Raw genomic sequence first — 115,343 nt, 5'->3', positions numbered from 1 at the left:
TCCATCACCCGGCAGGGCTCGATTGCCTTGGGCCATGTCCCGGTGAAGTATGCGAGGACCGGAACTCCGCTCATCCCGAGGATGAAATTGAACTCCGCGTCCTCACGGGGTCGGTGAACCCGCTTCGCCATGGAAGCTCCTGACCTCATGTCCGTTGTTCCATCCCCCATCATCCCTCGCGCGGTGTGCCAGGGCGGCCCGGTCGGTCGTCCGGCTGACCTGTCGGAAGGGAGGCACGGGGCCGTCGCAGAACGTCCCCGGCGCGAGCGGCCCGGCCCCCCGCTCCTGGTGACCCGGCCTGACCGCCCCGCTGCAGCCCGCCGCGCGCCCGTGGGCCCGCCGACTTCCCTCGTCTCTTGACTACGCCTTCGATCGTTGATCGCTGTGCTGCACCGGGCGCGCCAAGGGTGGCCCAGCCGGCGCATGGGGAACACATCGCCCGTTGACAGTGTCAACGTGAAGGTGTGATGCTTGTCAACAGGTGAAGGTATACGCTCCCTACGGGATGTACCCACCTTGTATACGACGGGTGAGACGGGGGAGGGCCAGTGAGCCTGGGGACGGTCGGCGGACGCTTCCGGATCACGGGGATGCTGGGCCGCGGGAACATGGGCGAGGTGCACCGCGCCGAGGATCTCCAGGCCGCCCCGGACTCCCCGCACCGCGAAGTCGCCGTGAAGACCGTGCTGCGCAGCCGCACCGGAGTCTCCGTCGATGCCTCGGGTTCGGGCAAGGAGACCGACCGCTTCCGCCGCGAAGTGCGGATCATGCGCATGCTCTCCCAGGGTCACCCGAACCTCACCCTGCTCGTCGACGGCGGAGTGGACGGCGGTGCGGACGGCGGTGCGGACGGCGGTGCGGACGGGGCGTCGGGCGGTACCGGCCTGCCCTACCTGGCCATGGAACTGCTCGACGGTCACCCGCTCGCGGACCTCATCGACGAGGAACCCCAGCTCCCGGTCTCCTGGGCCGCCGCCGTCGGAGCGCAGATCGCCTCCGGTCTGACCGCCGCGCACACCGCCGGGGTCGTCCACCGCGATCTGAAGCCGGCCAACGCGATGCTGACCCGCGACGGGACCGTCAAGGTCCTCGACTTCGGCATGGGTTCGGTCGTCGACGATCCCGACCAGACACGCCTGACCAGTACGGGTGTCAGCGTCGGTACCGCTCGCTACATGGCGCCCGAGCAGTTCCGGGCCGAACGGGTCTCCGCGTCCGCCGACCTCTACGCGCTCGGCTGCATCCTGTACGAACTGCTGATAGGTCGGCCGCCGTTCTCCGCCAGAACCCCCTACGAACTCTCCGAACAGCATCAGCACGAGAACCCGCCCCGGCTGACCCTGGTGCGCCCGGACCTGCCCGCCGAACTGGTCCGGCTGGTGGAGCGCCTCCTGGAGAAGGACGCCGAACTGCGGCCTGACAACGCCGCGTTGGTCCGTGAGGCGTTGATCCCGCTCGCGTTCGCGCCGGACGACACGGCGGCCCTGCTCGCTCCGCACTGGCAGGCGATGGACCCGGTGGCGCGGCTGCGCGCCCTGCTCCCCGAGCCCGCCCCGGCCGCGCCGGCACCCGTGCCGCGCAGGGAGCCCCGCCTGCCCGAGGCCATGGACGTCTTCGGTATCCACGCCGACCTGATCGGCGAGTACGAGAGCTTCACCAGGAGCGCGACGGTGATCCGGGACGCCCGGATCGACGGCTTCGTCGCGGACGACCTGGCGGCGAAGTCCCAGTGGCCCGACCCGTGGCTGTCGCTGAATCCGTTCTTCGCCGACGGCGGCCAGGTCACCGACCTCGTCCGGGACGGTGTGCTGCACCCGCGGTGCGCGGAGATCTTCCAGGCCGGCAAGAAGAAGACCTCGCCGCGCCCCGACGGCCGCCCCCTCACCTTCCACCTCCACCAGCGGCAGGCGATCGAGGCCGCGCAGGCGGGTGACTCCTATGTGCTCACGACCGGTACCGGCTCCGGCAAGTCGCTGTCGTACATCGTCCCCATCGTGGACCGGGTGCTGAAGGAACGTCAGGCGGCGGGCCCGGACGCGGGCGGCCGGGTGCGTGCCATCGTCGTCTACCCGATGAACGCGCTGGCCAATTCGCAGCTGGGCGAGTTGGAGAAGTATCTGCAGAACGGTTTCGGGAAGGGCCGTGAGCCGGTCACCTTTGCCCGTTACACCGGCCAGGAGTCCGTCGAGGACCGTCGGAAGCTGCGCAAGGACCCTCCGGACATCCTGCTGACCAACTACGTGATGCTGGAGCTGATGCTGACCCGGCCGGACGACCGGACCAGCCTGATCCGCATGGCCGAGGGGCTGCAGTTCCTCGTCTTCGACGAGCTGCACACCTACCGGGGCCGTCAGGGCGCGGACGTGGCGCTCCTGATCCGCCGTGTGCGTGAGGCCTGCCGCGCCTCGAGGACCCTCCAGTGCATCGGCACCTCGGCGACCATGTCCACCGAGGGCTCCTGGGAGAACCAGCGGCGGGAGGTGGCCAGGGTCGCCGGCCGGTTGTTCGGTACGACGGTGCTGCCGAAGCGGGTCATCGGCGAGACCTTGGTCCGGGCGACCGACGAGGCGCCCGAGACCGTACCCGCCGAGCGGCTGCGGGTGGCGGCGGCGCCCCGCTCGTACGACGCGCTGACGAAGGACCCGCTGGCCCGGTGGGTGGAGTCCCGGTTCGGTCTGGAGACCGAGGAGGGCACGGGGCGGCTGCGCCGCTGCGCCCCGGACACCGTCGAGGCCGCGGCGGCGGAGCTGGCCGCCGTGTCCCAAGTCCCCGAGGAGAGTGTGCGTGAGGCGATCCGTACGACGCTGGAGGCGGGGGCGCAGGCCAAGCACCCGGTGACGGAGCGACCGCTGTTCGCGTTCCGGCTGCACCAGTTCCTGTCCAAGGGCGACACCGTCTACACGACGCTGGAGGATCCGCTCACCAGGCCGCTCACCCGCACCTACCAGCTGGAGCAGCCGGACAGCGACGGCAAGCCGCTGTTCCCGCTGGCGTTCTGCCGTGAGTGCGGTCAGGAGTACCTGACCGTCTGGCGCACCGAGGACGGCGGCGCCTTCCGGTACGAGCCGCGTCGGGACACCTCCGCCTCCGGGGGCCGCCAGGGTGAGGGCTGTCTGTACCTGGGCATGCCCGGGGAGGACTACGAGTGGCCGGCCGATCCGCAGAAGGCCGTGGACGACCGGCGGTTGCCGGAGTCGTGGCTGGAGCAGGACGCGCAGCGGGTGACGGTCGTCAAGAAGTCCTACAAGCCCCGGGTTCCCAGGCGGGTCGTCGTGGACGCCCACGGCAACGAGTCGGGCGAGGGGCTGCTCGCGGCGTTCGTCCCGGCGCCGTTCCTGTTCTGCCTGCACTGCCAGGTCTCCTACGAGCAGACCCGTGGCCGGGACTTCGCCAAGCTGGCCACGCTGGACCAGGAGGGGCGTTCCTCGGCGACCTCGCTGATCTCGGCGTCGATCGTGAAGTCCCTGCGCGCGGTGCCGGAGGAGAGCCTGGGCAGGGAGGCCCGCAAACTGCTCACCTTCGTCGACAACCGGCAGGATGCCTCGCTCCAGGCCGGGCACTTCAACGACTTCGCCCAGGTGACCCAGTTGCGCGGCGCCCTGTACCAGGCCGCGGTGCGGGCGGGTGAGGAGGGGCTGAGCCACGACGACCTCGCCGAGGCCGTCACCGGGGTGATGGGCCTGGCGCCCCGCGAGTACACGACGGGCGCGGACCTGACGCCCGCCATGGAGCGTAGGGCCGTGAAGACCTTCCGGGAGGTCGTGGGATACCGCCTCTACCGCGATCTGGAGCGCGGCTGGCGCATCACGATGCCGAACCTGGAGCAGACGGGACTGCTGCGGATCGACTACGAGGATCTGGGCTGGCTCGCCGCCAACGACGAGCGCTGGCGGTCGGCGCACGCCGTGCTGCGGGGTGCCGACCCGGCCCTGCGTGAGGAGATCACCCGTACGCTGCTCGACTTCATGCGGCGGGCGCTGGCCATCGACGTGCAGTACTTCCGCGAGGACTTCGATGTCCTTCAGCGGGCGAGCGAGGAGCGGCTGGCCGGGGCGTGGGTGCTGAGCGAGAGCGACCGGCCGGCCGTCGGGACCGCCTACCCCTACGGGTCCCGGCCGGGAATGGAACGTTCCGCGCTGTTCCTGTCGGCCCGCGGCAAGTTCGGCAAGTACCTGCAGCGGAACATGCCCGAGCTGCGCGAGAACTCCATGAGCCTGGACGACGTCCAGTCCGTCATCGAGGACCTGCTCAAGGTATTGCGCGACGCCGACCTGGTGCGCGAGGTGGACGCGACTCCCGAGCTCTCCGGCCCGGCCTACCGGCGCCGGGCGGCGCAGAAGCGCACCGGTTACCGGGTGTCGGCCGCCCACCTGATCTGGCGGGCCGGAACCGGTGAGCGCGGCGTGGTCGACCCGCTGGCGCGCACTTACCGAGGCGGCGAGGGCCCGCGCGTCAACCCGTTCTTCCGCGACCTGTACCGCACCGCGGCCGCCGAGCTGGCCGGCCTGTACGCGCGGGAGCACACCGCCCAGGTCCTTCCGGAGGACCGGCTGGAGCGTGAGGAGCTGTTCCGGGAGGCCAAACTGCCTCTGCTGTACTGCTCTCCGACGATGGAGCTGGGCGTGGACATCTCCTCGCTCAACGCCGTGCTGATGCGCAACGTGCCGCCGACCCCGGCGAACTACGCGCAGCGTTCGGGCCGGGCGGGCCGTTCCGGTCAGCCCGCGCTGGTGACCACGTATTGCGCGACGGGCAACAGCCATGACCAGTACTACTTCCGCCGCTCCCAGGACATGGTGTCGGGGCAGGTGGCCCCGCCGCGCCTGGATCTCGCCAACGAGGATCTGGTCCGCTCCCACCTCCAGGGCATCTGGCTCGCGGAGGCCGACATGCGGCTCGGCACCGCGATCCCGGAGGTCGTCGATGTCGCCTACGACCCCGAGGCCGGCGACCGCCCCGATCCGCTGATGCCGCTGCCGCTGCGTTCGGAGTTCCTCGACCGCTCCCTCGACGAGGCCGCCCGCCGACGCGCGGCCGACACCGCGCGTACCGTTCTCGCCCCGCTGATCGCGGACTTCGAGGGGACCACGTGGTGGTACGACGAGTGGATCGAGGACCGGATCGAGCGGGCCCCGGCTGAGTTCGACGCCGCCTTCGACCGGTGGCGCGACCTGTTCCGGGCGGCCGTCATCGACCAGTACGAGCAGAACAAGCGGGTCGTCGACCACACCCTCTCGCAGGGCGAGCAGAGCCGGGCGCGCAGCCGACGCCGGGAGGCCGAGACGCAGACGAACCTGCTGCTGAACCGCTCCACCGACAACAAGTCGGTGATGAGCGACTTCAATCCGTACCGTTATCTGGCGTCCGAGGGGTTCCTGCCCGGCTACAGCTTCCCGCGGCTGCCGCTGGCCGCGTACATCCCGCGGTCCGGCAACCGCCGCAACGCCGACGGGGACTATCTCCAGCGGCCCCGGTTCCTCGCGATCCGTGAGTTCGGTCCGGGTGCGCTCATCTACCACGAGGGCGCCCGCTACCAGGTCACCCGGGTGCAGCTGCCACCGGACGCCTCGGGCGAGCTGGCCACGGCGGAGGCCCGGCGCTGCGACGGCTGCGGCTATCACTTCGTCGTCAGGCCCGGCCTCGACCGGTGCGACATGTGCGGGGAGGAGCTACGCGGCAAGCGCACCGGTCTGCTGCAACTGCACACCGTGTACACGACACCGCGCGAGCGGATCTCCTCCGACGAGGAGGAGCGCCGACGGGCCGGTTTCCGTCTGGAGACCTCGTACGCCTTCCAGGACCACGGCGCCCGCAAGGGCCGTCTGACCTCACATGTCGGCGACGCCGACGGTGTGCCGGTCCTCGACCTGGACTACGGCGACTCGGCGACCGTCCGCATCACCAACCTCGGCCGGGTCCGCGACAAGGAGAACGAGCCGGACGGCTACTGGCTGGACCTGGGCGACGGCCGCTGGCTCAACGACCGGGCCGCCGCCGACGCCATCGAGGGCACCGGCATGCCGGTGGTCGACGATGACGGCAACGAGAAGCGCCGCAAGAAGCGGGTCCTGCCGTTCGTGGAGGACCGCCGGAACATCCTCGTCGTCACCTTGGACGAGCCGCTGCCCGAGCCGGTGGCGCTGTCGTTCCTGTACGCGCTGGAGCGGGGCATCGAGGCGGCGTTCGAGCTGGAGGACTCCGAGCTGACCGCGGAACTGCTGCCGCCGGACGACGGCCCGCGCCGCCGCATGCTGTTCACGGAGGCCGCGGAGGGCGGCGCCGGTGTGCTGCGCCGGATCCAGCACGAGAGGGACGCCCTCGCCGAGGCCGCGAAGACCGCCCTGGAGATCTGCCACTTCGACCGGGACACCGGCGAGGACGAGGGCGGCCCGGCGGACGGCGAGAGGTGCGCCCGCGGCTGCTACGCCTGCCTGCTGACCTACGGCAACCAGACACACCACCGTCAGCTGAGCCGGCACGCGGCCCAGCCGCTGCTGCTGCGGCTGTCCGAGGCCCGCACCGAGCGCGAGGGCCGCGGCGAGTCCCGCAGCGAGCAGTTCCGCAGGCTGGCCCCGGCGCCCTCCGGGCCGCAGACCTCTGCCCCTGTCCCCGCCCCTGCCTCCGCCCCCGCGAGCACGTCACCGACCCCCGTAGAGGCCGATCTCGCGGTGCTCGTCGCGGACGGCGACCTGCTCGGGTGGCTGAGGGCGAAGGGCCACCGACTCCCCGACGCGGTCCGTGTGCCCGTCCCGGAGGCGGACGCCTGCCCCGACCTCGTGTTCCATCTGGACGGCGCCGACCTCGCCGTGTTCGTCGACGTGCCCGGCCACGCGCCCGGTGCCGACCGTGACCTCGAAGCCGGCTACCGCTTGGAGGAGGCCGGCTGGGACGTTCTGCGATTCCCCACGGACGCGGACTGGGACGCCATCGCCGACCACAACGCCACCTATTTCCACCTTCGTTGACCGCTAGGAGCCGAGACATCTCATGAGCCTCACGTACACAGCCGGCTCGCTGGTCGCCGCTCGTGGCCGGGAATGGGTGGTGCTGCCCGAGAGCGCCGCCGACATGCTGGTGCTGCGCCCGCTGGGCGGGAGCGAGGACGACATCGCGGCCGTCTTCCCCGCGTTCGAGGACGTGTGCCACGCGGAGTTCGCAAGGCCGAGCGCCGCCGACCTGGGTGACCAGCGTGCCGCCGGTCTGCTGCGCACGGCACTGCGCGTCGGGTTCCGGTCCGGCGCGGGCCCGTTCCGCTCGCTGGCGTCGATCGCCGTGGAGCCCCGCGCCTACCAACTGGTCCCGCTGCTGATGGCGTTGCGGCAGCGCACCGTACGGCTGCTGATCTCGGACGACGTCGGCATCGGCAAGACGGTCGAGGCGGGCCTCATCGTCAAGGAGCTGCTCGCGCAGGGCGAGGCGACGAGGCTGGCCGTGCTCTGCTCCCCTTCACTCGCTGAGCAGTGGCAGTCGGAGCTGCGGGAGAAGTTCGGGATCGACGCCGAACTGGTCCTGGCCTCCACGGTGTCGCGGTTGGAGCGCGGTCTGGAGCTGGGCCAGTCCCTGTTCGACAGGCACCCGTTCACGATCATCTCGACGGACTTCATCAAGTCGACCCGCCACCGCGAGGACTTCGTACGGCACTGCCCGGACCTGGTGATCGTCGACGAGGCACACTCCTGTGTGGCCGCCGACGACGCCACGCAGGCTGGCGCGTCCTCCACGCACCAGCTCCGCTACGAGCTGCTGCGCAGGATCTCCGCGGACCAGGACCGGCATCTGTTGCTGCTGACCGCGACCCCGCACTCCGGCAAGGAGTCCGCGTTCCGCAACCTGCTCGGTCTGGTCCGGCCCGACCTGGCGACGGTGAACCTGGAGACCCCGGCGGGGCGGGCGAGGCTCGCCGAGTACTTCGTGGCCCGTAAGCGCGCCGACGTCCGCACCTATCTCACCAAGGAGGACGGTCTCGCCGACGACTCCCTGGCCGAGCGGACCGCCTTCCCCTCCGACCGCTGGACGAAGGACGAGCCGTACCGGCTGACCCCCGCCTATCGGGCGCTGCTCGACGACGCCATCGCCTATGCCCGGGACCGTGTCGAGGCGGCCGGGGAGCAGGGCAAGCGGGAGGCCCGTATCGCCTGGTGGTCGGTGATCGCGCTGCTGCGCTCGATGGTGTCCTCGCCGGCGGCCGCGGCGCAGACACTGAAGACCCGCTCCGAGTCCGCCGCGGCCCGCACCGCGCAGGAGGCGGACGCGCTGGGTGCCAAGGTGGCGGCCGACTCCGCCGACAACGACCGGCTGGAGGGCGTGGACGTCGCTCCGGGTGCCGCCGAGTCGGAGGAGGCGGGCGCCCGGCTGCTCGAACTCGCGCAGCGGGCGGCGCGGTTGGTCGGCCCTGCCGAGGACGCGAAGCTGAAGGCGCTCACCGGCCACCTGAAGAAGCTGATCGCCGACGGCTACCACCCGATCGTCTTCTGCCGCTACATCCCCACCGCGGAGTACCTCGCCCAGCAGCTCGACGGCAAGCTCGGCAAGAAGACGAAGATCGCCGCCGTGACCGGCACACTCTCCCCGCAGCAGCGCCTTGAGCGCATCGAGGAGCTCGGCGCCGCCTTGGCCGAGGAGGCGGGCGACCCGGCCGTCCGACGCGTGCTGATCGCCACCGACTGCCTGTCGGAGGGCGTCAACCTCCAGCACCACTTCGACGCCGTCGTCCACTACGACCTGGCCTGGAACCCGACCCGTCACGACCAGCGCGAGGGCCGCGTCGACCGGTACGGCCAGAAGCGCGACGAGGTCCGGGTCATCACCATGTTCGGCGAGGACAACGGTATCGACGGCAAGGTCCTGGAGGTGCTGTTCGCGAAGCACCGGCAGATCAAGAAGGACCTGGGCATCTCCGTCTCCGTACCCGACGAGACCGCCTCCGGTGTCACCGACGCCGTGGTGGAGTGGCTGCTGCTGCACGGACGGCAGGGCAGCCAGGAGAGCCTGTTCGAGCTGGACAGCCACCAGGAGTCCTTCGAGCGTATCGAGCGCGAGTGGACCTCGGCCGCCGAGCGGGAGAAGACCTCCCAGTCCAAGTACGCCCAGCGCACCATCCACCCGGAGGAGGTGGCCCGGGAGGTCGCCGCCGTACGGGCCGCGCTCGGCGGCGCCGACGAGGTCCGCGACTTCGCCCTGGAGGCGCTGCGCGAGCTGGATGCTCTGGTCCGTGAACCACGCGACGGCGGCGGTGACTTCACCGCGCAGGTCGGCGGCACCCCGGCGGGCCTGCGGGACGCGCTCGCCGCCACCCTCGGCGGCCGGCTCGTCGAGGAGGACCGCGAGATCCCGTTCCGTACGACTCCGGCGGTCGCCCGCGGCGAGGCCGCCCTGGTCCGCACGGACCCGGCGATCGGGGCTGTGGCCTCGTACGTCCTGGACTCGGCGCTCGACGCGAACACCCTCGGCCCGCGCCCGGCCCGCCGCTGCGGTGTGGTCACCACGGACGCGGTGACGATCCGCACCACGCTCCTGCTGGTCCGCTACCGCTTCCACCTCACGCTCCCGTCCCGCAGCGGCGACCAGCAACTGGTCGCCGAGGACGCCCGTCTGCTCGCCTACGAGGGCCTGCCCTCCCGCGCCCGCTGGCTGGACGACGACGCGGCCGCCGCGCTCCTCGCGGCCCGCGCCAGCGCCAACACCCACGAGCAGCGGGCCCGCAACCAGATCAGCCGCGATCTGGACGGTCTGCCGGACCTCTCCGGGCACCTCTCCGAGTACGGCACCCGTCTGGCCGCCGAACTCGACGCCTCGCACCGACGGGTGCGCAAGGCGAACGAGGAGATCGTCCGCGGCCTGAAGGTCGTGCCCCAGGAGCCGGCCGACGTCCTCGGCGTGTACGTCTACCTGCCGCAGCCCGCCTCTACCGCGTCCGGAGCCGAAGCCTGATGTCCGCCGCCACCCGCACCGCCCTGGCCTTCACCGCCGTCACCACGGTCGGCGGACTCCTCCCCGCCGACATGCTGCTGCGCATCCCCGAGGGGCGGAACCTGCCGGGCACCAAGCCCGCCGACTACGGCCTGCCCTCCTCGGTACCCGTGCGCGACGAGGCCGAGCGCGCCTGGGAGTACCTCAAGCCGCTCTGGCGAGACCTGCGCGCCGCCCTGCCCGCCGACCCCGAGACCGGCGCCCCCGCCGCCGACCCGACCGGCCGCGCCGGCACCGACTGGCTCGCCCAGCTCTTCCGCAAGCTGGACTTCGGCGCGCTGACGGAGGTGGGACCGCACGGCATCCCGGCCGACACCGACCCCGACAAGCACTTCCCGGTCTCCCACCGCCACGGCCCCGCCCTCGTCCACCTCATCCCCTGGAACCAGGACCTGGACAAGCGCACGGCGGGCCAGGTCCCCCCGCAGTCCATGATCCAGGACTGCCTGAACCGCACCGAGGCCCACCTGTGGGCGGTCCTCACCAATGGCCGGCGCGTACGTCTGCTGCGCGACTCCTCGTCCTTCGCGACGGCCGCCTACGTCGACTTCGACCTGGAAGCCATCTTCGACGGCGAGCTGTTCAGCGAGTTCGTGCTGCTGTACTGCGTGCTGCACGCGTCCCGGTTCACGGTGACGGAGGGGACGCCGGCTTCGGGGTGCTGGCTGGAGAAGTGGCGGACGGTCGCCATAGAGTCCGGCAGCCGTGCCCTCGACCACTTCCGCGACGGCGTCCAGGCCGCCCTCACCGTCCTCGGCACCGGCTTCCTGAGCCACCCGGACAACACCGACCTCCGCGCCAACCTGGACGTCCACGCCTTCCAGACGGCCCTGTTGCGGCTCGTCTACCGCATGATCTTCCTCTTCGTGGCCGAGGACCGGGGCGCCCTGCTGGACCCCGACGCGGACGAACGGACCGTCGACCGCTTCACCCGCTACTTCTCCACGGCCCGCCTCCGCCGTCATGCGCTACGACGCCTCGGCACCGCGCACGACGACCGGTACCGCGCCCTGGAGCTGCTGATCGAGGCGCTGGGCTCCGAGCAGGGCCGCCCCGAGCTGGGTCTGAAGGGACTCGGCGGCCTCTTCAACGACACCCCTGCCGACAAGCCCCTGCGTGGCGTGCGGCTAGCCAACCGCCACCTCTTCGAGGCCGTCAAGCACCTGGCCCGCGTGCGGGACGCCGGTTCGGCGCGCTGGCGTCCGGTGGACTACCTGCGCATGGGCGCCGAGGAACTGGGGTCCGTGTACGAGGCGTTGCTGGAGCTGGTGCCCAAGCACAGCGCCGCCGACCGTACCTTCGAACTGGTCGACCGGATCGGCAACGACCGTAAGAAGACCGGCAGTTACTACACCCCGACCCCGCTCACCGAGACCCTGCTGGACTCCACGCTGAACCCGGTGATCGACGACGCCGTCAAGCGCGGGGAGCAGCGCGCGAGCGCTGAGGGGCGGCCCGACCCCGCCGACACGATCGTCGAGGAGCTCCTGTCCCTCACGGTGTGCGACCCCGCGTGCGGGTCGGGGCACTTCCTGGTGGCGGCGGCCCGGCGTATCGCCAAGCGGGTGGCCGCGGTGCGGGAGCGCAACCCGGAGCCCACGGACGGGGCCGTGCGCCACGCCCTGCACCAGGTCGTCGCGCGCTGTGTGTACGGCGTGGACCTCAACCCCATGGCCGTCGAACTGGCCAAGGTGTCCCTGTGGCTGGAGGCGATGGAGCCCGGCCGCCCGCTCGGCTTCCTGGACGCCCACATCAAGCACGGCAACGGCCTCATCGGGGCGACGCCCGCCCTGATGCGGGACGGGATCCCGGACAAGGCGTTCAAGAAGGCCGAGGGTGACGACGAGGGGTGGGCGCGGCAGCTCCTCTCCCGTAACGCCCTCGAACGCGAGGGCCAGGGCGGCCTGTTCGAGGTCGAGACGGAGACGAAGGTCGCCAACGGTTCCTTCGCGCGCGGGCTGCGCCGGATCACGGCGGCTCCGGCCGGTGACCTCAAGGACATCCGCCGCAAGGAGGCCGACTACCGGGACTGGGCGAATTCGGCCGAGTATCTGCGGGCCCTGCATCTGGCGGACGCGTGGTGTGCGGCGTTCGTGTGGGTGAAGAGCGAGGAGGCGCCGCCGGCCATCACGCACAAGGTGTTCCGGGGGCTGGAGGATCCGGAGGGGGACGCGGCGCCGCAGTCGACGCACGACGAGATCGTGAAGTTGCGGGACCAGTACGCCTTCTTCCACTGGCACTTGGAGTTTCCCGAGGTCTTCGCGGTTCCGGAGGACGGGGACGTGTCGGTGGGGGCGGGGTCCGTTGATTCGGGGACGGGGTGGGCTGGGGGGTTCTCTTGTGTGGTGGGGAATCCGCCGTGGGACAAGGTCGACTTCGAGGACAAGAAGTACTTCAGCGTGGTCGCACCCGAGATCGCGGAGATCTCCGGGACGGCTCGGCGTACGCGGATCGTGGAGTGGGAGGGGGAGAACCCCGAGGCTGGACGGCGGTATCGGGAAGCTCGGCGGGCGGTCAAGGGGACGTTCCATTTCGTGGGGAACTCCGACGTATTCCCGTTGTGCGCCAAGGGGTTGACGGTCAAGGGCGTCAACTCCCTCCAGACGGACACGCTGTTCGCCGAGCGGATGGCGAACGTGGTCGCACCGGAGGGACGGTTCGGTCTGATCCTGCCGACCGCGATCGCTACGGGTGCGGGCTCGCAGTATCTGTTCGCGGACTTCACCCAGCGGGGGGTTCTGGCATCGCTGTACGACTTCGAGAACCGTCGTCCGAAATCGCCTGCGTTGCCGCAGGGTGGTAAGTGGTTCGAGAGCGTGGACTCCCGCTACAAGTTCTGCCTGATCTCCCTCACCGGCCGAGCCACGCGCGCGGACGCCAGTCGCATCGGCTTCTTCCTGTCCGAGATCACGGACCTGGAGGACGCGAACCGGGTGTTCGCCGTGGACCCGGAGGACCTGGCCCGGATCAACCCGAACACGGGCACCCTCCCGGTGTTCCGCACGCAGCGCGACGCGGACATCACGGCTGGCGTGTACCGGCGCATTCCGGTGCTGTGGAACGAAGGACGACGGGACGGTAACCCATGGCGCATGGCCTTCAAGAACCTCTTCAACATGACCGACGACTCCGACCTCTTCCGCAGCCGCGAACGGCTTGAGGCCGAGGGGTGGGAGTTGCGGGGCAACGTCTTCGAGCGGGGTGAGGAGCGGATGCTGCCGCTGTACGAAGCGAAGATGGTGGACTTCTTCAACCACCGTGCTGCCGACGTCGTGAAGAGCTTGACCGCCGTCAACCGCCAGAACCAGCCCAAGTACCTGCCCGCCGAAGAGCTGCAGGATCCGGCACGCCTGGCCCTGCCGCTCAACTGGATCCAGCAGGGTGGGAAGATCGCCACGCGCCGTAACAACAAGGACGTCCAGGCCAAGGGCATCGAGCTGCGCCTCGCCGACGAGCACTGGGACCGCGATTGGCTCTGCGGCTGGTGCGACGTCACCGCCTCGACCAACGAACGCACCGCCATCCCCGCCTTCCTCCCGCGCACAGCCGTCGGGCACAAGTTCCCTCTGATGATGCCCCGCGTGGCACCTTCACTGGTCGCCGCCCTGATTGCCGCTCAGTCTTCCCTGCCCTTCGACTTCATCAGTCGCCAGAAGATCGGCGGCCTGAGCATGGGCCTCTTCGTCTGGAAGCAGCTTCCCGTCCCGACCCCCACCTCCCTCGAACCCCATCTCCCGTTCCTACTCCCCCGCGTCCGGGAACTCGTCTACACCGCCTACGACATGACCCCACTCGCCCGCGACCTGGGCGACGAGGGCAACCCGTTCCAGTGGGACGACGACCGCCGCGCCCAACTGCGCGCCGAGCTGGACGCCTACTTCTTCCACCTCTACGGGATCTCCCGCGAGGACACCGACTACATCCTGGAGTCCTTCCAGACAGCCTCGGGCGGCCTGAAGAACAACGAGATCTCCGCGTTCGGCGAGTACCGGACCAAGCGCCTCGTCCTCACCGAATACGACCGCATGGCCACCGCCGGCCTGACCCTGGAAACCCCGCTCACCGAGGGCGAGTCCGGCACGTACCGCTCCCCCCTCACCCCACCCCCGGGCCACGGCCCCAGGCACCCGGCCTGACAGCCCGGACCCGGCCGCCGTCCGGGCTCGCACTTCAGCAACGGAGTCACACGAACCCGCACCCCACCCAGCCCCGCACCACCCCACCCGGCAACCACCGTCGAAACGGAGAACCTCAGTGAGCACTGACGCCGATCCCCTCCACGACGGTGAACCCGCGTTGAGCGAGTACGACCGGCAGGTATGGGCCATGCTCAACGACCACTGGCAGCGCCGCAACAATCGCCGTGGTCTGCCGAACTGGGCGAGTACTGCGCTCAGTCGCACCGGCGAGGTCACGGGGAAGGCCACGAGACGGGTTGTCGACGCCGTCCCGGACGCGGTCTCGGAACCGATGCGTCGCGCGGGCGGCGCAGTCGCCGACCCGGCCATGCAACTGGCGGCCGGAGCCGCGACAGCGCTGATCGAGCTGGCCAACGACTGGGCGATGAAGCTCAACGACCCGAAGAACGTCGAGAATCTCGCCCGCGAGCAAGGTCTCGAACTCAGCAGTTTCACCGAACTGCGGCAGCAGGACCTTAAAGTCTGCGACCGGCTGCTGACCTACAACACCCTCAAGTGGCGCACCGCCGGCGCGGCCGAGGGTGGCGCCATGGGCCTGCTGGCTACGATCCCCGTCGCCGGGACTCTCGTCGCGATGACAGCAGACGTCCTCGTCGTCCAGGTCATGAGCACCTCGATCGCGGCGCGCATCGCGTATTCCTACGGCTACGACGCCAAAGACCCCCGTGAGCAGATCTTTATTGAGCGCCTGGTTCGCCGGTCCTTCATGGAACAGGCGGCCAAAACCAAGCCGTTGCATGAGACCGCACGGGCGGCATACGCAAGCAAGGGACGCGTGAGGTGGTCGAAGAAGCTCCGCCAGGACCACCGCCTCCTGTCCGGCCTTGAGAAGTTGATGCAGCATCTGGGCCCGGCCGGCTCCAGGGTGCCAGTTCAAAGCGTCGCCAAGGCCGTACCGTTCGTGGGCGCCTTCATCGCTGCCACCACGAATGCCACGATTCTCGGCAGGGTGGCCAAGGACGCCCAGCGGTACTGCCAGACCCGCTTCCTGTGCGAGAAGTACGGACTGCCGCTCCCGACCGCACTGGCGACCGACGACGAGGACGACGACCCCCAGGCCGACGTCACGTGAGTGCTGCGGTGGCGCCCGACCAGAGCGCCACCGTGTCTTCCACCGCCCCGTTCAGGCGTGGTCCACGAACCGCACGAACGACTGCCAGCCCTCACAGCCGATCGCGAAAGCCGGGCGGCTCACATCCTTGGAGTCCCTAACGTGGACGGCCTGTTCGGCGATCGCGATCTCCACGCAGTCGTCGCCCTGGCTGCCGCTGTAGCTGGACTTGAACCAGGCGAGTTCCGTCTCACTGCCGCTCATAGCTCTCCTCGGAGTCTCTCCAGCAGGGCCCGGGATTCGTTGGGGCTCAGGGCCTGCGAGCGCAGTGTTTCATAGCGCTGGCAGAGCAGGCTCACCTCTTTCCGGTCCGCGATCAACCGGCCATTCTCCTGTCCTTCGGAGTAGCCGAGCCGCTGGCCCGCAGGGGTCTCCAAGATCCGCACCGGCCCATCCAGGCACGTATGCAACCCCGCATCCAGCGGAACCACTTGAAGCGTCACGTTGCGCGGAGCGCTCCGCTCCAGCACATGATCGAACAGCTCACGCCTCGCCCCCGCATCCCCGAACCGCCGCCGAAACACATGCTCCTCCACGATGAAGCTGAACGGCACCTTCGGCCGCTCCCGCATCATGCGCTGACGGTCCATCCGCGCGGCGAGCTGCGCCTCCAGATCCTCGTCCGTCCGCAACGGAATCGTGCCCTCGAACACCGCCCGCGCATACGCCTCCGACTGCAACAACCCCGGCACCAGCCGACACTCGTACGTGTTCAGACTCACCGCCTCCCGCTCCAGCCTCGCCCACCGCCGGAACCATGCCGCGAGTCCCGCCTCGCCCCGGGTGAGATGGCGAGCGGCCCTGCGCAGCGCTCCGGTGTTGCCCAGCGCACCCTCCGCACGCTCGACGAACGCCTCGTCCGGCATCCGGCGGCCCAACTCCACGGACGCCACGGTGTGCTTGGAGTAACGGACGATGTCGGCGAACTCGCTCCGACTGAGCCCCGCGTGCTCCCGTAAGGCCTGGACGACCGCACCGAACGTACGCAGACTGTCCGACGGCTGGGGTTCCCGCTCCCACTCCCCCGCCGGAACCGTCCGAGCGCCCACATCCGTGGCCGCCTCCCCTTCGACGATGTCCATTCGTCGCCCCTCTCTCCAGCCGCTCGGGCTCACACGCGTTCGGCACTCAGAGTGACGGCTGAGCATGCGTACTGTCCACTCACTGTGCTCGTACGCTGACTCCGCGTACGCGGTCCGGAGCTCGCAACGGGTCACCGCGGACGCCACGCTGACGCCATGAACCAACCCGCTCCCCAACTCGCCACTTCTACACACACCTTCACGCAGCCGCTCTCCCCCACGCGGCGCCGCGCGCGGCTCGCCCGGCTGCTCACCATGAGCCAACTTCAATCCTGAAACGCCCCCAGGGCTTCACAGAGCGTGCCGCAATCGTCGTCGCGGAGCTCGCGGCGAACGCCGTACTCCACGGCGGCCTGCCCGGTCGTAGCTTTCGGCTGGCCCTTGTCTCCGCCCCGGCGGACGCGGCCTGTCACCCGTCGCCGCCCTCACCGACCACTGCCACCCTCTACCCACCCACCATCAAGGCCGTCCAGGCAGCGCCCTCGACGCAAGGGGAGGCGACTGCCGCCACCCGCGGAGAACGCCGGCGCGTCAGGTCACCACGAACGCCGCAGCCGCCCCTCCGCGACGGAGACTTCGTTTCCCTGTCGGAATCGTCTCCGAAGGGATCGTTCACATGGCCAGAACCGTCATCGACCTCGACGAGGACATGGTCGCCGAGGCCATGCGCATCTTCGGGACCAAAACGAAGGCCAAGGCCGTCCGCCTCGCCATGGAAGACGCCGTCAAGAGGCACCTGCGACAGGAGGGCTTCGACGCCATGGACGCCGGCGAGCTCGACTTCAGCGAGATCGTCGAGAACACCGGCCCCCGCAACGCGGACGGTTCCCACAAACATGGGGGAGACCGAGCCGCCTGATGCAGGACCGATATCTGATCGACAAGTCCGCCCTCGCCCGCTGGACGAAGCCGAGCATCAAGGAGGTACTCAAGCCTCTGCACGAGCGCTGTCTCCTCGCCGTATGCCGCCCCACCGAGTTCGACATGATCCACTCCACACAGGACAGCTCGGAAGGGACACGCATCAGCACCTGGCTCCACGCCTTCGACTACCTCGGAACCGACGACCGTGCCTTCACCCGCGCTCTGGAGATCCAGCGCCATGCCCTCAACGCGGGCTTCCACCGCGCCCGGTCCCTACCCGACCTGCTGATCGCCGCCACAGCGGAACTGAACCAGCGAACGGTCCTCCACTACGACGGGGACTTCGACATGATCGCCTCCCTCACCGGCCAGCCCACCGAATGGGTCGTCCCACCCGGCAGTGCCGACCGGTGAGCGCGTGACCTCAGGTCACCCTGGGGCGCGTCGACGCTACGCGGGCAGCGGGGAACACGACCACCGAGCCGTCCTTGTCGCGGGCCATTGAGGGAGAGGACGGGGCCGTAGGGAGTCTGGGCGGGCGGGGCCCAGAACGCCTCCTTGAGAACGTCGACCTCGCACTCCTCGCCGCTGTCCGGGTCGGTCACAAGGAACCGGCCGCCGAGCGGGTCGGTCCGGACATGCGTGGTCCGCCGGCCGCGCGCGGTGAGGCCTGTGGTGAGGGACGCGACGATCTCAGCCATCGGCGCGGGGTTCTCGGTCGCGACATCGAGGTCGCGGCTGAAGCGTTCGACCAGTCCGTGCGCCTGCACGGCGTACCCGCCGGTGAGGACCAGAGGACAGGGGGAGCCGAGGTCCAGGATGTCGCGAGAAGGCGCTCGTGGAGCGGGGTGAGCTTCACGCGGCGGTCGCGTCGCCCGGAGCGGTGCGGGGCAGCTCCGGGAAGGCGTCCTCCCAGACCTCACGGATGTAGGGGCTGATCAGACGACGCAGAACAGGCCATTGCTCAGCCAGCAGCCGGGGGTGCAGGAAGGCCGCCAGGTCCTCGCGCAGGCCCTCGGCGAGGACAGTCCGGTAGAGCGTCATGCGGGACTTCGGGCGGTCCAGGCTGTAGCCCGTCCGCCCGGACCAGGCGATGTGCAGCGGCAGGTCGATGGTGCCCTCTGTGGGGCCGATCAGCTCCTGCAGGCGCTCGGGTAGCCGACTGCGGTAACGGTCCCGCAGCACTTCGGCGCGGGGAGCGGTGGTCGTCGCGTCCATGCGTCCATGATCGCTGGTGGGAGGTGACCGCATGGCGGATACGGTTGTGACGCCGCCGGTCGGAGCGCGGCGCACACTGCTTCGTCCTCGCCGTCGGTCCAGTGGCCTGCTGACCGCCGGTAACGCCAGATCTGCCGCAACCGCAGGGCCTGCGCTGCGACAGGTGCTGCGCCAAGGGACTCGCCGCGTCGAGCAAGATGCGGCCGCGGTCGATCTTGTCGGGCAGCGGATCACCGCGAGTGTGACGGTCGGCTGCTCAGTTCGTACGGGTGTTTGACAAATGCGGCCCCACGTAGCCGACTATCACCTTGCCCGTGGCGCCCGCTGTGTCGTCGTAGAAGTGGACGCGAGGCGCGATCCTCCCCTTGTTGTCGATCTTTATGTGGGCTTCCATGAACACCTTGCCCGAGGCGTCGACCTCCACCGGCACAGGGAGCATGCGCTGCTGCCGGAACTTCCTGTCGTTGCGCACGGAGTCGGATTCCACCATGGCCACACGCGTCACCGGATAGGTGCGCGTGCCCTGCGGGGAAGCCTCGCAGAAATCCCGGAAGGTTCCGTCGAATTTCTGCTCGCCGGCACCGCTCGCCCCGTACGAATCCAGCGCCAGCAGTGCGTCCCACACCTTCGACGCCCAGGTCGAGCTCTTCATGTCGTCGTCGAGGTCCTCCGCCTTGCTCTTGTCGTAGGTCAGAACAAGGTGCCTCATCCGCTCGTGCACGCGTTCGTTCAGTTCGGCGAAGGACATCGGCACCGGTTCTTCCGCCGGCGGCGTGTAGGCGTCCTCCGCCCGGCCGGCCTCCACCAGCCGCTGCTGTAAAACCGCCACTTGGTGGCGCAGAGCGGACAGCTGTGCCTGGGTGGCGTCGTGGTCGGCGATTTCGTCCTCGAAGCGGTCGGTAGCCTCCCGCAGCTGCTCATCGAGCGCGCGCCTGCCACGCTCCGCCAGGTCCCGGGCACTGGCTGCCTCGCTCAGCTCTTCCAGCGCTTTGTCGATCGTCTCGTTGGCCGTGCTCAGCTGGGCACGCAGGGAGCCGACAGTCTCGTTGCCCAAAGACCCAGCGGTCTGGGACCGTGCCGCGCGCAGATCCTTGAGGACCTCCTCGATGCCTGGAAACGCGGGCTCGGCGAGCAGGGCCGGCTGCGGTGTGGTGACAGCGTGCTGGCGCGGGTACCTGGAGATCCGCATGTCCGCGTTGCGGAACTCCGGATCGCTGAGCCGCCGGTACGTCAGGAGGCGATGGCGCCGACCGTCTTCGGCGGAGCCGAGGGCGACGTCCGGAAGATAAGTGCGTATCTGGCCGGGGTACACGTCGTGCAGGTCTCCGGCCGCCTCCCGGTAGGCGGGGACGGCCTCCCGTCCCAGCCGGAACACCGAGGCGATTCCGACCAGATTCCTGGCGACCCCCGTCAGCAGCTTTTCCCAGGCGGGATCGTCGTTGGACGGCTCCGCCGCGAGGACCAACGGCAGTTCTCGGGTGGGATCGGTGAGAGCGGACGTGAGCAGGCCGACCGAGTCGGGGCCGATCAGGTGAGGTGCCGTGGTGAGCCGAATCGTCCCGTCCGGCACGTTGAAGTGATCGAGAATCTCACGGACGAGCCGAGGAGGGACCGGTGTGGCCTGCCGTCTGCCCGGGCTGGGGTAGTGCTCCAGGTCGACACCGACGTACGCCTCCTTCGACTCACGGTCGACAGCGGACGTGAGCGTCGTCTGCCAGGTCCCCTCCTGCCTGTCCTCCTTGCTCTCCCGTAGACGAAGCCGCAGCGCGGTCTGCTGGCCGTCGGTGTCGTAGGAGTCGGTCACGGTGAGGGTGTAGGTGTCCGTGAGCCGATGGACACCCGAGGAGAGGTGCGTCGCCAGCCCCTTGCTCTCCAGCCAGGAGGTGAAACACGAGCGGGCCCCGGCGAACATCTGCTCCTGCTCGTCGTCCGGGACCGGTAGTACCGCCCGGTAGACCAGCGGGTTCTCAGCACGCGGCTCGTCTCGGACGAACCCGCCCCGGCCCCGTCGCGGAGCCTGCGGCGCGGGCTTACGGCTGGGCATCACCAGTGGAGTGGGTCTCAAGCTGACCTCCTGCTTGATCGAGGAACGGGAGGGACACCCGATGGTGGCGAACAGAACCGATCACCGGGTGAGTGCGAGCGCGTCATCGCCTACGCGGGCAGCGCGGGGAACACGACCACCGAGCCGTCCTTGTCGCGGGCGATCTCGATCGCCACGTCTGTCGTACGACTCTTGGCCGTGACGCCGTCGCCCAGCCGGTGAATCCGGTGGGCCGCGCTCATGAGGCGGTCGACTTCACCGGTCGTGAAGACGGGTCGCAATCCGTTCGGGCGTGCCAGTTCCAGCGCTGACAGGCGTAGCAGGACACCGGCGATGCCCGACTCCAGTTCGTCGAGGCGCTGCTGATCGCGCTTGAGTGCGCGGGTGAAGTTCTCGAACAGGTTGCCGGGGTCGCTCTGGGCGTGCTCGACGGCCTGGAGGATGACGACCCGCCGCTTCAACGCGACGGCCAGGGAAGCGAGTTCGAGGTGGGTGCGGAACATGCCGCCATGGTCGTCGACGCCGGGGAACGACTTGGTCAGCGTGCCGAGTTCGACCGCCTCGCCCTCGGGCAGCTTGTCGAGCGCGCTCTGCCAACGGGCAAGGCGACGGTCGGCTTTGCCCAGCGCCGTGTTGATCGCATGCACCGCCGAGTCGAGTCCCAGCGAGACACCTGGCTTGCCCTGGTCGAGCAGAATGGCCGTGGCTTTGTCGATGGCGTCGCGGCAGCCGTCCAGTTCGCTGTGCTCGTCGTCGAGCTTGTCCTCCTGGAGTTGCTCCAGCAGTTCCGTGATGTGTTCGATGGCCTGCTGGCGTTTGCGGTCCGCGTGTGCGCTCACTCCCACCGCCACGGCCATGAGCACGAGCGGAGCGGCCACGGTGAGCACCGTGCCCCCGGCGGCCGCGGCACCGGCGGTCGCCCCGGCCCCGCCGACCGTGCCCGCCGCTGCCGCTCCTCCGACCGGCACGTATCTCGTACCAGCGACGATCTTGCCTGTCGTGTCCACGAGCGGACCGCGGAAGCCACCGGCCGCGCCCTTCGCCACCATCGGGCGGACGAGGCCCTGCCCGAACTGGGCGGCGACCTTCGCCGGGACCACCATGCGATACAGACACTCGCCGGAAGCGGTCGCCCTGGCCGCCGTGAGGGAACTTCGCGTCGATTGCGTGATGAACTGCGACAGGTGCTGCGCCAGGGGACTCGCGGCGTCGAGCGGGATGCCACGGCCGCGGTCGATCTTGCCGGGCAGCGGATGCGCCTCAAGCGTGACGATCGGCTCGTCGGCCAGGACGGCCAGCACCCCGCGCAGTTCAGCCAGGCGCTCAGCCGTCATCGACTCGCCCGCGGTCAACCCGGGCACCTGGACGTCAGCGGTCGCCAGCGTCCACACGGGCACAGTCGTCTTGCGGTCGTCGGTCATCGTCTCCCCCTTGTTCTCCGACGGCAGCCCACGTCTGACGTCGAACGCGAACGGCTCATGATCGTCCTCCGCGGATCACAGCGCCCTGGCGTCGCCCGCCGCACATCGGGCAGCTCCCGAACCGGGTCGGCACTCTCGCCTGCCCGTGGCCGCAGTGATCCCGTCACCGCGACTCCACCCGCCCGTCCAGCCCCTCCAGATGCCGCGGCGGACGACTCCCCTGCCAGCCCAGCACCAGTCGCTGTCGGGCACGGGTGATCATGACGTAGTACGCCATGCGCAGGGTCGCCGACGTGGGGTCGGTGGCGGAGTCGGACTCCGCGTCGGCGATGACGACGGTGTCGAAGTCAAGGCCCTTGGCGCTGGCCCGGTGGACGAGGACGACGCCGGGACGGGCCAGGTCGAGGTCGCGGTAACGTCCGGAGGGGGCCGCCGAGCTGTAGAGCTGGGGTTCGTGGGCCAGGCCGGCGCGCTCCAGGCGGCGCATCAGGTCGGTGGCCGTGCGCGAGGAGTTGACGATGACGCCGATGCGGTCCCGTGGGTGGCGGGCAGCCAGGCCGGCGATGTCGTCGGTGAGGTCCCTGGTGCCGGAATAGTGGCGCACCACGGGCAGCGTTCCGCTGCGGAAGGGGATGTCGGGGCGGGTGCCGCCCGTGCGGAAGTACTCCGCGAGGGAGGCGATCTCACGGCTGTTGCGGTGGTTACCGGCGATCTCGACTCGTCCCGTGGAGCGGCCGAGGGCGTCGGTGATCTCGGTGAGGGTGGAGTTCGTTTCCGTGAGGCGCTGGCACTCGTCGGCGAAGACCGTCACGGAAGCGGCGGCGAGGCGGGCCATCCGGTAGAAGCCCGGCGACAGGTCCTGGCCCTCGTCGACGACGAGGTGAGGGGTGGCCGCCTCGTTCTCGCCGAGGGCGGCGGCAGCCTGTTGGGTGAGGGTCGCCCAGTCGAACCAGCCGTCCTGGGTGCGCGGTGCGCCGTATCCGAAGTGGCGCAGAACCCAGCTGTGGACGGTGGCGGCCTCGACCGGTGTGCCGGGAACCGTGAGGCCTTGGAGCATGCCGTTCAGGAGCTGGCGCAGCAGGTTGGAGCGGGACAGCAGCAGCGTGGGTCTGCCGGTGAGGGCGAGGTGGACGGCGCGATGTGCGGCGAGCAGGCTCTTGCCGCTGCCGGGCGGGCCGCTGACGACGTGGTTGCCGGTCAGCGGCAGGGCGTCCAGGCAGTCGCGCTGGGCCGGGGTGAGGTCGGGGTGGAGCACGGGGGTGTTCGCGGTGGTCATGGGTGTCATCCCTGGGCGATGGCGGCGGCGTACTCGCGGCTCGCGGTGAGGACGTCGGTGAAGTAGCCGGGGACGCGGGCGGAGCCGACGACCAGGGCGCGGTCGAGGAGGGTGTTGCCGGTCTGGCAGCTGGTCTCGGGCAGCAGGGTGCAGGCGTGGCAGGCGGCCCGGTTGAGGTTGCCGAAACCCTGACCGGTGTGCTCCGCGCAGAGCGGGTCGGCGGAGCACCAGGCGGCCGCCTCCAGCATCCGGACGAGCGTCTCGGCGAAGTGCGGTGCCTCGCCCTGCCGGACCAGGCCGCCAGGGTGCCTTCCGCGTCACCTGCGGCCGTGTAGATCAGCAGTCCGCGCTGGCCGTACTCGGGACGGCCGTACACGCGCTCGCGCAGGCTCGCCGTGGTGTAGCCGGAGTCGAAGGAGAGCTGACGGATGAGGAGGTGGGCGAGGGTGTGCAGGAGAAGGTAGCGGGGCGAGAGGTCGCTGCCGACGGTCTCGGCCAACTGCTCGTCGCGGAATGACGCGTCCAGGTCCGTACGGACGCCGTGGACGTGTGCCTGGACGCGGGGGTCGTTCTCCCAGGCGCTCAGGCGCCGCTCGTCGAGGGTGAGGACGATGCCCTCGCCGTAGACCTCGGTCGCGGGCAGCCAGCGCAGCCGGCCGCTGGTGTCGGCGCGGACGAGGGTGCCGTGCGGGGAGTGGCGGCGGAATCCGGTCAGGGCCCGTACCTCGCGGAGACGGTCGGCGAGGACGACGCCGTCGATGTGCGCGTCGAGGGTGGCCCAGGGTTCCTCGGTCTCGCCGACGAGGCCGAGTCCGCCGCGGCGGATCGAGAACTCCGCGGTGGGTTCCGGGAGTTCGACGGCGTCGAAGGCGTACCACTCGTCGCGGCTGAGGTCGAGTTTCGCCGGCTCCGGCCGGTCGGCGGGCGAGGGCGCGGGTGCGCCCGTGGCCTCTGCGAGGAGCTGGTCGATGAGGCTGTCGGGGGCGTCGGTGTCCTGCTTGATGAAGTCACGGAAGACGGCGGCTCGGTCCGTGCCGAGTGCGTCGAGCAGGTTCGTCCAGTAGCCGTGGCCGCGGACCTGCTCCGCCAGGTCCTGTTCGGCCCGCGGGGGTTCGTCGGTCGGGGGGATGTCGAGGGCCGAGAAGACGACCGGGTAGTACACGTTGCCGGCGGTGCGCTGCACGATGTGGACCTGCTGGCCGCAGGAGGCCTTGCCGTTCGGCCGCTGCCAGGGGTTGCGGCCCGGGCAGTTGCCGCCCTGGGGGCCGAGGATGTCGAGCAGATCCCGCTCGGCCCCGCACCGGGTGCCGCCCTCTCGGGTCGCCCCGCAGCGCACCGAGAGGGCTTCGAGTCCGGAGGCGCGGTCGGCGACCCGGAAACTGAGTCCGCGGGCCTTCCAGGCGTGCTTCGACTCGGCGCAGGCGGCCCGTAGTTCGGGTGCCAGCTTGGAGTGGGCCCAGTACCACCAGTCGACGTCGTCGAGGTGCCCGTCCGCGCAGATGCGGACGAACCGCATGGGGGTGAGGCGGGGTGCGGCGGCGCAGGACGTGCAGACGGGCGGCTCGCCGGGCTTCTCCTGCTCTCGCAGGAAGCGGACCATGGCTCGGCAGGATCCGCAGAACAGCCAGCCGGGGAAGCGCACATAGGGGACGCCGGGCCGGTCGGGACGGTCGTAGCGGTCGTTGAGGGTGTGGGGTGCCGCGTAGAAGCCGATGACACCCAGACGGGCGGCCAGCCGCTCGGACGGAACGGGGGTCTTGAGCTGCGGCCAGGTCTCGATACCGGCCGCGACGAAGGACTCGCCCTGCACGTCGAGGACGGCACCGACGCCGAACGGCAGTACGGTCTGCGCCTGGCGGACCCGGAGTTTGCGCGTCACTTTCCTGCTCCCGTCACGGTGATCTGGCACTCCCGGTCGACGCTGCGCATCGAGTTGAGGGTCTCCCACAGGCCGTAGCGCTGCTCGAAGGACTTGAGCAGGTTGTGCTGCCCCTTGCCCTGGCCGCGGTAGTAGAGGGACTTGCCCTCGTCAGCGGCCGCCTCGGCCTGCCGGTACCAGGCGTCCAGGAGGCCGCCGAGCTCCTGACGGACGTCGGCGCGTACGGCGTCCGCGTCGGCTCCCGTGGCGTCGCGTTCGGCGATCGCGGCGCGCTCGGCGAGGGCGTCGGCGATCCGCGCGGCCTCGTCCCTGTGCCGGGTGAGCAGCCCGGCCTGGTTCTCGGCGGCCAGACCCAGCCGGTGGCGGACCAGGATGACCAGCGCGGCGTGCAGGGCGCGGCGGCGCGCGGGCGAGGACCAGGGGGTGACGCTGGCGGGTTCGACGTACCGGTACAGCGCCCGGTGGTAGTCGATGAAGGTCTCGTAGTGCGAACGGTCGCGTGGGCGGGTGGCGTTGAAGTAGGTGACGACGAGTCCGGGCACCTGGTGACGGCCCACGCGGCTGGTGGCCTGGATGTACTCGGCGGTGGTCTTGGGCTGGCCCTGCATGAGGAGGTAGGCGAGCCGCTTCACGTCGACGCCGACGGAGAGCATGTTGGTGCACGGCAGGAAGGACACCGACCGCGGATCCGTCCACGGCTTCTCCAGGCGGTCGAGGAGGATGGGCTGGTCGGCGCGCGCCACGCTGCTGTCGAGCTGCTGCACCTGCTCGCCGCCCAGGGCGCGCGTGCCGACGCCCTCGTCGAGGGAGCGGAGCTGGGCGGGGATGTCGTCGCCGGCAGCGGTGACGGTGCGGCCGAGTTCGCGCAGGCTGTGGTGGTAGGCGACGAGCGTCCAGTAGTCGTCGCGGTGCTCCTCGGGGAGCTGGTGGACGCCCTGGAGCATGGCCGCCGTGGTGGCGACGGCGCCGCGGCCCGCGGTGTGGCCGAGCGCCATGACGCCCAGGTAGAGGCGGCCGGGGCGGCCGGTGTCGGGGACGGCGAAGAAGCTGTCGCGGGCGTCGAGTCCGGACGGCGGGAAGAGCTGGACGTCCTGGTGGTGCAGAGCGCGGACCTGCTCGGCGGAGCGCCGGATGGTGGCCGTGGCGGCGACGATCTTGGGTGGGCGGCCGTTCCGGTCCGTGCACAGTTCGAGGATGGCCGCCTCGTAGAGACCGACCGTGGTGCCGAGCGGTCCGGTGAGCAGATGCAGCTCGTCCTGGATGATCAGCGACGGGGGCGGGTTGCCGGTGCCGGCGCCGAAGAGGCGGCCGGAGTCGGGCTCCCAGGCCAGCCGGGCGAACTTGTCGACGGTGCCCAGGACGAAGGTGGGCGGGTTCCGGTAGAGGTGCTGGTCGACGACGGCGACCGGCAGGACGTCGTGGAAGGCGCACTCGTCACGGGTGCAGTTGAAGGCGAAGTCGTCCTTCTCCGCGCGGACTCCGTAGTCGGAGCGGACGCTGGACCAGGTCGCCGGCAGGATGCGGGTGCCGCACCACGGGCAGCGGTCGAGGATGAAGACGTCCTCGGGGTGCGAGGCCAGCCGCTGCTCGTCGAAGGTGCGCTCGGCGTTCTCGAAGTCGTTCGGGGTCGTGGTGTCGCCGACCCACAGGCCGATGGTGATCGGCTCGCCGCCCAGACCGAGTGCGGGTTCGGTGCGGCGCAGGTATTCCAGGGCGCAGATCGTGGTGGCGGCGCGCTGGAACTGCTGGGTGGTGAGCAGGCTGAGGGTGTAGCGGCTGAGCACGGCGGTGCCGTCGCCTTCACCGCGGATCCGGCGCAGGGCGATCGTGAAGGCGGCCAGCAGCAGGTAGGCCTCGGTCTTGCCACCGCCGGTGGGGAACCAGATCAGGTCGGTGGTCGCGCGGTCCCGGTGCCCCGGCTCGGCGACGCCGTCGACGGCGAGGAGGAAGAAGGCCAGCTGGAAGGGGCGCCAGGTGGCCTCGGGGTCGACGGGTGGATCGACGGCCACCGGCTCCGAGCGGTGCCGTCTCCGGCCGGCCTGGTCGGACGCGGAGTGCCGCATCTGCAGCAGCATGGCACGCTGGGCGATACGGAAGGCGGCGAGCAGTTCGGGGCGGTCCGGGTCGCACAAGGTGCGTACGCCCGCCTCGATCCGGGTGACCGCCTCGCGGACCCGAGCGAGGATCCGCTCCGCGGCTTCCCGCCCCCACTCCGGCACCTCCACGGACCGCTGACCCACGTACCAGGCGTGATACGAGGCGGCGAACTCGGCGAGTTCCTCACGGAGTTGGTCGAGCCCGACGGCCGGGTCGGCGAGGTGGGAGAGGGTGAGCGCGGGGGCGTCGAGCGGTCCACCGGCCCGGATGGCGGGCACCTCGGCCCGGGGCAGCGCCTCACAGACGAGAAGGGCGACGCCGTCGTCCTCGCCGTACTCCTCGCGGACGGCGCAGCCGTGGCCGACGGCATGGGTGACGACATGCCGGTACTGGAGGCGCAGTTCGCGTTCCTCGGGATCACGGCTGGCGAGCCGGACACTGGGATACGGCAGCACGGTTCCGTCGGCGGGGCGGACGGTGAGGCGGCACTGGAACAGCATGTCGTCCCAGCTCGGCGCCTTGCCGTCGGAGCCGTCGTGCCGGGCCTCGTTGACCAGGGCCACGGTGACGAGGGTGCCCTCGCCGTAGGAGCGGCGGGTCAGCCGGATCGTCGCGCGCCCGTCGAGGACGGGGACCTCCTTGCGGTCCGCACCGACCGTGTGCGTCTCGGGCTTGAGGGGGACGCGCTGCCAGCGCCGCCCCCGGCCCGCCTCGTTGCGTCGCGTCTCGTAGCGGGCGGCGGCGCAGCTCACCTCGACGTCCTCGGCGTCGGTGTAGAAGCTGACGCCAAGGGACGCGGGCAGCCAGCTGTTGGTCTCGGGCACCGGGTCGGGGGCCGGGTCCACGTCGGGGGCGTCCTGCTCGGCGCCGGGAGCCTCGGGGTCGTCGGCGGCGAGGGCGAGCTGCCGCTGGAGGTCCGCCTGTTGGGGATAGAGCGTGCCCATCAGGTACTGCCGGTCGGGCGGCGCGTCGAGCACCTCGTCGACACCGCCGACGGGACCGATGAGCTGGCGGGTGAGGTAGTCGACCAGCTCCTGGCGCGGGTCCATGTGCGGCTTCTTTCGAAAGAGGGTGCGTAGAAAGAGGGTGCGTAGGGAGACGGAACGTGGTGGATCCGGCGAGTTCAGCGGGGTGGTGGCACCAGGCCGTGGCGGGCCGCATGCCCGTAGAACTTCGCCTTGGCCTTCGACTCGATCTGCCGGATGCGCTCTCGAGTGACTCCGTAGACGACCCCGATCTCGTCCAGCGTGTCCGGCTCGTCGCCGTCGAGTCCGGTGCGCCGGATCAGGATGTACCGCTCACGCTCGTTGAGGTGCTCCAGGACCAGCCGCAACCGCGCCATCAACTCCTTGCGGATCAGCACCGCGGCGGGTCCGGGCAGCCGGCTCGGCCCGATGATCAGGTCACCGAGGGCGATGTCCTCGCCGATGATCCTGTCCAGGGAGTCGGTGGGCCGGCTGATCCTGCGGACCTCCTCCACTTCGGCGAAGGTGAGGCCACTGACGTAGGCCACGTTGTCGACGGTCCTGGGCCGGCCTTCGTTCAGGAGCTTGCGCTCGGCGACGGCGACCTTTTTGACCTTTTCATGGACGTACGCGGGCAGTCGGATCAGGGTGCCTTCGTCGGCAACGGCCCTTGAGATGGCCTGCTTGATCCACCAGGTCGCGTAGGTCGAGAACTTGAAGCCCTTGGTGGCGTCGAACTTCCGGACCGCGCGCATCAGTCCGATGGTTCCGTGCTGGACGAGATCTTCGGCGTCCAGTCCGCGGCCCTGGTAGCCGAGCGCGATCTTCCACACGAGCCGCTGGTTGTGCAGGACGAGACACTCGTAGGCGCGCCACCGCTCGCTGTCGCGGGGCAGCGCGGCGATCTCCTCCGCCGGGACATCGCGGCCGAGCCGGTCGGTACGGCCGAGGCGGTCCTCCCCACCCCGCAGAAGCACGGCGAGGCCCACTTCCTCCTCCGCCTTCAGCAGCACCCTGGCCGTACTCCGCCGCCACCGGTCCGCCGCCAGGACCGCCCGGGCCGCGAGCACGGCGTCGGACAGTCGCGGGGCCGTGGAGGAAACGGCGGAGGGGGCGGGTTTCCTGGCGGCCGGCGCCCTCGAAGGGACGGTGCTCGACGCCGGGACCCGGGGCGGACGAGGGCGGGTGATCGGAAAGTCGGCGGTCAACTCGCGTGCGTCGGCGGCACCGAGCCCGTGAAGTCGTACGACTCCGTCGTGGGCGAGCCTGCTGACGTTACCGTCGGCGTCGGCGTAACGGGCCAGCATCCGCCGGGCCCGGGCCAGACGCGTGGCCGCTTCGGAGGGGACGGAGGGCGGCGGAGGGGGTGCCTTCACCGACGAGGCCGCCGCCCGGCGTGCGGGCTTCACCTGGATGCCCAGCGCAGCGAGCCCGTTGCGGAGACGTCGCCGCTGTTCGTCGGTCCTGAGCCCGAGCCGGTCCGCCTCGTCCGCGAAGGCCTGTCGGCTGATCACCCCCGCACGGGATGCGCGACATTGCAGCCTTTCGATGACGGACGGCAACTCCGCTTCGACAGCCCGCCGTTCTACCTCGACCATCGGCTCCCCCTTGCCCCGCACGATCGATGCGTTCACACCGTCAACACATTTTGTGCATGTCTCACTTGTACTCTTGATGATTTGACAGTGTCAACAGGTAGGATGAGTCCATGCCTCAGCCAGAACTCCTCCCCGGCACGCCCGAGTTCCGCATCAAGCTCCCCAAGGACGGCGCCGAGGCGCGCGGACATCTGCTCGCCGAGTTCGGCGGCAACGGCACGCACAAGTTCCTCCTGGAGGAGGGCTCGACGGTGGCCGCCGAGGCATGGCCGGGGCTCGGCGACCACGCCCGCCGGACCCGCGCGGAACTGCGCGCGAACGGCGGGCTCATCGACCTGTCCGCCGACCGGTGGCGGGTGGCCCGGGACATCGAGTGCAACTCCTCATCGGCCGCCGCCGCGCTGGTGTACGGCTACGACGCCTCCGGCCCGGAGTCCTGGCGCACGGCGGAGGGCCACCCCCTCGCCGACTACCTGTCCACCGGCTGGCGCGCCCCGCGCAAGGCGTGGCTGGTACGCGGCTCCAACGTCTCGGGGCACAACCTGGTGCGGCAACAGTGGCTGCGGGAGGGCTTCGTCTCGCTCGCGGGCGCGCACCTGCCACCACTGGAGGAGACCGACCCGACCAAGAGCGCGCTGCGCCGCTTCGTGGAAGACGGGTACGAGGGGGCGGCCTCGTACAACCAGAAGCGAGGTCTCGTCGACGAACTGCACGCCTTCCTGACGCAGATGCGCGTCGGCGACACCGTGGCCACCATCAGCGACGGCCGGCTGCACATCGGGCGGATCACCGGCGACGCCGTGCAGAGCTCGTCGCCGGGCGGGCTGTCCAATCTGCGCAGGACCGTCGCCTGGTTCAACAACAGCCACGCCTACGAGGACATGCCGGAGGAAGTGCAGCAGAAGCTGTCCGTCCAGCATGACGTGGTCGATCTGACCGTCGTTCTGGACGCGCTGGACGAGCTCACCGGACTGACGGACCTCACGGTCCCCGCGGCAAGCGGGGAACTGACCCTGCCGGACATCACCGGCGCACTCGCCGACGACCTCCTCGTCCACGACCGTTCCTGGCTGGACGAGATGCGGGAACTCCTCGTCGACGAGCGGCAGCTGGTTCTCTACGGGCCGCCGGGCACCGGCAAGACGTACCTGGCGATGAAGCTGGCCGAGTACTTCGGCGGCGGCCCGGAACAGGTCAAGATCGTGCAGTTCCATCCCTCGTACGCCTATGAGGACTTCTTCGAGGGGTTCCGGCCCGTGGAGGATCCCGAGACGCGGGAGGTGGCCTTCCGGCTGACGGCGGGCCCGCTGCGGGAGCTCGCCGATCTCGCCTCCCGCGAGGGCAACCGGCACATCCCGCACTTCCTGATCATCGACGAGATCAACCGGGCCAACCTGGCGAAGGTCTTCGGCGAGCTGTACTTCCTCCTGGAGTACCGGACGCGGTCCGTCCGACTCACCTACTCCGGGGACGACTTCGCGCTGCCGCCCAACCTCTTCGTGATCGGCACGATGAACACCGCCGACCGTTCGATCGCGTTGGTGGACGCGGCGATGCGGCGCCGCTTCGCTTTCGTGGAACTGTCCCCGCGCACCGAGCCGACCGCCGGGCTGCTCGCCCGCTGGCTGAAGCGCGAGGGCCGGGACCTCGAACCCGCCCGTCTGCTGGACGCCCTCAACTCCCGTATCGACGACGCCGACTTCGCCATCGGCCCGTCGTACCTGATGAAGCCGGGCGTGTACCGCGACGGCGGCCTCGAACGGACCTGGCGCACCAAGATCCTGCCCCTCCTGGAGGAGCACCACTACGGCGAGGGCCTCGACGTCGCCGCCCGTTACGGCCTCGACTCGCTGAGCGAGCAGCGTCCGTGACCGCGACCCCGACCGTGACCGCGACCGCGACCGCGACCGACGTGACGCTGCGCGAGTACGGACCCGCCGTCTCCGTCCCGTTGGGCGCCGCGGCCGGGCGGGCCCTCGCCGCCTCCGGCGTCCTGGAGAGCGTGACTCCCGATCCCGGCCGGGACGGGCACTGGCTGCTGCGGGCGGGCAGCCGGGTCGGCGCCCTGCGCACACCCGGTGGTGCGGTCGTACGGATCATGCCCAAGACCCCGGTGCGGCGGCTGTTCTTCCTCCTCGGGTTCAGCCTCGACCCGGCGCGCGCCTGGCGCGACAGCCGGGAGGGCACCGTCGACACCGGCGCCCACGACGACGTCGTCCCCGCCCTCGCGCACGCCGTGGAACGGCGGATCGACGCGGCGCTGCGACAGGGCGTCCTCCAGGGCTACCGGGAGGTCGAGGAGCGCGCGCTGGTCGTGCGCGGGAGACTGCGTGAGACCGAGCAGATCCGTCGGCACTTCGGCCGTACGCCGCCGGTGGAGATCGTCTACGACGCGTACACCGCCGACACCGCCGAGAACCGCATCCTGCGGGCCGCGGTGGAGCGGCTGCTGCGGCTGCCGGGTGTCCCGGGACCGGTCCGGCGGCGTCTCGCCCACCAGCGGGTTCGGCTCGCCGACGCGCTGCCGCTGATACGCGGGCAGGACCTGCCTCGCTGGCAGCCGTCCCGCCTCAACGCCCGCTACCAGCCGGCGCTGCGGCTCGCCGAGGCCGTCCTGCGCGGCACCTCGCCGGAACACCGGCCGGCCGGGGTCTCCCCACTGGCTGTGGACGGCTTCCTGCTCGACATGAACAAGCTGTTCGAGGACTTCGTCACGGTCGCCCTGCGCGAGGCTCTACGGGAACACGGTCTGACCGCGCGTCTCCAGGACCCCCACCACCTCGACCTCGCGGGTCTCGTACGGATGCGCCCCGACCTGGTCGTCCGCACCGGTGACGGCCGTACTCCGCTCGCCGTCGTCGACGCCAAGTACAAGGTCGAGAAGGCCGACGGCCTGCACAACGCCGACCTGTACCAGGCGCTCGCGTACGCCACCGTGCTCGGTCTGCGCGAGGCACATCTTGTGTACGCGGCCGGACGGCGGCCCGAGCGCTTCCACGAGGTGCGGGGAACAGCGGCGGGACCGGACGGTCGGGCGACGCGGCTGTACCAGCACAGCCTCGATCTCTCCCGCGAACCAGAACAACTCCTCACAGCTTTCCGGGAGATCGCCGGACAACTGGCGTCCGGAAGAAAGGAAGCGGCCTGATGCCCCGGCTCGCCTTCGCCCAGAGTTTCTGGGACGGCTACGACACGTTGGAGAAACCCGTCCGAGCCGGAGTGCGCAAGGCCATGGCGAAGTTCCAGGCCTTGAGCGTCGCCGAACTCAACGCCGACAAGGGACTGCACCTGGAGTCCGTCGAGAACGCCCGCGACGAACGGATGCGCACGATCCGCATCACCGGTTTCTGGCGAGGCGTCGTCCTCGCCCCGGACGACGGCAGCGACATGTTCCTGCTGGTCAACGTCCTGCCGCACGACGACGCCTACACCTGGGCGGCGAAGCGCCTGTACAGCGCGAACTCCGCGACACGCGCCCTGGAGGTACGCGACGCCGTCGCCCTGGACGAGCTGACGCCGCTGTACGAGACCGCCGCGCGCACGGCACCCCGGCTGCTCTTCGCGGACGTCTCCGACGGCACCCTGCGTGAACTCGGCATCGACGACCAAGTGCTGCGCGCCGCGCGGTCGCTGATGGACAAGGCCCAGCTGGAGGCGTTCTCCACCCTCCTGCCGGAAGACCAGTTGGAGGTGCTCCAGTACCTTGCCGAGGGCTTCAGCCCGGAGGACGTCTACCGGGATGTCGTCGCCGTCCGCAGGCCCGCCGACGCGCCCGCCGAGCCGGTCGAGGACCTCGCCACGGTCATCGCCAACACTCCCGCCCGCATCCGCCTGGTCACCGGGCCGCGGGAGTTGGAGGAGATCCTGGAGAAGCCGTTCGAGGCCTGGCGGGTCTTCCTCCACCCCTCCCAGCGGCGCGTCGCCTACCGCACCTCGTACGGCGGTCCCGTCCAGGTCACGGGCGGACCCGGGACGGGCAAGACGGTGGCCGCCCTGCACCGCGTCAAGCACCTGCTCGGCCGTTCCGAGGACGGCCGCATCCTGCTCACCACCTACACGAACGCTCTCGCCGCCGGACTCCGCGACATGCTCGGGCTGCTCCTCGACGAGGACGAAAAGCTGTTGGCGCGGGTCGACGTGACAACCGTCGACGCCTGTGCCAACGGCATCGTGCGCACGAGGTCGACGGCCGTGCCCAAGCCGATCGGGGACCGGGAGCAGCGGCAGCTGTGGGAGAAGACGGTCAAGCAGCTCGATCTGCCGTTCACCGCCCAGTTCCTGGCCCAGGAGTACCGGCACGTGGTACTCGGCCAGAACCTCCGTGACCTGGACGCCTACCTCGGTGCGAGCCGCCGCGGCCGCGGCACAGGTCTCGGCCCCACGCGCCGGCGACTGGTGTGGAGCGGCGTGCAGCGGTTCGAACAGCTCCTGCGGGACGGCGGCGAGACCACCCACCTGCGTGTCTGCGCCCGCGCGGCGGAACTCCTCGGCGACGAGCCGGCTCCGTACGCCCATGTGGTCGTCGACGAGGCACAGGACCTGCACCCCGCCCAGTGGCGGGTGCTGCGCGCCGTCGTCGCCCCCGGCCCCGACGACCTGTTCGCCACCGGAGACCCGCACCAGCGGATCTACGACTCCCGGGTCTCGCTCGGCTCCCTGGGCATCATGACGGCCGGCCGCAGCTTCCGGTTGCGCCTCAACTACCGCTCCACCGAGGAGATCCTCGCCTGGTCGGCGCGGCTCCTGGCACCCGTCACCATCGACGCCCTCGAAGGCGAGGGGCCGGACTCGCTGGCCGGGTACCGCTCACTGCTGCACGGACGCCACCCCCAGGCGCGGGGGTACGCGACCCGGCAGGAGGAGACCCAGGCGCTGGTGGACCGGGTCCGGGCGCTGCTCGCCGAAGGCCTGGCACCGCACGAGGTCGGCGTGTGCGCACGGTTCAACCTCTCGCTGGACACCGCCGAGGACAAGTTGAAGGCCGCCGGCATCCCCGTGCTACGGGTCAGAGGGCAGGTCGCGCAGGGAGTCGAAGGGGTACGGCTGGCGACGATGCACGCGATGAAGGGGCTGGAGTTCCGGGCGGTGTCCGTCCTCGGTGTCAGCGAGGGCACCGTCCCGTTCGCCCGGGAGATCACGCCGCGTGAGGCGGACCCGCTGCAGCACGACGCGGATCTGCTGCGGGAGCGCTGCTTGCTCTTCGTCGCCTGCACCCGGGCTCGCGAGGCGCTGAGCGTGACGTGGAGCGGAGCAGCGAGTCCGTTCCTGCCGCACGCCGCCTGAGCGACCGCCCGATCCTCACTCCTGAGGAGCCAGGGCTCCCGTGGCGAGGCCGTCCCGGGCGACCTCGGCGAGCTGCCGGCTCAGCTCGTCGACCGTGCGCAGCCCTTCCTCGAACGCGGACAGCGCCCGGAACGCGGAGCCGTACCTGCGCTGCTCCTCGATGTCCATGCGGGGGACGCGCGAGCCTCGGGCATCGAAACGGTAGGTACCGCTCGCGCTGGTCGAGCGGCGGGCGTTGCCGGAGCTACGCAGGAAACCCTGGAGATAGTCCGTGTCGAGTTGCTCGCTGGTCGACACCGGTTCCGGGCCGTCGTACTCCACGAGTCCGGCACGGGCGAGATCCGCGACGCTCGTGGTGACACCGTCCAGCGAGCCCGGTCCGCCGCCGGGAGCGAGCTCGGGCAGGAAGGCGGCGAGCCGGCGCACCTGCTCCTGCAACTGCTTGCGCAGGGCCTCGTACTCACCGGGGTAGTCACGGTGCCGGGAGCGCAGATGACTGCCGGGGGTCAGGTCGACCGTGTCGTCGAGGAGCTCGATCAGTGGCACGTCCACGGTCTGGTCGGCCCGGGGCTCCAGGCCCCCGTCGGGGCTGTTGTCGGTCAGGTCGATCATGCGCACGGCGTGGTGCGTGTCCGCACCCGAGGTGTTCTCGGGACGCCGTAGACACCACAGATGGACGGGCAGGGAGTGCGAGGTCGCCGTCCCCGGCGGCAGGGCGACCACCTGGCGCACGATGCCCCGGCGTACCAGTTCCGACCGGATACGGCGGCCCGCCTTGCGGTAGGCGACCGAGGCCGGCATGACCATGAGGACCTGGCCGCCGGGCGCGGTGTGCGCGTACGCGTGCTGGAGCCAGGCGAGTTCCCCTTCGGCCTTGGACGGGGTGCCGAGTTCCCAGCGGGAATCGAGCAGGAGTTGCTCCCTCCCCCACTCCGTCACACCGGCCGGCGGGTCACAGACGATCAGATCCGCCTTGAGGTCCGGCCATGCGTCCGCGCGCAGCGAGTCCCCCGCCACGACACGCACCTCGGAGCGGCCCAGGAGGTCCGCACGGAGCTGGGCGAAACGGACGCTGTCCCCATCCATCTCCTGGCCACGGCAACGCGTCCCCGTCTCGGAGGCGACCGACAGAAGCAACACCCCGATACCGCAGGCGGGATCGAAGACGGTGGCACCGGCCGGCAGCTCGGGGGCGAAGTGACACACGGCCCGCACCACACGCTCGGACGTCACCTGGTCGGATCCCGCACGCCGGGCGGAGTCCATGAACCGGTCAGTAAGTCCGTTTACGAGATCGACGGGTGCCTCGGTCTCGGCGAGCTGCCGCAGGCGGGCGGCGACGTCATCCGGCAGAGCCGGTTCGGACTCCCCGGCCAGCACGGCGGCGACCGCGGCCAGGCCCGCGACCATCTGATCCCCGTAAGCGGTCCGCAGGGCCTGCCACAACTCGACCTCGGGAGAGACCTCCTGGCCTTTGCGCTGCCTGTCCAGCCAGTCCTGGACCTCGGTGAGCGCGTAGAGCGGACTGTTCGCGCCGCCCCCCGCCGGTGCGGGGAAGTCGTCGTAGCGCCGGCGCCAGTTGGAGACAGCGGCCCGAGTGACCCCGGCCAGCCGAGCGATCTCCGCACCGGTGACAAGCGGGCCGACCGATGAAGCGGCGTTGTCCGTCATAGCCCCAGCGTACACGGATCCCCACTGACCTTCCAGAGGCTAGTCCGTTGACAATGTACACAAGCTAGTGTGAGTCTCTCTCGTGTACTCGAAGCTCTCGTGAACCACAGCGCCCAGGAGGCACCTCATGGCGCCGAACACCGCCGTACGCACCGTCTACCGGCTGTCCGACGTCGCCCCGACCCAGGACGCCATGCTGGACGCCCTCGACGTCGAACTTCTGGACAGGCTCGGCGCCGATCCCCACGAACCCGAGGTGCTCGGGGTCCCGGCCGTGTACGTCACCTGCGGAATGGAGCGCACCGAGGCCCCCTGGTGCGCCCCCATGGCTCGCACCACCGGCATCACCGTCACCGAAGGCGTCCGGCGCACCGCCGCCTTACTCCTGCTCGCCGTCGACGGCACGGTGTACGCCATCGGCTGCGACCAGGGGTACCGGCTGATCCCCGACCATCTCAAGGACAAGCGCTTCGGTCTCTCCTTCGCCGTCCGGCAGATGGATCCGAACCTGATCCGTGGCGCGGTCTCCCGTTCTCTCGGGCAGGCGCGCACCGACATCTCCCTGGTGCCGGGCGGGGCCCCGGTCCCGCTGCTCGGCATCCGCGACCACTCGCGCATCGTGCGCAGCCTGGGCGGCTACCTCGACGAGCTGCCGCTCACCCGTTCGCGGTACATGCGCGGAAGGGCCGTCAGCGCCCAGGGCGGGTGCGGGTTGAGAATCGCCCTGGGGGTCGAACCCGAGGCACTGCTCTCCGATCTGCGGGCCATCGCCAGAATCTGCCGCGAGGACATCCCGCACCAGGAACTGGAGTTCGTCGACCACATCGTGCCGGTCGAGGACACGACCGCCCTCGGCGTCCTCGAGCAGGCCATGGACGAGCTTCTCGGGCGTCCCGCCGACGGACGGATCTCCGTCTCCGTTCCGTCCGAACACCATGCGGCATACGCGGAGGCCACCGTGTACGTGACGCAGATCAACAGTTCCGGTGCCCTGCGCTCCGACGACTTCGACCCCGACTACGTCCTCACCCGGGCCCGACTCGCACCGCGCGGCGCGCGCCTCAGGGCGCTGCGTGAGGGGACCGTGACCCTTGCCAGGGATCGCCGGGCCGGGGTGGCCGACACGCTCGCCGTGACCAGCGCGCTGACGTGGCTGGAGGCCGGGATCTCCCTGGGCTCCAGGCGGTTCTTCCTGATGGATGGCGAGTGGTACGAGGCCGGGGCCGCCTACGTGGACGAGTGCCGGGCGGCCGTGGCGGCGCTGTTCTCGCCGTTGCCCTCCCTCTCCCTGCCCGCGTGGCGCGACGGTGAGTCCGAGAACGCCTACAACAACAGGGTGGCCGAAGTGGAACGGCCCGACTGGCTCTGTCTCGACACCAGGAACGTCGCCAATCCACTCCGTCCCAGGGACCAGGTTGAGATCTGCGACCTGCTCATGCCCGACGGCACGCTCGTCCTCGTCAAGCGCGCGGGTGGTTCGGGCCCGCTGAGTCACCTGTTCAACCAGGCCAGGGTGGCGGTGGAGCTGCTCCAGGAGTCCGCCCGGGTCCGCGCGGAGTTCACCGCGAAGGTGGCCCGGCTCAGTCGGGGCGAACTCGTGCTCCCGGACGACTTCACGCCCAAGCGGATCGTCCTCGCCATGCTCCTCAAGAACCGCGAGAACCTGACCCCGGACGCCATCTTCGGCTTCTCCCAGATCACCATCGCCCAGACCGCGAAGGCCCTGGCGGCACGAGGGGTGACTGTCGAGGTCGTCGGAATCCCGGAGAGTGCCGCGGGTGCGCTCCCCGTGCCCTCGCATGACGTGGAGGTCCGGGCGGCGATCCTCGGCTGAAAGCCCGCGCCACCAACTCGCTCTCCCTTTCGTCCACGGTGGGGAGTGGACCAGGCTCGGGCGCATGGCCGGGGCGAGCCCTTCTTGCGGCGCCCCGTCCGCTTGAACTCGTCCTCGCGAGGGTTCCCGCGCGAGACGGCCTGAGCTCCAAAGGGGGCTGGTCGGATACATGCGTTCCTCAGCGTCACGCGGGCGAGGAAGTCCGTCCATGTGGCTCGATGCCCGGGCCCGCGCCCGCCGCCGGGCCCGACTCGCGCTCCGGGCGGGCGAGTTCCCAGATCTCGGCCCGGCCCGTCGCCGCGCTGCCCGGGGCGCCGTCCAGCCGCAGTTGGGCGACCTCCTCGACGCGCAGGTCGGACCATGTCCCCGCCAGGCCGCCTCGGTAGACCTCGATGATGCCCGCGTCCCAGAACAGCCGGAGCTCTCCGCCGCGTCCGGTGAAATCCGTAAGGTCCACGCTCGTCTCGGCTCCGCCCGGGGACCGCAGGGTGACGCGCCGCGTGCCGTCCGCCGTCACGGCGTCCAGCACGAGTTCGCCGGTGGGCCGAGCCCGTTCGAAGCGGGTCGCACCGGTCGGCTGCACGGGCGTCGCCGTCCGCCGGAGCGAGGCGAGTTCGGCGGCCGGTTCGCTGTACAGGCGGCCGCCGCGTACCGACAGTTCGCGGGGCAGGCTCATGAAGCCCACCGCCGACCCGTCCAGGCCTGCCGGGTCCTGGTGGGTGCGGATCCAGCCGAACTGGATCCGCCGGCCGTCCGAGGCCCAGTACGACTGCGGGGCGTAGAAGCGGTCGCCCACGTCCACCACGCCGCTCTCGCGGACGTCGAAGCCGTCGCCCGCAGCGGAACCGGTCATCCACCAGACGTCGGGACCGTTCTCGCCGTCCTCGTGGATGACCGAGACCAGCACAGCCGCGGCATCTCCCGAGGTGAAGTGGTCGGGGCACTCCCATACCGCGCCCGGCACCCCCGATGCCGCCCGGTCGACGAGGACGCCGTCGTAGTCCCACGCCCGCAGGTCGGCCGAGGACAGGGCGAACAACGAGCCCCCGTGCTCGTGGCGTGCGCCCGCGACGAGCATCCGCCACCGGCCGTCCTCACGCCACACGCTGTGGTCGCGGAACTCGGTGATGTCGGCGGCGGGCGGCGCGGGCAGAAGAGGGTTGGCCGCGTCCTTGACGAAGCCCGACAGCCCGTCGTCGGCGGCGCGGGCGAGGCAGGGAAGCTGGGCGTCACCGAGGACGCCGGTGTACAGGATGGAGACGCCGCCGTCGTGTTCGACGGCGCAGCCCGAGAAGCAGGCCGTCGCGTCGTACGGCGCGGTCTCGGCCGGGCCGGGAAACAGGGCCACCTCGTGCTCGGTCCAGGTGAGCAGGTCCGGGGAACTGGCATGGCCCCAGTGCTGGTTGGAGAACTCCGTGCCGTCCGGGTTGTACTGGTAGAAGAGGTGGTGCCGCCCCTGCCAGTGCACTGCCCCGTTGGGGTCGTTCATCCAGCCCTTCGCGGGGGCGTAGTGGAGCGATGCGGGCATGCGGAATGTTCCTCTCATTGCGGATGAAATGTGATGAAGAACGCACGGACTGATGGGTGCGGAAGCCGGTTCTCAGGACGGGGACGTCTCGTACTCTTGCGGCGTGTCAACCCATGAAGATCACCGCCCACGAGCCGGCCGGCCACGTCGGGCGGACGTCGCGCGACTGGCGGGCGTCTCGCCCGCGACCGTCTCCTTCGTGCTGAACCGGACGGCCGGGCAGACGATCAGCGACGAGACCCGCCAGCGGGTTCTGCGGGCGGTCGCCGAACTCGACTACCGGCCGAACCGCGCGGCGCAGGGGCTGCGCCACGGACGCAGCGCGACCATCGGCTTCGTCAGCCACGACAGCGACTTCGGCGTGTTCGCGGCCTCCGCGATCAAGGGAGCCCACGAGGTCTCCGTACGCCACGGGAACCTGCTGCTCCTGGTGAACACGGGCGGCTCGAATCGCCAGGCGGCGCAACTGGTCGGCGAGTTGCTCGACCGGCAGGCCGACGCCCTGATCTTCGCGGTGGCCGGTACGAAGTCGGTGGTGGTGCCGGAGGAGGCCGCGCGGGTGCCCACGGTCCTGCTGAACTGCTTCGTTCCCGACGACGCCCTGCCGTCGATCCTGCCCGACGAGGTGCGCGGTGGGCGGGAGGCCACCCAGGCGCTGCTCGACCTCGGGCACCGCGACATCGCCTACCTCACCGGCGCGGCCAGCGTCTGGGCCACCAAGGCCAGGCTGCGCGGCTTCCGCGAGGCGCTGCGCGGTGCGGGGCTCGATCCGCACAACCACACCGTGCTGTCCGGCAATTACCACGCCGACTCCGGGCACGAGCTGACCCGCAAGCTGCTGCGGCAGCGGGGCCCACTGCCCACCGCGGTCATGTGCGGCAACGACCGGATGGCCGTGGGAGCGCTCCTGGCACTGCTGGAGGCGGGGGTCCGGGTGCCGGAGGACGTGTCCGTCATGGGCTACGACGACCAGTTCGAGCTCGCGGCGGAGATACGGCCCGCTCTGAGCACGGTACGACTGCCGTACGACGCGATGGGCCGGCTGGCCGCCGAGCAGCTGGCCGCCGCCGGACCCGCCCCGCGATCCGGGCGCACGCTCGTGCACTGCCCGGTCGTGATGCGTGATTCCACGGCCGCCCACGTGCGGCGCGCGGGCGCCTGACCCGGTCCGGGCCCGCGGGGACATCCGAACATCCACCGATAACTCCCTTGTAACAAGCCCTTGACGCGAGAAAACCGGGGCGGCTAACTTTCGGCCACTAACCCGAATTAGTAACCCGCCGTGGTGGCCCGGTGCAAGACCCCGCCCCCGGCAGGCGCGGTATCAGGTGCGGGACCTCGGCCCCGACGCCAGCCAACCGTCCAAGGAGGAACAGATGTCCACACGGAAGCTGGTTGTCGGGGTGAGCGCGTTCAGCGCCCTCGCCCTGCTCGCCACCGGCTGCGGGTCCGGGTCCGGCAGCAGCGCCGACAAGAAGACGATCACGATCTGGACCGGCATGGACCAGCCGATCATCGACGGTCTCAAGGCCAAGCTCGCGCCCCGCGCCAAGGCCCAGGGCCTCACCGTCCAGTGGCGCAGGGTCGACAACATCAACCAGCTGCTCGTGCAGAAGGTGCAGGCAGGCGACGCACCCGACATCGCACTCCTGCCGCAGCCGGGCATCATCAAGGACCTCGCGTCCAAGAACAAGATCACCCCGCTGGACGACGTCCTCGACCTCCCGGCACTGCAGAAGAGCATGACCGCGGGCACGTTGGACGTCGCCAAGGCCGACGGCAAGACCTACGGCCTGATGGTCAGCATGAACGTCAAGGGTCTGGTCTTCTACCCGAAGAAGGCGTTCGAGCAGGCCGGTTACAGCGCGCCGAAGACTCTCGACGAGCTCAACTCCCTCACCGCGAAGATCAAGGCCGACGGGAAGACGCCCTGGTGTCTGGGCATCGAGTCCAGTACGGCGACCGGCTGGCCGGCCACGGACTGGCTGGAGAACCTGGTCCTGAAGTACGGCGGCGTCGACAAGTACAACCAATGGGTCTCGCACGACATCAAGTTCGACTCGCCGCTGGTCCGCCAGGCAGCCGCCCAGTTCCAGAAGATCGCCTTCACCGACGGCAACGTGCTCGGCGGCCGCAAGTCGATCGCCAGCAACGCCTTCGGCACCGCGGGCAACCCGATGTTCCAGAGCAAGCCGGGCTGCTACATGTACCAGCAGGGCAGTTTCATCACCGGCATGTTCCCGAAGGACGTCCAGAAGAACCTGGACTCCGAGGTCGGTGTCTTCGGCCTGCCCCCGGCCACCGCGGGCGGCGAGAACCCGGTCGAGGGCGGCGGCGACACGGCCTCCATCTACAACGACAGCCCGGCCGCCCGCAAGGTCATGAAGCTGCTCGCGGCCACCGACCTCGGCAGCACCGCGGCAAGCAACGGCTCCTCCTTCGTCTCCCCGCACAAGGACTTCCCGCTCAGCAACTACCCGCTGAAGACGACCCAGTCGATCGCCAAGGTGGCCTACGACTCCACCGGCTTCGTCTTCGACGGCTCCGACTCGATGCCCACCGCGGTCGGCACCGGCACCTTCTGGAAGGACATGACGGCCTGGATCTCCGGCGAGGAGTCACTGGACGCCGCCCTGAAGAACATCGACGCCAGCTGGCCCGCCGGCTGACCACGCGCGGAGGGCCCGCCGGGACCTGACCCCGGCGGCCCTCCGGCCCGAACGACATCGACCCGCGTTCGAGGAAGGAACCGCCGTGGTCAGCCAAGTACTCTCGACGGCGCTGACGGTGCTGGCCGGCATCGTCGGCGCCCTGGCCGTCTACTGGGCGCTCAACAAGCTCGCCGAGGCCCTGCCGGGCCGCTGGGAAGCCCGGATCAAGCCCTACTTCTACATCGCCCCCGCGGTTGCCGCGATCGGCGTCTACCTCGTCTATCCCACGGTCGTCACCGTCGTCGACAGCTTCCGCGGCAGCGACGGCTCGAGTTTCGTCGGGCTGGACAACTTCAGCCAGCTCCTGGGGACTCCGGCCTTCCGGCAGACCCTGCTCAATTCGCTGCTGTGGATCGCCGTCGTCCCCGCCGCCTGCATCGCGGTGGGTCTGCTCGTCGCCGTGCTGGCCGACCGTCTGTCGTCCACGGCCGAGAAGATGGCCAAGACCGTCATCTTCATGCCCATGGCCATCAGCGCCGTCGGTTCGGCCACCGTATGGCGTTTCATGTACGCCACCCAGCCCGCGGGCCAGCCGCAGACCGGCCTGCTCAACGGCGTCGTCACCGCCTTCGGCCACGACCCCGTCCCCTGGCTCCAGCAGAGCACCGCGCACTCCAACAGCCTGCTGCTCATGGTCATGCTGCTGTGGGGACAGGCCGGCTTCTCCATGGTGCTGCTGTCCGCCGCCATCAAGGGCGTTCCCGCGGACACCCTGGAGGCCGCCCGCCTGGACGGCGCCGGCGAGTCACGGATCTTCTGGCGGATCATCGTCCCGCAGATCCGGTCCACGCTCATCACCGTCTTCGTCACGGTCCTCATCACCGTGATGAAGATCTTCGACGTGATCTACGTAATGACCAACGGGTCCTTCAACACCAACGTGGTGGGCCTGGAGTTCTTCAACCAGCTCTACACGAACTACAACTACGGCTACGCGTCGGCGATCGTCGTCATGCTGCTCATCGCCATCGTGCCGATCATGATCTACCAGATTCGCCAGTTCAGGGCGGAGGAGTCGGCATGACCACCCAGACGACCCCGACGATCACACCGGCACCGCGCCGCGGCCGTGTGGCCCGGCGGGACGCGCAGACGTCCCGCGGCCGGACCGGAGGCCGCAGGCTGCCGAGCAAGCTGAGCGTGCTGCTGGTGTGCGCCCTGTGGATCGTGCCCACCCTCGGGGTGGTGATCACGTCCTTCCGCGGCGTCGACGACGCCAACTCCAGCGGCTGGTGGACGCTGTTCGCCCATCCCGGCGGCTTCACCCACCTCACCACCGGCAACTACTCCCGGGCGATGGAGCAGGCGGACCTCGGCACGGCCTTCCTCAACAGTATGGCCATCACGCTGCCGGCCGTGTTCCTGCCGCTGCTCATCGCGGCCTTCGCGGCCTACGCCTTCACCTTCATGACGTTCAAGGGGCGCGACACCCTCTTCATCGTCATCGTGAGCCTGCTGGTCGTGCCGAACTACGTCGCCTTCGTCCCGATCATCAAGCTCTACTCGTCCGCGGACCTGAACGGGACCTTCCCGGCCGCCTGGCTCGCCCACATCGGTTTCGGCATGTCCCTGGCCGTCTACCTCTTGCGCAACTTCATGGCGACCCTGCCCCGAGACGTCATCGAGTCCGCCAAGATCGACGGCGCCAGCCACTTCCAGACCTTCTTCCGGCTGATCCTGCCGATGTCCTCGCCCGCGCTGGCGTCCTTCGCGATCTTCCAGTTCCTCTGGGTGTGGAACGACCTTCTGGTGGCCCTGGTCTTCGTGGGTCCCGGCGACAAGCAGCCCCTCACCATCGCGATCACCAACCTGCTGGGACAGCAGGGCACCGGCTGGGAGATGGTCACGGCGGGTGGCCTGTTCTCCATGCTCGTCCCGATCGGGATCTTCCTGTTGCTGCAGCGGTACTTCGTGCGCGGCCTCACCAGCGGAGCGGTCAAGGGCTGAGGCCCGAGCACGGCCGCCCCGGCGCCGGCCGACCACCCTCGCCGAAGCCCCGTACGGCACCCCACCGCCCCGCCCTCTTTCGCTGCCACAGGCACACCGAACAGTCAGGAGCTCCGGCACCTTGAGCAACGCAAGCGACTCCTGGTGGCGCTCCGCCGTGATCTACCAGGTCTACATCCGCAGCTTCGCCGACGGCGACGGCGACGGCACCGGCGACATCGCCGGCCTCCGCTCCCGGCTGCCCCACCTGGCCGATCTCGGTGTCGACGCCCTCTGGATCAACCCCTGGTACCCGTCCCCGCTGGCCGACGGCGGCTACGACGTCTCCGACTACCGCGGCATCCACCCCGCCTACGGCACCCTCGACCAAGCCGAACAGCTCATCGCCGAAGCCCACGACCTCGGCCTGCGCGTGATCCTGGACATCGTCCCCAACCACACCTCCGACCAGCATCCCTGGTTCCGCCAGGCAGTCGCCGCCGACCCCGGCTCCCCCGAACGCGACCGCTTCCTCTTCCGCGAGGGGCGGGGCGAGGACGGCTCCCTGCCACCCAACGACTGGCACGCGGCCTTCGGCGGCCCCGCCTGGACCCGCACGCCCGACGGCCAGTGGTACCTGCACCTGTTCGCCCCCGAACAGCCCGACCTGAACTGGGACAACCCCGCGGTCCACACCGAGTTCGAGTCGATCCTGCGCTTCTGGTTCGACCTCGGCGTCGACGGCTTCCGCATCGACGTCGCCCACGGCATGGACAAGGACCCCGCCCTCCCCGACCTCGGGCTGCCGCACTTCTCCGTCATGACGGCGGAAGGCCAGGAGGACCACCCGCACTGGGACCGCGACGGCGTCCACGACATCCTCCGCGGTTGGCGCGCCATCGCCGACAGCTACGCCGTCCCACGGATCTTCGTCGCCGAGGCCCACGTCCGCCCCGGCCGCCTGGCCGCCTACGTGCGCCCGGACGAACTGCACACCGCCTTCAACTTCGACTTCCTCAGGTGTCCCCTCGAAGCCGACCGGCTGCGGGAGGTCATCGACCGCAGCATCACCGACCTCGCCGCCGTCGGCGCCCCCGCCACCTGGGTCCTGTCCAACCACGACGAGACCCGCCACGTGACCCGCTACGGCCGTTCCCACACCGGCGTGACGACCCCGCTGAGCGACCCGCACGAGCCCTCCGACCTGGGCCGCGGCACCCGCCGCGCCCGCGCCGCCGCCCTGCTCATGCTCGCCCTGCCCGGCGGCGCCTACATCTACCAGGGCGAGGAACTCGGCCTCCACGAGGTCGAGGACCTCCCCGAAGAGGCTCTCCAGGACCCCATGTGGGAACGCTCCGGCCACACCGTCCGCGGCCGCGACGGCTGCCGCGTCCCCCTCCCCTGGAGTGGCGACACCCCACCCTTCGGCTTCGGCCCGCCCGGCACCACTCCCTGGCTTCCCCAGCCCGGCGACTGGAAGTCGTACACCGTCGAAGCCAACGAGACCGACCCCGACTCCATGCTCAAGCTCTACCGCCACGCCCTGCGGCTGCGCCGCCTCGACCCCGACCTGCGGGGCGAGGAACTGCACTGGCTGGACAGCCCTGAGGGCACACTCGTCTTCCAGCGCGGCAACGATCTGGTGTGCGCGGTCAACCTCTCCGGCCGACCGATTCCCCTCCCCGACGCCTGCACCCCCCTCCTCTCATCCGGGCCACTGGGCGACGCCCTGCTGCCCCCGGACACCGCGGTCTGGCTGCACCGCGACTGACGCGCCGGCCCGGGCGGGACGCGTCACGAACCCCCGCCCCGGACCACACCGATCCACCAGGGCCTGCCCGGTGTTCCTCCCCGCCCAGCGGACAGGCCCTGGTCCATCCCGCCTGCCGGCCCCGACGGCAGAGCCCGCGTCTGCGTATCCCGTGATCCACGCGCCGTCAGCTCTTCGCCACGAGTTCCTTGAGCGCGACGTTGAGTTCCAGGACGTTCACCCTGGGCTCCCCCATGAAGCCCAGGGTGCGGCCGTCGGTGTGCCCGTCGACCAGTTTCTGGACCTGGGGGACGGACAGGCCGTTGCGCTCGGCGACCCGGTGGACCTGGATGTCCGCGTACTGGGGGGAGATGTCCGGGTCCAGGCCGGAGCCGGAGGAGGTGACGGCGTCGGCGGGGACCTCGGAGGGCCGGACCGTGTAGCCGTTCACCGAGTTGTCCTTGATGACGGCCTTCTTGGCGGCGGTCACCCAGGCGATCAGGTCCTTGTTGTCGGCGGACCGGTTGGTCGCGCCGGACAGGATCAGGCTGTACCGGGTGTTGACGCTGTTGACGCCGAGGCCGTTCTGCGGGCGGCCCTGGAACCACTTGAGGTCGGGCTGGGGGGTCTTCTGGCCCTTCTTCAACGGCAGGTCGTACGACTGGCCGATGAGCGAGGACCCGACGACCTTGCCGTTCGCCTTGATCTCGGAGCCGTTCGCCTGGTGGCTGAACAGGCCCTGGGCGATGCCGGTGACGGCCAACGGGTAGATGACGCCGGTCAGCAGGGTCAGCACGAGGAGGGCGCGCAGGCCCGCGCCGAGCAACCGGGCGGTGTTCACAAAGGAGTTGTTCATCGCGATCAACCGATTCCGGGAATGAGGGAGATGAGCAGGTCGATGAGCTTGATGCCGATGAACGGGGCGATCAGGCCGCCGATGCCGTAGATCGTGAGGTTGCGCCGCAGCATCCTGTCCGCGCTGACCGGCCGGTACTGGACGCCCTTCAGGGAGAGCGGGACCAGCGCGATGATGATCAGGGCGTTGAAGACGACGGCGGACAGGATCGCCGAGTCGGGCGAGGACAGGCCCATGATGTTGAGCTTGTCCAGGCCCGGGTAGACCGCCGCGAACAGCGCCGGGATGATCGCGAAGTACTTCGCCACGTCGTTGGCGATGGAGAACGTGGTCAACGCGCCCCGGGTGATGAGGAGTTGCTTGCCTATCTCGACGATCTCGATGAGCTTGGTCGGGTTGGAGTCCAGGTCCACCATGTTCCCGGCCTCCTTGGCGGCCGAGGTACCGGTGTTCATCGCGACCCCGACGTCCGCCTGGGCGAGGGCGGGGGCGTCGTTCGTACCGTCACCGGTCATCGCGACCAGCTTGCCGCCCGCCTGCTCCCGCTTGATGAGGGCCATCTTGTCCTCGGGGGTGGCCTCCGCGAGGAAGTCGTCGACCCCGGCCTCTTGCGCGATGGCCTTCGCCGTCAACGGGTTGTCGCCCGTGATCATGACGGTCTTGATGCCCATCCGGCGCAGCTCGTCGAACCGTTCCCGCATGCCGTCCTTGACGACGTCCTTGAGGTGGATGACCCCCAACACCCTTGCGCCGTCGGTGTCTTCGACGGCCACGAGCAGCGGCGTACCGCCCGCCTCGGAGATCCGGTCAGTGAGCGCGCCGGCGTCCTCGGACACCTCGCCGCCCTGCTCCCGGACCCAGGCGACGACCGAACCGGCCGCGCCCTTGCGGATCTTGCGCCCGTCGACGTCCACGCCCGACATCCGGGTCTGGGCGGTGAACGCGATCCATTCGGCACCCGTGAGTTCACCCTGGTGGCGTTCGCGCAGTGCGTATGTCTCCTTCGCGAGTACGACGATGGAGCGGCCCTCGGGCGTCTCGTCGGCCAGGGACGACAGCTGGGCCGCGTCGGCGAGTTCGGCTTCGGTGGTGCCGCTCACCGGCACGAACTCGGACGCCTGCCGGTTGCCGAGGGTGATGGTGCCGGTCTTGTCCAACAGCAGAGTCGAGACGTCACCGGCGGCCTCGACGGCCCGCCCGGACATGGCCAGCACGTTGCGCTGCACGAGCCGGTCCATGCCGGCGATGCCGATCGCGGAGAGCAGCGCGCCGATGGTGGTCGGGATGAGGCAGACCAGGAGCGCCACCAGCACAACCATCGTCAGATGTGTGCCCGCGTAGTGGGCGAACGGCGGCAGCGTGGCGACGGCCAGCAGGAAGACGATCGTGAGCGAGGCGAGCAGGATGTTCAGCGCGATCTCGTTCGGCGTCTTCTGCCGGGCCGCGCCCTCGACCAGGTTGATCATGCGGTCGATGAAGGTCTCACCCGGCCTTGTGGTGATCTTGATGACGATGCGGTCGGAGAGGACCTTGGTGCCGCCGGTGACGGCGCTGCGGTCGCCGCCCGACTCACGGATGACCGGTGCCGACTCGCCGGTGATGGCGGACTCGTCGACCGAGGCGACGCCCTCGACGACGTCACCGTCGCCGGGGACGATGTCGCCCGCCTCGCAGACGACCAGGTCGCCGATGCGCAGCTCGGTGCCGGGTACCCGCTCCTCGCGGTCCCCGACGAACCGACGGGCGACGGTGTCGGTCTTGGCCTTGCGCAGAGTGTCGGCCTGCGCCTTGCCGCGGCCCTCGGCGACCGCTTCGGCGAGGTTGGCGAAGACGACGGTCAGCCACAGCCAGACGCTGATGGTCCAGCCGAACCAGTCGCCCGGGTCCTTGAACGAGAACACGGTGGTCAGCACCGAGCCGATCCACACCACGAACATCACCGGCGACTTGACCATCACCCGCGGGTCCAGCTTGCGGAACGCGTCCGGCAGCGACTTCACCAGCTGTCCGGGGTCGAAGAGGCCCGCTCCGACGCGGCTTTCGGCGGGCTTGGGTCCGGTGGGTACGTCGTCGTGCGTCGCCCGGGTCGGGGTGGCTGTGGACATCGCGTCCTCGTGCTTCGTCGTGTCGGCCGTCATGACGCCAGCCCCTCGGCCAGCGGACCCAGCGCCAGGGCCGGGAAGTAGGTGAGACCCGTGATGATCAGGATCGCCCCCACCAACAGCCCCGTGAACAGGGGCTTCTCGGTGCGCAGGGTGCCCACGGAGGCCGGCACCGGCTTCTGCTCGCCCAGCGAACCGGCCAGCGCCAGCACGAACACCATCGGCAGGAAACGGCCCAGCGCCATGGCGATGCCCAGCGTGCTGTTGAACCACTGGGTGTCGGCGTTCAGGCCGGCGAAGGCCGAACCGTTGTTGTTGGCGGCCGAGGTGTAGGCGTACAGGATCTCGGAGAATCCGTGCGCGCCGCTGTTGGTCATCGAGTTGCCGGGGGTGGGCAGAGCCATCGCGGCGGCGGTGAGGACGAGTACCAGGGCCGGGGTGATGAGGATGTAGCAGGCGGCGAGTTTGATCTCGCGGGTGCCGATCTTCTTGCCCAGGTACTCGGGTGTGCGGCCGACCATGAGGCCGGCGATGAACACCGCGATGATCGCCATGATCAGCATGCCGTAGAGGCCGGAGCCGGTGCCGCCGGGCGCGATCTCGCCCAGCTGCATGCCGAGCATGGTGATGCCGCCGCCGAGGCCGGTGAAGGACGAGTGGAAGGAGTCCACCGCGCCGGTGGAGGTGAGCGTGGTCGACACCGCGAAGATCGACGAGGCGCCGACCCCGAAGCGGGTCTCCTTGCCCTCCATCGCTCCCCCGGCGATCTGGAGCGCCGGGCCGTGGTGCGCGAACTCCGTCCACATCATCAGCGCGACGAAGCCGACCCAGATCGTGGCCATGGTGGCGAGGATCGCGTAGCCCTGCTTGACCGAGCCGACCATGATGCCGAAGGTGCGGGTCAGCGCGAAGGGGATGACCAGCAGCAGGAAGATCTCGAAGAGGTTCGTGAACGGGGTCGGGTTCTCGAAGGGGTGCGCGGAGTTGGCGTTGAAGTAGCCGCCACCGTTGGTGCCGATCTCCTTGATGGCCTCCTGGGAGGCGACCGCGCCGCCGTTCCACTGCTGGTGCCCGCCGAAGAACTGGCCGACCTCGTGGATGCCGGAGAAGTTCTGGATGACGCCGCAGGCGACAAGGGCGATCGCGGTGACGAGGGAGAGCGGCAGCAGGATGCGGGTGACACCGCGCACCATGTCCGACCAGAAGTTGCCCAGCTCGCCGGTTCGGACGGGGGATCCCCCGCCGGCGCGGAGCCGGGAGTGGGCGAATCCGCGCACCAGTGCCACGGCGACGGCGATGCCGACCGCGGCCGACACGAAGTTCTGCACCGCCAGACCGGCCGTCTGCACGACGTGGCCCATGGCCTGTTCGCCGTAGTACGACTGCCAGTTGGTGTTGGTGACGAAGGACACCGCGGTGTTGAAGGCCTGGTCCGGGTCGATCGACTTGAAGCCCAGCGAACCGGGCAGCACGCCCTGTACCCGCTGGAGCAGATAGAGGAAGAGGACGCTCACCGCCGAGAAGGCCAGGACGCCGCGCAGGTACGCGGGCCAGCGCATCTCGGCGTCCGGGTTGGCGCCGATGCCCTTGTAGATCCACTTCTCGACGCGCCAGTGCCGGTCGGAGGTGTAGACCTTGGCCATGTAGGTGCCGAGGGGGACGTAGGCGAGGGCCAGCGCCGCCATGAGCGCGAGCAGCTGGAGCACGCCGGCGAGCACGGGACCCATGTCACCCGCTGCGGTAGCAGCTGATGTCATCGTCAGAACCTCTCCGGGAAGATCAGGGCGAGGACCAGATAGCCCAGCAGGGCGACGGCGACGACGAGGCCGACGACGGTCTCGGCGGTCACAGCTTCGTCACCCCCTTGGCGACGAGGGCCACCAGCGCGAACACCGCGATCGTGGTGAGGACGAAGGCCAGATCGGCCATCGCGAACTCCTAGAGGTGGAAGAGGTTCCGAAGAGCAGCGGACACTGTCAGGAAACCCGCAGCCGGCCGGAATCGGACGGTCGTTGACGACTCCCTGACGGCAGGCCCCGCAGCTTTGACGGGACCCTTACGGCGGCTCCTACGTCGGCTCTGTCAGCGGGCTCACGGCGGCTCTGTCAGCGGGCTCAAGGCGGCTCTCGCGGCGGGCTCATCCGGCCGGCTGTTGCCGTGGGCGGAGCCGCGACCGGGGTGCCGCGCGGTGCGGATGGTCGAGGTCGGGGGTTTGCAGACCGTGTGGTCGGACACGCGGTACGTGGCCAGGCGGAGCTCACCGGCGTTCTGGCAGCCGGTCTTAACGCAAGCTTGACGCCGGCGTGTGATCCAGCCCTCGGCTCTCACGTCACGTTCTGCTTAGGCTGGTGACGCCGTCCGCGTCATGACCGGATTCCACCCTGAGCCGCACACCTGGAGAGCACGCCGATGGCCACCACGGAACACCCGCCGCTGAGCCGTATGCGGACGTGGATGCTTCAGGGCCTGTCCGACATGGGCAAGGAGGGCGGCCACACCGGACCGCACTCCGCTCCCGAGGCCCCGCACAAGGGCCAGCCCTGGTACCGGGTGATGTGCCTGACCGGCGTCGACTACTTCTCCACCCTCGGCTACCAGCCGGGCATCGCGGCCCTCGCGGCCGGTCTGCTCTCCCCCGTCGCGACCATCGTGCTGGTCGTCGTCACGCTGGCCGGTGCCCTGCCGGTCTACCGACGCGTGGCCGAGGAGAGCCCGCACGGCGAGGGCTCGATCGCGATGCTGGAGCGGCTGCTGTCCTTCTGGCAGGGCAAGCTGTTCGTCCTGACCCTGCTGGGCTTCGCCGCCACCGACTTCCTGATCACCATCACCCTCTCGGCGGCCGACGCCTCGACCCACCTGGTCGAGAACCCCCACCTGAACAGCACCCTGCACGACAAGCAGATGGTGATCACACTCATCCTCGTGGCGCTGCTCGGCGCGGTGTTCCTCAAGGGCTTCCTGGAGGCGGTAGGGGTCGCGGTCGCCCTGGTGGGCGTCTATCTCACGCTGAACGTCGTGGTCATCGCCGTCGGCGGATGGCATGTCGTCACGGCGGGCCATGTGATCACCGACTGGTCCAGCGCGCTCACCGCCGAGCACGGCAACGTCCTCGCCATGGTCGGCGTGGCGTTGCTGGTCTTCCCCAAACTGGCCCTCGGCCTGTCCGGGTTCGAGACCGGCGTCGCGGTCATGCCCCATGTGAAGGGCGACGACGGCGACACCGAGGAGGACCCGCGAGGCCGTATCCGCGACACCAGGAAACTGCTGACCTCCGCCGCTCTCATCATGAGCGTCTTCCTCATCGCGACCAGCTTCATCACCACGCTCCTCATCCCGGAGAAGGAGTTCGAGGCCGGCGGTCAGGCCAACGGACGCGCCCTCGCCTACCTGGCCCACGAGTACCTGGGAGGTGCCTTCGGCACGGTCTACGACGTGTCGACGATCGCGATCCTGTGGTTCGCGGGCGCCTCGGCGATGGCCGGGCTGCTGAACCTGATGCCCCGCTACCTGCCCCGCTACGGCATGGCCCCGCACTGGGCCCGGGCCGTCCGCCCGATGGTCATCGTCTTCACCCTGATCGGTTTCCTGGTCACCTGGATCTTCGACGCGGACGTGGACGCGCAGGGCGGCGCCTACGCCACCGGTGTGCTGGTCCTCATCAGCTCGGCGGCGATCGCGGTGACCATCGCCGCCCGCAAGGCCGGCCAGCGGGGCTGGACCGTCGGCTTCGCGGTCATCTCCGCGGTGTTCCTCTACGTCACCGTCGCCAACGTCATCGAGCGCCCCGACGGCGTCAAGATCGGCGCCTGCTTCATCGCCGGCATCATCCTGGTGTCCCTGTTGTCGCGGCTGGCCCGCGCCTTCGAGCTCCGTGTGACCAGCGTGACGCTGGACGACATGGCGGGACGTTTCATCCGTGACATGGCCAGCCGCAAGTTGCGGTTCATCGCCAACCAGCCCGACCGGCGCGACAAGGCCGAGTACCGCGACAAGATCGAGCAGATCCGGGCCGACAACGACATGCCGGAGCAGGATGACTTCGTCTTCGTCGAGGTGACGGTGACCGACCCGTCCGAGTTCGAGGCGGGCCTGACGGTGCGCGGCGAGGTCCTGCACAACCGCTACCGCGTGCTGACCCTGGAGTCCTCGTCCATCCCCAACGCCCTCGCCGCGCTGCTGCTGCACGCCCGCGACGAGACCGGCAGCATTCCGCACATCTACTTCGAGTGGACCGAGGGCGGTCCCTTCGCCAACTTCCTGCGCTTCTTCCTCTTCGGCCAGGGCGAGGTCGCCCCGGTCACCCGAGAGGTGCTGCGCGAGGCGGAACCGGACCGCGCCCGCCGGCCCCGCGTCCACACCGGCTGAGGTGCGGGCGTCCGCGTCAGGATCACATCAAAATTCGCCCGTACGGCGTCAGGACCCCGTCAGCGTCCGTTTCCCGGCCCCGCACAGCCGCCTAGCGTCAGCGCCATGACACCGATGGCCCGATGGGTCCCGGCCGGCGACCACCACTGGCGCGGCAGCGCCCAGCTGGCGGTGACCTGCGCCCTGGTGTTCTGCGCTCTCTTCCTGCTCGTGGACTGGGACGCGGGCAGCCTGACGCTCCCGCGAACCGTGCTGTGGCTGGCCCTGTCCGCCACCGTCTTCGCCGTCCTCCTCCCGCACCGGGTGACCGCGGGCCCCGGCTGGCTGGCGGCCCGCACCCCCTGGCGCCGACACATGGTGCGCACCGACGCGCTGGTGGCCGTACGGCAGTACGGCCACGTCTCCTCGCACCTGGTGCTGCGCGACGCCCACGGCGGACGCCTGGAACTCGACCCCCGCGTCCTCACCGCCAACCCCCTGATCTGGCACGAGCTCGACACCGGCGTCCACCGCTCCGTCGAGCGCGGCACGCTCCTGCACGGCGCGGACGTCCTGGAACAGCTCGGCCACCGGATCGACGACGAGATCACGCGAGCCGTCCTGAGAGTCTCCGGGCTTTCCTGAGCGGGGGGTTGCCCGTGTCCCACCCTGTCGTGCGGCCCCGAACATGCTGGTCGGTACGCTGCCCGGGGTGCGGGGCGCGCGGTCCCGCTCTCCGTCGTCCGATTCGTCTGCTCCGTACGCTCCATCTGCTCCATCTGCTCCGACTGCTCCGTCCGCTCCGTGACGGACCGACCGTCTGAAGGTCCGATCTGATGCGCACGCACTGGTTGCGAGGAGTCGGCTCGCCGGCGTCCGGTGTGCTGCGCGGGGTTCGGGCCGGAGTGCTCGCGGTGCTGTGCGTGCTGCTGCCGCTGGCCGGACACGTGCTGTCGCAGGGCCATGCTCCCCGGTGGGTCAGCGTGGCCTCGACGGCGGCCGTCGCGCTGCCGAGCGCGACCGTACTGACACGGCGTCGCATGACGGACGCCCACCTGCTGGGCGTGCTCGCCCTCGCGCAGTTCGCCTATCACATCGTCTACTCGCTGCCCGGGGCCTGCGCCGCGGTGACCGGGCAGGGCGGCTCGTCGGGCGCGCTCGCCTGGCTGCTCGAACACGACACGGTCACCGGGCCGCCGACGTCGGTGCTGCTCGCCGGGCACCTGGTCACCCTGCTGCTCACCGCCCGTCTGCTGGGCGTCACCGAGCGGCTGTTGTGGCAGAGCACCTCGCTCCTGGTACTGGTACGGCGGCTGCTGCTGTTCCTCTGGCCGCTGCTCGGTGGCCGGCCAGGCACCGGACCGCGGACCGCGTTTCCGCTGAGCGCCGCGCCGCTGCGGTCGGCGTTGCTGGTGCGCTTCCACGAGGGCAGGGCGCCGCCGCGCGTTCGGTACGGTCTGTTCGCCCTTCTCCGGCCGACGGCGATCCCCACTCTCAGCCTGCCCTGACGGGGTGGTGCGAGGGCCGCACGACGGGCCGGCCCTCCTTGTCCTGGCGGCTCGACTGCCGGGCGTGCCGGAGCACTTGGCCGCACCGTCCAGTGGGTCGGCCCGGACCAGCGCGAGGCCCCGCCTCATCGTCCGCCTCATCGACCGGCGGATCGACCGCGTGACGGCGACGACCCGCTCGCCGCCCAGGACGCCCGCCTGTCGAGCCCGCGCGCCCGCGACCGGCGCCCCGCCGACCCCCGTACCACCGAGGAATCATGAACAAGCTGAAGAGACACCTGATCGTCGCCGCCGTCCTCCTGGCCGGCTTCGCCGCCGCGGTCGGCTCCTACCTGCTGCTCGCGCCGGACGACCGGGGCAGCGGTGGCCTGGACGTGCAGCCGGCCGCCGAGGCACTGCCGGTGCGCGCGTCCAGTCACCGGCTGACCGCGCCGGAGAAGAGCGAACTCACCGTCGTGGAGTTCCTGGACTTCGAATGCGAGGCGTGCGGGGCGGTGTACCCGGTCGTGGAGAAACTGCGCGAGGAGTACGGCCACCGGGTCACCTTCGTCGCCCGCTACTTCCCCATGCCGGGCCACCGCAACGGCGAACTAGCCGCCCGCACCGCCGAAGCCGCCGCCCGTCAGGGCAAGTTCGAGGAGATGTACACCAAGCTCTTCGACACCCAGAAGGAGTGGGGCGAGTCGCAGGACTGGAAGCAGTCCGTCTTCCGGAGCTACGCCAGGCAACTCGGCCTGGACATGGACCAGTTCGACGCCGACCTCGCCGACCCGGAGGTGGCCGGACGCGTCCAGGACGACCAGCGCGACGGCCTCGCGTTGGACGTGGCGGGCACCCCGACGTTCCTCGTCGACGGCACCCCGATCCAAACCCCGGGCTCCTACCGGGCGTTCAAGGCGCTCATCGACGACCGGCTGTCCGACTGACCCCCTCGGAGGCAGCAGCATGCAGTACCTGACCGACCAGGCGCGCGTGTTCCGTGCGCGCGCCGCCGCCCACGCCATGCCCCTGGACAGCGTCGCCCACCAGCCGCGGGCGATGTTCGTCTCCTGCTCCGACGCCCGCCTCGTACCCGCCCTGCTCACCGCCGCCCGGCCCGGGGAACTCTTCGAACTGCGCACGTACGGAGGGCTCATACCTCCCTACGACGAGAAGGCGCCCACCGCCGAATCGAGAACCATCGAGTACGCCGTCAACGAGCTGAACGTCTCCGACATCATCGTCTGCGGCCACTCCCGCTGCGACGTCGTCACCGCGGCGATGCTCGACAACCTGGCGATCGCCGGCGTCACCGGGTCCGACGGCGAAGCGGCACCACCGACCGGAGACGTCACGGCCGCCGACCACTGGCACGTACTGAGGCAACTGGACGCGCTCAGCGACCACCCGTGCGTCGCGCCCCGGCTGGCCGACCGTTCGTTGCACCTGCACGCCTGGTTCCACGACATCGACACCGGCGCGACCCTGGCCCACCACGCCCGCGCCAACACCTTCCTCCCGTTGTGAACGGCCCCACCGGATCCGACGTATACGACGAGGTGAACGCCCGTGACCTACCCCGCTCGGCTCATCCACGACGAAGACCGCCCGGTAGGGAATGATGGACGATCGTGCCGCGTGATCACGTGACCGGACACCAGTTGCCGGCAACAGGCCGGGCCAGCCGCGCGGGAACCTGCGCGCGGGCCGGCCTGTTCGCGGTGCTCGGTACCGTGCTCGCGACCTTCGGCCACCACGCGATCGCCGAGGGCACGGTGCCCTGGCGGTCGGCGGGTGCGATGGCGGTGGCCCTGTTCGCGGCCGTCTGGCCGCTGGCGCGCCGTCGCTACACGCCGGCCGCGACCGTCGCCTGCACGCTGGCGACGCAGGGCCTGCTGCATCTCGTGCTGTCCCTGACGGACGGCGACATGCGGGCGGGCATGCCTGGACACGCGGCGCACGCCGGGCACGGCACGCAGGTGGCCGGTGACGGCCACACCTGGCATCACGCCGGCGCGGCGATGACGCTCGTCCATGTGGTGGCCGCGCTGGTGGTGGCCTGGCTGCTGCAGCGGGCGGACGCCCGGATGACGGCCGCGCTCGGCGCGCTCGGCACGCTGGCCAGGGCGGCCGTTCAGGCCCTCGCTCAGGCGCTGCGGCGGCCGGTCAGCGGCCCCGGCAGGCTGGTGTCCGTGCTGCCCGACCGCGGGCCGGGCTCCTCGTTCGAGGCGGCGGCACCGGCATGGGACGACGTACTGGAGCACTCGGTGGTGCGCAGGGGACCACCGCCGCGGGAGCACCTCCGGTCCGTCACCCGGTCCCCGCGTCCAGGGGGCCGTTCTTCCCGTACCCGCAAGGAGTTCCCCTGTGTCCATGTCCATCCGCTCGGCGGCCCGCGTCGGCCGCCGCGCAGCTCTCACCGGTGCCGCCGCGCTGACGGCCACCCTCGCCCTGGCCGCGCCGGCCGCCGCGCACGCGGAGGTCGAGGCTGACACCTCGCAGGCCCTCGCCGAGAACGTCACCCTCAGCTTCGTCTCCGAGGCCGAGTCAGACTCGGCGGGCTTCACCGCGATGCGCGTCGTGCTGCCCGAAGGCATCGCGCCCGGAGACGTGACGCTCGACGAGGCCCCCAAGGGCTGGAAGCTGAAGGCCACCAGCGACGGCTACAACGTCGCCGGCCCGGCCCTGAAGACCGGCGTCGACGCCGAGTACAAGATCAAGGTCCGGCAGTTGCCGGACGCGAAGGAGATCGCCTTCAAGACGGTCGAGACCTACAGCGACGGTGAGGTCTCCCGCTGGATCGAGCTGCCCAGCGGCGGTGCGGAGCCCGAACAGCCCGCGCCGGTCCTGAAGTTGAAGGCGGCGGCGCCGGGTGCCAAGCCGGTGAGCCCCAGCCCGAGCGCGACGGAGAGCCCGGCGGAATCAGAGGCGCCGGAGCCTGGCCCGTCGGCCACCGTGTCCGGGGCCACGGCCCAGGCCAAGGACAAGGGCGCCGACACCGAGGCCGCGGAGGCGGACGACGACAGTTCGACCGGCGTGATCATCGGCGGGGTCCTCGCGGTGCTCGCCGTTGTCGGTGGCGGTGCGTGGTGGCTGGTGCGCAGGCGCGGCGCGTCGTCAGAGAGCTGACCACTCGGAGGCGGTAGCGACGCCGGTCGGTCCGAACGTTGTCGGGCCGACCGGCGTCGTAGTCGTAGCCGTCGTCGAAAGGGGCCCATCATGGCCGCCGTACGCTCTCCCGCTCGGTTCGCCTCCGCCGCACTGCTGGTCGTGGGACTCGCGGGGCTCCTGGGCGCGACCGCCGCCTGTGGGAACGAGGATCCGATACCGCCGCTCTCCGCCGTGCAGCCCGCGCCGACGAGCGTCGAGCAGCACGCCGAGTCCTCTTGGGAGGAACCCGCCTCGTACGCGTTCACTCTGACGTCGAGTGAGGGGGAACGGGCCCTGATCGGGACCTTCCGGGTGACGGTCCGGGACGGGCGGGTGGCGAAAGCGGTCGGCCTCGACGACAGCGGCCGCCGGGTGGTGCGGCGACTTCCCGATGAGGTTCCCACGCTCGGCGGGCTGTTGGACGAGCTGAAGCAGGCGCGGCACGACAAGGCGGACATCGCGGAGGCTCGGTACGCGGCGGACGGCCACCCGGTGCGGATCTTCCTGGACTGGGAGACGAACGCCCTCGACGACGAAGCCCTGTATGTCGTCAGCGCCTACGAAGTCGCTCGCCGCTCGTGACAGGGTGGGAGGGTGGCTACCTTGCTGATCGTGCATCACACGCCCTCGCCGAACTGCCAGGCTCTTTTCGAGGCCGTCGTGGCCGGTGCGACGCACCCGGAGATCGAGGGCGTCCGCGTCGTACGGCGGGCCGCGCTGGCCGCCACGGCTTCCGACGTGCTCGCCGCCGACGGGTTCCTGCTCGGCACACCGGCGAACCTCGGCTACATGTCCGGCGCGCTGAAGCACTTCTTCGACCAGGTCTACTACCCGTGCCTCGATACGACGCGGGGCCGCCCGTTCGGGTACTACGTGCACGGCGGCAACGACGTCACCGGGGCGGTCCGCGGTATCGAGGCGATCACGACGGGCCTCGGCTGGCGACGGGCCGCCGAGGCCGTGACCGTGACGGGCGAGCCCGGCAAGGCGGACATCGAGGCGTGCGGGGAACTGGGCGCCACGGTCGCCGCGGGGCTGATGGACTGACGCGCCCTGTCAGTCCTCGACCAGTCCGCGATCAGCCCGCGATCAGCCCGCGACCAGCGTGATCTCCTGCTCCGCGGTCGCGTGGAACACCGGCAGCGGCAGGAGGCCCTGCGGGTGCAGCTCCATCAGGCTGACCTCGACGTGCGCCGCACCGGGTCTCGGCCGGCTCAGCAGCGGCCGGCCGCTGTTGTGCCAGGGGTGCTCCGCGCCGTCGCACACCGCAGGGGTGCCGCCGATGCTGTGGCGGATGGGTGAGGAGGGCTGGCCGACGGACGAGCTCACGAGCACCGGGCCGGTGCCGGCGGTGCAGCGGTAGGTGCCGGAGAGGGTGACGGTGCCGTCGGACGCGATCAGGCCCGTCGCATCGACCGTCACGGTCTCGGCGGGGGCCGATTCGGAGGGGACCGCGGCGGCGGGGGCGGGATCTGTGGGGGCCGGGTCGGTGGGGACCGGGGCCGCGAAGGCCGCGGGCGCGGCGAGCAGGAGCAGTGCGGCACCGGCGGCGGCGCCGAGGGCATGGCGTACGGACATGGGAAGACCTCCTGGGTCGGGTTCTCCCACTGGTACCGGTCCCACGCCTCCACAGCCGTGATCGTCACCCCTTTGGTGGCGAGTTGGATCCGACGGTCGTCATACCGTCCGGGTGTTGTCCGCGTGTTGTCACGCTTCGCGGCGAGCTGTTCCGGTGAGTTCACTCCGGGAGGATGGTCTGTCCATACGGACCCGACCCGATGGTCCTACCGACGTGGAGGTGCGCCATGTGTTCCCACCAGTCCTCGACACACCCCGCCGGCAGCCCCGCCCCGCACGTCGTCGCCGCCCATCCCGAGCAGGGCTGGAGCCTGCTCTGCGACGGGTCGATCGTCTTCGACGACACCGGCGAGCTGCTGCCGGACGGCCGGATCGTCGCCCCGCACCGGGCACCCGTCGAGCGGCTGACGATCGCCGCCTGACGGTGGTGGTCGCAGGCCTCGCGGGCGGCTACGGCAGCACGGCGAAGCCGTCGAGTTCCACCGTCGCCTGCTCGTCCCACAGACGTACGACCTCCACGACCGCCACGGCCGGATAGTCCCGAACGGGAGTACGTCTGTTCCCGGCGACATCAAATGCCCTCGCGAGATCGTCCTGCTGGACTCGCTGCCGCGCACGGCGACCGGCAAACTCCAGCGGTTCAGGCTGCGCACCGCGTCCGGCGACGATGATGACACCCACAGTGACCAGCGGTGATGGCGAAGACCTAAGATGATCAACGTGTCCGACCAGCATGCACCCCGGTCTCTCATCGTCACGTTCTACGGCGCCTACGGCCGCTTCGCGCCAGGCCCGGTACCCGTAGCCGAGCTGATCCGGCTGCTCGCCGCGGTCGGAGTGGACGCCCCCTCCGTACGCTCGTCGGTGTCCCGGCTCAAACGGCGCGGGCTGCTCCGACCGGCGCGTACCGCGCAGGGCGCCGCCGGATACGAACTGTCACCGGAGGCCCGCCAGTTGCTCGACGACAGTGACCGGCGTATCTACGGCACCCCCTCCGAGCAGGACGAGGGCTGGGTGGTCGCCGTGTTCTCGGTGCCGGAGCCGGAGCGGCAGAAGCGGCATGTGCTGCGTTCCCGTCTGGCCGGTCTCGGCTTCGGCACGGCGGCACCCGGGGTGTGGCTCGCCCCCGCGCGGCTGTACGAGGAGGCCCGGCACACCCTGGAGCGGCTGCGTCTGGATCCGTACGTCGACTTCTTCCGCGGCGAGCACCTCGGCTTCGCACCGACCCTGGACGCGGTCACCCGCTGGTGGGACCTGGCCGCGATCGCCAAGGAGCACGAGGCGTTCCTCGGCGACCACGCGGGGGTGCTGCGCGGCTGGGAGCGACGCACGGACAGCCCGCCCGAGGAGGCGTACCGCGACTACCTCCTCGCCCTGGACTCATGGCGCCACCTCCCCTACACCGACCCCGGCCTGCCGGCCTCGTTGCTGCCGGAGGGCTGGCCGGGTGGCAGGTCGGCGGCGGTGTTCCGGGGACTGCACGAGCGGCTGCGGGACGCGGGGGCCGGGTTCGCCGGCGTGCGCGCCGAGGGTGCGTGAGCCGGCGGACGAGATCCGCCACTTCCACGCCGCCCGAGCGCAACGGCCGTCGCCAGCACCAGGGCCCGCACGGACGGTTCCCGGGACAGCTCGGCGAGCAGGTCGCGCAGGTCGGCGTAGGCGCCGAAGGTGAGCGCGTTGAGTTTGTCGGGGCGGGCCAGCGTGACGGTGGCGGCACCGTCGGCGAGGTCGACGCGGAGGTGCTCCCAGCGCGGGGTGCGGGCGGCGGAGCCGGTGAAGGGACTCACGACTCACGAGGTGCGGCCTCCTCGTTCGGGCGGCGGGCACTGCGTGCGGAGCTCCACCCGTCGAAGCTATACCTATCCGTGACTGTCGTCACGAGTACGCGATACGCCGTTACCTGGACGCGCACCTTCCGGATGACCCGGCGCCGTCACAGCCGTCACGGATCGTCCACATCCCGGTAACGGTGGGAGCAGCCGTGCGAGGCGGGGCGTTCACCCGGGTAAGCCGCCCAGCAGTGGGGCCGAAGGTCCCGCACGGTGCCCGTCGGAAGCCTCCGCCGAGCGCGCCGCTACCATTCATCAGGTTGAAAGCAGGACAGCCTGCTCATGAACGGAACCGCCTTGCACGAACGCCCCGCCGCCCCGGCCTCCGCCTCCTGGCGTATCGCGCTGCCGCACTCCGCCGCGGCGGTGCCGGTGGCCCGAGCCCTGGTGCGCACCGCGCTGGCCGAGCTGGACCACGGGGCCGACAGCGACACCGCGGAGCTGCTGACGGCGGAGCTGGTGGCGAACGCCGTGGAGCACACCACCGGGGACGCGCCGATAGAGCTCGTGGTGGAACTGCTGCCGACCGGTTGCCAGGTCGAGGTGCACGACCCCGACCCGGCGCCGCCCGTCAATCTCACCCGCCCCGTGGACATCGAGCCCGACCCCTGGCAGGAGCACGGGCGGGGCCTGCTGCTGATCCGCACGCTCAGCTCGTCCTGCGGTCACCGCCCGACCGAGTCCGGCAAGGCGGTGTGGTTCCGGCTGTCGGCGGTGCCGGCCCCACGACAGCCGGTGGAGTAGGAGCGGACGCCGCTCAGGCCAGCGTGGCGACGAGGACCGCCTTGATGGTGTGCAGCCGGTTCTCCGCCTCGTCGAAGACGACCGAGTGGTCCGACTCGAAGACCTCGTCGGTCACCTCCAGGGACTGCAACCCGTGGGTCTTGAAGATCTCCTGTCCGACCTTGGTGCCGAGGTCGTGGAAGGCGGGCAGGCAGTGCAGGAACTTCACGTCCGGGTTGCCGGTGGCGCGCAGGACGTCCATGGTCACGGCGTACGGGGAGAGGGCGGCGATCCGCTTGTCCCAGACCTCCGTGGGCTCCCCCATGGAGACCCAGACGTCGGTGGCGACGAAGTCGGCGCCCTGGACTCCCTCGTCGACCTTCTCGCTGAGGGTGATGCGGGCGCCGCTGGTCTCGGCGAGCTCGCGGGCGTGGCCGATGACCTCCTCGGCGGGCCAGTACGCCTGAGGGGCGACGATCCGGACGTCCATGCCGAGCAGGGCACCGGTGATCAGGTAGGAGTTGCCCATGTTGAAGCGGGCGTCGCCGAGGTAGGCGAAGGCGATCTCGGTCAGCGGCTTGGCGGTGTGCTCGGTCATCGTGAGCACGTCGGCGAGCATCTGCGTGGGGTGCCAGTCGTCGGTGAGACCGTTGTACACGGGCACGCCGGCGTAGGCGGCCAGCTCCTCCACCTTCTGCTGGCTGTCCCCGCGGTACTCGATGCCGTCGTACATCCGGCCCAGTACGCGCGCGGTGTCCTTCACGGACTCCTTGTGCCCGATCTGCGAGCCGGAAGGGTCGAGGTAGGTCGTGGAGGCGCCCTGGTCGGCGGCGGCGACCTCGAACGCGCAGCGGGTGCGCGTCGAGGTCTTCTCGAAGATCAGCGCGATGTTCCTGCCGCGCAGGTACCGCGTCTCGGTCCCGGCCTTCTTGGCGGCCTTCAGCTCGGCGGCCAGCTCGATCAGGCCGCGGAACTCCTCCTCGGTGAAGTCCAGCTCCTTGAGGAAGTGGCGGCCGGCGAGGGCGGTCGGGACTGTCGCCATGGGGGCGTCTCCAGAGGTGCAGTGACAGGGAACCCTCGGAAGTCTATACGACCTTTAGCATTTTTATACAGATGCCCGTACGTGTATACGGCACTGCGTTCACACGGGGCGGCATGCCGACGGCGCCGCGTTCGACCTATACCTATGTCGACCTATACCTATACGGCACTCCGTTCGACCGGGCAGCTCATGCAGCGCGGGCCGCCTCTGCCGCGCCCCAGCTCGCTGCCCGGGATCTCGATCACCTCGATGCCCTGTTTGCGCAGGTGGGTGTTGGTGGTGGCGTTGCGTTCGTAGGCGACGACGACGCCCGGCTCCACGGCGAGGACGTTGCAGCCGTCGTCCCACTGCTCACGCTCGGCGGCGTGCACGTCCTGGGTGGCGGTCAGTACCCGGATCGCGTCCAACCCGAGCGCCGCGGCGATCGCTCGGTGCATGTGCTCCGGCGGGTGGTCGGTGACCTTGAGCTCCTTCTCACCGACGCCCGGTTCGATGGTGTACGAACGGAGCATGCCGAGGCCCGCGTACTGGGTGAAGGTGTCGCCGTCGACCATCGTCATCACCGTGTCGAGGTGCATGAAGGCACGGCGCTTGGGCATGTCGAGCGCCACGATCGTCCGCGCGGACCCGGCGTCGAACAGCTTGTGGGCGAGCATCTCGACGGCCTGTGGGGTCGTGCGCTCGCTCATGCCGATGAGCACGGCGCCGTTGCCGATCACGAGGACGTCCCCGCCCTCGATGGTGGACGGGTAGTCGGCCTGCCCCTCCGACCAGAGACGGAACGTCTCCTCCCGGAACAGCGGATGGTGCCGGTAGATCGCCTCGAAGTGCACGGTCTCCCGTTGCCGGGCCGGCCAGCGCATGGCGTTGATGGAGACGCCGTCGTAGATCCAGGCCGAGGTGTCCCGGGTGAAGAGGTGGTTGGGCAGCGGGTCGAGCAGAAACTCGTCGAGCTCCATGACGTGGAAACGCACGGAGGTCGGTTCCTCGTGCGCGTCCAGGAACTCCCGCTTGGTCATGCCGCCGACGAGTGCCTCGGCCAGTTCGGCCGCGGGCAGGGTCTCGAACACCGCCCGCAGGTGGTCGGTGGCGAGGACGCCGTACTCCTTCTCGTCGAAGACCCGGTCCAGGACCAGCTCCCGGGCCGCCGGGATCTCCAGGGCCTCGGTGAGCAGGTCACCGAAGAGGTGCACGGCGACCCCGCGGTCGCGCAGCACGTCGGCGAACCCGTCGTGCTCGGCGCGGGCCCGGCGCACCCACAGCACGTCGTCGAAGAGCAGGGCGTTCTTGTTGCTGGGGGTGAGCCGTTTGAGCTCCAGATCCGGCCGGTGCAGGATGACGCGGCGCAGCCGCCCGGTCTCGGAGTCGACATGGAATCCCATGCCTCCATCCTGACCAACCGCGGACCCGTTCACCCGTTCGTCGGGCGTTTCGGAGATGTCTTGTTTTCGTCTGATTGACGACAAGCGGACGACGAACGGGCGGGCGGCGCGGCACGGTCCGGTCCGGTCAGCCGCTCGGCAGGGGGGCGAGCAGTTCCGGCCGGGCCAGCATGCGGCGGGCGGCGCGGCCCGGGTCCAGGGCGGCTCGGGCGACGATCCAGCCCGCCAGGGCGTGCGGTTCGGCCGGGTCGGCGGCCAGCTCGTCGGCGTACCGGGCGAGGGCGGCGGCCGGGTTCCCGGCGGCGAGGTGCTCGTCGCCGGTGCGCGGGGCGGCGGTGCGGGTGGCGAAGGCGTGGGTGCGGACGTCCGGCCATGGGACGCGGTCGGGGCGGAAGCGGGGCCCGTCCGGCTCATACCCGGAGTCGGTCACGGGGGCCACGTTGCGCAGCCGCCACTCGGTGCGGTGCAGCACGGCGGCCGTTCGGGCTCGGGCGAGGGACGCCGGGGGGACCCACTCGCGCAGCCAGCTGTTCAGGGTGCGGGCGAGACCTTCCACCAGGGCCCGGCCCTGCGGGGTGAGGCGGCCCTCGGCGAGCAGGGTGCGGACCACGAGCCGGCTCTGCAGGCGGCGCAGGGCGAAGTGGTAGCCGGCCAGTTCGGCCGCGCCGTCGTCCGGCGTGCCCGTCCGGTCGTTCCGTGCGGCCGCCAGCCGGTCCCGCCAGAAGCCCGCGACGCCGGTGAAGGCGTAGGCGCCGTGCAGCAGGCCGGTGAGGTGGCGCGGGTCGGCACGCCAGGGGGCGTAGTAGCGCTCCCGACGGTCGTCGTCGAGCAACGGGAAGAGGTGCAGCAGCGCGGCCAGCTTGCTGTGCTGGAACTCGTGGACGAGCGTCTCGGCGAGGGCGGGCGCCGAGGAGGGCCGGGAGATCACCATGGCGCCGAAGGAGTCACCGCTGGACGCGGAGACCCGCACGGACGGCGGAGCCGGCGGCATGGTGCTGGTCCTTCCCCAAGGCACGACGGCGCGGATCGCGGCCGGGTCGAACCGTCCCGGCCCGATGCCGCCGGGCTCGGCGAGCAACGCGGCGGCCTCCTCGAACAACCGCTGCCATTCCTTAGCCTCGTCTTGGTCCAGCCGGGCCGGCGGCAGCGGGTCGTCGAGGTCGCGGTAGGGGTCGAGGTCGTCGAGGGGGATGGCGACGGATCCGGTGGGGGTGGAGTGGGTGAGGGTGCGCAGCGGCAGCCAGGAGGCGTACGGCTGCCCGTGGCCCGCGAGGTCCTCCCGGGTCGGCGCCGTGAACGGACGGCCCTGGGCTTTCCCGCCCCCCAGTGGTTCGGTGGCCGGACGCAGCGTCACCGACGATGGACCGCTGCCGCCGTCGCGGGCCGGCCCGGTGAGGGTCAGCAGTCCGTCGTCGGTGCCGGCCTGTCCCACCGTCAACCCGCTTGCGGCATCGGAGAGTTGGACCAGCCCCAGCCCGGGGAGACACAGCCCGCCGTCGGTGAGGGGGACTCTGAGCTCGGTGCGGGTGCCGGCGGTCAGGGACGCCGCCACGGCCAGGGCGCACAGGTGGCCGGCCTCCGCCCACAGTGGCGGGCCCGTGGCCGTGCCGTGGGTCCGGCGCAGCAGGTGGGCGATCCAGCCGCCGGTCGCGGGGGCGAGCAACAGCCGGTCGACCGGCTCGGGTGCCCGCGCCGCCGCCTCCTTCAGGGCGTGCCAGGCCTCGGCGGCCGGGGTCAGCGGCGTGGACAGCGTGCCGAGCCGGTCCAGCAGCGTGCGCAGGAGCAGCAGTCGGCGGGCCCGTTCCGCCCGAGCCAGGAACTCGACGGCAGCCGCGGAACCGCCACCGGCGGCCAGTTCCTCGAAGATCCCTCCCGGTATCCGGAACGGGGCGGGGCGCGGCTCGCTGGACATTCCCGGGAACCTCCGTGTGTGGGCGGGCATACGGGGACCCGGCCGGGCCCTGCCGTCGAAGCGGGCGATCGGCTACTCGGCGCGAGCTCCGGGCTCGCCTCCGCCCTTGACGCTGCTCCGGGGGCGCAGCACCTCCTCCAGGAGGCGCGCGGTGGGGCCGAGAGGGGCGAGCCCGTCCACGGCGGTCAAGGGCAGTGCCGCGACGTCCGCCAGATCCGACTCCCATACGTCGGTCCCGGCCAGGGCGTGTTGCGACAGTCCCGTCGTTCGCCCGGAGGGCGGGTCGAGCGGCGTCCGGTGCGTGCTCTCGGCGTGCCGGGCGGAAGCCCTCGTACTGGTTGTACGTGGGTCTTCGCCCGGTGCGGCGAGAGTGCGTGCCAGGCGTCGCTCGGCAGGCGGGACTGTCGCAGCACGCCCTAGGGCGGCCGACTGAGGTACCGCTGCCTCGGCGTGACGCAGAGCGGGCGGCTGGTCCAACAAGATGGTCCCCCTTCTCGCACGGTGGCACGCGGTGCCCCGTGGCCGTGTCCCATTTCCATCATGGCCATTTCAGCCCGGGTCGAAAACCGTACGATCACGCCACTGGATCATTTTCGATCTCGGGGCCGCCTCACCGAGGCCGCGAACTCACGGAGCGCGGCGCCCAGTTCGTCCTTGCGGTCGGGGTCGTCGTCGACGGAGACCACCGCGTCGAACAGCTCCCACAGTGCGTCCGGGTGGTGCCGGGCCAGCCAGTTGAGCATGCCGGTGGCATCCGTGCGGGCCCTGGGGTGACGGGGCAGCATCGCAGTGACACGCGGGGCAAGCACGGCGACCACCGTCTGGCGTTCGACGGGATCGCCCATCAACGGATAGGCCAGCAACGCCTCCACGGCCCGTTGCAACGGCGAGAGGGGACGGGTCCCGGCGGGCGGGTCGGCCGGGGGCAGGTACTCGGTGCGCCCGGGGCTGCGCAGCTGGATCTCGGGATGCTGCAGAGTACGTCCCGCTTCCCTGAGGGCCGCGATGCGTGCCCGTACGGCCGGAAACAGTTCCTCCGGATCGGGCGGGGCAGGCAGGAGGGCGGCCCGGTCGGCCAGCAGGGCGAGCAGGACCTCGGAGAACAGCCCGGTGGCGCGCACCGGGTCGTTGGCGGCGGCCCGGCCCCGCCCGGCGGCCCGCAGCACGGTCTGACGGTGGACGAGGTCGGGCCGCCCCACGGGCAGCGCGTCCGGCGGCAACTGCTCCCGGAAGGCGAGGTCCTCCTCGAAGGTCTCGCAGGCGTCCACGATCCACAGCTGCTCGGCGAAACCGGGCACCGCGTCCCCGGTGTACCGGGCGAGCGCCGAGTCCAGGTCGATGCCCAGCTTGTCGGAGGCATGGGCGTCCGCGCAGAACAGCCGCAGCCGACCGGCCCGGTCGAGGACGCCGTGCCCGCCCCACCAGACCCACAGGATGTCGCCCTGGGCGGCGGGCAGTTCACGGACGAGGACCCGGCGCAGGGTGGCGTGGTCGGCGGGCAGGTGGGGGACGTCGGGGACGTACGGCGGCAACGGGGCGAGGTGGAGCCGGAGTTGGGCGTCCGGCACCCCGGCCGCCCGCAGCAGCCGGTGGAAGGCGACGGCGTCCCGGGCTGGCCCCGGCAGCTCCCAGCCGGACCCGGCCTCGTACGTCTCGACACCGACGATCAACGCGTGCACCCGAGTGGGATCCACCCGCGGCGGCAGCGCTCCCCCCAGGGGGCCGGGGCCGGTCACGGCAGCCGGTCCACGATGTGGCGGTACACCTCGGGGTTGGTCCAGTAGGCGCTGTGCGCGGCGGGGAACGGCTGGCGGCTGTCGACGGCGATGTCGGTGACCCGGCCGGGGAAGAGGCCCGCGCCGACATAGGAGAGCAGGTCGCGCGGGTCGTACAGGTTGAGCCAGGGGGGAACGTGGTCCGGCAGCGGGGCGGGGTGTTCCAGCGTGGGCAGGGAGCCGGACTCGTACAGGAAGGGCCCCTGGGAGCCGGCCGTCACCAGGAGGCGGACCTGGGGCAGGGGCGCGGCGATCAGCGTGTCCAGGGCGATGATGCCGCCGAGGCTGTGGCAGACCAGGACGACGGGCGGCTCCAGCCCCGCGACGAGGGTGCGCAGGTCGGCGCGGACCGCCTCGCCGCGACTGAGGTAGCGCAGGATGTCCGCGGCGGCGGGATGGGCGGCCTCGGTGAGGGCGCGGCGACGGCGCACCAGCGCACGGGAGGCGGCCGATCGGGCCGTCCGCAGCAGCAGGGAGCGCAGCCCGCGTTCTGTGCCCCGGGGTGGTGCGCCGAGGGCTTCGGCGAGCCGGTCGGCGACCGCGTCACGGGTGTCCCCGACCGGGACGAGCGGCGCGTCGGCGTCCAGCATGTCCGCGACGATCCGGGCGGTCAGGCTGCGGGCGGCCAGCACCGCGAGGTCGTCGGGGTCGAGGGCGTCGGCGGCGGGTCCGAGCAGCGGATGGGCCGCCAGGCCGGTGGCGGCACGGGCCAGGCCGGGGCCCAGCTCCGCGGCGGACGCGTCTCCTTGCGTGGCGAGCGCGGCCAGCCGCGCCTGCAGCCGCTGCTGCGGCGGTACGGAGCCGGGCGGGCGCTCGACGACGGGGGCGGTACCCGCGGCGGCCAGGGCCAGTTCGGCGTACGGGTCGGCGTAGAGGGCGGCCCAGGCGTCGGTGTCGTCGTCGGCCTGGGATGCCGCCGGGGCCTCGGCGAGCCCGCGGACGGTGCCGCCGGGGTGCGCCGGAAGGCTGGCCCCGCCCGCGGCGAGCGTGGCGCCGTGCGCGTCCGCCCAGTAGTAGGGCACGATGCGAAGTCCGGCGCGCAGTGCGGTCAGACCGGCCGCCACCCGCCCCGCAAGCTTCGAGAAGTCCGGTTCGCGCACTCCTGTGCCATGAATGAAGACGAGCGCCGTCATGTGCCCCCCGTGACACCCGTGCAGCCTTGTGTACGACTTCCGTCAGGACGTCAAGTTACCAGTATCATAAGGAAGTTGGGGTCGAGCAAACGTGCGAAGACCCTCCGTCGGCCGGTCCCCGGCCTCACAGGTGAACACAGGGGGACTCCGTGAGCCCTGATTCGATGGTCATGCACTTCGTGGGTGCGTCGGCTCTGGTTCTGGTGGCCGCGCACGGGGCCGGGTGGCTGGCCCGGCGCCTGAAGCAGCCCTACATCGTCGGACAGTTGACGGCGGGCATAGCTCTCGGCCCGTCCTTGCTCGGCAGCGTCGCGCCCGGCGCGTACGAGGCGTTGTTCCCGGCCGGCATCTCGCCGGCGCTCACCGGGTTCGCCCAGTTCTCCCTCGTGGTGTTCCTGTTCGCGGTGGGGTACGAGCTCGACCTGAAGGTCCTGGGTGACCGGGCGAGCACGGCGGTGACGGTGGCGCTGGCGGCCTTCGTGGTGCCGATGGCGGCGGGCAGCGGCTGCGCGCTGCTGTTCCGCAACCAGCTGGCCGACCTGGGAATGCCGAGGGATCTGACCCCCGGCATGGTGGTGTTCGCCGGGGTCGCCCTGTCGATCACGGCGGTGCCGGTGCTGACGGCGATAGTGCGTGAGAACGGTCTGTCCCGGACGGTGCCCGGGGTGGTGGCGGTGTCCGCGGCCGGTCTGCTCGACGTGATCGGGTGGACGGTGCTGGCCGGGACCATGCTGAACGGCGATCACTCCGCGAGCGCGCTGAGCTGGCCGTGGCGGGCGCTGCTCGCGGCCGGCTTCACCGCGCTGATGCTGGTGGGGGCCCGCCCGCTGCTGCGCAGGCTGCTGTGGGGGACGCGGGCGCGGATGGAGCCCTCGCTGAGGCTGGCGCTGCTCGTCGGTTTCGCCCTCGGGTCGGCGTGGGTGACCCACACCCTCGGACTGCACGTCATCTTCGGCGCGCTGCTCGCCGGGGTGGTGGCGCCGCGCGAGGAGGGCGGGACGCTCGACCCGGACCTGTTGCGGCCCCTGCACGACGTCAGTTCGCTGTTGCTGCCGTTCTTCTTCGTCGTCTCGGGACAGTCCGTCGCCCTGAACAACATGAACGCCACCGGGTGGGTCGCCCTGCTCGTGGTGACGTTCCTGGCGGTCACCACGAAGATCGGCAGCGGGACGGCCGCCGCCCGCCTGAGCGGCCTGGACCGGGACGACGCGCGGACCGTGGGGGTGCTGGTGAGCGCCCGGGGCCTCACCGAGCTGATCGCCCTCAACGCGGGCCTCCAGGCGGGCCTGCTGAGCGAACCCCTCTACACGGTCCTGGTCTTCATGGCCCTGGCCACCACCCTGCTCACCCAGCCCCTGCTACTCCTGGTCGACCGACTAGCCGAACGACCACAGGCAACGAAGGCACCGCCCCTCCAACACCCCCAGGACGGAACCCCAACAACATCGGTGGCAGACCTGACCTGACCGGCGCCGCTGTGAATCGGGGGCGCCATCGCGCCCCCCAAGGGGCGCGGGGAACTGCGCGACCAGCCCCCACCCACCCGCAGGGGACCCCGCACCCCCCAGGGGCGCGGGGAACTGCGCAACCCCCCCACCGCCCCGCAGGCGATCCCGCACCCCCGCCCCGCACGCACCGCCCCCGCCCCGCCGGGCCACGGCACACACGGCCGCCACCGGCTACAGCGGCATCGGGGCCATGTCGCACTCGATGCGCCGCCGCTGCCGGGCCGCGAGCAGCCACGGGTGGTCGACGCGGACCACGCGGGTGAGCCCCTCCACTGCCGTGCGCTGCAGCTCGTCCGCCTCAGGCCCGCGGCCCAGACCGCGCAGGTCGAGCGCCAGGTTCGCGGTGCACGACAGGGTCAGCGGGTGGTCCGCGCCCGCGACCTCGGTCAGCAGGGGCAGGTTGGCCTCGTCGATCTGGTGGGCCCGCTCGAAGTCCAGCCGGGCGTAGGCCGTGTTGGCCTGGCCGACGGCGACGGTCAGCGTGGTGACGTGTCGCGGCCCGACGGTCGCGGCCAGCCGCTCGGCCGCCTCGTCCTCCAGCTCCGCGGCGGCATCGAGCGAACCCAACGCCCGCAGCGTCGCGGCGAGATTGGCCTTGGCCAGCAGGGTGTAGGCGTGCTGCTCGCCCAGGCGGGCCGCGTAGCGCGCCGCGGCGTCCTCGCCCTGCGCGCGGGCGTTGTCGAGGTCACCGGCCAGACGCAGGTCGACGGAGTAGTTGAGCGCCGTGGACACGGAGTCGAAGTGGTCGGGCCCGTACCGTGCGACGAAGCGCCGCAGCGTCTCCTCGGAGAGCTTGGCGGCCTCGGCGAGGGCCCCGTCACGACGTCGGCAGACGGCGAGGTTACGGCCGATGCGCAGGGTCAGCGGATGTTCCTCACCGAGCGCGGTCCGGGCCCGCCGGTAGGCGTCCTCCTGGAAGTCGCGCGCGCCGGGATAGTCGCCGTTCTCCCGCATGTCGATGGAGAGGGCGTTGAGGGAGTTGAGAGTGAAGAAGCTGGCGGAACCGAACATCTGGTCGCGCAGCCGGGCGTTCTCCTGGTCCAGCGCCAGCGCGTCACCGAACTGGCCGCACAGGCGCAGGTCGACGCCGAGGCTGTGCACGGCACGCAGTGTCGTGGGGTCCTCGGGGCCGAACTGGGGACGCGCCAGCTCCGTGGCCTCCCGCCCCAGATCCCGGGCCTCCTGGAACCTTCCCTGGTAGCGGCGGGCGTCCGCCGTCTCACACAGGGAGTCGATCATCTCCTCGGCCTCGACGTCGATCCGGCGGGAGACCTCCAGCGCCTTCTCGGTGAGTGGGATGGACTCGGCGACCTGACCGATCTGGCGCAGCAGGAAGGCGAACCTCTTCGACATGCGGATGACGTAGATGTCGTCCTCGCCGGAGGCCGCCAGCCAGGCGTTCCAGGCCTGCCGGCCCAGGTTCGCGGCACCGGTGTGGTCACCCCAGTAGTAGAGGAACAGGACCGTGTCGTAAACGAGTTCGCGCACCCAGTCGTCGGTGCTGGTCACCGCCTGGGAGGCGAGGACGTGCGGCAGCAGTTCCTGGTAGGCGCGCCATTCCAGAGATGAGGCGTAGATGCCGGGCTTGGCGGCCGACAGCAGCTGGTGGGCGGCGCTGCGCATGCTCTCCCGCTCCTGCTGCCCCAGCTTGGCCAGGAGCACGGTCTGCAGCAGGCGGTGCATCTGCAGGGTGTCGGACCGCGGGTCCACCCGCACCAGGGAGAACTGGCTGAGGTCACGGATGGCCCGGTTCAGTTTGATCGACTCGCGCAGCAGCGGGTCGACGTCGGGCGTGATGCTGACGCCCCGGCTGCCGCGCAGGATGGACCGCGGAATGGGCTCGGGAGCCATACTCGCGCAGATGTCGAGGAGTTGACGGGCCCCGGGGTTGCTCTCCGCGATCCGGGTCAGCGAGATGTCCCACGCGGCCGCCACCGACGTCGGATAGTCGGGGGTGGTGTCGAGTTCGAGGATCTCCAGGCTGCGCTGCCGCAGCAGGTCGAGGTACTCCTCGACCAGCATGCCGGTGACGGCGCGCCACGCGCCCGCCTGCTCCACCGCCAGCGGCAGGTCCCCCAGCGCCTCGGCGAGCCGGTCGGCGTCCCCGGGCTCCAGGTCGGGGGAGCGCTTCTGGAGCAGCTCGACGGACTCCTCGCGCTCGAAGACGTTCACCGGCAGCGGGGTGGCCACCCGCTCCCAGGCCCGGTTGCGGGAGGTGACGATGACCTTGCCCGGGCCGTTGGGCGGGAAGTACTTGCGCGCCACCTCGATGTCCTCGGCGTTGTCGAAGACCAGCAGCCAGTTGTCGTACGGCGCCCCGGTGCGCAGCGCCTCCAGGACGGCGGGCACGGCGGTGTTGGCCGTCGGGGTGCCCACGCTCTCCTGGCTCATCGGGGCGACGCCCAGCTGCGCGGCGAGGGTGGTGAGCGCGGTGAGGATGAGGCTCTCACGCTCGGCGGGGATCCAGCAGATCACCTTGTAGTCCTGCTGGTGGGTGTAGATGTACTCGAGCGCCAGCTGGGACTTCCCGACGCCGCCCAGTCCGTGCAGCGCGTGCGGCAGCACGGCCGCGGTGTCCTGGGCGCCGAGCTGCTCCTCCACGGCCCTCAGCAGCGCCTGCCGGCCGACGAACGAGGTGTTCCGGAGCGGAACGTTCACCATGATGGCGGGCGTCCTGGTCGTGGTGCTCGTCATGAGCTGCTCGTCCTCCGAGGCATTGGGTCGGGTCTCGTCGATTACCGGGCTCGGCACGGATTCTCCAGTTTCGTCGGAATTGTTCGACGCTGGATCACTGCCCTCTCCATCGGGCGATCCTCCGCCCTCCGGCCGGTTCACCTCAGTGGGCGTACCGGTCGGCAAACCGGCGGCCACCCGTTCGGGCGTACCGGGTCCGAGCCTCAACACGTTGGGTTCTATGCGCTTGGCGCGCTCGGAGTAGGGCCCCGACAACGCGCGCATCACCGCGAGTTCACTGCGTGCCCAGCCGAGTTCCGCCGGGTCGGGCAGCTGGGTGCCGTGCGGGTCGCGCAGGGCGGCGCGCAGTGCGACGCCGCGCTCCCCCGCCGCGGGCAGCTCGCCCACCACGCTGACGGTGCGGGCGAGTTGGCTGCGGGTGGTGGTGGCGAGCAGCGCCTCACGGACTCCGTCGGCGAACTCCGGGCGCCCGGGGCCGCCGCTGTCCCAGTCGATCAGGCCGCCCATCAGGATCTCGGCGAGATGGTCGGGGCCGGTCTCCGGCATGGTGTGCCGACGCAGTTGTTCCATGAGGTCGAACTCGAAGGGAACGGCGGCCAGTTGGGTGGCGAGTCGACGCGCGGCCGGAGTGGCGAGGGTGAAGAAGCGGCGCACGGCCGCGGTGGCGGCGCGTGGGAAGCGCGGGGCGCGCAGACCGGGCGCCGGGGCGCCCTTGGTGAGGGTGCCCGCCAGTACGACGGGCAGCGAGCGGCGTACCCCACGCTCCCCGGTGACGAGGTCGGCCCAGGCCGCGATGGAGCCGGCCTTCAGGGACAGGACCGGTACCGGAACGGAGCCGTCGCCGGCGGCGGGCAGCGGCCGCAGCGGGTCGGGACCGCCGGGCGGGGCCCAGTGCGCCAGGCCGTCGTTGGGAGCGCCGAAACCGCCGGCTTCCAGGACCGCCTGGTACGGGTACAGGGAGGAACGGTGCCGCAGATGCGGCGGCAGCAGGTGGACGAGGGCGGTGGGGCCGGCGTGGGCGAGCCGGCCGAGCAGGTCGTCGGCGGTTGACGCGGCCCAGCCGTGGGCGAGTCCGTCGGTGACGACGAGGAAGACGCGCCCGCGGCGTCCGTCGAGGAGTTCGGCGGGGTCGGCGGCGGCCCGGCCGGTGCTCCAGCGCAGGGTGGCGGCGCCGGTACGGGGCACGTTGACCCGGACCGTGCGTACGCCCCGGAAGGCGCCGCTGTGTTCGGCGGCCTCGGCGAGCCGGGCGGCGGCGTCCTCCCAGATCCGCATGGTGGGCGCGTCGTCGATGAGCAGCACCAGGTCGAAGGCGGAGGTGCGGGCGGGACGGAGGAAGGGCAGCCACATGCCGTCCACGACTCCCTGCTCGGCGGTGGTCTCCTCGTCGAGTTCGAGGGTGTCGCGGGAGGGGATCCGCCGGGCCAGCCGGTGCAGGGCGCGCGCGAGCAGGGCGGTGGCCCGCCCCGGCCCGTGCTGGGGGCGGTTGTCGGCGGGCAGCAGCGGGCGTCCGACGTGCAACGCGTAGGGACCTTCGGGGTGAGGTGACAGCTCGGCCGGTGCCGCCGGTCCGCCGCCGCGCACCAGGCCGGGTGGCCGGTGCGTGGTGTCCGGGGCCGGAGGCCGCGCGCCGGGCACCCCGTCGCCGGCGGGGTCGGGGCTGGGCGGCCGCGTCGGACGTAAGGCATCGGTGCCGGTGGCAGGCGGGACCGCGGGGGTTTCCTCGACGTCCGGGGGCGGGGGCGGGGGCCGTACGTCCTCGGCGGGCCTGCTCGGCTCGGGGCCCGGTCCCGGTGGCCGGCCGGCCACCGGGCGGCCGTGGCGGGACCAGTACGCGGCGAGCCACACGGCGTCGGCGACCTCCTGCCAGCGTGGTGCCGCTTGTTCCTCGGCGTTCGGGCCGGTGCGGGCCGGTGCCGTCTGCTCCAGGTCGGCGAGGAGCGGCGCTCCGTGCTCGACGGGCTCGGGGAACGCCGAAGGAGGCGACGACCCCGGTACGGGATCTCCGTCGCCGAGCCTGGACGCACGCTCCCTGGGAAAGCCGGTCATTCAGCGGCCCTTCGCGAGGTCGCGGAGCAGCATTTCCACGAGCTTACGCCCGTCACCGTGGACCTGGAAACCACCCGCGGTAGTCATCTGGACAGCGTTGAGTAGTTGGTCCAGTGAGTGTGTACCGCCGGCCCGGACCTGTCGTACGAACTGGTCAACCAGGTCCTCCGTGCCCTGCGGGCGGGTGCCCAGGTGTCCCTCCACCATGGCCAGAAGCTGTTCACGGGTGGGTGTACGCATCTCCAGCGGGAGGCAGCGCCTGCGGAAGGCGGCGGGAAACTCACGTTCGCCGTTGCTGGTGATCACCACGACGGGGAACTCCCGGCACTCGACCCGTCCGCTGTGCACGGTGGCCCGGCCGGAGGGGTCGCTGGTGTGGACGCGTGCGGTGTCCGCGGCGTCACGCACCAGTTCCGGGACGTCATAGCTTCCGTTCTCCAGGACGTGCAGCAGGTCGTTCGGCAGGTCGATGTCACTCTTGTCGAGCTCGTCGACGAGAAGCACACGAGGACGATCGTAGGGCAGCAGCGCGGTGCCGAGTGGCCCCAAGGTGATGAAGTCACCTAGAACTGGGGGAAGTTGACGATCACTTGACTCGGGAGCGGAGTTGACGTCCGCTGCCGGGGCGTTGCGCAGACCGGCCTGCCAGGCGGCGATGGCCTGGGCGCGGCCCATCGCGTCGTGCACGTACAGGCCGTCCCGCAGCGTCGTACGGCTGACGATGTTCCACTCCAGGACCCGGCCCAGCCCCAGTTCGCGGGATATCAGGTAGGCCAGGGTCGACTTTCCGACGCCGGGCGGCCCGGTGATCAGCAGCGGCCGGCGCAGCAGCAGGGCGGCGTTGACCGTGTCGATCTCGTCCTGGCCGAGCTGGAGGGTGATGGCGTGCGGGCCCAGGCGGCGCTGGGCGGCCTCGGGGTCGTCGGGCGGGGCGGGCTGGGCGGGGGCGCCGCGGAACCGGCGCCAGGGCGGGGGCTCCGGCAGCCGGGGCGGGGCGGCGGGGGCGTTGCCCGTGGCGTGGAAGACGCGCCAGCCGTTCGGGGACGTCTGCTCCTGCGCGCTCATGCCGGTGCCTCCTCGCCGGCGAGATCGCCGGGGTCGATGTCAACGAGTCGAGTGGGGTCGTCCCACAGGAAGCCGATGTTGCGGCCGAGGAACCGGGCCGGTCCCTTCGTGTGCAACTCGGCGTTCTGCCGCAGCCGGTGAATGGCGATCGGGATCTGCGCGGGCGTCGGCACAGCGGCGAACACGGCGGTCACCACCTCCCGGCGTTCCTCGTCGAAAACCCCTCTGCGGTCCCAGACCGCCAACCCGATCCCCTCCGCGATGGCTGCCTTGAGCGCCTCCATGGCGAGACGGTCGGCCGGGGCGTCCAGCACCACGGCCGTATGTCTGTTCTCCCCAGCGAGCACCGCCTGCCATGCGTTCAGGCGTGGACCGTCCGGTTCACTCCAGCCGTGCACCGTGACCCCGTGCTGCCGCAGCGTGCGCCAACGCTCCCGCCACTGCTCCCGTACCTGCGCGTCGTCGCTGCGCATGCGCTCCAGGCTCCGCAGATGCACCCCGTACTTCAGGCCGAGCGGCATCGGCAGTCCGTCGCCGATCCGGTGTGTCAAACCGGCCACGTCGTGGTTCAGCAACTCGTACGGCAGGACGAACTCGATGTAGGGCGGCGGCTGGACCCGTCCGCCCGGCTCCGGCTCGCGCGGGGCGGCCCACAGCCGGGCGCCCTGCCGCAGTGCCTGGTCGACGGCGGTCTCAAGGTCGTCGAGGGTGGTGGTGGAGGGTGCGCCGGGCTGGGGGTTCCAGTGGCCGGGCACGGTGTTGAGCCACGGGCGTACGACGACCTCGCCGCTGCCGTCCCGGGCGGGCTCGACGGCGACGATCAGACAGCGCGGAACGTCCGGGTCGCTCACCACCTCGGCCCGCGCGCCCCGGCGCCGGTCCAGTTCCTCGGTCAGGTCGGCGCGGGCGGCCCAGTCGTCGACCCAGCCGGCGAGGGCGGCGCGGTGCGCCGGGGTGACGGCGAGGCGGGCCGCACGGTCCATCAGGAGGACCGCGGGCGGCAGGCCGTCGGGCTGCGTGTTCCACTCCAGGACGTGCGACAACAGCTGGTCCGGGGCGAGGCCGATGGGCAGGTCGAGGCCGTGCAGCTCCTCGACGAGGTCGTCCCGGACCCGGCTCGCGGGCAGCTCGCCCTTGGCCAGGACGGCGCGGGCGCTGTTCTCGTCGTCCCGGGTGAGTGGGCCGGGCGGGCCCCACGACAGGTCGGGCACGACGGCGGGGGCAGGGGTGATCAGCCGGTCGAGTTCGTCGCCCGCCGGGGCGCCCTCGAGGATGCGGACCACGTCGACGAGTACGTGTTCGCCGCCCGCCACGTTCAGGGCGGCGCGCACCAGGGCGGCCACGTCCTCGCGCTGCCGGACGCCGCGCAGGTCGACCGGTCGGCCGAGTTGTTCCGCGAGGATGGCGGCGAACTGGATGCGTGCCTGGGCGTCCTCCGTGCAGCTCAGTAAGCACAGGCTCTCGGTCAGCTCGACCATGACCTGGAGCCCCCGCGGGCGCACGGCATCGTCGATAAGCCTGTCCAACCCCGTGCCTGTCTCCACCGACTGTCCCCCATGAGCCGGTATGCCTGCCTGACCGACCTGCGAAGTTAGCACGGCAACGGGCGGTTAACCAGGGACATGTGAGACCGTGGGGCGCGAAGTCCGGCCGTGCGCCCCCGGTGGGGCAACTCGGCCGGAAATCGCTCCTCGTGGCCCCGCGTGGGGCCCCGCGGCCGGCTACAGCCGCGGGTCGACCGGCTCCGACTCCAGCGCCAGCACCCCGAACACCGCCTCGTGCACCCGCCACAGCGGCTCGCCCTCGGCCAGCCGGTCGAGCGCCTCCAGGCCGAGCGCGTACTCACGGATCGCGAGCGAGCGCTTGTGGTTCAGGAAACGGCCGCGGAGCCGGGCGAGGTTGTCCGGGCGGGTGTACTCCGGACCGTAGATGATCCGCAGGTACTCGCGGCCCCGGCACTTGACGCCGGGCTGCACCAGTCGGCCCTGGGCGTCGCGCACGACGGCGTCGACGGGCTTGACGACCATGCCCTCGCCACCGCGTCCGGTCATCTCCAGCCACCAGTCGACACCCGCCCGTACCGACTCCGGGTCGCCGGTGTCGACGTACAGGCGGCGGGTCGTCTGCAGCAGGCCGCTCGCGTCGTGCTCCACCAGCCGGTCGATGAAGGCGAGTTGCTCGTCGTGCCGCAGGGCGGCGAGGCTGCGGCCCTGGGCCGCGAGGATCTGGAACGGGGCCAGGCGTACGCCCTCAAGGCCGTCCGTGGTCCAGCAGTAGCGGCGGTAGGCGTCCGTGAACGCCGAGGCCGCGTCGGCTCGTTCGCGCTGGCGGGCCAGCAGGTCCGAGACGTCCACGCCGCGCGCCGCCGCGCCCTCCAGAGCGGCCAGCGCGCCCGGGAAGACCGCGCCGGCGGCGGCGCCGACGGCCGCGTACTGACCGCGCAGCAACCCCATGGCCTTCAGCGACCATGGCATCAGCTCGGCGTCCAACAGCAGCCATTCGGTGTCGAGTTCGGCCCACAGGCCGGCTTCGTCGATCGCGGTGCGGACCCGGCCGAGGATCTCCTCGGTGGCCGAGTCGTCGTCGAAGAAGGGACGCCCGGTGCGGGTGTACAGCGCCCCGGTGGGGCCTGCCCCGACGCCGAACCGCTTGCGGGCAGCCTCCGCGTCCCGGCACACCAGCAGCACCGCCCGCGAGCCCATGTGCTTCTCCTCGCACACGACCCGTGCGACGCCGTCCTCCTGGTACTGCGCGAACGCCTCCGCAGGGTGCTCCAGGTAGCCCTCGACGCGGGAGGTGGCCGTCGGGGCCATGGTCGGCGGCAGGTACGGCAGCAGACGCGGGTCCACCGCGAAGCGGCTCATGACCTCCAGGGCCGCCGCCGCGTTCTCCTCGCGGATGGCGACGCGGCCCTGGTGCCGGGTCTCGACGACCCGCCGGCCGTGCACGTCCGCGAGGTCCAGCGGGCGTCCGTCCTGCCCGCCGGGCGCCTCGGCCCGCAGCGGCCTGGCCGGCTCGTACCAGACCCGCTCCGCCGGTACGTCGACCAGTTCCCGTTCCGGCCAGCGCAGCGCGGTCAGCTTGCCGCCGAAGACGGCGCCGGTGTCGAGGCAGATGGTGTTGTTGAGCCAGCTGGCCTCCGGAACCGGGGTGTGCCCGTAGACGACCGCCGCCCGGCCCCGGTAGTCCTCCGCCCACGGGTAGCGCACCGGCAGCCCGAACTCGTCGGTCTCGCCGGTCGTCTCGCCGTACAGGGCGTGCGAGCGGACCCGGCCGGAGGTGCGGCCGTGGTACTTCTCCGGCAGTCCGGCGTGGCAGACGACCAGCTTGCCGCCGTCGAGGACGTAGTGGCTGACGAGGCCGTCGATGAACTCCCGTACCTTCTTGCGGAACTCCTCGGTCTCCCCCTCCATCTGCTCGATGGTCTCGGCGAGCCCGTGGGTGTGCTGGACCTTGCGGCCCTTCAGGTGACGCCCGTACTTGTTCTCGTGGTTGCCGGGCACGCACAGCGCGTTGCCCGACTCGACCATCGACATCACCCGGCGCAGCACGCCCGGGCTGTCCGGTCCGCGGTCGACGAGGTCGCCGACGAAGACCGCGGTACGGCCCTGCGGGTGGACGCCGTCGACATAGCCCAACTTGCCGAGCAGTGACTCCAGTTCGGACGCGCAGCCGTGGATGTCGCCGACGATGTCGAAGGGGCCGGTGAGGTGCGTCAGGTCGTTGAAGCGCTTCTCGGTGACGACGGTGGCGGTCTCGACGTCCTCGACGCCGCGCAGGACGTGCACCTTGCGGAAGCCCTCCCGCTCCAGGTGCCTGAGCGAGCGCCGCAGTTCACGGGTGTGCCGCTGGATGACCCGCCGGGGCATGTCGGCACGGTCGTCGCGGGTCGCGTTGCGCTCGGCGCACACCTCCTCGGGCACGTCGAGCACGATGGCGATGGGCAGCACGTCGTACTGCCTGGCCAGGTCGATCAGCTGGCGCCGGGCGTCCTGCTGCACGCTGGTGGCGTCCACGACGGTCCGACGGCCGGCCGCCAGGCGCTTGCCCGCGATGTAGTGCAGGACGTCGAAGGCGTCCCGGGTCGCGCTCTGGTCGTTCTCGTCGTCGGAGACCAGACCGCGGCAGAAGTCCGAGGAGATCACCTCGGTCGGCTTGAAGTGCCGCCGGGCGAAGGTCGACTTGCCCGAGCCGGAGGCGCCGACCAGGACGACGAGGGAGAGGTCGGTGACGGGCAGGACCCGCCCCTGCCGCTGGGAAACCTGGGTCTCGGTCATGCCGCCTTCGCCTCCTTCTGGTCCGGGGTGTTCGTCGTCGTGGTACGCAGGGTGAAAACGGCCATCTGGGTCGGTGGCCCCACCTCGGGGTCGTCCGGTCCGACGGGTGTGAACGCCACGTCGTAGCCGTGCCGTTCGGCCACCGTGTCCGCCCAGGACCGGAACTCCTCGCGGGTCCACTCGAAGCGGTGGTCGCCGTGCCGGACGTGGCCGGCCGGGAGGCTCTCCCAGCGGACGTTGTACTCGACGTTCGGGGTGGTCACCAGGACCGTGCGCGGACGGGCCGCGCCGAACACGGAGTACTCCAGGGCGGGCAGCCGGGGCAGGTCGAGGTGCTCGATGACCTCGCTCAGTACGGCGGCGTCGTATCCCTTGAGCCGCTTGTCGGTGTAGGCCAGCGAACCCTGGAGGAGCCGCACGCGTGAGGCCTGCCGCTCCCCCATGCGGTCCAGCTTCAGCCGCCGCGAGGCGATGGTCAGGGCCCGCATCGACACGTCGACACCGACGATCTCGGTGAACCTCGGGTCCTTCAGCAGCGCCTGCACCAACTGGCCCTGTCCGCACCCGAGGTCGAGCACCCGGGCGGCGCCGGACGCGCCGAGCGCGGCGATGATCGCGTCCCGGCGCTGCACGGCGAGCGGGGCGGGCTTCTCCTCCGTCTCGCTCTCCGCCGCGACCGCGTTGTCGATCTCCTCGACCTCGCTGTCGTCGGTCTCGGCCAGCCGCACCAGCTCCAGCCGCTCCATCGCCTCCCGGGTCAGCGACCAGCGACGGGACAGGTAACGGCTGGTGATCAGCTTCTGCTCCGGGTGTTCGGGCAGCCAGCCCTCGCCGGCCCGCAGCAGTTTGTCGACCTCGTCGGGCGCCACCCAGTAGTGCTTGGCGTCGTCGAGCACGGGCAGCAGGACGTACAGGTGCCGCAGCCCCTCGGCGAGGGTCAGCTTCCGCGACTCCAGGACCAGGCGCACGTACCGCGAGTCGCCCCACTCCGGGAACGCGCTGTCCAGGGCGACGGGTTCGACGCTCGCCGCCCAGCCGAGCGGCTCGAAGAGACGCCGTACGAGCTCCGGGCCGCCCCGGGCGGGCAGCGCGGGCACCTCGATACGCAGCGGCATCGGCTTCGCGGCGCGCTCGGGCCGGGCCTTGCACACCCCGCGCATCGCGCTGGAGAACACGCCGCTCAGCGCCACGGCGAGCAGCGAGGAGGCGGCGTAGGGGCGGTCGTTTACGTACTGCGCGAGCGCCGCGTCGGGGGCGCCGCCGCGCCCCTTGCCCTTGCCGCGCCGGACCAGTGCCACGGCGTCGACCTCCAGCAGCAGCGCCGCCGTGCAGCGCTCGGGTTCCGCCTCGGGGTAGACGACGTGCGCCGTGCCGTAGGACAGCGTGGCCGAGTACGGGTTGTCAGGATGCTTGTGGAGGAGGAAGCCCAGGTCGGTCGCCGGGTGCTGCTCGTCGCCAGTGGTCGAGATCGTCAGGAACACGTGTCCGAGTATGGGTGTCGGCGGGCCGTGGGCGGTACTGCATTACCCGCGACCATCCCGTCGTCGACGTCACTCGTAACCTACAAAGGCGCCCAGCGGATGCTGGGCGCCTTGCTCGTGCGTTCACCTACGACAGCTGCGACTGCACCTGGGACGAGATCAGCTCCAGGTGGTCCAGGTCGGAGAGGTCGAGCATCTGGAGGTAGATCCGCTCGGAGCCGACCTCGGTGAAGCGGCCGATCTTCTCGACGACCTCGGCCGGGGTGCCCGCCAGTCCGTTGGCCTTCAACTCGTCGACCTCGCGGCCGATCGCGGCGGCACGACGGGCCACCTCGGCGTCGTCCTTGCCGACGCAGACGACGAAGGCGTTGGAGTAGGTGATCTCGTCGGCGTCGCGGCCGGCCTCCTGCGCGGCGGCGCGGACCCGGCCGAACTGGAGCTCGGTGTCCTCGAGCGAACCGAACGGCATGTTGAACTCGTCGGCGTACCGGGCGGCCAGTCGCGGGGTGCGCCTGGCACCCTGGCCGCCGACGAGGACGGGGACCTTGGGCTGCGCGGGCTTGGGCAGCGCCGGGGAGTCCTTGAGGTCGTAGTAGGTGCCGTGGAAGTCGAAGGTCTCGCCGAGTTCGGTCGCCCACAGGCCGGTGACGATCGCCAGTTGCTCCTCCAGGCGGGCGATCTTCTCCTTCGGGAACGGGATGCCGTACGCCGTGTGCTCCTCCTCGTACCAGCCGGCGCCCAGGCCCAGTTCGACGCGGCCGCCCGACATCTGGTCCACCTGCGCGACCTGGATGGCGAGCACGCCGGGCAGCCGGAAGGTGCCCGCCGTCATCAGCGTGCCGAGGCGTATGCGCTTGGTCTCCCGGGCCAGGCCGGCGAGGGTGATCCAGGCGTCGGTGGGGCCGGGCAGGCCGTCCACGGAGCCCATCTTGAGGTAGTGGTCGGAGCGGAAGAACGCGTCGAAGCCGAGGTCCTCGGTGGCCTTGGCGACGGTGAGGAGGGTGTCGTAGGTGGCGCCTTGCTGGGGTTCGGTGAAGATGCGGAGGTCCATGCTTCCATCCTGCACGCCGCGGTGACGGTCGGCCGCGGCGGTCCCCTCGGGTGCTGGCCCCGGGAGGCCCTCATGTCCGAAGCAACCCCACCGCCACCCCTCGTTCCAGAGGCCTTACGCCGGTAATGCCTCGTCCCGGTCCGCGAGCCTGCGCAGCATCTCCCGCACCCGGTCCCTGGACTCGTCCGCCGCGTCGATCGCCTCCATGCACTGCCAGTACGTGCCCTCGTCCGCCGCCGCGGAGGCCAAGCCGACCAGGGCGATGCTGACCTCGCCGAGGAGGCTGCCCAGGGAGGTGAGGGCCTGGCGAGCGTCTCCCAGTTCGGTGAGGCGGGCCGCCAGCATCGCCTCGGTGTCGATGTCCGGACGGTCCAGGACCCCGCAGCCCCGGCCCGCCAGTTCGGTCAGCCCCAGCGCCTCGCCGCGTAATTCGGGCGGACCGGAGACCGCGAGGCGACTGCCGATCGCCTGGGCCAGGGCCTGCGCCTGCCACACCTCCGCCATGATCTGAGGCGGGCCACCGCTCCCCGCCAGGGCACGCCTGCTCATCACTATGAGCCGCATCGCTTCCATGCGTCGCCCCCGTCTGTCCGACGCGCCGTCGGCACGTCCGCCTGAACTCCCTTGTTCACTACCCAGAGTGAGAGGGCTTGAGACGAAAAACCAGAGGAAGGCGGAAATCTTCGGACAACGAATCGGTCTCAGACGGTTTTCTGACTCCGGAGAGTAATAACGGAGCTGATCGCTCCCGAGGACGGGGGCTGCTACGGCGCCGGAAACCTCCGCTCGTTCCGGTCGATCTTCGCGTCCAGCGCCGCGAGCGGGTCGATGCCGAGCACCTCGCACAGCTGGAGCAGATACGCGAGCACGTCGGCGACCTCGTCCGTGACCCGGTGGGCGGTGTCGGGGTCGGCCATGACGCGTTGCGACTCCTCGGGCGTCAACCACTGGAAGATCTCGACCAGTTCGGAGGCCTCCACGCTCAGGGCGGCGACCAGGTTCTTGGGCGTGTGGTACGGCTGCCAGTCGCGCGCGGCCGCGAACTCGGCCAGTCTGCGCTGCAGTTTCGCCACGTCGAGAGGTTCAGTCACGGCTCCAGGTGTACCACCGTCACACCGTCCACCCCGGCCGCCCACGACGCGTCGCTCACCGCGCCGACGAGCCTGATGTGCCCCCGGTCGCACATCCGGGCGGCGAGCCGTAGCAGTTCGGTCCGCTGCCGGGGGTCCAGGCCCCGGTCGAGGTGGTCGGCGAGCACGGTGAGCGCCTGCATGGCCGCCGGTACCTCGCCGACCGGGTCGACCTCCAGCACGCCGGGCCCGGTGAACAGCACCAGCGCCAGCGCGAGGTACCGCAACTCCCCGTCGCCCAGCCGCCCGCAGTCCGTGCGGGTGCCGTCGCCCCGGTCGAGGAGTGCCCGGACCGCACCGTCGGCGCGCGGTTCGGCGAGCACGTCGGCGACGGGGCCGGCGCATCCGGCGCGTACCGCGGTGACGAACTGCGCGTGCCGTCTGGCGCACTGCGCGCGGGTGCGCCACAGCACGTCGGCGAGGTTCTCGCAGCCGCCGAGCAGCCGTCCGGAGCCGGTGGGTACGGGGACGCGCATCCGGCCGGGCCGCGGGTCGCAGGCGAACACCGAGCGCAGGGCGACCACCGTCTGTTCGGCGGCGGCCAGCACCCGGCGCTGCCCGTCGGTCTTGCCGGCCACGCGCAACGGCAGCAGCGCGGTGCCGAGTTGGTCGTCGGGCAGGGGGCCGCGGGTGACCGGCGACTGGCCCGCCGTGTGCCAGGCCGCCTGCACCTGGCGCCGGCTCGGGTCGCGCAGGGCGGTCTCCAGCAGGACCTGACCGCCCCCGGTGCTCAGCCGCTCCCCCACGATGCGCAGCGCGGGCTCGGCCTGGACGGCGACGTCGAGCCGGATCGGCCCCTCCGGGCCGTCGGTCGTGCAGCCGATACGGAAGCCTCGGCGGCGCTGGGCGTCGGGCCGGGCCCGCTCGGGAACGCAGGCGAGCGGATCCGGGAAGACCTCGGGCAGGCGGGTGCCGCCACCGAGTCTGGCGAGCGCCTCGTACGCCCGTAGCGCGCTGGTCTTGCCGCAGCCGCTGGGTCCCGTGAACAGGGTGAGCGGACTGAGCGGGAAACGGGCGCGGCGGTGGGCGGCGTAGGCGGACAGCCGCAGTTCGGTGACGCGCGGACGCTCCGGGACGTCCTCATCGTGGCCGGGTAAGGCTGTCAGCGGCGAGGGGTCCGGGAGCAGCGCGGGGGGCACGGTCATATCCGGACGGTAGGTCTCCGCCGCCGGGCGAACCGTTTTGCCCGAAGGACCTTCCTACGATCGGGCGACCGGCGCCCCTGACGCCGGGCGGCCGTCACCTCTCATACGCCGGGGACCCCTGTCCCCTCCTCCATCAGCCCGGTCACCTCGGTGCCGGCCGGGGTGAGAAGGAACACGTTGCGGTCGACGCGGTGCATGCTGCTCGCCAGTCCGAAGACGACGCCGGTGCTGAAGTCCAGGACCCGCTTGGCGACCTCGGTCTCGGCGTTGGTCAGGTCGAGCAGCACGGGTATGCCCGCCATCAGCGTCTCGGCGACCTCGCGCGCGTCCGCGAACACCATGACGCGCAGCACCACGAAGCGGCGCCGCAGCTCCGTCTCGGCCTCCGGCATGGACCGGTGGCCGACCGAGGACGGCCAGGCGTCCCGGCCCCTCAGCGGCACGACCTGGGCGAGCCCCTCCCACTGTTCGTCGGTGACATCGTGGCTGTTCACCGGCATGCTCCGTCCTTGGCTCGCACTGCTGTCTGCATCGAACAATTCTTACCCATGGTCACCTGTTCGGCCCAATGCGACACGCTCCGCGACTCCGGTGCACCTCACACCGACCGGGGGGCGGCTGTGCAGCGGGCGTAACTCCTCAAGATCAAGCCGTGTCACACAGGCGTAACGGGCAATTCGTACCGTCGACGGCATGACGACGCCTCCGCAGCGAAAGCAGCCGCAGCAGACCGAGCAGGTGCGGACCGTCTGCTCGTACTGCGGTGTGGGCTGCGGTCTGCTGCTCGACGTCGGGATGGGGCCGGACGGCAGGCGTACCGTCCTGAAGGCGTCCGGGGACAAGGAGCACCCGGCGAACGCGGGCCGGCTGTGTACGAAGGGCGCGACCACGGCCGAGATGCTCGCCGCGCCCGGCCGGCTGACCAGTGCCCTGGTGCGGGACGACCGCGGCGAGGAGCCGGTGCCGGTGCCCACGGCCGACGCGATCGCCGACACCGCGCGACGGCTGCGCGCCGTCATCGACGAGCACGGGCCGGACGCGGTCGCCTTCTATGTGTCCGGGCAGTTGAGCCTGGAGGCGCAGTACCTGGCGAACAAGCTGGCCAAGGGGTTCGTGCGGACCAACCAGATCGAGTCCAACTCCCGGTTGTGCATGGCCAGTGCGGGGGCCGGATACAAGCTGTCGCTCGGTGCCGACGGGCCGCCCGGCTCGTACGAGGACTTCGACCGCGCGGATGTCTTCCTCGTCATCGGTTCGAACATGGCCGACTGTCATCCGATCCTCTCCCTGCGGATGATGGAGCGGGTCAAGGCGGGCGCGAAGCTCGTGGTCGTCGATCCTCGGCGCACCGCCACGGCCGCGAAGGCCGACCTGTTCCTCCAGGTGAAGTCGGGCACCGACCTCGCTCTGCTGAACGGTCTGCTGCACCTGCTGGTCGAGAACGGGCACACCGACCCCGAGTTCGTCGCGGCGCACACCACGGGCTGGGAGGCGATGGAGGAGTTCCTGGCCGACTATCCGCCGGCCGCCGTCGCGGAGCTCACCGGTGTCGCCGAGGACGACCTGCGTGCGGCCGCCCGGCTGATCGGCGAGGCCGGCGAGTGGATGAGCTGCTGGACCATGGGGCTCAACCAGTCCACGCACGGCACCTGGAACACGAACGCCCTGGTCAATTTGCATCTCGCGACGGGCGCGATCTGCCGTCCGGGCAGCGGGCCGTTCTCCCTGACCGGCCAGCCCAACGCGATGGGCGGACGCGAGATGGGCTACATGGGGCCGGGGCTGCCCGGGCAGCGGTCGGTGCTGGTCGAGGAGGAGCGGACGTTCACCGAGGACGTCTGGGAGCTGCCGCCGGGCACCCTGCGCGCCGACGGGGTCGGCCGGGGCACCGTCGAGATGTTCCAGAAGATGGCCGACGGGGAGATCAAGGCCTGCTGGATCATCTGCACCAATCCGGTCGCCTCGGTCGCCAATCGCCGTACCGTCATCGAGGGCCTGGAGGCCGCCGAGTTCGTGGTCACGCAGGACGTCTTCGGGGACACCGAGACCAACGCGTACGCCGACGTCGTCCTGCCGGGCGCGATGTGGACCGAGGCCGAAGGGGTCTACGTCAACAGCGAGCGGAACCTCACCCTGACCCGGGCGGCTTCCGACCCTCCCGGGGAGGCGATGGCGGACTGGCGGATCATCGCGGCCGTGGCCCGGGAGATGGGGTACGAGAAGGGTTTCTCGTACGACAGTGCCGAGCAGGTCTTCGAGGAGATCCGGCGCTTCTGGAACCCCGTCACGGGCTGGGACCTGCGCGGGGTGACGTACGAGCGGCTGCGGTCGACGCCCGTGCAGTGGCCGGCCGCCAGGGAGGACGGGCCCGAGCGCAATCCGGTGCGGTACGTGTCCGGCGAGGGCGAGTTGCGGTTCCCGACGGCCGACGGGCGTGCCGTCTTCCACGCGCGTCCGCATCTGCCGCCCGCCGAGCTGCCGGACGACGACTTCCCCTTCCTGCTGAACACCGGGCGGGTGCAGCACCAGTGGCACACCCTGACGAAGACCGGGAAGGTCGCCAAGCTCAACAAGCTCAATCCCGGGCCGTTCGTGGAGGTGCATCCCGAGGACGCGCGGGCGCTCGGGATCACCGACGGCGACCGGGTGGAGGTCGCCTCGCGGCGGGGGCGGGCCGTACTGCCCGCGGTGGTCACCGACCGGGTGCGGCCGGGGGCCTGTTTCGCGCCGTTCCACTGGAACGACCTGTTCGGGGAGTATCTGAGCGTCAACGCGGTGACCAGCGACGCGGTGGATCCGGTGTCGTTCCAGCCGGAGTTCAAGGTGTGTGCGGTGTCGCTGGCGAAGGTGGCCTCGCCGGTGCGGCCGGCGGGGGTGACCGCCCCCACGGCGGTGGCTGCGACCGGCGGCGCCACGACCGCCGTCGCTCCCAGCGCCCTCACTCCTGCCTCCGTCACTCCGACCGCCGTCACCCCGGGGTCGAATCCCTTCGGCCTCGACAGCACCCCGCCGCCCGTCCTCACGGCCCAGGAGCGGCTGTATCTCACCGGCTTCCTCGCGGGCATCGACTCCGGCGCCCCCGGTGTCCCCGTGCTCCCGCCGGACGCGCCCTTCAGCGCCGAGCACGCGCTGTGGGTGAACGGCGTGCTGGCCGGCATGTACTCGCGGACGTCGGCTGGACCGGCCCCGTCCGGCGAGCGGTCGGGCCGTGAGGTCGTCATCCTGTGGGCCTCGCAGACCGGTAACGCCGAGGAGTTCGCGGGGGCCGTCGCCGACCGGCTGTCCGCCGGGGGACACACGGCCACCCTCGTCGGCATGGACGAGTCCGACCCGGGCGCCCTGCCCTCCGGCGCCGATCTGCTGCTGATCACCAGCACCTTCGGCGACGGCGACGCGCCCGACAACGGCTCCGGGTTCTGGGAGACACTGACCGGCCAGCAGGCCCCGCGCCTGGACGGCGTCCGGTACGCGGTCCTGGCCTTCGGCGACTCCTCGTACGACGACTTCTGCGGACACGGGCGCCGGCTCGACGCACGCCTCGACGAGCTGGGCGCGGTACGGCTCGCGCCGCGCACCGACTGCGAACCCGACTACGAGTCCTTGGCGGGTGACTGGCTGGACCAGGTGCTCTCGGCGCTGGACACCGGGACGGAGACGGCCGAGCCCACCGAGCCCACCTTCGAGGTCGCCCCACAGCTCGCCACCCGGGCCGTCTCCGAGGCCGCCCGTGCCGCCAAGCCCGCGCCCACCACCGCCCGCCTGGTCGGCAACCAGCTGCTCAGCGGGGCGGGTGCGGGCAAGGAGGTCAGGCGGTTCACCTTCGACACGAGCGGGTCCCCGCTGACGTACGAGACGGGGGACGCGCTCAGCGTGCGGCCGGTCAACTCGCCCGCGCTGGTGGAGGAGTGGCTCGCGGTGACGGGCCTGGACGGCACGGCGGGCGTGCGTGTGGAGGGGGTCGGCGAGGTCCCCGTCGTCGAGGCCCTGCACCGACACCTGGACATCACCCGGATCACCCCGGACCTGCTGCGTTTCGTCGCCGAACGGACGCGTGACGACCGGGAGTTGCGCAGGCTGCTGCGGACCGACAACAAGGACGGTCTGGCGCAGTGGAGTTGGGGGCGGCAGGCGGTGGACGTGCTCGCCGAGCATCCGGTGCGGGCGAACGCGCAGGACTGGGCGGACGTACTGAAGAAGCTTCAGCCGCGCCTGTACTCCATATCGTCCAGCCCGCTGGTCGACCCGCGTCTGGTCTCGCTGACGGTGTCCGTCGTACGGTACGAGAACCTGCACGGCCGGACGCGCGGCGGGGTCTGCTCGCCCTTCCTCGCCGACGCCGAGGCGGACACCGAGGTGCCGGTCCTGGTGCGGCCCGCGCCGCACTTCCGGCCGCCCGCCGACGCCTCGACGCCGATGGTGATGGTCGGCCCGGGCACGGGGGTCGCGCCGTTCGTCGGCTTCCTCCAGGAGCGGCGCGCGCTCGGCCATCGGGCGCCCAACTGGCTGTTCTTCGGGGAACAGCACCGCGCCACCGACTTCTACTACGAGCGGGAGCTCACCGAACTGCTCGACGAGGGCCTGCTGACCCGCCTCGACACCGCCTTCTCCCGCGACCAGCGCAACAAGGTGTACGTGCAGGACAGGATGCGCGAACACGGTCCGGAGCTGTGGCGCTGGCTCCAGGACGGCGCCCACTTCTACGTCTGCGGCGACGCCTCCCGGATGGCCAAGGACGTGGACCGGGCTTTGCGGGACATCGCGGTCGCGCACGGCGGGCTGGACGAGGCCGAGGCATCGGCGTGGGTGAAACAGCTGGCGGCGGCGAAGCGGTACGTGCGGGACGTGTACTGAGAGTCCTTGACCGATCGGCGCCTTACGGGGATTGGCCAGGTTTCGCCCTTTACGGACGGTTCACACCGCCCTCATACCGGAATCTTCACCTCCGAGGACGTGGCGCTCACCGGGTCCGATTAGCGTCCGGTGCCGTGCTCCTGACAGATACGCAGCTGCCGGCGCCCGGCGGGCGGACGCGGGCGGCGGTGTCCGCCGATCCGGAGGAACCCCCCGCGCAGTGGCATCGCGTCCTCACCCTGCTCGCCGACATCAGTCTCTTCATCGGGACCCGGTCGGTGTGGGCGCAGGCGGCGACCCATCGGCTCCCCGTGGCCGTGGTGATCTCGGTGTGCTACGCCACGATTCTGGTGAGCGGGGTGCTGATCCTGGTGGTGCGCCGTCGGCGGGCGCTGGCCCGGCTGGACCTGGTGGTGCTGGTGACCGCCGTCACGCTGGTCCTGTGCACCTGGGTCATGAACCACCGCGGCTCCGACGAGGCGGACCTCACCACCCAGGCCGCCCGTGAGCTGGTCGCCGGGCACGCCGTGTACGGACACCCGTGGCCCTGGCTCTTCGGCCACGACGTCGCCCTCACCCCGACCGTGACGGGCGGCTACGACTACACCTACGGCTATCCCCCGCTGGCCCCGCTGCTGACCGCGCCGCTGCTGTGGCTGGGCCCCGGCGGCGTTCCGGCGACGGCGGTGGCCACGGGTGCGCTGGTCGTCGGCGCCGTGGCGCTGTGGCGGCTGCTGCCCGGTCCGTGGCGTTCGACGGCGACCATGGTGTGCCTCGACTTCGGCATGCTCCCCACGTACGGCCGGCTCGGCTATCCGGCGGTGCTGGCTCTCGCCCTGCTGGTGCCGGTGGTGGCGCGCTGGCCGCGGATCGGGCGGGGTGGCCGGCTCGGCCGGGCCGGGCTGGCGCGGGCGGCCTGCCTGGGGGCGGCCTGCGCGGCCCAGCAACTGCCGTGGTTCCTCGCGCCGTTCCTGCTGGCCGGGATCTACGCCGTCCGGCGCGGGGAGTCGGGGGCACGGGCGGCGGCACTGGTGGTGCTGCGGATCGTCGGGGTCGCCGTCACCGTATGGCTGCTGATCAACACGTACTTCGTCGTGAGCGAGCCGGACGCCTGGTTCAGCGGGATCGCGCTGCCGCTGACGCAGGGCGCGGTGCTGCACGGGCAGGGCCTGGTGGACGTCTCGCTGTACCTGACCGGCGGCGGCGACCGGCTCGACTGGTACTCGCGCGCGAGCGTGCTGCTGCTCGGCGGTCTGCTGGCGGTGTTCGTGCTGTTCGTCCGCCGGCTGGGGCCTGCGGCGACGGTGCTGCCGTGGCTGGCCTTCTATCTGGCGACCCGTTCGCAGGACGGCTACTACTTGTTGATGACCCCGCTGTGGCTCACCGCGGCGGTCACCGCGCCCGCGACGGAGTTCACCGGCGCCTGGCAGCCACGCCCGCGCCCGCTGTCCGGTCCGCACCGGCGCCCGGCGCGGATCGCGGCGGCCGTGCTGCTGCTCCTGCCCGCCGTCACCGGTGCCGCGCTGGCGGTCACGGGGTCGCCGCCGCTGCGGATGCGGGTGACGTCGGTACGGCGGGCCTCGGCGACCGCCCTCTCCCGGCTGACCCTGCGGGTCACCAACACGGACGGCGGCAGCCTGAGACCGCACTTCACGCTCACCGGCGGCCAGGGCATGGATCCGTACTGGACGGTCGTACGGGGGCCGGCCGCGCTGCCGGGCGGTGCGACGGCGACGTACGAACTCCGGCCGCCGACCGGGACGTACGGCCTGCCCCGGCCGGGCGCGCGGATCCGGCTGCGGGCGTTCACGGCCTCACCGCAGACGCTGTCGAGCCGCTTTGTCAGGCTGCCGCCCGGGTGAACCGGAGCGTGGCGGTCACCGTCGTCAGGCCGCGGATCATGCCCAGCTGGTTCCAGCCCATGCCGAACTCGGCGCGGTCCACGGGGAATTCGGCCTCCAGGGTGAGCGTCTCGGCGTCCGCTTCGACCAGGCGCGCGTCGAGGGACAGGGGCCTGCTGATGCCGCGCACGGTCAGCTGACCGACGACCTTGACCGTGTCGCCGTCGCGGCGTTCAGCGCTGCGCGCCACGAAGGTCAGCTCGGGGTGGTTGTCCACGTCGAAGAAGTCGGCGCCGCGCAGATGGGTGTCGCGCTTGGCGTTCTTGGTGTCCAGGGACGCGGCGTCCAGGGTGAGGGTGCCGACGGCCGACCCGTCGGCCCGCACCTCGCCCTGGCCGGCGACACCCGTGAAGGCGCCCTTGACGGTGACCAGGCCCCACATCGTCTTGTGCCGCAGCGCGACGGTGGTGGCGGTCGAGTCGAGCTGCCAGAGCCCGGTTTCCACGGCAACGGTCATGGTGGTGCCCCTGTTCATGGTCGTTCATGCTGGTGAGATTGGTGATTCAAATTTGGATGACATCACGCTAGCCCACTATCCAAATCTGGACAACCATCTTCTTCAAAATCGGACAACAGGTACACTCGCACCATGACCGCCCCCGACGAGCACCCCACCGACCTGCCCGAACGTCCCTCCGCGCAGAGCGGCGGACTGCTGCCGGACGAGCTGCGGGCCTGGATGGTCCTGCTCGCGGCGACCGGGGCCGTGGAGCAGCGGCTGCGCGCGGTCGTCAAGGAGCAGCTCGACGTCTCGCACGACGAGTTCCTGGTCCTGTGCCTGCTGGCCGAGCAGCCCGCGGGCCTGCGGATGACCCGGATCGCGGAGCTCCTGGGCCGCCCCAAGACCCGGCTCACCTACCAGATCGCCTGCCTCCAGCACGCCGGCCTGGTCACCCGCAAGTCGGTCTGCGGCGACAAGCGGGGCGTCGAGGTCGTCCTCACCGAGAAGGCCCGGCTCCTGCTGAAGGAGGCCTCACAGCCCCTCTCCGAGACGGTCGTGCAGGCCCTCGGCCGGATCATGGGACCCACCCAGCGCGAGGCGATGTGGGCGCTGCTGCCCGAGGTCACGGAGCACTCCGGCACCGAGTAGGGGGCGGTCCGTTTTGCCGGTCCCTGTGGCCGGTCCGTGTTGCCGAAGCGGCCGTGGGGTACCCGGCCGCCCCGTGCCCCCGTGACCGGGCCGCGTGCCCCGCGCCGGACACGGCCGCAGTCACCGCGCCGGCACGAAGGAGGGCGCCATGGGCGCGCTGGACCTGCCCGATCCCGTGGCCGGGCGACCGGCAAGCCCCCCGGTCGACGCGGGCGCCCTGGAGTCGGCGCTGCGCGAGCGGATCGACGGGGAGGTCCGCTTCGACGCCGGCAGCCGGGCCGCGTACTCGACGGACGCCTCGAACTTCCGGCAGACCCCGATCGGCGTGGTCGTCCCGCGGACCCCGGAGGCAGCCGCGGAGGCGGTGGCGGTGGCCCGGGAGCACGGCGCTCCGGTGCTGTCCCGGGGCGGCGGCACCAGCCTGGCCGGGCAGTGCACCAACGCCGGTGTGGTGATCGACTGGTCGAAGTACTGCAACCGGCTGGAGTCGGTGGACACCGACGCCCGCACCTGTGTCGTGCAGCCCGGCATCGTGCTGGACGCGCTGAACCGCCGGCTCGCGCCGACCGGGCTGCGCTACGGCCCGGAGCCCGCCACCCATGCCAACTGCACGATCGGCGGCATGATCGGCAACAACTCCTGCGGTGCCACCGCGCAGGCGCACGGCAAGGTCGTCGACAACATCGCCCGCCTGGAGGTGCTGCTCTACGACGGCACCCGCTTCTGGTGCGGGCCGACCAGCGACGAGGAGTACGCCGACATCGAGCGGCACGGCGACCTCCGGGCGGCGGTGTACCGGCGGTTGCGGGCGCTGCGCGACACGTACGCCGACGAGATCCGGCGCCGCTTCCCGGACATCCCGCGCCGGGTCTCCGGCTACAACCTGGACTCGCTGCTGCCGGAGCACGGCTTCGACGTGGCCGGCCTGCTCGTCGGCAGCGAGTCCACCCTGGTCACCGTCCTGCGGGCGGAACTGGAACTGGTGCCGGTGGTGCGGGAACGCACGCTGGTGATGCTCGGGTTCCCCGACATCGACCAGGCCGCCGACGCGGTGCCTGAGATCCTGCCGTACGAGCCGATGGCACTGGAGGGCGTCGACGCGAAACTGGTCCGCGACGAGCGGATCAAGCACCTCAACCCGAAGGCGCTCACCGAACTCCCGGAAGGCAACGCCTTCTTGATGGTCCAGTTCGGCGCGGACACGATCGCGGCGGCGGACGAGAGCGCGCACCGGATGCTGGACGCACTGCACGAGTCCGAGCACGACCCCGAGGTCGCCTTCATGGACGACCCGGCGCACGAGACGGAGTTGTGGCAGGTCCGTGAGGCCGGGCTCGGCGCCACCGCGCACATCCCCGGCCGGCCCGACACCTTCGAGGGCTGGGAGGACTCGGCGGTCGCGCCCGAGCGGCTCGGCGAGTACCTGCGCCGACTGCGCGGACTGTACGAGGAGTTCGGCTACCGGAGCGACACGGGGCCGAGTCTCTACGGCCACTTCGGCCAGGGCTGCGTGCACACCCGGATCCCCTTCGACCTGTACTCCGCCGACGGCGTGGCCGCCTACCGGCGATTCATGGAGCGGGCGGCCGACCTGGTCGCCGAGTTCGGCGGCTCGTTCTCCGGTGAGCACGGGGACGGGCAGAGCCGGGGCGAACTGCTGCCGCGGATGTTCGGGGAGCGGCTGGTGTCCGCGTTCGGTCAGCTCAAGGCCGTCTTCGATCCCCTGGATGGGATGAACCCCGGGAAGGTCGTGGCGCCGTACCGGCTGGACGAGAACCTGCGCCTGGGCGGCGACTGGGCACCGTACGATCCGCGCGACCCGCACTTCGGCTTCCCCGATGACGGCGGATCCTTCGCGCAGGCCGCCAACCGGTGCGTGGGCGTGGGGAAATGCCGGCAGCACACCAACGACGGCGGCACGGTGATGTGCCCCTCGTACCAGGTGACCATGGAGGAGGAGCACTCCACGCGCGGGCGGGCACGGCTGCTGTTCGAGATGCTCGACGGACACGGCGACAGCGCGATCCAGGACGGCTGGCGGTCGGAGGCGGTGCGGGACGCGCTCGACCTGTGTCTGGCGTGCAAGGGCTGCAAGAAGGACTGCCCGGCCGATGTCGACATGGCCACCTACAAGGCGGAGTTCCTGTCGCACCACTACGAGGGCCGGCAGTGGCGCAGGCCGCGTGCCCACCTGTCCCTGGGGTGGCTGCCCGCCCTGGCCCAGGCCGTCGGGCGCGCCGGGCTGGGCCCGGCCGTCAACGCGCTCACGCACACTTGGCCGCTGTCCCGGGCGGCCGTCGCGGTGGCGGGCATCGAGGACCGGGAGGTGCCGCTGTTCGCCGGGGAGACCCTGCAACGGTGGTTCGCACGGCACGAGCCGTACGGGGGCGGGGTCCGCGGGGGCGTCCGTGGCACCGTCCTGTTGTGGCCGGACACCTTCACCAACCACTTCCATCCGCACGTCGGGCGGGCGGCGGTACGGCTGTTGGAGCAGGCCGGCTGGCGGGTGACGCTGCCGAGCGAGCCGTTGTGCTGCGGGCTGACCTGGATCTCCACCGGGCAACTGGGTGTCGCCGAACGGGTGTTGTCCCGTACCGTGCGCCATCTCGCCGATCACGTACGGGCGGGCGGACTGGTGGTGGGACTGGAGCCCAGCTGCACGGCCGTGTTCCGGTCGGACGCCGGCGACCTGTTCCCCGGCGACCCTGACGTGCGGCGGCTGCGCGAGGGGACGGTGACCCTCGCCGAACTGCTCACCGAGCACTCCCCCGGCTACCAACCCCCGCGGGTGCCCGACCGCTCCGCGCGGGCGGTGGCCCAGGTGCACTGCCATCAGCACGCGGTGCTGGACTGGCACGCCGACCAGCTGCTGCTGCGCCGGGCCGGGGTGGACGTCGAGCGGCTGGAGTCCGGCTGCTGCGGCCTCGCCGGGAACTTCGGCTTCGAGCGCGGACACCTCGACGTCAGCCGGGCGAGCGCGGAACGTGTGCTGCTCCCCCGGCTACGACAGGAGGCGCCCGAGACGGTGGTCCTGGCCGACGGGTTCAGCTGCCGCACCCAGGTCCACGAGTTCGACAGCGGCGGCCACGAGGCGGTGCACCTCGCCGAACTACTGGCGTCGGCCCTGCCCCCCGAGTCCCGTTCCGCGGGCGCCCCGGGCAGTGCGTACGGCGTCGCCCCCGGCGCCCGCCCCGCCCCGCCGAGCCGCCCGGCCAAGGCCCTCGCCCTGGCCGGGGCGGGGCTGGCGGCGTTGGGGGCGGCGGGGGCGGTGCGGCGACGGTTGGGCTGATGATCTGCCAGAGGCCCGTCAGCAGCTGTAGCTGCGCTTGCCGTTGATGAGGTACCGGTCCTCCGCCTCGGTCTTCATCTTGTACGAGGCGGTCCAGCAGCCGTGCGAGCCCTGGCTGATGTAGAGCGGGCCGGCGAAATTGCTGTAGTAGCCGTCGTCGGTGCCGCAGGCGCTGCTGGCGCTGGTGCCCGGGCAGGCCTGGAGGAACATGTAGTTCGCGTTGCCCGGTGTCTCGTTCTTGAAGATCACGCAGAGCAATCCGCCGCCCGCGTAGGCCGCCATGCTGCCGTCGTCGCCGTTGACGTCACCGGGAAGGTCGCCGTCGATGTAGACCAGCGTGTTGTAGTTGCCGCCGCACTCGGTGGACTGGGCCACGGCCTCCTGCGGGTTGGCGGCGGCCCACGCCCTGGTCTGGGCGTCGGCGGTGGCGGCGACCGTCAGCTCCGGGGTGCCGGGCTGCCCGGCGGCGGACGCGGGGGTGAGCAGTGCGCCCATGGCGGCCGTGGTGGCGGCCAGCACGCCCAGTATTCGCTTCATGATCGGTCCTTCCGTCCTGCGGATAAATGGAACTGATGTTCGGAACAGCGGTCGCGGTGGGACACAGGGGCCCCACCGCGGCACCGCGCCTAGTGGAACGTCGCCTCGCGGACAGTGGTGGCCAGCCGGGGCAGGCGTTCGTCGTGCGGGCCGACGGCGATGTAGAAGAGCGACTCGTCGACCGGCTCGTCGTCACCGCCCCAGCGGACGACGCCCTGGCAGTCCGCGAGGATGTCCCGGACGGCGGCCACCTGGAGCGGGTACAGCGAACCCTTCGCACCGGCGCCCGGCCGGATCCGAACGGCCGTGCCCGAGGCGAGGTTGGACTCCGGGAGGCCACGGCGCAGGCCCTTGGCGGGGCGCCAGCCGTCCAGGTCCACCGCCGCGAGCTCCTGCACCTCGTAGTGGAAGCGGCGTACGACGTGCACGAGCACCGTCTCCACGTCGCCGATCCACACCGGTACGCCCAGGCCCGTGCCGGCCACCGGGCGGGTCCACACCTGTGAGTCGCGGTCCGCGTTCGACTGGTTCGTCCAGCCGTTCGCGGAGGTCGCCGGACGCCGGGGCCCGCGCCGTTCGGCGGCGACCGCGGTGGTGGCGGGCAGCACCGAACCGACGGCCGCGGCCGCGCCGATGACGGCGCCGGCCTTGACGACCGTACGCCGTGTCATGTCGTGATCCACGTTTCCTGTCTCCCTATGAGCTGTGTCAGCTGTCAGAACAGACCGAAGATCACGAAGAACGGCACGAGGGAGGCTGCGGCGCACACCGGCCAGTAGCGGGAGCCCCGTACCGGCGTCCGGCGCCGCAGCCAGGTGTTGGCCAGCCCCCAGACCAGGCCGAACAGGCAGAACACCGGTGCGGCGATGACCAGCCACAGCAGCATCCCGTCGTTCTCGTTCGGGTCCTGCATGGTCCAGCCGATGGCCGCCAGCGGCCCGTTGGCCAGGATGTACCACGCCAGGAACAGAGGAACGACGGCCGGGATCCCGAGCAACAGGTTCATGGCGACGGGGACGCACAGCTTCCGCATGCGCTCATTCTTCACGATCGGGTCCGGCCTACTGGGCGCGGCTGAGCTTGTTGTAGTTCTCCAGCACGTTGTAGAGGCCGATCAGCTCGCGGCCGTACTGCTCGGCCTTGTCACCGGTGCCGTTGTAGCGGGCCAGCAGCTTCTGACTGTCGGCCTGGCTGGTGATGAGGGACGGGCGGGCGATGCCGAGCTGGTGCGCGTTGTAGACCGTCAGGTAGGCCACCGAGGGGATGTTGTACTCGGGCTCCTGCAGGTTGTCCCACACCGCGCGGGTGTCCGAGTCGGTGAGCGGAGCGCCGTTGATGACGCCCTGCTCCCTGCAGTAGTTGCGGGCGTCGATGGTCACCCAGGCGAAGATCTGCCCCCAGCCGGTGCTGCAGTCGTCCTTCAGTCCGGCCTTCACCGCCTCGTCGGCGAGCGCGTCGAGCGGGTTCAGCTTGCGCAACTCCCACAGCACCGGCGCCTGGATGAGCGCCTTGCGCAGTTTCAGCGTCCTGGCCAGGTTGGTGAACAGCCAGTCGGCGTCCATGACCCTGTTGAACGCCTCCGTGGTGGAAGTGACGCCGTAGGTCACCCAGTCGCCGTCGGCGGTCCAGCCCTCGCCGCCGGTCTCCGGGACACCGATCGACGTCAGATACGCCTGGACGTCCTTGAGCATCGCCGCCCGGTACGTCGCCTTGTCGAAGTCCACGTCGAGGTCGGAGGTGACCGAAGTCCCGGGGTCGAAGTCGCCCTGTCCGGTGTCCCGGCCGGAGGCGATGTTGTTGTCGATCTCGATGGCGCCGTCCCCGGAGCCGACCTTGACGGTGGCGATCTGGTCGAAGGCCCAGTTGGTGGGCAGCGGGTAGCCGAGGTTGCCGGAGAACCCGGACGACATGTCGGAGACGAAGCCGGCGGCGGCGTATCCGGCGTCGGAGACGCGCTGGCAGACGTTGCGCGGGCCGTAGACGCCGACGCCGTAGGCCGAGTTCTCGCCGACGGTGCGGTAGATGCCCCGGAAGTGCTTCAGGACGTACTCGGTGATCTCGCCGTCCTGGGCGTCGTAGTCCACCGCGAAGTAGATGATCGTGCCCGGCTTGAAGCCGTGCATCTTGGCCCATTCGATGGCGTTCGTGGCGTCGATGCAACCCTGCGGGTAGCTGAAGTAGTCGGCCGAGCGGGACCACGTCTGGTAGATCGGGAAGCAGCGCAGACCGTACTGCTTGATGGTCGCGAGCTCGCCGGGCTGGATCTGCTTCTCCGGCAGGCTGGTGGTGGAGGGGTTGGACAGGTAGCGGCCGATGTACTGGTAGCCGGCGGCCTTCAGGGCCTGCACGCGGGCCGGGGTGATCTTGGTGACCCCGTCGCAGGCGGTGCCCTTGCGGGTCTGGTCGCCGTAGGAGACGAGCAGGGAGGCCCAGGTCTGGAAGTCGCCGACACCGGTGACCGGGAGCTTGGCGAACGACTGGAAGGACTCCACGCCGGACTTGACGTCGCCGGTGAAGTTGCCGAAGGGCACGCTTCGCTTGTTCAGGATCATCGACGCGGTGAACAGGGAGGCCCAGGTGCCGGTGGTTCCCACGGCGACCGTGTGGTTCCTCAGTCCGGACTGGGTGCCGGGGCCGAAGACACCGTTGGCGGTACCGTCGGCCATGCCCAGCTCGTACTGGATCGCGAACAGCATGGACTTGGCGACGTCGCGGGAGTGGTGGCCGTCGCACGGGATCACGAAGAAGTCCCGGCGGCCGACGTAACGCCTGTTGAGCCATTGCTGGATCGCACGGATCTCTTCCGAGCCGTTACTGACCGTGACATACGCGTCCATGTTGAGCAGGCCCTTGACGACCTTCGGCTCCAGGGAGCTACCCGCGTAGACGCTGTCGACGCCCATGTCGGCCTTCAGCTTGGCCACCGCGTCCTTGACGCGCCCGTTGTAGATGCCGTCGATCTCACCGCCGTCGTAGCCCTTGCAGTACAGGGCCGACTGCAGGACGCGGCAGAAGTTCGCCGACGGCACAGTGGAGTCGTCCAGTTTCGGATACTTCGACTGGAGCATGGACAACGTGGTCGGCCCGAAGGAGTCCGAGAGGCTGCTGATGTTCATCTCGTACTGCAGAGCCCGGGTCAGGGCATACATGACCGGCCAGCCGGTCTTGCCGTTCTCGTCGAGTTTGGAAATACCCAGCGCCGCGCCGTTGTTGTACGTCGTGTTGATGAACCTCTGTGCTCTGAGCACCATTTCGTCGGCCATGACGAAGCCCCCCTTGATCCGCGCCCCCTGACACCTCGGTCAGGCCGGACGCGCGGCGATCACCATAGACGAACCTCCATGGATCAAGACAAGACCGGTAAAGAAACATGGCCGAATGGTCACGTCATGGCAAAGTGCGCCGGTGAAGTGTCATACCGAGGGCCGGATCGTGAGCTTCTCGTGTGACACCAGTGAAACGAGGGACTCAGGGGCACCGCGATCCCACACTCATTTGGCCGAATCTCGCCGCCTGCGAGCCCGCCACGCCTGCCCCGCCCACGCCTGCCGCCGCTTGCTGCCACTTGCCGACTCCTCCTCGAACGCCACCGGTAGCGCTCTTCCGGCCACTCACCGCATCCGGCGGCCACGCCCTTCCGGTCGGCTGGGGAGCGGGTGAGGCACCCGAGGGCCGGGGCACGGAGGCGCGCCGGGAAAAATTTCTCGACAGGACAGAATTGGAACCAGTCCATTTCTTGAACCGTTCGTGTTTATGAGGGTAGGTTGGCCGCATGACCACCTCCCGGAGTGCGAACGCCGCCGACGAGCTGCGTGGTGTCGGCCTGCGGGTGACGGCCGCCCGCGTCGCGCTGCTGGAGACAGTCCGGGTCGGTGACCACCTCGATGTCGAGGCGATCGCCTCCGGTGTGCGCGACCGTGTCGGCCACATCTCCGTCCAGGCCGTGTACGAGGCCCTCCACGCCCTGACCGCGGCCGGGCTCATACGTCGCATCGAGCCGGCAGGCAGCCCGGCCCGGTTCGAGGGCCGCGTCGGGGACAACCACCACCACGTCGTGTGCCGGTCCTGCGGTGCCGTCGCCGACGTCGACTGCGAGGTCGGCGACGCCCCCTGTCTGACCGCGTCCGAGAACCACGGCTTCGCCATCGACGAGGCCGAGGTCATCTACTGGGGCGTGTGCCCCGCCTGTTCCACCAGCCCCAGTTCCTGAGCACCGAAACACACCCGTTCGGAAGGACCCCCCTGTGACCGAGAACCACGACGCGATCGTCACCGATTCGAAGCCCGAGGAGACGGGTGGCTGCCCGGTCGCACACGGCCGTGCCCTGCACCCGACCCAGGGCGGCGGCAACCGCCAGTGGTGGCCGGAGCGGCTCAATGTGAAGATCCTGGCCAAGAACCCGGCCGTGGCCAACCCCCTCGGTGAGGACTTCGACTACGCCGAGGCGTTCAAGAACCTCGACCTGCCGGCCGTGAAGCAGGACATCGCCGAGATCCTGACCACCTCTCAGGACTGGTGGCCCGCCGACTTCGGCAACTACGGGCCGCTCATCATCCGGATGGCCTGGCACAGCGCGGGCACGTACCGCATCAGCGACGGCCGCGGCGGCGCCGGCGCCGGTCAGCAGCGCTTCGCCCCCCTCAACAGCTGGCCGGACAACGCCAACCTGGACAAGGCCCGCCGTCTGCTGTGGCCGGTCAAGAAGAAGTACGGCCAGAGCCTGTCGTGGGCCGACCTGATGATCCTGGCCGGCAACGTGGCCCTGGAGTCGATGGGCTTCGAGACCTTCGGCTTCGGCGGCGGCCGTGTGGACGTCTGGGAGCCCGAGGAGGACGTGTACTGGGGCCCCGAGACCACCTGGCTCGACGACCAGCGCTACACCGGCGACCGTGAGCTGGAGAACCCGCTCGGCGCGGTCCAGATGGGCCTCATCTACGTCAACCCGGAGGGCCCGAACGGCAACCCGGACCCGATCGCCGCAGCCCGTGACATCCGTGAGACGTTCCGCCGGATGGCGATGAACGACGAGGAGACCGTCGCCCTGATCGCGGGCGGTCACACCTTCGGCAAGACGCACGGCGCCGGCCCGGCGGACAGCGTCGGCGACGACCCCGAGGCGGCCTCGCTGGAGCAGCAGGGCCTGGGCTGGAAGAGCTCCTTCGGCACCGGCAAGGGCGGCGACACGATCACCAGTGGTCTCGAGGTGACGTGGACGAACACCCCGACCACCTGGGACAACAGCTTCTTCGAGATCCTCTTCGGCTACGAGTGGGAGCTGACCAAGAGCCCCGCCGGCGCCAACCAGTGGCGGCCGAAGGACGGCGCCGGAGCGGGCACCGTCCCCGACGCGCACGACGCGACGAAGACGCACGCCCCGCAGATGCTGACGACCGACCTCTCGCTCCGCTTCGACCCGGTGTACGAGCAGATCTCCCGTCGCTTCCTGGAGAACCCCGCCGAGTTCGCGGACGCCTTCGCCCGCGCCTGGTACAAGCTGACCCACCGTGACATGGGCCCGAAGTCCCTGTACCTGGGCCCGGAGGTGCCGGCGGAGACCCTGGTCTGGCAGGACCCGCTGCCCGAGGCGGAGGGCCCGGCCATCGACGCCGCCGACATCGCGGCCCTCAAGGCCAAGCTGCTCGACTCGGGACTGACCGTCTCGCAGCTCGTGTCCACCGCGTGGGCGTCGGCCTCGACGTTCCGCGGCAGCGACAAGCGCGGCGGTGCCAACGGCGCCCGCATCCGTCTGGAGCCGCAGCGCGACTGGGAGGCCAACGACCCCGACCAGCTGGCCTCGGTGCTGCGCACCCTTGAGGGGATCCAGCGGGAGTTCAACTCCGGCGCCAAGAAGGTCTCCCTGGCCGACCTGATCGTCCTCGGTGGCACCGCCGCCGTGGAGAAGGCCGCCAAGGACGCCGGCTTCGACGTCGAGGCGCCCTTCACGCCGGGCCGTGTGGACGCGTCGCAGGAGCAGACGGACACCGAGTCGTTCGCCGCGCTCGAGCCGACCGCCGACGGGTTCCGCAACTACCTCGGCAAGGGCAACCGCCTGCCGGCCGAGTTCCTGCTGCTCGACAAGGCGAACCTGCTGACCCTCAGCGCCCCCGAGCTGACCGTCCTCGTCGGCGGCCTGCGTGTCCTGGGCGCCAACCAGGGCCAGTCGTCGCACGGCGTCTTCACCGACACCCCGGGCACGCTGACCAACGACTTCTTCGTCAACCTGCTCGACCTGGGCACGACGTGGACGTCGACGTCCGAGGACCAGACCACCTTCGAGGGCCGCGACGCCGCCACCGGCGAGGTCAAGTGGACCGGCACCCGTGCCGACCTCGTCTTCGGCTCGAACTCGGAGCTGCGTGCGCTCGCCGAGGTGTACGCGGGTGACGACGCGAAGGAGAAGTTCGTGAAGGACTTCGTCGCCGCGTGGAACAAGGTCATGGACCTGGACCGGTTCGACCTCGTCTGATCGTCCGCTGCACACCGTCAGGGCCGGCCCACTCGGGCCGGCCCTTTCGTCTTCGAAGGGACGTAGGAGACAGCAGGCCCACGCCGTCCCGTTCCGCGCTCCCCCTCGGGACACGGACAGTCGTTACTCACTTTCGAGTGAGAGCCCCCGTCGCGGTGGGGTGGCGCGACCTGGCGGACAAGCGATCATTCCCCCGCGCCGCACGGGTCCAGGGCGCCTGGTGGCGTCAACATCGTGCATTCAGCGCATAGATGGACGTTGCAGGTGAGAGTCACGGAGATGTGGACAGGTTGTCACATGGTTCACGTCTCATCCGTATCGCCCGCACACCGAGGCCAAAGTGTGGGTGTGCGGCCGACCGGCCGCCACCAGCACACCGCACACTCAGGGGAACTCATGCCTGTTTCCAAGTCTGTCACCGCCCGCCGTCTGGTCGCCGCCGCGCTCGCAGCCGGAGCCGTGGTGGGGGCGGTGACGCTGCCGGCGTCCGCGGCCGACCACCGCCCGCACGGTCCGAAGGTGGAAATCAGCAAGGCCCAGTACGACTCCCCGGGCCGCGACGACCAGTCCAACCGCTCCCTGAACAAGGAATGGGTGGAGATCACCAACAACGGCCGCCACAGCGTGAACCTGGACGGCTGGACACTGTCGGCCAGGGACGGCCGCACCTACACGTTCCACCACTACCGCCTGGACGGACGCGCCACCGTCCGTGTCCACACGGGCGAGGGCCGCGACAGCCGCAGCGACGTGTTCCAGGACCGGCGCAACTACGTGTGGGACAACCACTCCGACACCGCGACCCTGAGCAATGACCGGGGCCGCACCATCGACGACCTCTCCTGGGGCCGCCACCACCGCGGCGATGACTCCTGGGGCCGCCACGAGCACCGCGGCGACGACTCCCGGGGCCGCCACGAGCACCGCGGCGACGACTCCCGGGGCCGCGACGAGCACCGCGGCGGCGGACACCACTGACCCACCCCGCTGAAAACCCCTGTGGGCCCCGGATCATCCGATCCGGGGCCCACAGGGGTTACACGTGTCGTCACAGGGCGGTGGTGTGGACTCCCGCCGCAAGACCCTCGGGCGAAGCGACGGCCGCGAGGTCGGCACAGAGGCTCCCGAGCGGCGTCTCGAGGAAGAGACCGCCGGAGCCACCGGCGGCCAGGCCACCGGAGACGTTGTCCAGGTCGGCGTCGGAGATCTCGGCGGCTTCGACCTGGAAGGCAGGGTTCATCACGTGCGGTTCCCTTCGTGGATTCTTCTGGGGGGTTCTTCTGGGGGACTTCTGGGCTTCTTCCGGGCTTCTCAGGAACGACAGAGCTCGCCTGATCCCGAAACGGGGGCCCTCCCGGCGACTTGCGCCACGCGCAGGATCAAAGCACGCCCCACGAGGCGACGGCCAGCAGCCCGAGGCTCAGCCCGGAACCTGACTTCACCGGTGTGACCAGGCGGTGACCGGCCTCACCGACTCCTTCACGCGGCCCGCCTCCACGCTGCACGCACGCCGGGTCGCCGACCTGTATCCGCGCCGGACAGCCCCACGCCGAGACCGACGCGAACCGGCCCGCTCATGACCACGGCTCAGCTTCCGTGCACCTTGGTGGGGAGCGGTGTGCAGGTTTACCGGATCTTCGGCAACCGGCCCTCCTGAGTGGTCACTGGTGCGGCTGCTCGAAGCCGTCGCGGACGGCGGGAAACTGCGGTAGGACAGCTGGAGCCGAACCCGGCAGACAGCGAACAGGATCTGCCGGCCCAATGGGGGATGCGGTGAACTCGCCCCATGACCATGGCGAGTTCATCCGACCGGCACCACATCATCGATAGGCGTTGACGCATGGCAGACAATCAGGCAGTCCGGCTCGAACAGGTCAGCAGGTGCTATGCATCCGGCTCCTCCGCGGCGGTGCGCGCCCTCGACGAGATCTCGGTGGGCTTCGAACGCACCACCTTCACCGCGATCATGGGCCCGTCCGGCTCGGGAAAGAGCACCCTCCTGCAGTGCGCGGCGGGACTCGACCGGCCCGACTCCGGCCGGGTGGTCGTGGACGACGTGGATCTCGGCCCGCTCGGCGAGAAGGCTCTCACCGAACTGCGCCGGGACCGGATCGGCTTCATCTTCCAGGCGTTCAATCTCCTCGGCGCGCTGACCGCGGAACAGAATGTGGGGCTGCCGCTGCGGCTCGCGGGCCGCCGTCCCGACTCCGCAGAGGTCCGGGCCGCCCTCGCACAGGTGGGGCTCAGCGAGCGCGGCGCGCATCTGCCCTCCCAGATGTCCGGCGGCCAGCAGCAGCGGGTGGCGATCGCCCGGGCCCTGATCACCAGACCCAAGGTCCTGTTCGCCGACGAGCCCACCGGCGCCCTGGACAGCAGCAGCAGCCGGACCGTGCTGGAACTGCTGCGGTCCCTGGTGGACGAGCAGGGGCAGACCACGATCATGGTGACGCACGACCCGGTGGCCGCCTCGTACGCGGACCGAGTCGTGTTCCTCGTCGACGGACACATCACTGACGAGATGCTGCGGCCGACCGCACAGGGCGTGGCCGAGCACATGGCCCGGCTGGAAGCGGGCGCGGCCCCCGCACGTGTGGGCGGTGGCGAGTGATGGGGAAGGTCTCCGCCCTGCTGCCCGTCGCGGTGGCCACCCTGCGCAAACGGTGGCTCGGCTTCGTCGGCTCGTTCGTCGCCCTGACCCTGGGGGTGGCTCTGATCGCCGCCTCCGGACTGCTCGTCAGTACATCGGCGGGACTGGAGAACAACGATCCGTCTGCGCCGTCCCTGAAGAAGCTGCTCACGTTCATGGCCGGCATGTCCGGCTTCGTCTCGGTCTTCGTCGTGGCGTCCACGTTCGCCTTCGCCGTCGCGGGCAGGCGCCGGGAGACGGCGCTGTTACGGGCGGTCGGTGCCACCCCGCGTCAGATCAGACTGCTGGTGATCGGTGAGTCGGTGGTCGTCTCGCTGGTCGCCTCGGTCGCCGGCGCCCTGCTCGGGCTGGTTCTCGCGCCGCTCTTCGCCCGCTGGCTGGTGGCGCGCGGCGCGGCCCCGGAGGGCTTCACCGTCGAGTTCTCGGCGGGGCCCTTACTGACCGCCGCGGCGATCGAGGTGGCGGTGGCGGTGCTCGGCGCCTACGCCGCGGCGCGCCGGGCCGGCCGGGTACGCCCCGTCGAGGCGCTGAGCGCCGCGGCGGTGGACGGCAAGGTGATGACCCTCGGCCGCTGGGTGTGGGGCGTCGCCTATGTCGCGCTGTTCGGCACGGTGCTGGCTCTGTTCGCCGCCATGCCGCCCGGCCTGGAGCGGGACCCGCAACTGCGTGACCCGCAGAACCTGCCGGTCTGGTCCCTGCTGATCGACGTCATGGCGATCATGGCGCTCGCACTGTTCGCCCCGCTGTTCGTGCCTGTGCTGGTCCGGCTGCTGACCCTGCCGGTGCCGCTGGCGGCCGGCGCGGTCGGGCTGCTGGCCCGGCAGAACGCGCTGGCCGCGGTGCGCCGCACGGTCTCCACCGCGACCCCGATGTTCCTGGTGATCGGCCTGACCGGCACCGTGGTGGGCTCCACCCTCACGTTCGGCGAGGCCAGGGCCGTCCAGTCACGCGAGGCGCTCAGCGCCCAGTACGTCGTGGAGCCAGACACCGGGTCCACGCTCTCGGCGGCCGAGGTGCGGCGGCTGCGGGACCTGCCCGACAGCCGGACCACCACCATCCGCCCCACGCTCGTCTCGGACCTGGGCGGCGGTATGACCGGCGGTACGACCGTCGCCACCGCCATCGACGGTGACACGGCCAGGACCTGGAAGCTGAAGACCGAGGCAGGTTCGCTCGACGGCCTGAAGGGCAACGCCGTCGCCGTCTCCAGCGGCCTCGCCGAGGCCAACGACTGGCAGGTCGGCGACCGCCTCGGCGCGGCCCTGGCCGACGGCACCCCCGTCACCGTGAAGCTGGTCGCCCTGGTCCGGACGCCGCTGAGCCTCGCCGAGGTGCTGCTCCCGTACCCCCTGGTGGCGGCGCATCTGACCGGCGACAAGCAGCCCACCGCGGCCTTCGTCTCCACCACATCCGGCGCGGCCGCCGCGACGCCGGCCGCCACCGACGGAGCGAAGGTCACTCCGACCGCGCGGTGGGGCGACGGCGATGACGACCCCCGGGCCCGCAGCGACTGGATCACCATGATCGCCATCCTGGGCCCGGCCCTGCTCTACGCCCTGATCGCGATCGTCAACACCATGATGATGTCCACCGGCGACCGGCTGCGGGACTTCGCCACCCTCCGGCTGACCGGGGGCAACGACCGGCAGGTCCTGTCCATGGTCGCGTGGGAAGCCGTCCTCACCGCCGCGACCGCCGCCGTGCTCGCCCTGCTCGTCACCACCGGTACCCAGGCCGCGAGCATGATGCTGATCAACCGCCGCGTCCTGGACGCCGGTTCGGCGGTCTCGCTGAGCATGCCGTGGACGGCGATCGGCACCGCCACGGTCGCGGGGCTCGCACTCGCGCTCGTCTCCAGCGTTCTCCCGGCCAGGCTCGCGCTGCGCGCTCGCGCACTGGACCTGGCCGGTGCGCGGCAGTAGCGCCTTCTCGCCGTGCACTCCTGAGACGCACCGCGAACCGCTCCTTGCGGTGAGGAGCGCCCCCATCATCTGGCGGTAGGAGGGAGTACCGGGGGCGACCAGGGGGCGCCGCATTGACGAGGTCGGCGAGCCGCCGTTCCTGACGGGTGCGGGCTCGCCCGGCCCGCCAGTGCCGGGCGCCGGCCGCGCCTGCTGCCCGACCTGATGCGCGGCGAGGGCGACCCCACGCTGAACCTTCGCGCCCTGGGGCACCCGGGCTCACGCCCCTGTTGTTTCCGCGACGCCTTCCCGACACCGGCACGGTTCACCGGCCGGAAGACCGCTACGGCGTCACCCCTGCCGCCCGGGATCTTCCTCGGCGCCGGTCCCCGGTTCCGCCAGCCGCCGATGGGCCGCCGCCTTGACCCCGTCGGGCAGCACCTTTCCGGCCAGCCCCTGTGCCTTGGCCTTCAAGGATCCGGTCACGGCCTTCTTCTCGCCCTGCACGATCGCCTCGAACGCCTGCTCGGCCACCAGTGCGGGGTCGTCCTTCTTCATGGTGCCGATCCGGGTGTCCTCCGCCATGCCCGCCCGCCGGAAGAAGTCCGTCTCCGTGGCGGCCGGCATGAACGAGGTGACCGTGACACCGGTGTCCTTCACCTCCTCCGCCAGCGCCTCGGCGAAGGACTGCACGAACGACTTGGACGCGTTGTAGACGGGCTGGAAGGAGCCGGGCATCGTCGCGGCCACGGACGAGGTGAAGGCGATCCGGCCGGCGCCGCGTGTCACCATGGCCCGCAGCAGCGGCTTGGCCAGCCGGACGGTCGCGGTGACGTTGAGGTCGATGATCTCCTGGTCGTCCGCGAGGTCGGTGTCGACGAAGGCACCGCCCTGGCCCACGCCCGCGTTGAGGGCGGCGATGTCGACCGTCAGCCCGTCGAGCGCGTCCAGCAGCCGGTACCGTCCCTCGGCGGTCCGGACATCGGCGCGCACCGCACGCACCTCCGCGCCCGACTCCCGCAGGCCCTGCGCGGCGGACTCCAGCCGTTCGTCCTCGGCGTTCACCACGAGGTCGTAACCGTGGAGCGCGAACTGCCGGGCCAGCTCACGGCCGATTCCGCTGGACGCGCCGGTGATCAGGGCGAGTGGCCGTGTGTCGTTCATGACGGCCGAGTAACCGCCTCGCCCCGCGCCAACCACCGAGGAGTCCGTCGATGTGGTTCGGTCGTCGGGGGCGCTCTGCCCGGTCAGGACTGGTCACTGGGTTCGTCGCGGCGAGCGGGGCGCGGACGACGCACGGCCGGCGGTGCTGGTGGCGGCGAGGTCGTCGTAGACGAGCAGTCCGTCCTCGCGCAGGCGCACACCGGCTGTGGGTACGTGGTCCGTCAGACGCCGGTCGTGCATCAGGTGCCGTGTCGGTACCCGTCGGGCGAGGACCGCGAAGTCTGCGATCAGGCGGCGGTGGCAGCGCCACCAGACCGCCTCGCTGCACATCACGGCGGTGGGAGTCGTGGTCGCCTGGCGTAGCAGCTCGTCCATCGCCGCGGTGAACTGAGGCGTGCGGGTATGTGCGGCGTAACCGCGGAAGGACGCGTTGCGCCACACGATGTCGGGCGAGTCCGGCGGTGGTGTGCGAAATCCTCCCAGCGCGGGTTCCCAGCGGTAGGCGATGCCGTGTTCGGGCATCCACTGGAGGAGTCGCTCGCGAGAGAGGGCCGGGTCGCGGCGGCTGCCGGGTGCGGTGCGCACGTCCACGACAGTGGCCACACCGGCGCTCTCCAGCAAGGCGATGATGTCCTGCGGCGGTGCGGTGCTGTGCCCGAAGGTGAACAGAGGCGGTGCCATCCCGGAGAACCCTTCTCAGCCGACGGCCGCCCGGGGCGTCGTCGGGGTGACGCGAGTACCTGATCAGCCGGCTGCGAGCGGCTACAGGCTGGTCAGGATCTGCGGGGAGATGTTCTTGATCATGGTGTTGGACCAGCGCATCTGTCGCAGGGTCTGCGGGTGGCAGGACGAGGCGAGCGCCAGGAGCCGGTCCTCCTTGCCCGCCTGAGCGGCCTGGGCGAGCATCTCCCAGTACAAGGAGTTCTCGGTCGCGCCCAGATGCAGCTCCCGCAGGTCGCGCAGCAGGAGCAGGCCGGGCTCCGGACGACGGCCCACGGCCTCCGCAGCCTTCTTTCTGAGCGTCGCCAGGACACCCGGGTCGGACGGGTCGGCCGTGCCCGGCATCTCGTCGAGGTCCATGCCGTAGTGGTGGCCCGCCTCGGCCAGTCGCTTCACGTGTTCGCGTGACCAGAGGGCGAGGTCGGTGGCGACGTGGAAGACCTCGTGCTCGGTGCGATGCCGTTCCGCCACCGTGACCAGGTCCTTGGCGAGATGTTCCTCGCCGTGGTGCAGAGCGCGCAGGGTCAGGGTGATGCCGTTCACCGGATGCCCTCCTCGCGGCCGTTCCCCGTGGTCTGGTCGCGCTGTGCGGCCCGGGCGGAGGGGCCGCCCACCGTCGGAGGAACGCCGACACCGCCGCTGGACCGTGACGGTGCGGACGCCGTGGTGGTCGGCGCGGGGGAAGCCCTGCCGTCACCGCGTTCGACGAGGGTGAGGGCCGCCGCGGCGGTCTTGAACAGCGGCTGCTTGGAGGCCGGGTCCCAGTCGGTGACGGTCGTCTCGTTGGCGGCGCGACCGGGCGTGCCCTCGTCGGGGCCGTTGCCGCCCGGGGTGTCCCAGTAGCCGTAGTGGAACGGCACGAACAGCAGCCCCGGCCGGATGTCGGTGACCCTGATCCGTCCCCGCAACGCGCCACGGGGGGTGGAGACCTCCACCAGATCGCCCTCGCCGAGATCCCGCTCGGCCGCGTCGGTGCCGGACACCTCCACCCAGACGTCGGGCGCGGCCGCGTTCAGCTGGGGGACGCGCCCGGTCTTGGTCCGGGTGTGGAAGTGGTAGATCGTCCGCCCGGTGGTGAGCTGGAACGGGTACTGCGCACCGGGCTCCTCATGCGGCGGCACATAGGCGGCGGCCTTGATCATCGCCTTGCCGTCCGGGTTGAGGGAGCGGTACTCCACGACGCTGTCCGAGGCGCCGGTGACGAGGTCCTTGCCGTACGACTCGCACGTGTCGGGGTGCGCCCAGTCGATGCTGTCGGTGTAGAGACGTTCCGTTCCGTCCGGGGCGTCCTCGTTGCAGGGCCACTGGATGCCCGACGGGCCGCGCAGCTTCTCGTAGGAGAGGCCGGTGTAGTCGCACGGCCGGCCGGCGCTGCACCGTTTCCACGCCTCGAACGCCGACTCCGCGTCGTGCCAGTGGATCAGCGGACCGCCGTCCTTGTCACGGAAGTCCATACGCCGGGCGTAGTCGAGGAAGACGTCCAGGTCCGGCCTGGCCTCACCCGGCGGGTCGACGGCCTTGTCGGACAGGTGGACGGTGCGGTCGGCGTTCGTGAACGTCCCGGTCTTCTCACCCCAGGTCGCTGCGGGCAGCACCACGTCGGCCAGCTGCGCGGTCTCGGTGCGGAACAGGTCCTGCACGACGACGAACAGCCGCTCCTGGGCCAGGATCGAGCGGATGCGGGCGAGCTCGGGCAGGGAGACGGCGGGGTTGGTGCCGCTGATCCACAGCATGCGGATCGAGCCCTGTTCGGCGTAGCGGAACATCTGCATGGCGTGGGTGGGTGGGGCGTAGTGCGGGATCCGCTTCGGTTCGACGTTCCAGACCTTGGCGAGGTCCGCGACGTGCTGGTCGTTCTCCCAGTTCCTGAAGCCCGGCAGGTCACCGTTGGCGCCGCACTCCCGGGTGTTCTGGGCGGTGGGCTGGCCGTTCATCTGCAGCACGCCCGCTCCCGGACGGCCGAGCATGCCGCGGATCAGATGGATGTTGTTGATCTGTACGGCGGCCGCGGTGGCCTGGTGGGACTGGTAGACGCCCTGCAGGACGGTCGACAGCAGCCGGTCGGCCGAGCCGAGGATCTCCGCCGCCTCGACGATGCGCGCGGCCGGAACGTCGCAGATGCCGGCCGCCCACCCGGGGGTGCACTCCGCGACCCGGGCTTCCAGCTCCGCGAAGCCGACGGTGTGCGCCTCGACGTACTCGTGATCGACCCGGCCGGTGCGGATGATCTCGTGCAGCAGTGCGTTGAGCAGCGCCACGTTGGTGCCGCCGCGCGGGGCGAGGTGCACGGTCGCCCGGCGCGCCACCCGCGTCGGCCGGGGGTCCACGCAGACCAGGCGGGGCGGATCGGCGCCGTCGAGCCGGTCCAGGACACGCATCCACTGCACCGGCTGCGTCTCGGCCAGATTGTGTCCGAAGAGGGCGATGACGTCCGCGTGATCGACGTCGTCGTAACTGCCGGGCTGACCGTCGCAGCCGAAGGACTCCTTGAGCGCCTCGGCGGCCGTGGAGGTGCAGAGCCGGGTGTTGCCGTCCAGGTGATTGGTCCCGATGCCGGCGCGGGCCAGCACCGCCAGCGTGTAGTACTCCTCCAGGAACAGCTGCCCGCTCGTGTAGAACCCGATCGAACCCGGGCCCTTCTCCTGCAGAAGCGACCGGGACCGGGACACGATCCGGTCCATCGCGGTAGCCCAGTCGGTATCGACCAGACGGCCCTCCACGCGGACGAGCGGCCGGGTCAGACGGTCGGGAGACGCGTTGGCCTGCCAGCCGAACAGGTCCTTCGGCCCGAGGCGACCGTGGTTGACACGATCCTGCGCGCGTCCCCGCACGCCCACCATGCGACCGTCCACGACCGCGATGTCCATGGCGTCGCCGTCGGAGTGCAGGACCGACGCGGCCCGCACCCACCGCTGCACGTCACCCTCTGCGACGCCCTCCAGCAGATGCTGGTCAACCCGGGTGGGCCACGCCTCGTGACGTCCGTAGGGAGTACGTGCGCCCCAGGGCTGCTCGATGCGGTCCACCGAAGCGTCCATGCCGCACCTCCGTCACGTCGGCGCCCGCCACGTCACCGGCACCCTCAGTACCCCGCATCGCACGCCCATAACGCCGCTACGGGTCACAACCGGGCAGGGTGCCGGTGTTCTCGTCCCTACGTCGGTGCCTGGAAGCCGCCCATCTCCTGCTCGAGCAGTTCGGCCAGCCGCAGCGGGGTCCGGTCCTCGAACATCGGGCCGATGAGCTGCACCCCCACCGGCAGGCCCTCGGGCGACCAGCCCGCCGGTACAGCGGTGGCGGGCAGACCGGGCAGAGTGGCCAGACCGGCCCAGACGAGCTGGTCGAAGTACGGGTACCCGACGCCGTCGATGTCGATCCGGCGTTCCCTCGGATCGGGGTGGTGGTCGTGCGGGAACGCGGGAGTGGGCGTGATGGGACACACCACGGCGTCGTACTCGGCGAAGAGCTGCCGCCAGCCGTGGCGGTGGAGCTCGCGACGGCCGTTCGCCTCGATCCAGTCGCGGTGGCTGAGTGCCATGCCGCGCAGCATTGCCGCATCGAGACTCTGGTCGTCCGCGCTCAGTCGGGCGGCGCGGGTCTGCAGCTGCTCGTACGCTTCGACGGGAAAACGTGCGACGGAGCCCGAGAACAGCAACTGCCTGTAGAGCATCGCGGCTTCGGTCAGATCGGGCAGCAGCGAACTGTCCCGCTCGACGCGGGCACCGCCGTCGACCAGCGCGTCGGCCACCCGGCCCACGCCTGCCCGCACGGCGGACCCGGTCGGAATGATCGGATGCTCGTCGAGGACCAGGACCCGGAAGTCGCGGAGCCGTTCGTGGCGCGCGGGCGGCAGCGTCAGCTGGTACGCCACACCATGCGTCAACGGGTCCGGTCCGGCCATGACGTCGAGCAGGAGCGTGAGGTCGCGAGCGCTGCGCGCCATCGGACCGACGACGGCGAGGTCGTGCTCGACCGGCAGGGCCGGCCCGGGCGGCGGGACCATGCCGCGGCTCGCCGCCAGCCCGAGTGTCGGCTTGTGCGCGTGAACGCCGCAGAAATGCGCGGGGGTGCGCAACGAACCGGCGAGGTCGGAGCCGATGGACAGCGCGCCGAATCCGGACGCGAGGGCAGCCGCCGAGCCGCCGGAGGATCCGCCCGACGTACGACGGTGGTCCCACGGGTTGTTGGTGGTGCCGTAGATCCCGTTGAAGCTCTGTATGTCCTGCAGCCCCACCGGCACGTTGGTCTTGCCGAGCACCACCGCGCCCGCGGCCTTGAGCCGCGACACCTGCACCGCGTCCTCGGCCGGCACGAAGTTCCGGTGCGGCGGCATGCCCCAGGTCGTGGGCAGCCCCGCGATGTCGTACGACTCCTTGACCGTCACCGGGATGCCCAGCAGGGGCCGGTCCTCACCGCGGGCCCGCGCCTCGTCGGCACCGCGCGCGGCGGCCCGCGCACGGTCGAAGTCCGGCACACAGATCGCGTTGATCGCCTCGTCGTCCCGTTCGATACGGGAGATCGCCTCGTCGGTCAGTTCCGCCGAGGTCACTTCACCGGCGCGCAGGGCAGCCGCGAGTTGGTCGGCCGTCGGGAAAGTTGACTCCATGGGTCCGACCGTATGGGCCGGTGGGAGGGGG

General features: G+C 70.9%; 80 protein-coding genes and 4 pseudogenes (1 of these 84 only partly in view). 37 read left to right on the top strand and 47 right to left on the bottom strand.

Annotation, left to right across the window (positions count from 1 at the left end; all coding sequences use genetic code 11):
• Positions 1 to 131: the 5' portion of a thioredoxin domain-containing protein gene (locus tag ABZ027_RS00935; protein ID WP_356762950.1), read on the bottom strand. The gene continues 208 nt to the left of window position 1, outside the view; the window shows 131 of its 339 coding nt (coding positions 1-131); its start codon is at positions 129 to 131; its stop codon lies beyond the left edge, outside the window.
• A 417-nt stretch (positions 132 to 548) separates the two neighbouring features.
• On the opposite strand from ABZ027_RS00935, the gene ABZ027_RS00930 reads away from it, so the two are divergent.
• From ABZ027_RS00930 to ABZ027_RS00915, 4 genes are all read left to right on the top strand, one after another.
• On the top strand, positions 549 to 6,965 hold the full coding sequence (locus ABZ027_RS00930; RefSeq protein WP_356762948.1) for a protein kinase: 6,417 nt from the start codon (positions 549 to 551) through the stop codon (positions 6,963 to 6,965).
• Positions 6,966 to 6,987: 22 nt separating this feature from the next.
• Positions 6,988 to 9,930 carry a DEAD/DEAH box helicase gene (locus ABZ027_RS00925; RefSeq protein ID WP_356762946.1) on the top strand — a complete coding sequence of 981 codons (2,943 nt, stop codon included), beginning with the start codon at positions 6,988 to 6,990 and terminating at the stop codon, positions 9,928 to 9,930.
• Positions 9,930 to 14,105, top strand: a complete 4,176-nt coding sequence (locus ABZ027_RS00920; RefSeq protein WP_356762944.1) for a DNA methyltransferase — start codon at positions 9,930 to 9,932, stop codon at positions 14,103 to 14,105. The genes ABZ027_RS00925 and ABZ027_RS00920 overlap by 1 nt, the downstream gene beginning before the upstream one ends.
• Positions 14,106 to 14,265: 160 nt before the next feature.
• On the top strand, positions 14,266 to 15,240 hold the full coding sequence (locus tag ABZ027_RS00915; protein ID WP_356762942.1) for an EcsC family protein: 975 nt from the start codon (positions 14,266 to 14,268) through the stop codon (positions 15,238 to 15,240).
• 51 nt (positions 15,241 to 15,291) lie between these two features.
• On the opposite strand, the gene ABZ027_RS00910 is transcribed toward ABZ027_RS00915, so the two are convergent.
• Complete coding sequence (locus ABZ027_RS00910; protein ID WP_356762940.1) at positions 15,292 to 15,483, bottom strand: DUF397 domain-containing protein; 192 nt, start codon at positions 15,481 to 15,483, stop codon at positions 15,292 to 15,294.
• Positions 15,480 to 16,361 (bottom strand): helix-turn-helix transcriptional regulator, encoded by an 882-nt coding sequence (locus ABZ027_RS00905; protein WP_356762938.1) that lies wholly within the window; start codon positions 16,359 to 16,361, stop codon positions 15,480 to 15,482. The genes ABZ027_RS00910 and ABZ027_RS00905 overlap by 4 nt, the downstream gene beginning before the upstream one ends.
• 616 nt (positions 16,362 to 16,977) lie before the next feature.
• Here ABZ027_RS00905 and ABZ027_RS00900 point away from each other — a divergent pair.
• Complete coding sequence (locus ABZ027_RS00900; protein WP_356762937.1) at positions 16,978 to 17,220, top strand: type II toxin-antitoxin system VapB family antitoxin; 243 nt, start codon at positions 16,978 to 16,980, stop codon at positions 17,218 to 17,220.
• On the top strand, positions 17,220 to 17,639 hold the full coding sequence (locus tag ABZ027_RS00895) for a PIN domain nuclease (protein ID WP_356762935.1): 420 nt from the start codon (positions 17,220 to 17,222) through the stop codon (positions 17,637 to 17,639). Before ABZ027_RS00900 ends, ABZ027_RS00895 begins: the two co-directional genes overlap by 1 nt.
• 86 nt (positions 17,640 to 17,725) lie before the next feature.
• Here ABZ027_RS00895 and ABZ027_RS00890 read toward each other — a convergent pair.
• From ABZ027_RS00890 to ABZ027_RS00850, 9 genes and pseudogenes are all read right to left on the bottom strand, one after another.
• Positions 17,726 to 18,084 (bottom strand): annotated as a pseudogene (locus tag ABZ027_RS00890) (nucleotidyl transferase AbiEii/AbiGii toxin family protein); the annotation flags it as partial.
• Positions 18,081 to 18,443, bottom strand: a complete 363-nt coding sequence (locus ABZ027_RS00885; protein ID WP_356762933.1) for a hypothetical protein — start codon at positions 18,441 to 18,443, stop codon at positions 18,081 to 18,083. The gene ABZ027_RS00885 and the pseudogene ABZ027_RS00890, both read right to left, overlap by 4 nt.
• Positions 18,444 to 18,699: 256 nt before the next feature.
• A complete protein-coding gene (locus tag ABZ027_RS00880) occupies positions 18,700 to 20,508 on the bottom strand; it encodes a hypothetical protein (protein WP_356762931.1) in 1,809 nt (602 codons plus the stop codon).
• A gap of 89 nt (positions 20,509 to 20,597) precedes the next feature.
• Positions 20,598 to 21,908 (bottom strand): hypothetical protein, encoded by a 1,311-nt coding sequence (locus ABZ027_RS00875; protein ID WP_356762929.1) that lies wholly within the window; start codon positions 21,906 to 21,908, stop codon positions 20,598 to 20,600.
• 163 nt (positions 21,909 to 22,071) lie between these two features.
• Positions 22,072 to 23,184, bottom strand: a complete 1,113-nt coding sequence (locus ABZ027_RS00870; protein ID WP_356762927.1) for a hypothetical protein — start codon at positions 23,182 to 23,184, stop codon at positions 22,072 to 22,074.
• Positions 23,185 to 23,189: 5 nt separating this feature from the next.
• A complete protein-coding gene (locus ABZ027_RS00865; protein WP_356762924.1) occupies positions 23,190 to 23,432 on the bottom strand; it encodes a hypothetical protein in 243 nt (80 codons plus the stop codon).
• A 113-nt stretch (positions 23,433 to 23,545) separates the two neighbouring features.
• A pseudogene (drmB, locus tag ABZ027_RS00860) lies at positions 23,546 to 24,994 on the bottom strand (DrmB family protein); the annotation flags it as partial.
• A gap of 65 nt (positions 24,995 to 25,059) precedes the next feature.
• Positions 25,060 to 28,209 (bottom strand): helicase-related protein, encoded by a 3,150-nt coding sequence (locus ABZ027_RS00855; protein ID WP_356762922.1) that lies wholly within the window; start codon positions 28,207 to 28,209, stop codon positions 25,060 to 25,062.
• Between the two features lie 74 nt (positions 28,210 to 28,283).
• Positions 28,284 to 29,639 (bottom strand): sigma-70 family RNA polymerase sigma factor, encoded by a 1,356-nt coding sequence (locus ABZ027_RS00850; RefSeq protein ID WP_356762920.1) that lies wholly within the window; start codon positions 29,637 to 29,639, stop codon positions 28,284 to 28,286.
• Between the two features lie 194 nt (positions 29,640 to 29,833).
• Here ABZ027_RS00850 and ABZ027_RS00845 point away from each other — a divergent pair, with 194 nt between their 5' ends.
• Genes ABZ027_RS00845 through ABZ027_RS00835 form a run of 3 tightly spaced genes read left to right on the top strand, consistent with a single transcriptional unit; the run spans position 29,834 to position 35,006 of the window.
• Positions 29,834 to 31,594, top strand: a complete 1,761-nt coding sequence (locus ABZ027_RS00845; protein ID WP_356762918.1) for a DUF4357 domain-containing protein — start codon at positions 29,834 to 29,836, stop codon at positions 31,592 to 31,594.
• Complete coding sequence (locus tag ABZ027_RS00840) at positions 31,591 to 32,871, top strand: restriction endonuclease (protein ID WP_356762916.1); 1,281 nt, start codon at positions 31,591 to 31,593, stop codon at positions 32,869 to 32,871. Before ABZ027_RS00845 ends, ABZ027_RS00840 begins: the two co-directional genes overlap by 4 nt.
• A complete protein-coding gene (locus tag ABZ027_RS00835; protein WP_356762914.1) occupies positions 32,871 to 35,006 on the top strand; it encodes a UvrD-helicase domain-containing protein in 2,136 nt (711 codons plus the stop codon). Before ABZ027_RS00840 ends, ABZ027_RS00835 begins: the two co-directional genes overlap by 1 nt.
• A 15-nt stretch (positions 35,007 to 35,021) precedes the next feature.
• Here the strand turns inward: ABZ027_RS00835 and ABZ027_RS00830 are convergent, their stop codons facing one another.
• Entirely contained in the window at positions 35,022 to 36,677 is a 1,656-nt protein-coding gene (locus tag ABZ027_RS00830; protein WP_356762912.1) for an N-6 DNA methylase, read from the bottom strand.
• A 127-nt stretch (positions 36,678 to 36,804) separates the two neighbouring features.
• Here ABZ027_RS00830 and ABZ027_RS00825 point away from each other — a divergent pair, with 127 nt between their 5' ends.
• Entirely contained in the window at positions 36,805 to 38,511 is a 1,707-nt protein-coding gene (locus tag ABZ027_RS00825) for a TIGR04141 family sporadically distributed protein (RefSeq protein WP_356762910.1), read from the top strand.
• Positions 38,512 to 38,695: 184 nt separating this feature from the next.
• Here ABZ027_RS00825 and ABZ027_RS00820 read toward each other — a convergent pair whose 3' ends face one another.
• Positions 38,696 to 40,039, bottom strand: coding sequence for a glycoside hydrolase family 32 protein (locus ABZ027_RS00820; protein WP_356762908.1), 1,344 nt, complete (start codon positions 40,037 to 40,039; stop codon positions 38,696 to 38,698).
• A 103-nt stretch (positions 40,040 to 40,142) separates the two neighbouring features.
• On the opposite strand from ABZ027_RS00820, the gene ABZ027_RS00815 reads away from it, so the two are divergent.
• From ABZ027_RS00815 to ABZ027_RS00795, 5 genes are all read left to right on the top strand, one after another.
• Positions 40,143 to 41,201, top strand: coding sequence for a LacI family DNA-binding transcriptional regulator (locus ABZ027_RS00815; protein ID WP_356762906.1), 1,059 nt, complete (start codon positions 40,143 to 40,145; stop codon positions 41,199 to 41,201).
• 214 nt (positions 41,202 to 41,415) lie between these two features.
• A complete protein-coding gene (locus ABZ027_RS00810; protein ID WP_356762904.1) occupies positions 41,416 to 42,708 on the top strand; it encodes an ABC transporter substrate-binding protein in 1,293 nt (430 codons plus the stop codon).
• 85 nt (positions 42,709 to 42,793) lie between these two features.
• On the top strand, positions 42,794 to 43,774 hold the full coding sequence (locus ABZ027_RS00805) for a sugar ABC transporter permease (RefSeq protein ID WP_356762902.1): 981 nt from the start codon (positions 42,794 to 42,796) through the stop codon (positions 43,772 to 43,774).
• Positions 43,771 to 44,697 (top strand): carbohydrate ABC transporter permease, encoded by a 927-nt coding sequence (locus ABZ027_RS00800; RefSeq protein WP_356762900.1) that lies wholly within the window; start codon positions 43,771 to 43,773, stop codon positions 44,695 to 44,697. The genes ABZ027_RS00805 and ABZ027_RS00800 overlap by 4 nt, the downstream gene beginning before the upstream one ends.
• Positions 44,698 to 44,818: 121 nt before the next feature.
• A complete protein-coding gene (locus ABZ027_RS00795) occupies positions 44,819 to 46,447 on the top strand; it encodes a glycoside hydrolase family 13 protein (protein ID WP_356762898.1) in 1,629 nt (542 codons plus the stop codon).
• A 166-nt stretch (positions 46,448 to 46,613) separates the two neighbouring features.
• Here ABZ027_RS00795 and ABZ027_RS00790 read toward each other — a convergent pair whose 3' ends face one another.
• From ABZ027_RS00790 to kdpF, 4 genes are read right to left on the bottom strand one after another with little or no spacing between them, the layout of a single operon-like run.
• Positions 46,614 to 47,282, bottom strand: coding sequence for a potassium-transporting ATPase subunit C (locus ABZ027_RS00790; RefSeq protein ID WP_356762896.1), 669 nt, complete (start codon positions 47,280 to 47,282; stop codon positions 46,614 to 46,616).
• A 5-nt stretch (positions 47,283 to 47,287) separates the two neighbouring features.
• Complete coding sequence (gene kdpB / locus ABZ027_RS00785) at positions 47,288 to 49,420, bottom strand: potassium-transporting ATPase subunit KdpB (RefSeq protein ID WP_356762894.1); 2,133 nt, start codon at positions 49,418 to 49,420, stop codon at positions 47,288 to 47,290.
• Entirely contained in the window at positions 49,417 to 51,111 is a 1,695-nt protein-coding gene (gene kdpA, locus ABZ027_RS00780) for a potassium-transporting ATPase subunit KdpA (RefSeq protein WP_356763425.1), read from the bottom strand. Before kdpA ends, kdpB begins: the two co-directional genes overlap by 4 nt.
• 32 nt (positions 51,112 to 51,143) lie before the next feature.
• Positions 51,144 to 51,233: a K(+)-transporting ATPase subunit F gene (gene kdpF, locus ABZ027_RS00775; protein WP_344405280.1), complete on the bottom strand. Its 90-nt coding sequence runs from the start codon at positions 51,231 to 51,233 to the stop codon at positions 51,144 to 51,146.
• Between the two features lie 560 nt (positions 51,234 to 51,793).
• On the opposite strand from kdpF, the gene ABZ027_RS00770 reads away from it, so the two are divergent.
• From ABZ027_RS00770 to ABZ027_RS00730, 9 genes are all read left to right on the top strand, one after another.
• Positions 51,794 to 53,749 (top strand): amino acid transporter, encoded by a 1,956-nt coding sequence (locus tag ABZ027_RS00770; protein WP_356762892.1) that lies wholly within the window; start codon positions 51,794 to 51,796, stop codon positions 53,747 to 53,749.
• Positions 53,750 to 53,854: 105 nt separating this feature from the next.
• Positions 53,855 to 54,373 carry a hypothetical protein gene (locus tag ABZ027_RS00765; RefSeq protein ID WP_356762889.1) on the top strand — a complete coding sequence of 173 codons (519 nt, stop codon included), beginning with the start codon at positions 53,855 to 53,857 and terminating at the stop codon, positions 54,371 to 54,373.
• Between the two features lie 191 nt (positions 54,374 to 54,564).
• Positions 54,565 to 55,236, top strand: coding sequence for a hypothetical protein (locus tag ABZ027_RS00760; protein ID WP_356762887.1), 672 nt, complete (start codon positions 54,565 to 54,567; stop codon positions 55,234 to 55,236).
• Positions 55,237 to 55,493: 257 nt separating this feature from the next.
• A complete protein-coding gene (locus ABZ027_RS00755; RefSeq protein ID WP_356762885.1) occupies positions 55,494 to 56,162 on the top strand; it encodes a thioredoxin domain-containing protein in 669 nt (222 codons plus the stop codon).
• 19 nt (positions 56,163 to 56,181) lie between these two features.
• Positions 56,182 to 56,742 carry a carbonic anhydrase gene (locus ABZ027_RS00750; RefSeq protein WP_356762883.1) on the top strand — a complete coding sequence of 187 codons (561 nt, stop codon included), beginning with the start codon at positions 56,182 to 56,184 and terminating at the stop codon, positions 56,740 to 56,742.
• A gap of 206 nt (positions 56,743 to 56,948) precedes the next feature.
• On the top strand, positions 56,949 to 57,707 hold the full coding sequence (locus ABZ027_RS00745; RefSeq protein ID WP_356762882.1) for a hypothetical protein: 759 nt from the start codon (positions 56,949 to 56,951) through the stop codon (positions 57,705 to 57,707).
• The gene (locus tag ABZ027_RS00740; protein WP_356762881.1) at positions 57,589 to 58,344 is read left to right on the top strand and encodes a DUF1775 domain-containing protein; all 756 of its coding nucleotides are present in this window, start codon (positions 57,589 to 57,591) and stop codon (positions 58,342 to 58,344) included. The genes ABZ027_RS00745 and ABZ027_RS00740 overlap by 119 nt, the downstream gene beginning before the upstream one ends.
• Before the next feature lie 90 nt (positions 58,345 to 58,434).
• Positions 58,435 to 58,947 (top strand): DUF6174 domain-containing protein, encoded by a 513-nt coding sequence (locus tag ABZ027_RS00735; protein WP_356762879.1) that lies wholly within the window; start codon positions 58,435 to 58,437, stop codon positions 58,945 to 58,947.
• A gap of 12 nt (positions 58,948 to 58,959) precedes the next feature.
• Positions 58,960 to 59,412: an NAD(P)H-dependent oxidoreductase gene (locus ABZ027_RS00730; protein WP_356762876.1), complete on the top strand. Its 453-nt coding sequence runs from the start codon at positions 58,960 to 58,962 to the stop codon at positions 59,410 to 59,412.
• Between the two features lie 42 nt (positions 59,413 to 59,454).
• On the opposite strand, the gene ABZ027_RS00725 is transcribed toward ABZ027_RS00730, so the two are convergent.
• Positions 59,455 to 59,943: a DUF6299 family protein gene (locus ABZ027_RS00725; protein WP_356762874.1), complete on the bottom strand. Its 489-nt coding sequence runs from the start codon at positions 59,941 to 59,943 to the stop codon at positions 59,455 to 59,457.
• A 227-nt stretch (positions 59,944 to 60,170) separates the two neighbouring features.
• Between ABZ027_RS00725 and ABZ027_RS00720 the strand changes: the two genes are divergently transcribed.
• Positions 60,171 to 60,365, top strand: coding sequence for a DUF5999 family protein (locus tag ABZ027_RS00720; RefSeq protein WP_356762872.1), 195 nt, complete (start codon positions 60,171 to 60,173; stop codon positions 60,363 to 60,365).
• A 28-nt stretch (positions 60,366 to 60,393) separates the two neighbouring features.
• Here ABZ027_RS00720 and ABZ027_RS00715 read toward each other — a convergent pair.
• Positions 60,394 to 60,486, bottom strand: a pseudogene (locus ABZ027_RS00715) (RidA family protein); the annotation flags it as partial.
• Positions 60,487 to 60,654: 168 nt separating this feature from the next.
• On the opposite strand from ABZ027_RS00715, the gene ABZ027_RS00710 reads away from it, so the two are divergent.
• On the top strand, positions 60,655 to 61,482 hold the full coding sequence (locus ABZ027_RS00710) for a PaaX family transcriptional regulator C-terminal domain-containing protein (protein WP_356762870.1): 828 nt from the start codon (positions 60,655 to 60,657) through the stop codon (positions 61,480 to 61,482).
• A gap of 50 nt (positions 61,483 to 61,532) precedes the next feature.
• Here the strand turns inward: ABZ027_RS00710 and ABZ027_RS00705 are convergent.
• A pseudogene (locus ABZ027_RS00705) lies at positions 61,533 to 61,730 on the bottom strand (enoyl-CoA hydratase); the annotation flags it as partial.
• Positions 61,731 to 62,054: 324 nt separating this feature from the next.
• Here ABZ027_RS00705 and ABZ027_RS00700 point away from each other — a divergent pair.
• A complete protein-coding gene (locus ABZ027_RS00700; RefSeq protein WP_356762868.1) occupies positions 62,055 to 62,516 on the top strand; it encodes an ATP-binding protein in 462 nt (153 codons plus the stop codon).
• Between the two features lie 13 nt (positions 62,517 to 62,529).
• On the opposite strand, the gene argF is transcribed toward ABZ027_RS00700, so the two are convergent.
• From argF to ABZ027_RS00675, 5 genes are all read right to left on the bottom strand, one after another.
• Positions 62,530 to 63,537 carry an ornithine carbamoyltransferase gene (argF, locus tag ABZ027_RS00695; protein WP_356762866.1) on the bottom strand — a complete coding sequence of 336 codons (1,008 nt, stop codon included), beginning with the start codon at positions 63,535 to 63,537 and terminating at the stop codon, positions 62,530 to 62,532.
• A 158-nt stretch (positions 63,538 to 63,695) separates the two neighbouring features.
• Positions 63,696 to 64,919 (bottom strand): arginine deiminase, encoded by a 1,224-nt coding sequence (locus ABZ027_RS00690; protein WP_356762865.1) that lies wholly within the window; start codon positions 64,917 to 64,919, stop codon positions 63,696 to 63,698.
• A 127-nt stretch (positions 64,920 to 65,046) separates the two neighbouring features.
• Positions 65,047 to 66,831 (bottom strand): HEXXH motif-containing putative peptide modification protein, encoded by a 1,785-nt coding sequence (locus tag ABZ027_RS00685; RefSeq protein WP_356762863.1) that lies wholly within the window; start codon positions 66,829 to 66,831, stop codon positions 65,047 to 65,049.
• A gap of 587 nt (positions 66,832 to 67,418) precedes the next feature.
• On the bottom strand, positions 67,419 to 68,525 hold the full coding sequence (locus ABZ027_RS00680; protein WP_356762861.1) for a caspase family protein: 1,107 nt from the start codon (positions 68,523 to 68,525) through the stop codon (positions 67,419 to 67,421).
• 38 nt (positions 68,526 to 68,563) lie between these two features.
• A complete protein-coding gene (locus ABZ027_RS00675; protein ID WP_356762859.1) occupies positions 68,564 to 69,739 on the bottom strand; it encodes a hypothetical protein in 1,176 nt (391 codons plus the stop codon).
• A gap of 149 nt (positions 69,740 to 69,888) precedes the next feature.
• On the opposite strand from ABZ027_RS00675, the gene ABZ027_RS00670 reads away from it, so the two are divergent.
• Positions 69,889 to 71,205, top strand: a complete 1,317-nt coding sequence (locus ABZ027_RS00670) for a cation:proton antiporter (RefSeq protein WP_356762857.1) — start codon at positions 69,889 to 69,891, stop codon at positions 71,203 to 71,205.
• Between the two features lie 213 nt (positions 71,206 to 71,418).
• Here ABZ027_RS00670 and fxsT read toward each other — a convergent pair whose 3' ends face one another.
• The 10 genes from fxsT to ABZ027_RS00620 form a co-directional block, all read right to left on the bottom strand.
• On the bottom strand, positions 71,419 to 75,990 hold the full coding sequence (fxsT, locus tag ABZ027_RS00665) for an FxSxx-COOH system tetratricopeptide repeat protein (protein ID WP_356762855.1): 4,572 nt from the start codon (positions 75,988 to 75,990) through the stop codon (positions 71,419 to 71,421).
• A complete protein-coding gene (locus tag ABZ027_RS00660) occupies positions 75,991 to 77,055 on the bottom strand; it encodes an AAA family ATPase (protein ID WP_356762853.1) in 1,065 nt (354 codons plus the stop codon).
• Positions 77,052 to 78,557 (bottom strand): hypothetical protein, encoded by a 1,506-nt coding sequence (locus ABZ027_RS00655; protein ID WP_356762851.1) that lies wholly within the window; start codon positions 78,555 to 78,557, stop codon positions 77,052 to 77,054. The genes ABZ027_RS00660 and ABZ027_RS00655 overlap by 4 nt, the downstream gene beginning before the upstream one ends.
• 219 nt (positions 78,558 to 78,776) lie before the next feature.
• Positions 78,777 to 81,332: a polynucleotide kinase-phosphatase gene (locus tag ABZ027_RS00650; protein ID WP_356762849.1), complete on the bottom strand. Its 2,556-nt coding sequence runs from the start codon at positions 81,330 to 81,332 to the stop codon at positions 78,777 to 78,779.
• Positions 81,329 to 82,813 carry a 3' terminal RNA ribose 2'-O-methyltransferase Hen1 gene (locus ABZ027_RS00645; protein ID WP_356762847.1) on the bottom strand — a complete coding sequence of 495 codons (1,485 nt, stop codon included), beginning with the start codon at positions 82,811 to 82,813 and terminating at the stop codon, positions 81,329 to 81,331. Before ABZ027_RS00645 ends, ABZ027_RS00650 begins: the two co-directional genes overlap by 4 nt.
• A 127-nt stretch (positions 82,814 to 82,940) precedes the next feature.
• Positions 82,941 to 83,864: an LLM class F420-dependent oxidoreductase gene (locus tag ABZ027_RS00640; protein ID WP_356762845.1), complete on the bottom strand. Its 924-nt coding sequence runs from the start codon at positions 83,862 to 83,864 to the stop codon at positions 82,941 to 82,943.
• A 114-nt stretch (positions 83,865 to 83,978) separates the two neighbouring features.
• Positions 83,979 to 84,437 (bottom strand): DUF6099 family protein, encoded by a 459-nt coding sequence (locus tag ABZ027_RS00635; protein WP_356762843.1) that lies wholly within the window; start codon positions 84,435 to 84,437, stop codon positions 83,979 to 83,981.
• A 191-nt stretch (positions 84,438 to 84,628) separates the two neighbouring features.
• On the bottom strand, positions 84,629 to 84,955 hold the full coding sequence (locus tag ABZ027_RS00630; RefSeq protein ID WP_356762841.1) for a nucleotide pyrophosphohydrolase: 327 nt from the start codon (positions 84,953 to 84,955) through the stop codon (positions 84,629 to 84,631).
• Positions 84,952 to 86,139 (bottom strand): ATP-binding protein, encoded by a 1,188-nt coding sequence (locus ABZ027_RS00625; protein ID WP_356762839.1) that lies wholly within the window; start codon positions 86,137 to 86,139, stop codon positions 84,952 to 84,954. Before ABZ027_RS00625 ends, ABZ027_RS00630 begins: the two co-directional genes overlap by 4 nt.
• A gap of 101 nt (positions 86,140 to 86,240) precedes the next feature.
• Entirely contained in the window at positions 86,241 to 86,639 is a 399-nt protein-coding gene (locus tag ABZ027_RS00620; protein WP_356762837.1) for a cell division protein SepF, read from the bottom strand.
• A gap of 193 nt (positions 86,640 to 86,832) precedes the next feature.
• Between ABZ027_RS00620 and ABZ027_RS00615 the strand changes: the two genes are divergently transcribed.
• Both ABZ027_RS00615 and ABZ027_RS00610 read left to right on the top strand, forming a co-directional pair.
• A complete protein-coding gene (locus ABZ027_RS00615; protein ID WP_356762835.1) occupies positions 86,833 to 90,990 on the top strand; it encodes a bifunctional nitrate reductase/sulfite reductase flavoprotein subunit alpha in 4,158 nt (1,385 codons plus the stop codon).
• 188 nt (positions 90,991 to 91,178) lie between these two features.
• Positions 91,179 to 92,852, top strand: coding sequence for a hypothetical protein (locus ABZ027_RS00610; RefSeq protein WP_356763423.1), 1,674 nt, complete (start codon positions 91,179 to 91,181; stop codon positions 92,850 to 92,852).
• Here ABZ027_RS00610 and ABZ027_RS00605 read toward each other — a convergent pair.
• Positions 92,833 to 93,348 (bottom strand): YceI family protein, encoded by a 516-nt coding sequence (locus ABZ027_RS00605; RefSeq protein WP_356763421.1) that lies wholly within the window; start codon positions 93,346 to 93,348, stop codon positions 92,833 to 92,835. The two genes, ABZ027_RS00610 and ABZ027_RS00605, sit on opposite strands and share 20 nt — an antisense overlap.
• A gap of 132 nt (positions 93,349 to 93,480) precedes the next feature.
• On the opposite strand from ABZ027_RS00605, the gene ABZ027_RS00600 reads away from it, so the two are divergent.
• On the top strand, positions 93,481 to 93,981 hold the full coding sequence (locus ABZ027_RS00600; protein WP_356762833.1) for a MarR family transcriptional regulator: 501 nt from the start codon (positions 93,481 to 93,483) through the stop codon (positions 93,979 to 93,981).
• Between the two features lie 148 nt (positions 93,982 to 94,129).
• Entirely contained in the window at positions 94,130 to 97,270 is a 3,141-nt protein-coding gene (locus tag ABZ027_RS00595; protein ID WP_356762830.1) for an FAD-binding and (Fe-S)-binding domain-containing protein, read from the top strand.
• A gap of 18 nt (positions 97,271 to 97,288) precedes the next feature.
• On the opposite strand, the gene ABZ027_RS00590 is transcribed toward ABZ027_RS00595, so the two are convergent.
• The 4 genes from ABZ027_RS00590 to ABZ027_RS00575 form a co-directional block, all read right to left on the bottom strand.
• Positions 97,289 to 97,807 carry a hypothetical protein gene (locus tag ABZ027_RS00590; RefSeq protein WP_356762828.1) on the bottom strand — a complete coding sequence of 173 codons (519 nt, stop codon included), beginning with the start codon at positions 97,805 to 97,807 and terminating at the stop codon, positions 97,289 to 97,291.
• A gap of 89 nt (positions 97,808 to 97,896) precedes the next feature.
• Positions 97,897 to 98,478 (bottom strand): hypothetical protein, encoded by a 582-nt coding sequence (locus tag ABZ027_RS00585; RefSeq protein WP_356762826.1) that lies wholly within the window; start codon positions 98,476 to 98,478, stop codon positions 97,897 to 97,899.
• Positions 98,479 to 98,522: 44 nt separating this feature from the next.
• Positions 98,523 to 98,840, bottom strand: a complete 318-nt coding sequence (locus tag ABZ027_RS00580) for a hypothetical protein (protein WP_356762824.1) — start codon at positions 98,838 to 98,840, stop codon at positions 98,523 to 98,525.
• Positions 98,841 to 98,868: 28 nt separating this feature from the next.
• Positions 98,869 to 101,070, bottom strand: coding sequence for a glycoside hydrolase domain-containing protein (locus ABZ027_RS00575; RefSeq protein ID WP_356762822.1), 2,202 nt, complete (start codon positions 101,068 to 101,070; stop codon positions 98,869 to 98,871).
• A 509-nt stretch (positions 101,071 to 101,579) separates the two neighbouring features.
• Between ABZ027_RS00575 and ABZ027_RS00570 the strand changes: the two genes are divergently transcribed.
• From ABZ027_RS00570 to ABZ027_RS00560, 3 genes are all read left to right on the top strand, one after another.
• Complete coding sequence (locus tag ABZ027_RS00570) at positions 101,580 to 102,017, top strand: Fur family transcriptional regulator (RefSeq protein WP_356762820.1); 438 nt, start codon at positions 101,580 to 101,582, stop codon at positions 102,015 to 102,017.
• A 34-nt stretch (positions 102,018 to 102,051) separates the two neighbouring features.
• Positions 102,052 to 104,274 (top strand): catalase/peroxidase HPI, encoded by a 2,223-nt coding sequence (gene katG, locus ABZ027_RS00565; protein WP_356762818.1) that lies wholly within the window; start codon positions 102,052 to 102,054, stop codon positions 104,272 to 104,274.
• A gap of 396 nt (positions 104,275 to 104,670) precedes the next feature.
• A complete protein-coding gene (locus tag ABZ027_RS00560; protein WP_356762816.1) occupies positions 104,671 to 105,252 on the top strand; it encodes a lamin tail domain-containing protein in 582 nt (193 codons plus the stop codon).
• A gap of 70 nt (positions 105,253 to 105,322) precedes the next feature.
• Here ABZ027_RS00560 and ABZ027_RS00555 read toward each other — a convergent pair whose 3' ends face one another.
• On the bottom strand, positions 105,323 to 105,514 hold the full coding sequence (locus ABZ027_RS00555) for a hypothetical protein (RefSeq protein ID WP_356763419.1): 192 nt from the start codon (positions 105,512 to 105,514) through the stop codon (positions 105,323 to 105,325).
• Positions 105,515 to 106,114: 600 nt separating this feature from the next.
• Between ABZ027_RS00555 and ABZ027_RS00550 the strand changes: the two genes are divergently transcribed.
• Both ABZ027_RS00550 and ABZ027_RS00545 read left to right on the top strand, forming a co-directional pair.
• Positions 106,115 to 106,882 carry an ABC transporter ATP-binding protein gene (locus ABZ027_RS00550; RefSeq protein ID WP_356762814.1) on the top strand — a complete coding sequence of 256 codons (768 nt, stop codon included), beginning with the start codon at positions 106,115 to 106,117 and terminating at the stop codon, positions 106,880 to 106,882.
• Positions 106,882 to 108,843 carry an ABC transporter permease gene (locus tag ABZ027_RS00545; protein WP_356762812.1) on the top strand — a complete coding sequence of 654 codons (1,962 nt, stop codon included), beginning with the start codon at positions 106,882 to 106,884 and terminating at the stop codon, positions 108,841 to 108,843. The genes ABZ027_RS00550 and ABZ027_RS00545 overlap by 1 nt, the downstream gene beginning before the upstream one ends.
• Positions 108,844 to 109,173: 330 nt before the next feature.
• Here ABZ027_RS00545 and ABZ027_RS00540 read toward each other — a convergent pair whose 3' ends face one another.
• The 5 genes from ABZ027_RS00540 to ABZ027_RS00520 all read right to left on the bottom strand — a co-directional run bounded on the left by ABZ027_RS00540 (position 109,174) and on the right by ABZ027_RS00520 (position 115,312).
• Positions 109,174 to 109,986: an SDR family NAD(P)-dependent oxidoreductase gene (locus ABZ027_RS00540; RefSeq protein WP_356762810.1), complete on the bottom strand. Its 813-nt coding sequence runs from the start codon at positions 109,984 to 109,986 to the stop codon at positions 109,174 to 109,176.
• A 93-nt stretch (positions 109,987 to 110,079) separates the two neighbouring features.
• The gene (locus ABZ027_RS00535; protein WP_356762808.1) at positions 110,080 to 110,667 is read right to left on the bottom strand and encodes a DUF488 domain-containing protein; all 588 of its coding nucleotides are present in this window, start codon (positions 110,665 to 110,667) and stop codon (positions 110,080 to 110,082) included.
• 81 nt (positions 110,668 to 110,748) lie between these two features.
• Positions 110,749 to 111,249 carry a hypothetical protein gene (locus ABZ027_RS00530; RefSeq protein WP_356762806.1) on the bottom strand — a complete coding sequence of 167 codons (501 nt, stop codon included), beginning with the start codon at positions 111,247 to 111,249 and terminating at the stop codon, positions 110,749 to 110,751.
• Entirely contained in the window at positions 111,246 to 113,744 is a 2,499-nt protein-coding gene (locus tag ABZ027_RS00525; RefSeq protein ID WP_356762804.1) for a nitrate reductase, read from the bottom strand. The genes ABZ027_RS00530 and ABZ027_RS00525 overlap by 4 nt, the downstream gene beginning before the upstream one ends.
• Positions 113,745 to 113,860: 116 nt before the next feature.
• Positions 113,861 to 115,312: an amidase gene (locus tag ABZ027_RS00520; RefSeq protein WP_356762802.1), complete on the bottom strand. Its 1,452-nt coding sequence runs from the start codon at positions 115,310 to 115,312 to the stop codon at positions 113,861 to 113,863.
• Between the last annotated feature and the right edge of the window lie 31 nt (positions 115,313 to 115,343).

Origin of the sequence: Streptomyces sp. NPDC006332 (genome assembly GCF_040612855.1) — a bacterium.
GTDB lineage: Bacteria > Actinomycetota > Actinomycetes > Streptomycetales > Streptomycetaceae > Streptomyces.
This window is presented reverse-complemented; position numbering and strand designations above follow the sequence as displayed.

Coding starts and splice junctions, on each gene's coding strand:
- ABZ027_RS00755 (WP_356762885.1), top strand. CDS start 55,494: ATGAACAAGCTGAAGAGACACCTGATCGTCGCCGCCGTCCTCCTGGCC.
- ABZ027_RS00875 (WP_356762929.1), bottom strand. CDS start 21,908: ATGACCGACGACCGCAAGACGACTGTGCCCGTGTGGACGCTGGCGACC.
- ABZ027_RS00595 (WP_356762830.1), top strand. CDS start 94,130: ATGGGCGCGCTGGACCTGCCCGATCCCGTGGCCGGGCGACCGGCAAGC.
- ABZ027_RS00675 (WP_356762859.1), bottom strand. CDS start 69,739: ATGACGGCGCTCGTCTTCATTCATGGCACAGGAGTGCGCGAACCGGAC.
- ABZ027_RS00545 (WP_356762812.1), top strand. CDS start 106,882: ATGGGGAAGGTCTCCGCCCTGCTGCCCGTCGCGGTGGCCACCCTGCGC.
- ABZ027_RS00900 (WP_356762937.1), top strand. CDS start 16,978: ATGGCCAGAACCGTCATCGACCTCGACGAGGACATGGTCGCCGAGGCC.
- ABZ027_RS00580 (WP_356762824.1), bottom strand. CDS start 98,840: ATGCGGAAGCTGTGCGTCCCCGTCGCCATGAACCTGTTGCTCGGGATC.
- ABZ027_RS00920 (WP_356762944.1), top strand. CDS start 9,930: ATGTCCGCCGCCACCCGCACCGCCCTGGCCTTCACCGCCGTCACCACG.
- ABZ027_RS00770 (WP_356762892.1), top strand. CDS start 51,794: ATGGCCACCACGGAACACCCGCCGCTGAGCCGTATGCGGACGTGGATG.
- ABZ027_RS00870 (WP_356762927.1), bottom strand. CDS start 23,184: ATGACCACCGCGAACACCCCCGTGCTCCACCCCGACCTCACCCCGGCC.
- ABZ027_RS00615 (WP_356762835.1), top strand. CDS start 86,833: ATGACGACGCCTCCGCAGCGAAAGCAGCCGCAGCAGACCGAGCAGGTG.
- ABZ027_RS00885 (WP_356762933.1), bottom strand. CDS start 18,443: ATGGACGCGACGACCACCGCTCCCCGCGCCGAAGTGCTGCGGGACCGT.
- ABZ027_RS00690 (WP_356762865.1), bottom strand. CDS start 64,919: ATGGGATTCCATGTCGACTCCGAGACCGGGCGGCTGCGCCGCGTCATC.
- ABZ027_RS00750 (WP_356762883.1), top strand. CDS start 56,182: ATGCAGTACCTGACCGACCAGGCGCGCGTGTTCCGTGCGCGCGCCGCC.
- ABZ027_RS00845 (WP_356762918.1), top strand. CDS start 29,834: ATGCCTCAGCCAGAACTCCTCCCCGGCACGCCCGAGTTCCGCATCAAG.
- ABZ027_RS00725 (WP_356762874.1), bottom strand. CDS start 59,943: ATGTCCGTACGCCATGCCCTCGGCGCCGCCGCCGGTGCCGCACTGCTC.
- ABZ027_RS00895 (WP_356762935.1), top strand. CDS start 17,220: ATGCAGGACCGATATCTGATCGACAAGTCCGCCCTCGCCCGCTGGACG.
- ABZ027_RS00855 (WP_356762922.1), bottom strand. CDS start 28,209: ATGGACCCGCGCCAGGAGCTGGTCGACTACCTCACCCGCCAGCTCATC.
- kdpB (WP_356762894.1), bottom strand. CDS start 49,420: ATGACGGCCGACACGACGAAGCACGAGGACGCGATGTCCACAGCCACC.
- ABZ027_RS00620 (WP_356762837.1), bottom strand. CDS start 86,639: ATGCCGGTGAACAGCCACGATGTCACCGACGAACAGTGGGAGGGGCTC.
- ABZ027_RS00735 (WP_356762879.1), top strand. CDS start 58,435: ATGGCCGCCGTACGCTCTCCCGCTCGGTTCGCCTCCGCCGCACTGCTG.
- argF (WP_356762866.1), bottom strand. CDS start 63,537: ATGGCGACAGTCCCGACCGCCCTCGCCGGCCGCCACTTCCTCAAGGAG.
- ABZ027_RS00760 (WP_356762887.1), top strand. CDS start 54,565: ATGCGCACGCACTGGTTGCGAGGAGTCGGCTCGCCGGCGTCCGGTGTG.
- ABZ027_RS00570 (WP_356762820.1), top strand. CDS start 101,580: ATGACCACCTCCCGGAGTGCGAACGCCGCCGACGAGCTGCGTGGTGTC.
- ABZ027_RS00520 (WP_356762802.1), bottom strand. CDS start 115,312: ATGGAGTCAACTTTCCCGACGGCCGACCAACTCGCGGCTGCCCTGCGC.
- ABZ027_RS00865 (WP_356762924.1), bottom strand. CDS start 23,432: ATGCTGGAGGCGGCCGCCTGGTGCTCCGCCGACCCGCTCTGCGCGGAG.
- ABZ027_RS00635 (WP_356762843.1), bottom strand. CDS start 84,437: ATGGAAGCGATGCGGCTCATAGTGATGAGCAGGCGTGCCCTGGCGGGG.
- fxsT (WP_356762855.1), bottom strand. CDS start 75,990: ATGACCGGCTTTCCCAGGGAGCGTGCGTCCAGGCTCGGCGACGGAGAT.
- ABZ027_RS00800 (WP_356762900.1), top strand. CDS start 43,771: ATGACCACCCAGACGACCCCGACGATCACACCGGCACCGCGCCGCGGC.
- ABZ027_RS00810 (WP_356762904.1), top strand. CDS start 41,416: ATGTCCACACGGAAGCTGGTTGTCGGGGTGAGCGCGTTCAGCGCCCTC.
- ABZ027_RS00925 (WP_356762946.1), top strand. CDS start 6,988: ATGAGCCTCACGTACACAGCCGGCTCGCTGGTCGCCGCTCGTGGCCGG.
- ABZ027_RS00550 (WP_356762814.1), top strand. CDS start 106,115: ATGGCAGACAATCAGGCAGTCCGGCTCGAACAGGTCAGCAGGTGCTAT.
- ABZ027_RS00910 (WP_356762940.1), bottom strand. CDS start 15,483: ATGAGCGGCAGTGAGACGGAACTCGCCTGGTTCAAGTCCAGCTACAGC.
- ABZ027_RS00825 (WP_356762910.1), top strand. CDS start 36,805: ATGGCGCCGAACACCGCCGTACGCACCGTCTACCGGCTGTCCGACGTC.
- ABZ027_RS00740 (WP_356762881.1), top strand. CDS start 57,589: ATGTCCATCCGCTCGGCGGCCCGCGTCGGCCGCCGCGCAGCTCTCACC.
- ABZ027_RS00820 (WP_356762908.1), bottom strand. CDS start 40,039: ATGCCCGCATCGCTCCACTACGCCCCCGCGAAGGGCTGGATGAACGAC.
- ABZ027_RS00625 (WP_356762839.1), bottom strand. CDS start 86,139: ATGACCGTGCCCCCCGCGCTGCTCCCGGACCCCTCGCCGCTGACAGCC.
- kdpA (WP_356763425.1), bottom strand. CDS start 51,111: ATGGGTCCCGTGCTCGCCGGCGTGCTCCAGCTGCTCGCGCTCATGGCG.
- ABZ027_RS00590 (WP_356762828.1), bottom strand. CDS start 97,807: ATGAAGCGAATACTGGGCGTGCTGGCCGCCACCACGGCCGCCATGGGC.
- ABZ027_RS00555 (WP_356763419.1), bottom strand. CDS start 105,514: ATGAACCCTGCCTTCCAGGTCGAAGCCGCCGAGATCTCCGACGCCGAC.
- ABZ027_RS00575 (WP_356762822.1), bottom strand. CDS start 101,070: ATGGCCGACGAAATGGTGCTCAGAGCACAGAGGTTCATCAACACGACG.
- ABZ027_RS00600 (WP_356762833.1), top strand. CDS start 93,481: ATGACCGCCCCCGACGAGCACCCCACCGACCTGCCCGAACGTCCCTCC.
- ABZ027_RS00700 (WP_356762868.1), top strand. CDS start 62,055: ATGAACGGAACCGCCTTGCACGAACGCCCCGCCGCCCCGGCCTCCGCC.
- ABZ027_RS00905 (WP_356762938.1), bottom strand. CDS start 16,361: ATGGACATCGTCGAAGGGGAGGCGGCCACGGATGTGGGCGCTCGGACG.
- ABZ027_RS00540 (WP_356762810.1), bottom strand. CDS start 109,986: ATGAACGACACACGGCCACTCGCCCTGATCACCGGCGCGTCCAGCGGA.
- ABZ027_RS00605 (WP_356763421.1), bottom strand. CDS start 93,348: ATGACCGTTGCCGTGGAAACCGGGCTCTGGCAGCTCGACTCGACCGCC.
- ABZ027_RS00765 (WP_356762889.1), top strand. CDS start 53,855: ATGACACCGATGGCCCGATGGGTCCCGGCCGGCGACCACCACTGGCGC.
- ABZ027_RS00835 (WP_356762914.1), top strand. CDS start 32,871: ATGCCCCGGCTCGCCTTCGCCCAGAGTTTCTGGGACGGCTACGACACG.
- ABZ027_RS00685 (WP_356762863.1), bottom strand. CDS start 66,831: ATGTCCAGCGAGCCGCGCCCCGCCCCGTTCCGGATACCGGGAGGGATC.
- ABZ027_RS00650 (WP_356762849.1), bottom strand. CDS start 81,332: ATGACCGAGACCCAGGTTTCCCAGCGGCAGGGGCGGGTCCTGCCCGTC.
- ABZ027_RS00585 (WP_356762826.1), bottom strand. CDS start 98,478: ATGACACGGCGTACGGTCGTCAAGGCCGGCGCCGTCATCGGCGCGGCC.
- ABZ027_RS00535 (WP_356762808.1), bottom strand. CDS start 110,667: ATGGCACCGCCTCTGTTCACCTTCGGGCACAGCACCGCACCGCCGCAG.
- ABZ027_RS00525 (WP_356762804.1), bottom strand. CDS start 113,744: ATGGACGCTTCGGTGGACCGCATCGAGCAGCCCTGGGGCGCACGTACT.
- ABZ027_RS00560 (WP_356762816.1), top strand. CDS start 104,671: ATGCCTGTTTCCAAGTCTGTCACCGCCCGCCGTCTGGTCGCCGCCGCG.
- ABZ027_RS00790 (WP_356762896.1), bottom strand. CDS start 47,282: ATGAACAACTCCTTTGTGAACACCGCCCGGTTGCTCGGCGCGGGCCTG.
- ABZ027_RS00830 (WP_356762912.1), bottom strand. CDS start 36,677: ATGACGGACAACGCCGCTTCATCGGTCGGCCCGCTTGTCACCGGTGCG.
- ABZ027_RS00640 (WP_356762845.1), bottom strand. CDS start 83,864: ATGGACCTCCGCATCTTCACCGAACCCCAGCAAGGCGCCACCTACGAC.
- ABZ027_RS00660 (WP_356762853.1), bottom strand. CDS start 77,055: ATGAGCGCGCAGGAGCAGACGTCCCCGAACGGCTGGCGCGTCTTCCAC.
- ABZ027_RS00710 (WP_356762870.1), top strand. CDS start 60,655: ATGATCAACGTGTCCGACCAGCATGCACCCCGGTCTCTCATCGTCACG.
- ABZ027_RS00720 (WP_356762872.1), top strand. CDS start 60,171: ATGTGTTCCCACCAGTCCTCGACACACCCCGCCGGCAGCCCCGCCCCG.